This window comes from Bradyrhizobium sp. McL0615 (assembly GCF_049993905.1).
Classification (GTDB): Bacteria; Pseudomonadota; Alphaproteobacteria; order Rhizobiales; family Xanthobacteraceae; genus Bradyrhizobium.
Genome location: NZ_CP188254.1, coordinates 2,696,557 through 2,810,394 on the forward strand (window position 1 = coordinate 2,696,557; position 113,838 = coordinate 2,810,394).

General features: G+C 63.6%; 100 protein-coding genes (2 of these 100 cut by a window edge). 49 read left to right on the forward strand and 51 right to left on the reverse strand.

Annotated elements, in window-relative coordinates; genetic code table 11:
- The 5 genes from hyfB to ACPPVP_RS12950 form a co-directional block, all read right to left on the reverse strand.
- Positions 1-1,616: the 5' portion of a hydrogenase 4 subunit B gene (gene hyfB, locus ACPPVP_RS12930; protein WP_426534716.1), read on the reverse strand. It extends 400 nt beyond the left edge of the window; 1,616 of the gene's 2,016 nt are visible here — the first part of the coding sequence; the start codon lies at positions 1,614-1,616; the stop codon falls past the left edge of the window.
- Positions 1,616-1,915 carry a helix-turn-helix domain-containing protein gene (locus ACPPVP_RS12935; RefSeq protein WP_247784995.1) on the reverse strand — a complete coding sequence of 100 codons (300 nt, stop codon included), beginning with the start codon at positions 1,913-1,915 and terminating at the stop codon, positions 1,616-1,618. The genes hyfB and ACPPVP_RS12935 overlap by 1 nt, the downstream gene beginning before the upstream one ends.
- Before the next feature lie 316 nt (positions 1,916-2,231).
- The gene (locus ACPPVP_RS12940; protein WP_426534718.1) at positions 2,232-2,813 is read right to left on the reverse strand and encodes a DUF2889 domain-containing protein; all 582 of its coding nucleotides are present in this window, start codon (positions 2,811-2,813) and stop codon (positions 2,232-2,234) included.
- A gap of 29 nt (positions 2,814-2,842) precedes the next feature.
- On the reverse strand, positions 2,843-3,820 hold the full coding sequence (locus tag ACPPVP_RS12945) for an NADPH:quinone oxidoreductase family protein (protein ID WP_426534720.1): 978 nt from the start codon (positions 3,818-3,820) through the stop codon (positions 2,843-2,845).
- An 85-nt stretch (positions 3,821-3,905) separates the two neighbouring features.
- Positions 3,906-4,979, reverse strand: coding sequence for an LLM class flavin-dependent oxidoreductase (locus ACPPVP_RS12950; protein ID WP_426534722.1), 1,074 nt, complete (start codon positions 4,977-4,979; stop codon positions 3,906-3,908).
- Positions 4,980-5,271: 292 nt separating this feature from the next.
- Between ACPPVP_RS12950 and puuE the strand changes: the two genes are divergently transcribed.
- Together puuE and uraD are read left to right on the forward strand one after the other, a co-directional pair.
- Positions 5,272-6,210, forward strand: a complete 939-nt coding sequence (gene puuE, locus ACPPVP_RS12955; protein ID WP_426534724.1) for an allantoinase PuuE — start codon at positions 5,272-5,274, stop codon at positions 6,208-6,210.
- Positions 6,211-6,220: 10 nt separating this feature from the next.
- Positions 6,221-7,102: a 2-oxo-4-hydroxy-4-carboxy-5-ureidoimidazoline decarboxylase gene (gene uraD / locus ACPPVP_RS12960; RefSeq protein WP_426534726.1), complete on the forward strand. Its 882-nt coding sequence runs from the start codon at positions 6,221-6,223 to the stop codon at positions 7,100-7,102.
- A 140-nt stretch (positions 7,103-7,242) separates the two neighbouring features.
- Here uraD and ACPPVP_RS12965 read toward each other — a convergent pair whose 3' ends face one another.
- The gene (locus tag ACPPVP_RS12965) at positions 7,243-8,640 is read right to left on the reverse strand and encodes a nucleobase:cation symporter-2 family protein (RefSeq protein WP_426534728.1); all 1,398 of its coding nucleotides are present in this window, start codon (positions 8,638-8,640) and stop codon (positions 7,243-7,245) included.
- A gap of 184 nt (positions 8,641-8,824) precedes the next feature.
- Between ACPPVP_RS12965 and pucL the strand changes: the two genes are divergently transcribed.
- From pucL to ACPPVP_RS12985, 4 genes are all read left to right on the forward strand, one after another.
- A complete protein-coding gene (gene pucL, locus ACPPVP_RS12970) occupies positions 8,825-9,667 on the forward strand; it encodes a factor-independent urate hydroxylase (protein WP_426534730.1) in 843 nt (280 codons plus the stop codon).
- A gap of 287 nt (positions 9,668-9,954) precedes the next feature.
- Complete coding sequence (locus tag ACPPVP_RS12975) at positions 9,955-11,349, forward strand: hypothetical protein (RefSeq protein ID WP_426534733.1); 1,395 nt, start codon at positions 9,955-9,957, stop codon at positions 11,347-11,349.
- A gap of 297 nt (positions 11,350-11,646) precedes the next feature.
- Positions 11,647-12,354, forward strand: a complete 708-nt coding sequence (locus ACPPVP_RS12980; RefSeq protein ID WP_426534735.1) for a cysteine hydrolase family protein — start codon at positions 11,647-11,649, stop codon at positions 12,352-12,354.
- A complete protein-coding gene (locus ACPPVP_RS12985) occupies positions 12,354-14,012 on the forward strand; it encodes a regulator (protein ID WP_426534737.1) in 1,659 nt (552 codons plus the stop codon). The genes ACPPVP_RS12980 and ACPPVP_RS12985 overlap by 1 nt, the downstream gene beginning before the upstream one ends.
- 53 nt (positions 14,013-14,065) lie before the next feature.
- On the opposite strand, the gene ACPPVP_RS12990 is transcribed toward ACPPVP_RS12985, so the two are convergent.
- From ACPPVP_RS12990 to ACPPVP_RS13000, 3 genes are read right to left on the reverse strand one after another with little or no spacing between them, the layout of a single operon-like run.
- Entirely contained in the window at positions 14,066-14,890 is an 825-nt protein-coding gene (locus tag ACPPVP_RS12990; protein ID WP_426534739.1) for a carbohydrate ABC transporter permease, read from the reverse strand.
- Complete coding sequence (locus tag ACPPVP_RS12995; protein WP_426534741.1) at positions 14,887-15,819, reverse strand: carbohydrate ABC transporter permease; 933 nt, start codon at positions 15,817-15,819, stop codon at positions 14,887-14,889. Before ACPPVP_RS12995 ends, ACPPVP_RS12990 begins: the two co-directional genes overlap by 4 nt.
- Positions 15,816-17,141, reverse strand: a complete 1,326-nt coding sequence (locus ACPPVP_RS13000; protein ID WP_426534743.1) for an ABC transporter substrate-binding protein — start codon at positions 17,139-17,141, stop codon at positions 15,816-15,818. The genes ACPPVP_RS12995 and ACPPVP_RS13000 overlap by 4 nt, the downstream gene beginning before the upstream one ends.
- 250 nt (positions 17,142-17,391) lie before the next feature.
- On the opposite strand from ACPPVP_RS13000, the gene ACPPVP_RS13005 reads away from it, so the two are divergent.
- From ACPPVP_RS13005 to ACPPVP_RS13015, 3 genes are all read left to right on the forward strand, one after another.
- Positions 17,392-18,717, forward strand: coding sequence for an LVIVD repeat-containing protein (locus tag ACPPVP_RS13005; RefSeq protein WP_426534745.1), 1,326 nt, complete (start codon positions 17,392-17,394; stop codon positions 18,715-18,717).
- Positions 18,718-18,807: 90 nt separating this feature from the next.
- Positions 18,808-19,827 carry an alpha/beta fold hydrolase gene (locus ACPPVP_RS13010; protein ID WP_426534747.1) on the forward strand — a complete coding sequence of 340 codons (1,020 nt, stop codon included), beginning with the start codon at positions 18,808-18,810 and terminating at the stop codon, positions 19,825-19,827.
- 26 nt (positions 19,828-19,853) lie between these two features.
- A complete protein-coding gene (locus ACPPVP_RS13015; protein ID WP_426534749.1) occupies positions 19,854-20,813 on the forward strand; it encodes a fatty acid desaturase in 960 nt (319 codons plus the stop codon).
- Here ACPPVP_RS13015 and ACPPVP_RS13020 read toward each other — a convergent pair.
- Together ACPPVP_RS13020 and ACPPVP_RS13025 are read right to left on the reverse strand one after the other, a co-directional pair.
- The gene (locus tag ACPPVP_RS13020) at positions 20,800-21,411 is read right to left on the reverse strand and encodes a TetR/AcrR family transcriptional regulator (RefSeq protein WP_426534751.1); all 612 of its coding nucleotides are present in this window, start codon (positions 21,409-21,411) and stop codon (positions 20,800-20,802) included. The two genes, ACPPVP_RS13015 and ACPPVP_RS13020, sit on opposite strands and share 14 nt — an antisense overlap.
- Before the next feature lie 39 nt (positions 21,412-21,450).
- On the reverse strand, positions 21,451-22,305 hold the full coding sequence (locus tag ACPPVP_RS13025) for a VOC family protein (RefSeq protein ID WP_426534753.1): 855 nt from the start codon (positions 22,303-22,305) through the stop codon (positions 21,451-21,453).
- Positions 22,306-22,379: 74 nt separating this feature from the next.
- On the opposite strand from ACPPVP_RS13025, the gene ACPPVP_RS13030 reads away from it, so the two are divergent.
- Positions 22,380-23,684, forward strand: coding sequence for an NAD(P)/FAD-dependent oxidoreductase (locus ACPPVP_RS13030; protein WP_426534755.1), 1,305 nt, complete (start codon positions 22,380-22,382; stop codon positions 23,682-23,684).
- A 180-nt stretch (positions 23,685-23,864) separates the two neighbouring features.
- Here the strand turns inward: ACPPVP_RS13030 and ACPPVP_RS13035 are convergent, their stop codons facing one another.
- From ACPPVP_RS13035 to ACPPVP_RS13050, 4 genes are read right to left on the reverse strand one after another with little or no spacing between them, the layout of a single operon-like run.
- Positions 23,865-25,496: an ABC transporter ATP-binding protein gene (locus ACPPVP_RS13035; protein WP_426534757.1), complete on the reverse strand. Its 1,632-nt coding sequence runs from the start codon at positions 25,494-25,496 to the stop codon at positions 23,865-23,867.
- Positions 25,493-26,323, reverse strand: a complete 831-nt coding sequence (locus ACPPVP_RS13040; RefSeq protein ID WP_426534759.1) for an ABC transporter permease — start codon at positions 26,321-26,323, stop codon at positions 25,493-25,495. The genes ACPPVP_RS13035 and ACPPVP_RS13040 overlap by 4 nt, the downstream gene beginning before the upstream one ends.
- A gap of 4 nt (positions 26,324-26,327) precedes the next feature.
- Positions 26,328-27,305, reverse strand: a complete 978-nt coding sequence (locus ACPPVP_RS13045) for an ABC transporter permease (protein WP_426534761.1) — start codon at positions 27,303-27,305, stop codon at positions 26,328-26,330.
- A 24-nt stretch (positions 27,306-27,329) separates the two neighbouring features.
- On the reverse strand, positions 27,330-28,946 hold the full coding sequence (locus tag ACPPVP_RS13050) for an ABC transporter substrate-binding protein (RefSeq protein WP_426534763.1): 1,617 nt from the start codon (positions 28,944-28,946) through the stop codon (positions 27,330-27,332).
- Between the two features lie 430 nt (positions 28,947-29,376).
- On the opposite strand from ACPPVP_RS13050, the gene ACPPVP_RS13055 reads away from it, so the two are divergent.
- Positions 29,377-29,676: an HU family DNA-binding protein gene (locus tag ACPPVP_RS13055; protein WP_027536409.1), complete on the forward strand. Its 300-nt coding sequence runs from the start codon at positions 29,377-29,379 to the stop codon at positions 29,674-29,676.
- A gap of 238 nt (positions 29,677-29,914) precedes the next feature.
- On the opposite strand, the gene ACPPVP_RS13060 is transcribed toward ACPPVP_RS13055, so the two are convergent.
- Positions 29,915-30,694 carry an SDR family oxidoreductase gene (locus ACPPVP_RS13060; RefSeq protein WP_426534766.1) on the reverse strand — a complete coding sequence of 260 codons (780 nt, stop codon included), beginning with the start codon at positions 30,692-30,694 and terminating at the stop codon, positions 29,915-29,917.
- Between the two features lie 281 nt (positions 30,695-30,975).
- Here ACPPVP_RS13060 and ACPPVP_RS13065 point away from each other — a divergent pair, with 281 nt between their 5' ends.
- The 8 genes from ACPPVP_RS13065 to ACPPVP_RS13100 all read left to right on the forward strand — a co-directional run bounded on the left by ACPPVP_RS13065 (position 30,976) and on the right by ACPPVP_RS13100 (position 39,475).
- On the forward strand, positions 30,976-32,076 hold the full coding sequence (locus tag ACPPVP_RS13065) for an ABC transporter substrate-binding protein (RefSeq protein ID WP_426534768.1): 1,101 nt from the start codon (positions 30,976-30,978) through the stop codon (positions 32,074-32,076).
- Positions 32,054-33,082, forward strand: a complete 1,029-nt coding sequence (locus ACPPVP_RS13070) for an ABC transporter permease (protein ID WP_426534770.1) — start codon at positions 32,054-32,056, stop codon at positions 33,080-33,082. Before ACPPVP_RS13065 ends, ACPPVP_RS13070 begins: the two co-directional genes overlap by 23 nt.
- Positions 33,076-33,873, forward strand: a complete 798-nt coding sequence (locus ACPPVP_RS13075) for an ABC transporter ATP-binding protein (protein WP_426534772.1) — start codon at positions 33,076-33,078, stop codon at positions 33,871-33,873. Before ACPPVP_RS13070 ends, ACPPVP_RS13075 begins: the two co-directional genes overlap by 7 nt.
- Positions 33,867-35,051, forward strand: coding sequence for an acyl-CoA dehydrogenase family protein (locus ACPPVP_RS13080; RefSeq protein ID WP_426534774.1), 1,185 nt, complete (start codon positions 33,867-33,869; stop codon positions 35,049-35,051). The genes ACPPVP_RS13075 and ACPPVP_RS13080 overlap by 7 nt, the downstream gene beginning before the upstream one ends.
- A gap of 25 nt (positions 35,052-35,076) precedes the next feature.
- Positions 35,077-36,177 (forward strand): LLM class flavin-dependent oxidoreductase, encoded by a 1,101-nt coding sequence (locus ACPPVP_RS13085; RefSeq protein WP_426534776.1) that lies wholly within the window; start codon positions 35,077-35,079, stop codon positions 36,175-36,177.
- Positions 36,174-37,115 (forward strand): ABC transporter substrate-binding protein, encoded by a 942-nt coding sequence (locus ACPPVP_RS13090; RefSeq protein WP_426534778.1) that lies wholly within the window; start codon positions 36,174-36,176, stop codon positions 37,113-37,115. Before ACPPVP_RS13085 ends, ACPPVP_RS13090 begins: the two co-directional genes overlap by 4 nt.
- A 188-nt stretch (positions 37,116-37,303) precedes the next feature.
- Positions 37,304-38,149, forward strand: coding sequence for a CmcJ/NvfI family oxidoreductase (locus ACPPVP_RS13095; RefSeq protein WP_426534780.1), 846 nt, complete (start codon positions 37,304-37,306; stop codon positions 38,147-38,149).
- A gap of 78 nt (positions 38,150-38,227) precedes the next feature.
- Positions 38,228-39,475 (forward strand): MFS transporter, encoded by a 1,248-nt coding sequence (locus ACPPVP_RS13100; protein WP_426534782.1) that lies wholly within the window; start codon positions 38,228-38,230, stop codon positions 39,473-39,475.
- 95 nt (positions 39,476-39,570) lie between these two features.
- On the opposite strand, the gene ACPPVP_RS13105 is transcribed toward ACPPVP_RS13100, so the two are convergent.
- From ACPPVP_RS13105 to ACPPVP_RS13120, 4 genes are all read right to left on the reverse strand, one after another.
- Positions 39,571-40,341, reverse strand: coding sequence for an anti-sigma factor family protein (locus ACPPVP_RS13105; RefSeq protein ID WP_426534784.1), 771 nt, complete (start codon positions 40,339-40,341; stop codon positions 39,571-39,573).
- On the reverse strand, positions 40,338-40,865 hold the full coding sequence (locus ACPPVP_RS13110) for an RNA polymerase sigma factor (protein ID WP_426534786.1): 528 nt from the start codon (positions 40,863-40,865) through the stop codon (positions 40,338-40,340). Before ACPPVP_RS13110 ends, ACPPVP_RS13105 begins: the two co-directional genes overlap by 4 nt.
- Positions 40,862-42,295 carry a YncE family protein gene (locus tag ACPPVP_RS13115; RefSeq protein ID WP_426537824.1) on the reverse strand — a complete coding sequence of 478 codons (1,434 nt, stop codon included), beginning with the start codon at positions 42,293-42,295 and terminating at the stop codon, positions 40,862-40,864. Before ACPPVP_RS13115 ends, ACPPVP_RS13110 begins: the two co-directional genes overlap by 4 nt.
- Before the next feature lie 78 nt (positions 42,296-42,373).
- A complete protein-coding gene (locus tag ACPPVP_RS13120; RefSeq protein WP_426534788.1) occupies positions 42,374-42,844 on the reverse strand; it encodes a DUF305 domain-containing protein in 471 nt (156 codons plus the stop codon).
- 245 nt (positions 42,845-43,089) lie between these two features.
- Between ACPPVP_RS13120 and ACPPVP_RS13125 the strand changes: the two genes are divergently transcribed.
- From ACPPVP_RS13125 to ACPPVP_RS13145, 5 genes are all read left to right on the forward strand, one after another.
- Positions 43,090-44,232 carry an aspartate aminotransferase family protein gene (locus ACPPVP_RS13125; RefSeq protein ID WP_426534790.1) on the forward strand — a complete coding sequence of 381 codons (1,143 nt, stop codon included), beginning with the start codon at positions 43,090-43,092 and terminating at the stop codon, positions 44,230-44,232.
- Positions 44,229-44,405, forward strand: coding sequence for a hypothetical protein (locus ACPPVP_RS13130; RefSeq protein ID WP_426534792.1), 177 nt, complete (start codon positions 44,229-44,231; stop codon positions 44,403-44,405). The genes ACPPVP_RS13125 and ACPPVP_RS13130 overlap by 4 nt, the downstream gene beginning before the upstream one ends.
- Before the next feature lie 104 nt (positions 44,406-44,509).
- Complete coding sequence (locus ACPPVP_RS13135) at positions 44,510-46,177, forward strand: hydantoinase B/oxoprolinase family protein (RefSeq protein ID WP_426534794.1); 1,668 nt, start codon at positions 44,510-44,512, stop codon at positions 46,175-46,177.
- Complete coding sequence (locus ACPPVP_RS13140; RefSeq protein WP_426534796.1) at positions 46,174-48,219, forward strand: hydantoinase/oxoprolinase family protein; 2,046 nt, start codon at positions 46,174-46,176, stop codon at positions 48,217-48,219. The genes ACPPVP_RS13135 and ACPPVP_RS13140 overlap by 4 nt, the downstream gene beginning before the upstream one ends.
- 105 nt (positions 48,220-48,324) lie before the next feature.
- On the forward strand, positions 48,325-49,548 hold the full coding sequence (locus ACPPVP_RS13145) for an ABC transporter substrate-binding protein (protein WP_426534798.1): 1,224 nt from the start codon (positions 48,325-48,327) through the stop codon (positions 49,546-49,548).
- 117 nt (positions 49,549-49,665) lie between these two features.
- Here the strand turns inward: ACPPVP_RS13145 and ACPPVP_RS13150 are convergent, their stop codons facing one another.
- Positions 49,666-50,880, reverse strand: a complete 1,215-nt coding sequence (locus ACPPVP_RS13150) for a mandelate racemase/muconate lactonizing enzyme family protein (protein ID WP_426534800.1) — start codon at positions 50,878-50,880, stop codon at positions 49,666-49,668.
- A 261-nt stretch (positions 50,881-51,141) separates the two neighbouring features.
- Positions 51,142-52,377: an amidohydrolase family protein gene (locus tag ACPPVP_RS13155; RefSeq protein ID WP_426534802.1), complete on the reverse strand. Its 1,236-nt coding sequence runs from the start codon at positions 52,375-52,377 to the stop codon at positions 51,142-51,144.
- A 152-nt stretch (positions 52,378-52,529) separates the two neighbouring features.
- Here ACPPVP_RS13155 and ACPPVP_RS13160 point away from each other — a divergent pair, with 152 nt between their 5' ends.
- Entirely contained in the window at positions 52,530-52,961 is a 432-nt protein-coding gene (locus tag ACPPVP_RS13160; protein WP_426534804.1) for a nuclear transport factor 2 family protein, read from the forward strand.
- A gap of 152 nt (positions 52,962-53,113) precedes the next feature.
- Here the strand turns inward: ACPPVP_RS13160 and ACPPVP_RS13165 are convergent, their stop codons facing one another.
- Complete coding sequence (locus ACPPVP_RS13165) at positions 53,114-53,872, reverse strand: GntR family transcriptional regulator (protein WP_426534806.1); 759 nt, start codon at positions 53,870-53,872, stop codon at positions 53,114-53,116.
- A 195-nt stretch (positions 53,873-54,067) separates the two neighbouring features.
- Between ACPPVP_RS13165 and ACPPVP_RS13170 the strand changes: the two genes are divergently transcribed.
- The 5 genes from ACPPVP_RS13170 (at position 54,068) to ACPPVP_RS13190 (ending at position 61,896) form a co-directional block, all read left to right on the forward strand.
- The gene (locus ACPPVP_RS13170) at positions 54,068-54,946 is read left to right on the forward strand and encodes an ABC transporter ATP-binding protein (RefSeq protein ID WP_426537826.1); all 879 of its coding nucleotides are present in this window, start codon (positions 54,068-54,070) and stop codon (positions 54,944-54,946) included.
- Positions 54,947-54,948: 2 nt separating this feature from the next.
- The gene (locus ACPPVP_RS13175; protein ID WP_426534808.1) at positions 54,949-55,725 is read left to right on the forward strand and encodes an ABC transporter permease; all 777 of its coding nucleotides are present in this window, start codon (positions 54,949-54,951) and stop codon (positions 55,723-55,725) included.
- A 46-nt stretch (positions 55,726-55,771) separates the two neighbouring features.
- Entirely contained in the window at positions 55,772-56,797 is a 1,026-nt protein-coding gene (locus tag ACPPVP_RS13180) for an ABC transporter substrate-binding protein (RefSeq protein WP_426534810.1), read from the forward strand.
- Between the two features lie 127 nt (positions 56,798-56,924).
- Positions 56,925-58,367, forward strand: a complete 1,443-nt coding sequence (locus tag ACPPVP_RS13185; protein WP_426534812.1) for an amidohydrolase family protein — start codon at positions 56,925-56,927, stop codon at positions 58,365-58,367.
- A gap of 208 nt (positions 58,368-58,575) precedes the next feature.
- Positions 58,576-61,896 (forward strand): carboxyl transferase domain-containing protein, encoded by a 3,321-nt coding sequence (locus ACPPVP_RS13190; protein WP_426534814.1) that lies wholly within the window; start codon positions 58,576-58,578, stop codon positions 61,894-61,896.
- 207 nt (positions 61,897-62,103) lie between these two features.
- Here the strand turns inward: ACPPVP_RS13190 and ACPPVP_RS13195 are convergent, their stop codons facing one another.
- Positions 62,104-63,732 (reverse strand): flavin-containing monooxygenase, encoded by a 1,629-nt coding sequence (locus tag ACPPVP_RS13195; protein WP_426534815.1) that lies wholly within the window; start codon positions 63,730-63,732, stop codon positions 62,104-62,106.
- A gap of 165 nt (positions 63,733-63,897) precedes the next feature.
- Between ACPPVP_RS13195 and ACPPVP_RS13200 the strand changes: the two genes are divergently transcribed.
- From ACPPVP_RS13200 to ACPPVP_RS13215, 4 genes are all read left to right on the forward strand, one after another.
- Positions 63,898-65,124 (forward strand): cytochrome P450, encoded by a 1,227-nt coding sequence (locus ACPPVP_RS13200; RefSeq protein ID WP_426534817.1) that lies wholly within the window; start codon positions 63,898-63,900, stop codon positions 65,122-65,124.
- Positions 65,125-65,253: 129 nt separating this feature from the next.
- Positions 65,254-66,855, forward strand: coding sequence for a GMC family oxidoreductase (locus ACPPVP_RS13205; RefSeq protein WP_426534819.1), 1,602 nt, complete (start codon positions 65,254-65,256; stop codon positions 66,853-66,855).
- Positions 66,856-66,862: 7 nt separating this feature from the next.
- Positions 66,863-67,309 (forward strand): hypothetical protein, encoded by a 447-nt coding sequence (locus tag ACPPVP_RS13210; RefSeq protein ID WP_426534821.1) that lies wholly within the window; start codon positions 66,863-66,865, stop codon positions 67,307-67,309.
- A gap of 85 nt (positions 67,310-67,394) precedes the next feature.
- Positions 67,395-68,417, forward strand: coding sequence for a S1C family serine protease (locus ACPPVP_RS13215; RefSeq protein ID WP_426534823.1), 1,023 nt, complete (start codon positions 67,395-67,397; stop codon positions 68,415-68,417).
- A 191-nt stretch (positions 68,418-68,608) separates the two neighbouring features.
- Here the strand turns inward: ACPPVP_RS13215 and ACPPVP_RS13220 are convergent, their stop codons facing one another.
- The 5 genes from ACPPVP_RS13220 to ACPPVP_RS13240 form a co-directional block, all read right to left on the reverse strand.
- A complete protein-coding gene (locus ACPPVP_RS13220; RefSeq protein WP_426534825.1) occupies positions 68,609-69,391 on the reverse strand; it encodes an alpha/beta fold hydrolase in 783 nt (260 codons plus the stop codon).
- Positions 69,392-69,394: 3 nt separating this feature from the next.
- Entirely contained in the window at positions 69,395-70,690 is a 1,296-nt protein-coding gene (locus ACPPVP_RS13225) for an O-acetylhomoserine aminocarboxypropyltransferase (protein WP_426534827.1), read from the reverse strand.
- 46 nt (positions 70,691-70,736) lie between these two features.
- Complete coding sequence (pncB, locus tag ACPPVP_RS13230; protein ID WP_426534829.1) at positions 70,737-72,041, reverse strand: nicotinate phosphoribosyltransferase; 1,305 nt, start codon at positions 72,039-72,041, stop codon at positions 70,737-70,739.
- A gap of 69 nt (positions 72,042-72,110) precedes the next feature.
- The gene (locus ACPPVP_RS13235; protein WP_426534831.1) at positions 72,111-75,665 is read right to left on the reverse strand and encodes a molybdopterin cofactor-binding domain-containing protein; all 3,555 of its coding nucleotides are present in this window, start codon (positions 75,663-75,665) and stop codon (positions 72,111-72,113) included.
- Positions 75,665-76,147, reverse strand: a complete 483-nt coding sequence (locus ACPPVP_RS13240) for a (2Fe-2S)-binding protein (protein WP_426534833.1) — start codon at positions 76,145-76,147, stop codon at positions 75,665-75,667. Before ACPPVP_RS13240 ends, ACPPVP_RS13235 begins: the two co-directional genes overlap by 1 nt.
- Before the next feature lie 286 nt (positions 76,148-76,433).
- Here ACPPVP_RS13240 and ACPPVP_RS13245 point away from each other — a divergent pair, with 286 nt between their 5' ends.
- The 8 genes from ACPPVP_RS13245 to ACPPVP_RS13280 all read left to right on the forward strand — a co-directional run bounded on the left by ACPPVP_RS13245 (position 76,434) and on the right by ACPPVP_RS13280 (position 84,718).
- Positions 76,434-77,879: a 6-hydroxynicotinate reductase gene (locus ACPPVP_RS13245; RefSeq protein ID WP_426534835.1), complete on the forward strand. Its 1,446-nt coding sequence runs from the start codon at positions 76,434-76,436 to the stop codon at positions 77,877-77,879.
- The gene (locus ACPPVP_RS13250; protein WP_426534837.1) at positions 77,876-78,784 is read left to right on the forward strand and encodes a UPF0280 family protein; all 909 of its coding nucleotides are present in this window, start codon (positions 77,876-77,878) and stop codon (positions 78,782-78,784) included. The genes ACPPVP_RS13245 and ACPPVP_RS13250 overlap by 4 nt, the downstream gene beginning before the upstream one ends.
- Before the next feature lie 18 nt (positions 78,785-78,802).
- Positions 78,803-79,387 carry an amino acid synthesis family protein gene (locus tag ACPPVP_RS13255; protein ID WP_426534839.1) on the forward strand — a complete coding sequence of 195 codons (585 nt, stop codon included), beginning with the start codon at positions 78,803-78,805 and terminating at the stop codon, positions 79,385-79,387.
- 24 nt (positions 79,388-79,411) lie between these two features.
- Positions 79,412-80,614, forward strand: coding sequence for an ABC transporter substrate-binding protein (locus tag ACPPVP_RS13260; RefSeq protein ID WP_426534841.1), 1,203 nt, complete (start codon positions 79,412-79,414; stop codon positions 80,612-80,614).
- A 236-nt stretch (positions 80,615-80,850) separates the two neighbouring features.
- Positions 80,851-82,740, forward strand: a complete 1,890-nt coding sequence (locus ACPPVP_RS13265) for an ABC transporter permease (protein ID WP_426534843.1) — start codon at positions 80,851-80,853, stop codon at positions 82,738-82,740.
- Positions 82,737-83,528 carry an ABC transporter ATP-binding protein gene (locus ACPPVP_RS13270; RefSeq protein WP_426534845.1) on the forward strand — a complete coding sequence of 264 codons (792 nt, stop codon included), beginning with the start codon at positions 82,737-82,739 and terminating at the stop codon, positions 83,526-83,528. The genes ACPPVP_RS13265 and ACPPVP_RS13270 overlap by 4 nt, the downstream gene beginning before the upstream one ends.
- Positions 83,525-84,229, forward strand: a complete 705-nt coding sequence (locus tag ACPPVP_RS13275; protein WP_426534847.1) for an ABC transporter ATP-binding protein — start codon at positions 83,525-83,527, stop codon at positions 84,227-84,229. Before ACPPVP_RS13270 ends, ACPPVP_RS13275 begins: the two co-directional genes overlap by 4 nt.
- Positions 84,230-84,262: 33 nt before the next feature.
- Positions 84,263-84,718: a MarR family winged helix-turn-helix transcriptional regulator gene (locus tag ACPPVP_RS13280; RefSeq protein WP_426534849.1), complete on the forward strand. Its 456-nt coding sequence runs from the start codon at positions 84,263-84,265 to the stop codon at positions 84,716-84,718.
- 16 nt (positions 84,719-84,734) lie between these two features.
- On the opposite strand, the gene ACPPVP_RS13285 is transcribed toward ACPPVP_RS13280, so the two are convergent.
- The 6 genes from ACPPVP_RS13285 to ACPPVP_RS13310 all read right to left on the reverse strand — a co-directional run bounded on the left by ACPPVP_RS13285 (position 84,735) and on the right by ACPPVP_RS13310 (position 91,374).
- On the reverse strand, positions 84,735-85,400 hold the full coding sequence (locus ACPPVP_RS13285) for a hypothetical protein (protein WP_426534851.1): 666 nt from the start codon (positions 85,398-85,400) through the stop codon (positions 84,735-84,737).
- On the reverse strand, positions 85,401-86,801 hold the full coding sequence (locus ACPPVP_RS13290; RefSeq protein ID WP_426534853.1) for a selenium-binding protein SBP56-related protein: 1,401 nt from the start codon (positions 86,799-86,801) through the stop codon (positions 85,401-85,403).
- 255 nt (positions 86,802-87,056) lie between these two features.
- Positions 87,057-87,482: a DUF4399 domain-containing protein gene (locus ACPPVP_RS13295; RefSeq protein ID WP_426534855.1), complete on the reverse strand. Its 426-nt coding sequence runs from the start codon at positions 87,480-87,482 to the stop codon at positions 87,057-87,059.
- An 18-nt stretch (positions 87,483-87,500) separates the two neighbouring features.
- A complete protein-coding gene (locus tag ACPPVP_RS13300; RefSeq protein ID WP_426534857.1) occupies positions 87,501-89,105 on the reverse strand; it encodes an SUMF1/EgtB/PvdO family nonheme iron enzyme in 1,605 nt (534 codons plus the stop codon).
- A gap of 236 nt (positions 89,106-89,341) precedes the next feature.
- Positions 89,342-90,031: a hypothetical protein gene (locus ACPPVP_RS13305; RefSeq protein WP_426534859.1), complete on the reverse strand. Its 690-nt coding sequence runs from the start codon at positions 90,029-90,031 to the stop codon at positions 89,342-89,344.
- A 143-nt stretch (positions 90,032-90,174) separates the two neighbouring features.
- The gene (locus ACPPVP_RS13310) at positions 90,175-91,374 is read right to left on the reverse strand and encodes an amidohydrolase family protein (protein ID WP_426534861.1); all 1,200 of its coding nucleotides are present in this window, start codon (positions 91,372-91,374) and stop codon (positions 90,175-90,177) included.
- Positions 91,375-91,519: 145 nt separating this feature from the next.
- On the opposite strand from ACPPVP_RS13310, the gene ACPPVP_RS13315 reads away from it, so the two are divergent.
- Entirely contained in the window at positions 91,520-92,293 is a 774-nt protein-coding gene (locus ACPPVP_RS13315) for a ferredoxin--NADP reductase (RefSeq protein WP_426534863.1), read from the forward strand.
- Positions 92,294-92,454: 161 nt separating this feature from the next.
- On the opposite strand, the gene soxA is transcribed toward ACPPVP_RS13315, so the two are convergent.
- The 9 genes from soxA to ACPPVP_RS13360 form a co-directional block, all read right to left on the reverse strand.
- Positions 92,455-93,228: a sulfur oxidation c-type cytochrome SoxA gene (gene soxA / locus ACPPVP_RS13320; RefSeq protein WP_426534865.1), complete on the reverse strand. Its 774-nt coding sequence runs from the start codon at positions 93,226-93,228 to the stop codon at positions 92,455-92,457.
- On the reverse strand, positions 93,225-93,545 hold the full coding sequence (soxZ, locus tag ACPPVP_RS13325; RefSeq protein ID WP_426534867.1) for a thiosulfate oxidation carrier complex protein SoxZ: 321 nt from the start codon (positions 93,543-93,545) through the stop codon (positions 93,225-93,227). Before soxZ ends, soxA begins: the two co-directional genes overlap by 4 nt.
- Positions 93,545-94,024 (reverse strand): SoxY-related AACIE arm protein, encoded by a 480-nt coding sequence (locus ACPPVP_RS13330; RefSeq protein ID WP_426534869.1) that lies wholly within the window; start codon positions 94,022-94,024, stop codon positions 93,545-93,547. The genes soxZ and ACPPVP_RS13330 overlap by 1 nt, the downstream gene beginning before the upstream one ends.
- Positions 94,025-94,033: 9 nt before the next feature.
- Positions 94,034-94,462 (reverse strand): sulfur oxidation c-type cytochrome SoxX, encoded by a 429-nt coding sequence (gene soxX, locus ACPPVP_RS13335; protein WP_426537828.1) that lies wholly within the window; start codon positions 94,460-94,462, stop codon positions 94,034-94,036.
- 19 nt (positions 94,463-94,481) lie between these two features.
- Complete coding sequence (locus tag ACPPVP_RS13340; RefSeq protein ID WP_426534871.1) at positions 94,482-95,756, reverse strand: FCSD flavin-binding domain-containing protein; 1,275 nt, start codon at positions 95,754-95,756, stop codon at positions 94,482-94,484.
- A gap of 55 nt (positions 95,757-95,811) precedes the next feature.
- Positions 95,812-97,998 (reverse strand): molybdopterin cofactor-binding domain-containing protein, encoded by a 2,187-nt coding sequence (locus tag ACPPVP_RS13345; protein ID WP_426534873.1) that lies wholly within the window; start codon positions 97,996-97,998, stop codon positions 95,812-95,814.
- A gap of 10 nt (positions 97,999-98,008) precedes the next feature.
- Positions 98,009-98,458, reverse strand: coding sequence for a (2Fe-2S)-binding protein (locus tag ACPPVP_RS13350; RefSeq protein WP_426534875.1), 450 nt, complete (start codon positions 98,456-98,458; stop codon positions 98,009-98,011).
- Positions 98,459-98,641: 183 nt separating this feature from the next.
- On the reverse strand, positions 98,642-99,625 hold the full coding sequence (locus tag ACPPVP_RS13355; RefSeq protein ID WP_426534877.1) for a TRAP transporter substrate-binding protein: 984 nt from the start codon (positions 99,623-99,625) through the stop codon (positions 98,642-98,644).
- Positions 99,626-99,673: 48 nt separating this feature from the next.
- Positions 99,674-101,068 carry an MFS transporter gene (locus ACPPVP_RS13360; RefSeq protein WP_426534879.1) on the reverse strand — a complete coding sequence of 465 codons (1,395 nt, stop codon included), beginning with the start codon at positions 101,066-101,068 and terminating at the stop codon, positions 99,674-99,676.
- 285 nt (positions 101,069-101,353) lie between these two features.
- Here ACPPVP_RS13360 and ACPPVP_RS13365 point away from each other — a divergent pair, with 285 nt between their 5' ends.
- From ACPPVP_RS13365 to ACPPVP_RS13380, 4 genes are all read left to right on the forward strand, one after another.
- Positions 101,354-103,084: an ABC transporter permease gene (locus tag ACPPVP_RS13365; protein ID WP_426534881.1), complete on the forward strand. Its 1,731-nt coding sequence runs from the start codon at positions 101,354-101,356 to the stop codon at positions 103,082-103,084.
- A 23-nt stretch (positions 103,085-103,107) separates the two neighbouring features.
- Positions 103,108-104,142 (forward strand): ABC transporter substrate-binding protein, encoded by a 1,035-nt coding sequence (locus ACPPVP_RS13370; protein ID WP_426534883.1) that lies wholly within the window; start codon positions 103,108-103,110, stop codon positions 104,140-104,142.
- A gap of 28 nt (positions 104,143-104,170) precedes the next feature.
- A complete protein-coding gene (locus ACPPVP_RS13375) occupies positions 104,171-105,274 on the forward strand; it encodes an ABC transporter ATP-binding protein (protein WP_426534885.1) in 1,104 nt (367 codons plus the stop codon).
- A gap of 122 nt (positions 105,275-105,396) precedes the next feature.
- A complete protein-coding gene (locus tag ACPPVP_RS13380) occupies positions 105,397-106,560 on the forward strand; it encodes a diguanylate cyclase domain-containing protein (RefSeq protein WP_426534887.1) in 1,164 nt (387 codons plus the stop codon).
- A 2-nt stretch (positions 106,561-106,562) separates the two neighbouring features.
- Here ACPPVP_RS13380 and ACPPVP_RS13385 read toward each other — a convergent pair whose 3' ends face one another.
- The 6 genes from ACPPVP_RS13385 to ACPPVP_RS13410 all read right to left on the reverse strand — a co-directional run bounded on the left by ACPPVP_RS13385 (position 106,563) and on the right by ACPPVP_RS13410 (position 111,777).
- A complete protein-coding gene (locus ACPPVP_RS13385; RefSeq protein WP_426534889.1) occupies positions 106,563-107,351 on the reverse strand; it encodes an ABC transporter ATP-binding protein in 789 nt (262 codons plus the stop codon).
- Entirely contained in the window at positions 107,339-108,394 is a 1,056-nt protein-coding gene (locus ACPPVP_RS13390) for a dihydrodipicolinate synthase family protein (protein WP_426534891.1), read from the reverse strand. The genes ACPPVP_RS13385 and ACPPVP_RS13390 overlap by 13 nt, the downstream gene beginning before the upstream one ends.
- Before the next feature lie 11 nt (positions 108,395-108,405).
- Positions 108,406-109,230, reverse strand: coding sequence for a GNAT family N-acetyltransferase (locus ACPPVP_RS13395; RefSeq protein WP_426534893.1), 825 nt, complete (start codon positions 109,228-109,230; stop codon positions 108,406-108,408).
- On the reverse strand, positions 109,217-110,254 hold the full coding sequence (locus ACPPVP_RS13400) for an NAD-dependent epimerase/dehydratase family protein (RefSeq protein WP_426534895.1): 1,038 nt from the start codon (positions 110,252-110,254) through the stop codon (positions 109,217-109,219). Before ACPPVP_RS13400 ends, ACPPVP_RS13395 begins: the two co-directional genes overlap by 14 nt.
- Before the next feature lie 17 nt (positions 110,255-110,271).
- Complete coding sequence (locus ACPPVP_RS13405; protein ID WP_426534897.1) at positions 110,272-111,045, reverse strand: ABC transporter permease; 774 nt, start codon at positions 111,043-111,045, stop codon at positions 110,272-110,274.
- Positions 111,046-111,129: 84 nt separating this feature from the next.
- On the reverse strand, positions 111,130-111,777 hold the full coding sequence (locus ACPPVP_RS13410; protein ID WP_426534899.1) for a TetR family transcriptional regulator: 648 nt from the start codon (positions 111,775-111,777) through the stop codon (positions 111,130-111,132).
- 98 nt (positions 111,778-111,875) lie between these two features.
- On the opposite strand from ACPPVP_RS13410, the gene ACPPVP_RS13415 reads away from it, so the two are divergent.
- Entirely contained in the window at positions 111,876-112,880 is a 1,005-nt protein-coding gene (locus ACPPVP_RS13415; protein WP_426534901.1) for an ABC transporter substrate-binding protein, read from the forward strand.
- 218 nt (positions 112,881-113,098) lie between these two features.
- Positions 113,099-113,527: a DUF1772 domain-containing protein gene (locus tag ACPPVP_RS13420; protein ID WP_426534903.1), complete on the forward strand. Its 429-nt coding sequence runs from the start codon at positions 113,099-113,101 to the stop codon at positions 113,525-113,527.
- Positions 113,528-113,557: 30 nt separating this feature from the next.
- On the opposite strand, the gene ACPPVP_RS13425 is transcribed toward ACPPVP_RS13420, so the two are convergent.
- A protein-coding gene (locus tag ACPPVP_RS13425; protein ID WP_426534905.1) for a Bug family tripartite tricarboxylate transporter substrate binding protein crosses the window boundary here: on the reverse strand, positions 113,558-113,838 show its 3' portion. Its footprint extends 706 nt past the window's final position; 281 of the gene's 987 nt are visible here — the last part of the coding sequence; the start codon falls outside the window, past its right edge; its stop codon occupies positions 113,558-113,560.

The following is a 113,838-nucleotide window of genomic DNA, read 5'->3' on the forward strand; positions in this document are numbered from 1 at the left end:
ATGAACACCATCACCAGCAATCCGTTGTACGAACTGCGGCCTTCCGCAATCGGCACGATCGAAAGCCAGGATTGCCCGGCCTGGGCTGGCATGCGGCTGCCGAGGATCTGGGTCGCGACCGGCGCCAGCGCGTCGATCGCCAGTCCCGGCAGGATTCCGGCCAGCAGGCAAAGTGCGGCGAGGATGAACATGGCCGCGAGCGAGAAGCGATCGACTTCATGTGCGGCTTCCGCCGCCGTGCCGCGCGGCCGGCCGAGAAAGGTCACGCCGTAGGTCTTGACGAAGCACGCCGCAGCCAGCGCGGCAGCGAGCGCCAGCATCGCACCGACCGCGGGCACCATGATCTTCAGCGCCCATTGCGGTAGTTCCGGACTTTGCAGAACGGCCTGGAAGATCAGCCACTCCGACACGAAGCCGTTGAACGGCGGCAGCGCCGAAATCGCGACGCAACCCACCAGAACGACGAAGCTCGTGAACGGCATGCGGTGAATGAGGCCGCCGAGCTTGTCCATGTCGCGCTCGCCGGTTGCGGTCAGCACGGCGCCGGCGCCGAAGAACAACAGGCTCTTGAAGAAGGCGTGGTTGAGCGCGTGAAACAGCGCAGCCGTGAAGGCGAGTGCGGCCGCCGCCTTCAGTCCATTGGCCTGGAACGCCATGGCAAGGCCGAGGCTGACAAAGACGATGCCGATATTTTCGATGGTAGAGTAGGCCAGGAGGCGCTTCAGATCCTTCTCCATCATGGCGTAAAGGATGCCCATGACGGCGGTGATGCTGCCGAGGAAAAGCACGACCACGCTGGCTGGCCAGGTCGGCTGTCCCAGCAGATCGAACATGACGCGAATGAAGCCGTAGATCGCGACCTTGGTCATGACGCCGCTCATCAGCGCGGAGACGTGGCTCGGAGCCGCGGGATGGGCGAGCGGTAGCCAGACATGCAACGGCACCAGGCCGGCCTTGGAGCCGGCGCCGAGCAGCATCAGGATCAGCACCAGCGTCGCCGCGTATGGCGTGTGCTGCGCGGCGCGAATGGCCGCAAATCCGTAGTCTCCCGCCGGCCCCGCCAGCAGGCCGAAGGCGAGCAGCAGTGCGAGCGTGCCGAAGCTTGCCATTACGAGATAGACGTAGCCGGCCCTGGCGTTGCCCGGCTCGCGGTGATGCGCCATGACAAGCGCCCACGACGCCAGCGACATGAACTCCCAGCACAGCAGATAGGAGAAGGCGTCGTCGGCCAGCACCACGAGGTTCATGCCGGCGAGAAAGGCGGGGAAGAAGGGAAGCACGCGATGCGGCGCGGGCTCATGATGGCCGTAGCCGAGGCCGTAGAGACTTGCCGACGCCCCACCCAGATTGATGACGACGAGGAAGAACGAGGCCAGTGCGTCGAGGCGGAAATGCGCGCCAAGCCACGGCAAACCGACCGGCAGGGTAAGGGTGGTGGCATCAGCGGAGCCGCCGAGCAGGAAGCGCAACGCGCCGATCAATGCAATCGCCGATACGGCCAGTGTCGCGCCGTAGATGACGGGCGTGGAGATCTTCGACCGGCTCAGAACGATCGCCAGCGCGGCCAACCCGAGCAGTCCGGCGACACAGACCATTTGCAGGGCGACGGCCGACATTATTTGCGCGCCCTCGCTCCGCTCGATGTCTTGTTTTCCGCACGATCTCCGGAGCCGGCCTTGAGCCGCACGCCGCGTCCGCCGCCGTCGCTGTTCGCCCCGTCGTCGATCAATTCGATGCCGGCATCCTCGAGCGCGGTGATCAGCTTCACCAGCGAATCGACGTTGCCCCGAACCATCGTCTCACTCGCTTCCATCCGCTGAATGGTTGGCACCGAAAGCCCCGACAGCTCCGCAAGCCGCCGCTGATCGATGCCGAGGAGCACCCTGGCAGCCCGCAATTGAGCCGCAGTGATCATCAGCCTGCCTCGCCAGCGGTGCTCGGATCAATATGAAAGGTCATTCTTGCATCCTAATTATTGATGCTAATATGTCAATAAGTGATATCTCAGATATCTATTCTGAGGGATGTGTCCGGGGATGATTCGTGCCCTGGACGCAAGCGGCGTGCGTGCGCGAGCCGGGCCCATTTCTACTTTGCATGGGGTTGTTTTCGCGATTTTGTGTCTGGGCCCTGCGGTGTACCGCCGAGGGGTCTTTGCACGGCGTCCGGGACAAGAGATCGTTAGTGCTTCGCAATAACGGCAAATCGATTTGACTCTAACCCGTCCCGATCTAGTCGTTCGCGGCCGGCTTGGTCGCGAACTGCGGGAACATCGCGGCGACGACCGGGCCGTCGGTGCGCCAGGAATGGCAGCCGCCGATGAAGAACGGGCGCTCGCCGGAGTTCTGCTGGTTCTCCAGGGTGCCGCGGCCTTCCGGATTCCTGCCATGGGACATGGTCTGGTACAGCGTGGTCACGGCGGGGCCGAGCAATTCCATCAAGTGTGTGCAGGTCTCGAGCCGGCCGATCTTGCGCCGTATCGCTTCGCGCCATCCCGGACCGATGCGTTCGCCGATCAGGCGCGCAAGGATCGGCTCGACTTCGATGCAGGTAGGGTAGGGCGTCGCGCGCATCATCGCTTCCGCTTCGTGAATGGTCATGTTTTCGTCGATCGCGAGCCGCAGGCCGATATCGTGTACGGGATCGCCCGGCTTGAGTTCGTCGCGAAAACGGTCGGCGCGCTGGGTGAAGGGCTTTGTATCGCGCAGCCACGCCTCGACTTCCCAAAGCCCGTCGTCGCGCAAAAAGCCTTCGCATTCGATCGACCGCGTATGCATCAAGCGGCGCGATTTGTTGCTATTTTCCAGAAGCATCAGTTCGTATCCTGCATCGACGCGTCACGTCAGCCGAATTTGACGATCATCTTCCCAAGCGCCGATCGCGACTGCATGGTCTTGAACGCCTCGCGGAACTTCTCGAACGGCACGACCTTGCCGACCACGGGCTGCAATTTGCCCGATGCCAGCCAGTCGAATAATTGCGCGATCAGGCGGGCATGCGTCTCCGGCTCGCGCTTCTGGATCTGGGCGAGGTCGACGCCAAGCAGGGCACCGCCCTTCAAGAGCGGCAGGTTGAAGGCCAGCGCCGGAATGGTGCCCGAGGCGAAGCCGACCACCAGATGCCGCCCGCGCCACGCAATCGAGCGGAACGCCTGCAGCGCGACTTCGCCGCCGACGGGGTCGAAAATCACGTCCGGGCCATGTCCGCCGGTCAATTCCTTGAGGGTGTCGCGCCAGTCCGCCCGGGTGTAGTCGATGGTTTGGTCGGCGCCGAACCGCACCGCGAAGGCGCGCTTCTCGGCCGTCGAGGCGGCGGCAATCACCCGCGCGCCCATCAAGTTGCCGATCTGAACGGCGGCGATGCCGACGCCGCCGGCCGCGCCCAGCACCAGCAAGATCTCGCCTTCGCGCAGCGATGCACGGGCATCCAGCGCGTAAAGCCCGGTCAGATAATTGGCCTGAAACGACGCGCCGGCCTCGAAGGGAACCTGCGGGGGCAGGTGCTTGAGCGCCGCTGAAGGTACCGAGATGTATTCGGCCAGCGCGCCGGAACGCGTCATGCCGATCACCGGCATATCAGGCTTGAACGCAGTGACGTCGTCGGCGACGGCGTCGACGATACCGGCAAACTCGGTGCCCGGCACGAACGGCAGGGGGTCCTTGGTCTGGTAGAGCCCTTGCACCTTCAATCCGTCGACGAAGCCGACCGCCGCCGCGCCGACCTTGACGCGGACTTCGCCTTTGGAGAGGCCGGGCGTATCGATCTCCCTGATCGAGATGCCGTCGATCGAATCATAGTTCTCGACAACCACGGCCTTCATGCAATTTCTTTCATGCGTTTTCTTCTTGGGCTCCAATGCATTACGCCGGCATCTTGAGGTGTCTGCAAATTCTTCGGGTGAAGTTTTACTCGGCCGCTTCGGCCTGCTGGTCGATCGCAAGCGCGCCTTGCTTGATGAGCGGGATCAAGTCGCGGCCGATCGCCATCGTGTCGTGCGGGTTCTCAAAGCCGCGCAACAGGAAGGAATGAATGCCGAGCCGGTAATACTCCAGCACCGCCGCGGCGATCTGCTCCGGCGTTCCGACCAGGCACGATGTATTGCCCGGCGCACCGGTGGCGCGCGCGATCCCCATCCACAGCCGCTCGTCATGGACGTCGCCGCGCGCGGCGTAACCGAGCAGGCGTTCGGCGGAAGTGTTGGTTGGCTGCGGCGCGGCGCCGGTCTTGCGTTCGACATCCGCCAAAAGGGCGTTGGCCTTGTCCCACGCCGCGCCCTCGGTTTCCGCCATGATCGGCCGCAGCGACATGTTGAAGCCGACGCTGCGGCCGAAGGCCGCCGCGCGCCGGCGGAAATCCTGGATCCGGTCCCGCGTCTCCTTGAGCGGCTCGCCAAAAATCGCGAACACGTCGCAATGCTTGGCGCCCATTTCCAGCGCGCCTTCGGATGAGCCGCCGAAGAACAGCGGCGGGCAGGGCTGCTGATACGGCTTGATGTCGGAATAACCGCCCTCGACACGGTAGAACTCGCCCTGGTGGTCGAGCGGGTTGTCGCTAGTCCAGAGCTTCCGCATCACGTCGAGATATTCGCCGGCGCGGCGGTAGCGGTCGTTCTTGGGCAGGAAGTCGCCTTCGCTGGCCTGGTCCGCGTCGCTGGTGCCGGCGATGATATGCAGCGCCATCCGCCCTTGCGTGAGCTGGTCGAAGGTCGCGACCTGACGCGCTGCCAGCGCAGGCGCCACCGAGCCCGGCCGGTGTGCGATCAAAAACTTGATCCGTTCGGTGTGGTCGGCGGCATAAAGCGCAATCGCAAAACCTTCGGCGGCGGACGCGTAATACCCAACCAGAACAGAATCATAGTTCCATTGCTCGTGCAGGCGGGTGAAGTCGACCACCCATTGTCGCGATATCTGCCCCTTGATGAGGTGAACCGCGATGCCTTCCTGTTGGGTGCCGATCATTCCGATGATTCTTGCGGGCATGGGCGTTTCCTGAGGTCGCTTGATGTTTGACCGGAATGAAACGCACAACAGCAAGGGAAAGCAAGCGTTTAGGGATTGCTGGTACTGCATGCCAAGGACGCGTGAAGCGAGTGGATTCGGCTCGTCAAATGCGCACCGGCAGCCGGAATAGCCTTGCTTCCGCTTGTTCCGGCTGTAATGGATACGGCTGAAACCACGTCCTCTCCTGTTTCCAGAAGAAGAGATCGATGAGCCAACCGATTGTCCGTGCCGGTGAATTCACCTTCCAGGCCCGCTTCGAGGAAATATAGACGTGGTCGCGCCGTCCTACCCGCGCGACTTTCGCGGCTACGGGCGCAACCCGCCCGATCCCAGATGGCCCGGCAACGCGCGGGTTGCGGTGCAGTTCGTGGTGAATTTCGAGGAAGGCGGCGAGAACAACATTCTCGATGGCGATCGCGCCTCGGAAGCCTTCCTGTCCGACGTCTTGGGTGCGCAGCCCTGGCCCGGCCAACGCCACGCCAATATCGAATCGATGTTCGAATATGGCTCGCGCGCCGGCTTCTGGCGGCTGTGGCGGATGTTCGCCGAACGCAATTTGCCGGTGACGGTGTTCGGCGTCGCGATGGCCTTGAAGCGAAATCCGGATGTGGTCGCCGCCATGAAGGAGGCCGGCTGGGACATCGCCAGCCACAGCCTGAAATGGATCGAGCACAGGGACATGACGGAGTCCGAGGAGCGCGTCGAGATTGCGGCGGCGATGCGCATCCACAGCGAGGCCACCGGCGCGCGTCCACTCGGCTGGTACACCGGACGCTCCTCGATCAATACGCTCAGGCTTCTGATGGAAGCCGGCGGACTGCTTTATCTCTGCGACTCCTACGCCGACGACCTGCCATACTGGATCAAGTCGCGCGGCTCGAAGCCGCATCTGGTCATTCCCTATACGCTCGATGTCAACGACATGCGCTTTGTGAATGCGCAGGGCTTTGGCGGCGGGGATGAATTCTTCACCTATCTCAAGGACAGCTTTGACGTTCTTTATCGGGAAGGAGAGACCGCGCCGAAGATGATGTCGGTCGGCCTGCATTGTCGAGTCGTCGGCCGCCCCGGCCGCGCGGCGGCGCTGATACGGTTTCTCGATTACATCGGACAGCACGAGCGGGTCTGGGTGCCGACGCGGCTGCAGATCGCGCAGCACTGGCACGCCAATCTGGCGCATCTCGCCGACAACGCATTTGATATCGGGTGAGGCGAAAACGATGTCAAAGCTTTCCGAGTTAAACGCTTGCAGCAAGGATGAGTTCGTCGCCACGCTGGCGAACGTCTTCGAATACTCGCCATGGATCGCCGAACAGGCCGCCGCGCTACGGCCGTTCGCCGGTGCCAACGGGCTGTTCGCCGCGATGAGGTCGGTGGTCGATCGCGCGCCCGAGGAATTACGGCTGGCGCTGATCAGGGCGCACCCCGATCTCGCCAGCAAAACCCAGCGCGCCGCGGGCCTTACCGCGGAATCGCACGCCGAACAGAACAGCGCCGGCCTGGATCGGCTTTCGGATGCCGAATTTACAGCGTTCGAGCGCGTCAACAACGCTTACCGCGCCAAATTCGGCTTCCCCTATGTGGTCTGCGTCCGCCGCCACACCCGCGATTCCATCCTGCGCGACTTCGAACGCCGGCTGCCGAACGATGCCAAGGCCGAGGTGCAAACCTCGATCGGGGAAATCTGCCGGATCGCGGCGCTGCGCCTCGACCAGCTCGTCGCGTCCGACGACAAGCTTCTGGTGCACGGTCGCCTGTCCACCCATGTGCTGGATACCCATAGCGGCAGGCCGGCGGCGGGGATTTCGGTCGAACTGACGGAACTGTCCGAACTCGGCGAGGCTCGCGTGGTGGCGCGCGCCACCACCAACAGCGACGGCCGCACCGATCAGCCGCTGATCGGCGGCCGGCCGGTGCCGATCGGTCGCTACGAACTGGCGTTTCGCGTCGGCGCCTATTTTGCCGATCGCGGCGTGCCGCTGTCCGATCCGCCGTTTCTCGATCGGATTCCGCTGCATTTTTCGGTGAGCGACCCGGAAGGCCATCTCCACGTGCCGCTACTAGTCACGCCATGGAGTTTTGCGACCTATCGCGGAAGCTAGAAACCTAGGGTGGGCAAAGCCACCGGGTCGCGCGAATGCGCGCCCGATGAAAGGCTCCGCGCGCCCACCATTCCAGGCGATGCCGTTGATCGATGGTGGGCACGGCGCAAGTGCGCCTTTGCCCACCCTACGCTCCCAACTTAATGAGTCGCCGAGGCCGCAGCCACAGCTGCGTCGGCTTCCGCCGTCTTGCCGCTGACGCCGTTGAAGAAGGCGTTCAACGCCACCGCGACCAGGGCGCTGAGCAGAATGCCGGACTCCAGCAACGGGTGCAGATCGTGCGGCAGGTTCTTGAAGAAGTTCGGCGAAACCAGCGGGATCATGCCGAAGCCGACCGATATCGCGACCACGAACAGATTGTAGCGGTTGTTCTTGAAGTCGACCGCGGTGAGGATGCGCGCGCCGGTGGCCGCCACCATGCCGAACATCACGAGGCCGGCGCCGCCAAGCACCACCAGCGGCACGGCTTCGACCAGCGCCGCCATCTTTGGCACCAGCCCGAGCAGCAGCAGGATGCCGCCGCCGGCGATAGTGACCCAGCGCGAGCGCACGCCGGTGACGCCGACCAGGCCGACATTCTGCGAGAACGACGTATAGGGAAAGGTGTTGAACAGCCCGCCCAGCAGCGTGCCGACGCCGTCGGCCCGCAAGCCGCGGGTCAGCGCGTCGCGGCTGACCGCCTTGCCGGTGATCTCGCCCAGCGCCAGAAACATGCCGAGCGACTCGATCATGACCACGATCATCACGATGCACATGGTGATGATCGGGACGAGTTGAAATTTCGGCATCCCGAAATGCAGCGGCAGTACGATCGCGGCCCATGGCGCTGCGGCGACCTTCTCGAAATGCATGACGCCAAGGACCGCCGCAAGGATGGCGCCCGCGACGATGCCGAGCAGCACCGCGACATTGGCGACGAAGCCGGCGCCCCATTTGATCAGGCCGAGGATCACCAGCAGCACGAACAGCGCAATGCCAAGCCCCTGCAACTGGCCATAGGCTGGATTTGGAAAGGCGCCGGGCACGCCGTCGACGACCTTGGTCAAGGTCGGCAGGCCGCCGCCGGCCCAGTTGATGCCGACCCGCATCAGGGAAATGCCGATCACCAGGATGATGGTGCCAGTGACGACCGGAGGAAACAGCGGCAGCAACCGGCTGACAAAAGGCGCGGCGACAATGGCAAACAGCCCGGCCGTTATCACCGAGCCGTAGATGCCGAGCAGGCCGATGTCGGGTGCTGCCGCCATCGACAGCATCGGGCCGACGGAGGCGAACGTCACGCCCATCATCACTGGCAACCGGATACCGACCCCGGGGAAACCGATACATTGCACCAGCGTGGCGATGCCGCAGGCGAACAAGTCGGCGCTGATCAGGAAGGCGACGTCTTCCGGCGGTAATTTCAACGCCCGGCCGATGATCAAAGGCACGGCAACCGCGCCGGCATACATCACCAATACGTGCTGCAGGCCGAGCGCCAGCAGCCGCGGCGTCGGCAGGATCTGGTCGACCGGATGGATTTCGGTGGTTGTGGCCATGGACTTCCCCCAGGGTGCGGGCCTTCGGGGCCCGCTCAATCCGATACAAGGCGCGTGCCAGAAACTTGTCCCCCAAGACCTTGTCCCCCAAGATCTTGCCCCTTGGCACGAACGTTGCTCCAATATTGGATCAGAGCGGACGATCGGAGTCCCGAGAAATCAACGGTTGAACTGGAGGACTGACGTGGCGCTGATCAAGAACAGATACGGAAAGGGCCGCGTCCGGGTGATGCGGATTCACCGGGACGGCGACCGTCATGAGGTCAGCCAACTCAGCGTCAAGGCGATGATCGAGGGCGACTTTGCCCGTGCCTATACCCACGCCGACAATTCCACCTCGGTGGCGACGGATACGATCAAGAATATCGTCAATGTCGTCGCCCGCGAGAACACCGGACTCAGCACCGAGGAATTCTGCCAGGTGCTGGCGAAGCGATATCTCGACACCTATCCGCAGATCGCCTCGGTTGCGATCACAGCGCACGAGACCAAATGGAGCCGCCTGAGTATCGGCGGCAAGCCGCATCCCCACAGTTTCGTGCTCGACAGCAACGGCAAGCCGTTCGTCGAGGCCTCAGTTGCGCGCGGGGGGCAGGCGGCATTGACGTCGGGCATCGACGGCTTTGCCTTCATGAAGTCGACGCAGTCCGGCTGGGAGAATTATCCGCACGACCGCTACACCACGCTGCCGGAGACCGCCGACCGGATGTGCGCCACCAGCATGGTGGCCTCCTGGAAGTGGTCGGCGAAACCTTCGAATTATCCGGCGGTCAATGCGCGGATTCTCGACACCTTGCTCGAAGTGTTCAGCACCACCTACAGCATGAGCGTGCAGGACAGCCTGTACCGGATGGGCGAGGCGGCGCTGGCGGCGGTGCCGGAGATTTCGGAAATCAGCATGGCCTGCCCGAACATGCACTTCATTCCGATGAACCTGTCGGCGTTCGGGCTGGATAACAACAATGACGTTTTCCTGCCGACCGACGAGCCCCATGGCCAGATCGAGTGCACGGTGGGAAGAGGTTGAAACGCGACTCGCACACCGTGGCGGAAGGGCAGCTCCGCCTGATCGTAGGATGGGTAGAGCGCAGCGAAATCCATCACCTTTACGTCCGTGACTGGAGCATGATGGCTTTCGCTGCGCTCTACCCATCCTACGGGCCTGCGAAGGCCGACGCTCCCTGAGCGCTGCTGTACGTCCATTTATGACAACGCGATGACACCATGATTCATCTGACGGAAAGACGAATCGATGATGTCTGGAGTACCAACGCGTGGTAATCGGCACCCACAGAATCTCGCTCATCCAGGCATATGAATCATCACATTCCATTCCCAGCACATCGCGAATACCGATTTTACCAGGGTCCGTTTGCCTCCTGCGTCGCCAACGGTATTCAGGCCGTAAATTTTCTCGGTGATCGTTTCCTGAGAAGATCTCACGCATCGGCCGGGATTGATGAGCTGTACAGGCACTCGGTCAACAGCGCCTTTGCGCCCGAGGAAGCCTTTCTGGTCACGGGGGCACCGCACGCCTCCGCCTATTATCCCCGGGACTTTGCCTGGTTTTATCCCGATGTTCTCGACCCCGAGACCATCATGGATTCCGAGGATGCCGTCCGCCGGGTGCGTTTGCTCGAAAAAAGCGTCCACCTGATGCTGGAAGCCGTCCGCGCCAATGTCGTCACGACGACCATCGTTCCCGCAGGTAGCGATCGGTACATCGGCGTCAATTACTTCTCGCTGCCGTCGGATACGCTGTTAGGCATCCTCGCAGGTCTGGAACAGATCATGCGGGCGGACCAAAGGGCATCGCCATTTTCGGGGATATCGCAAGGCGCGCATGCTGGCCGCTTGTTGCTCGCCGAGTATCGCGACGACCTGAAGAGCGCGATATCTGAACTCGCCGGCGCGTTGCAGCCGTTCGATGACTACGGCCTCACGGCATTGCTGTGTGACGCAACCGCGCCTCGTTCCGCGGCCACGGATACCCGCGCCGAGCGCAGGCGCTTCGTCACCAATGCATGCGTCTTTGCTACTTTTGTACGCGGCATACGGTTGGGGGTGATCGATCGTATCGAGCTGGAGGGGCTGCTCGGACGCGAGCTTTCGCAATACAAGAAGGAGCTGCTCGGGTTGTTCGGCCGGCATGGCTATATCAGGCATGCCCTGGATTGCCGGAGCGAACCGGAGGCGTCTTGCATTGCGCTGGATTTCGTCAACGTGCATCAGGGATTTTGGGATCTGAGCGAGGCGAGCGAGCGCGCGCTATTCGCAGCCACGACGGATCTGATACTTGGCGAGCCGCGGTTCCGAATCCCGGATACATCTCACTTCCTGGTGTCGGTGGATAATCCGCAGAACAAGATGATCCACAGGATTGCGGCTCCGGCCTACCAAGGGCGTTCTTGCTGGCCGACGTTCAACGTCGAATTCGCCGACCGTATGCTGGAGTACGATGAATTTTCCGGCACCGACAGGTACCGATCCTGCGCCTGCGCGATATTGCAGGACATCCGTACCGCGACCGAAGCGCACGGCGGATATCAGGAGCTGCTCTCGGAAAAAGGCCTGAAGTACCGCACGTGGGCCTATCAGGGAGCCGTCGCGCATTCCTGGTTTCCCCGTTTCCTGACGGTCTGGAGGAGGGCATTCGGGGTATCGCTGCTTGGCTCGAACGCGCAACCTGTTGAGGCGCTGTCTGCGTAGCGACGCGACGCCTGGCGCCAATGCGACGTCACGCGGGACATTCGCGCTTCAGCGCATTGCAGCGCCCTGTCTTTTTATGCCGCCAGAACTGCAAGCGTGATTGCGGATTGCTCAGATAATGAGCAGGTGCCCGTCCGAAAGCTCCGGGCGGAAAGCACATCGCTTCAGCATCAACAATCAACGAATTGAAAGAACAATTGATTTCGCCCTCACCGAACGCATGCCGCCATTGTACACAATGGCACGCGCCTTGCTTGACTTCTCTCGAAGAGTTCTCTCGTTCGGGGCGCGTACGTCATGGCGAACTCAGCAAAGCTCGCAGCGGAGCCAGGGCCGATTGAGCTCGACTGGGGGGCGACCGCGCTTCTCATCATCGACATGCAGCGCGATTTCATGGAGCCGGGCGGTTTTGGCGAAACGCTCGGGAATGACGTCAGCCAGCTTGCCCGGGCGGTGCAGCCGATCGCCGCCGTGCTGGATGCGGCGCGCGCGACGGGGATGCTGGTCGTTCACACCCGCGAGGGCCATCTGCCTGATCTTTCCGACGCGCCGCCGGCCAAGGTCGAGCGCGGCGCGCCGTCGTTGCGTATCGGCGATCCCGGGCCGATGGGGCGCATTCTCATTCGCGGCGAGGCCGGCCACGACATCATTCCCGAATTGTATCCGCTCGACAGCGAGATCGTGATCGACAAGCCGGGGAAGGGCGCGTTCTACGCCACCGAGCTCGGCGACGTGCTGCAGCGCTACGGCATCGAGAACTTGCTGGTCTGCGGCGTCACCACCGAGGTCTGCGTCAACACCACCGTGCGCGAAGCCAATGACCGCGGCTATCGCTGCGTGGTGCTGGCTGATGGCTGCGCCTCCTACTTTCCAGAATTCCACGAGATGGGCCTGAAGATGATCAAGGCCCAGGGCGGCATTTTCGGCTGGGTCTCCGACTCGGTTGAGGTGCTGAAGGCGCTTTCACCGGAGATTCCAAGAACGGCAGCAGCAGGGGGATTATGATGAGCACGAGTGCGACGGGGACATCAGGCACATCCACTTTCAAGCCGGTTTTGTGGACGCCGGGCGACTGGAACGCGCTGTTCGGTTTCGGCACCAACATCCTCGTCAACATGCTGGTGCTGACCGGCCTGTTGCGCTTCGTGCTGAAGATGCCTGATTCACTGGTGTTCGGCCGCATCCTGCCGGCGCTCGGCCTGATGATGTGCCTCTCCACCTTCTACTACGCCTATCTCGCCTACAAGCTCGCTCAGAAGACCGGCCGCAGCGACGTCTGCGCGTTGCCGTCAGGCGTCAGCGTTCCGCACATGTTCATCGTCACCTTCGTGATCATGCTGCCGATTACGCTCAAGACCGGCGATCCGATCAAGGGCTGGTCGGCCGGCCTGGTCTGGGTATTCTTCCAGAGTTTTATCCTGATGATCGGCGGCTTCATCGCGCCGTACATCCGGAAGATCACCCCGCGCGCCGCGCTGCTCGGCACGCTCGCCGGTGTCTCCGTCACCTTCATTTCGATGCGGCCGGCGCTGGAAATGTACATGACACCCCAGATCGGGCTGGTGTGCTTTGCCATCATCCTGGCGAGCTGGTTCGGTGGTGTGAAATATTGGAAAGGCATGCCGGCCGGCCTCGTCGCCATTGCGGTCGGCATGATCATCGCTTGGGGATCGAACCTGTTCGGGCTCGGGCTCGGCGGCCTTAGCATCAAGGGCGTCGGCGACGCCTTTGCGAATTTCGGCTTCTCGGTGCCGTTGCCCGCCATCGGCCACGTCTTCTCCGGCTTCGAATTCCTCGGCATCATTTTGGTGACCGCCATCCCGTTCGGCATCTACGACCTCGTCGAGGCCATGGACAACGTCGAAAGCGCGGAGGCGGCCGGCGACGAATATCCGACCACGCGCGTGTTGACTGCCGATGGCGTCATCAGCCTGATCGGTTGCCTGATGGGCAATCCCTTCATCAACGCGGTTTATATCGGCCATCCCGGCTGGAAGGCGATGGGGGGCCGGATCGGCTATTCGGCGGCGACCGGCTTGATGGTGGTGGTGCTGTCATGGTTTGGCATCATCGCGGTGCTGCTGGCGCTGGTGCCTGTGGTCGCGATCTCGCCGATCCTGCTCTATATCGGCATGCTGATTGGCGCGCAGGCGTTCCAAACCACGCCGGTCAAGCACGCGCCTGCCGTCGTGCTGGCGCTGACGCCGCATTTGGCCGCTTGGGCCAAGCTGCAGATCGACACCATGCTTGGTGCGACTATGGCTGCGGCTCAAACCGTCGGTGGCCTCGCGGCTGACAAAGTCGACGCGGTGAAGACCGCAGCCATCGCCTCACTGCCGCAGCAAGGCGTGATCTATCATGGGCTGGAAGTGATGGGCGGTGGCGCGATCCTGGCTGGACTCGTGCTCGGTGCGATCGGCGTGTTTGTGATCGAGCGCGATTTTCTCAAAGCCTCGGCCTTTGCACTCGCCGGCGCGGTGATGACCTATTTCGGCTTCATGCACGGCGAAGCCGTCGGCATCGGCGGTGGCCTCGGTGTCACGCCGGGAGTGGCGTTGGCCTATGCCGTGATGGCGGCAGGCCTGTTTGCGCTGGCGAGAACGAGCCCCAGCGTGAACTACAGCTTGCATGCGGAAGTGCCGGTCGCGGCGCCCGCGGAATAAGTGCATCTCTCCCCCTCGCCCCGTTCTTGCGGAGTTGGGGTGAGGGGGCTCTCTCAGCCGCCTTTGACCGCGCCCGCCGTCAGCCCGGCGACGATCTGCCGCTGCGCCAGTACCGTCAGCAGCAGCACCGGAAACGTGACGATGAGGGCGGCCGCGGCCAGCGGTCCCCAGCTCAACTGGTCGAACGAGATCATGTTGTAGACCGCGACGGGAAGCGTGCGCGTTTCCCGCCCGGCCAGCACGATGCCGAACACAAAATTGTTCCAGGAGAAAATCACCGCGAGGATGAAGGCGACCGCCAGTCCCGGCCGTGCGATCGGCAGCGCCACATGGCGAAACACCTGCCAGCGCGTGGCGCCGTCGATCAGGGCGGCCTCCTCGAGCTCGAGCGGCGTGGTCTCGAAATAGCCGATCATGATCCAGATCACGATCGGCACCGTCACTACCAGATGGATGATGATCTGCGGCACCAGCGTGCCGAGCAATCCGAGCCACTGGAACATCAGGAACAGCGGAATCAGATAGGACAGTCCCGGCGTGATGCGGGCGATGAGGATCACGATCGCAGATTTGTGCGCCGCCATGCGCGCGATCCCGTAGCCGGCGGGCACGCCGACCAGCATCGCGAGCCCGGTCGCGCTGCCGGTCACGATCAGGCTGTTGACGAAGTAGGTCAGGAAGCGGTTCGACGCCAGCACATCGGCATAGTTCTTCCAGGCAATGCGCTCCGGGAAGAAGACCGGCGGGTAGGCGGCGTTGTCGACCTCGAATTTTAGCGACAGCGAGGCCATCCAGAGGAAGAACAGGATGGCCGGCGATACGATGACGAGCACCGCGAACCAGAGCCCGATCTTGCCGAGGATCTGACGCAGGCTCATGCGCCGCCGCCGATCTCGGTCCACAGCGTGCGCTGGCGCAGGTGCAGCATCATGGCTGCCATCGCGACGATGAGCAGGAAGAATACCACCGCGATCGCCGACCCGTAGCCGAGGTCGTAATAGATGAAGGCGACGCTATAGAGGTAGAGATTGATGGTTTCTGACGCCGAGCCGGGCCCACCCTGGGTGATGGCAAAGATGATATCGAAACTCTTTACCGCGTCGATCATGCGGATCATCCCGGCGATGAACAGGAACGGCGTGATCAGCGGCAGGGTGATGTAGCGGAACATCTGCCAGACGCCAGCGCCGTCGATCTGCGCGCTCTCATAAGGCTCGGTCGGGATCGCGGCCAGGCCGCCGAGCACGATCAGCATCACCAGTGGCGTCCATTGCCAGGTCTCGACCAGCACCAGCGCTGGGATAACCGTCCCCGGGTGAAACACCCAGAGCTGCGGCGGCAGGCCGATCAGCGAGAGCAGGTAATTGAGCACGCCGAGTTGCGGATGAAACATCATGGTCCAGACCAGCGCGATCGCAACAGGGGTCGCCATCATCGGCATGATGAAGACGCCGCGCAGAAAACCGCGCCCGGGGAATTTGGCGTGAAACACTACGGCGGCGAACGTGCCGAAGATCAGCGGCAGCAGCACGGAGAGGGCGGTGTAAAGGATGGTGTGTCCCACCGCCTCGACGAAGCGGGGATCGTTCGGCAGCCGCACATAATTGGCGAGCCCGACAAAGGTAGTCGGCGAGCCGACCTTCCACTGGTTGAGGCTCATCCAGATCGTGAACAGCCATGGAAACACGATCACGGCCAGCACGACCACCAGCGCCGGCACCACGAAGGGCCAGTAGGACGGCGCTCGCCATTCGCGCTCCGGCGCGGCTTCCGCCGCGGCCGGAGTAGTCTGTGTCACCGCACTCACGCTTTTTCGCTGCGCTCCAGGATCGGCCGAAACTGCTCGTGGGCCTTCTTCAATTCGGCGGCCGGATCGGCGCCTGCGAGGGTCGAGGTGATGGCCGCGCCGACGAGGTCGCGGAATTCCGCAACCGGAATGATAACAGGCAGGCCGAGTTTGCTGATCTTGGCGGAATCGATCACCGATTGCAGCCATTCCTTCGGCATCTTCACGCCCTTCTGGATCTCGGGATCGTTGAGGATCGAGTTGCGGAACGGCACGCCGCCGCCGGCCTGCAACAGCCGCGCGCCTTGCGCCTTCGAGACCGCCCACTGGCACAGCAGATAGGCGGCTTCCTTGTTCTTGCTGGCGGCCGCGATGCCGAGGCCGTCGCCATAGGTCGCCGAATATTGTCCCTTCGGCCCGGCGGGCACGACGGTGTAGCCTACCTTGCCGACGATGCGCGAGGCGGCTGGGTCTTCCAGCGGGGGCGCCCAGCCGACGCCGTCGATCCACATCGCCGAGCGGCCTTGCGTGAACGATGCCATCGACTCCATCCAGTTGAAGCCGGCGACGCCGGGAGGCGCAACCTTGGTCAACAGCGTCTGATAGAGCTTGGTGGCCTCGATCGCCTCGGGGCCATCGGTCAGGATGCCGCCCTTGCCGTCCAGAAATTCGCCGCCGCAATTGAGGAAGAAGTTGGTCCACAGCGTCATGTTGGCGTTGCGCAAGCCGCGCCCGACGAAACCGAACGTACCTTCCTTGGCGTCGGTGAGTTTTCCGGCCGCCGCGACCATCTCGTCGAAGGTTTTGGGAACGGCGACGCCCTTCTTCTGGAACAATTCCTTGTTGTAGTAGAGGATGAAATAGTCGACCGACCACGGCAGCGACAGCATCTGCCCCTTGTCGTTCTTGGCGTATTGCAGGCCCGCGGCCGAGAAGTCGCTCTCGACGAGGTCGGGGGCGGTGAGGTTCGGGTCCTTCATGTAACCGGACATGTCGGCGAGCCAACCGCCTTTTTCGAACTGCCGCTTCTGCACGTGATAGCTCAAATGAATGACGTCGAAGCTCGGCTTGCCCGAAGCGAGTTCGATCACGGCCTTCTGGCGCTGTTGCTGCTCGGGGATCTGCTCGGATTCGACCTGGATGCCTGTGAGTTCGGTGAATTCCTTGATGTTCTTTTGAAGATTGTCGCCGCGCGGACCCTTGGCGAGGATCACCTCGAGCTTGGTACCGGCATATTTCTTCCATTGCACCTCTGCGCGCGCGGGAACGCCGGTGAGGCTGAGCGCACCGGCGGCGGCCGTACCAGCCAGAAGTGCGCGGCGCGAGATCGGACGATGTTTCATTGTTGTTACGCTCCCTGGAGGTCAGCTTGTTTTATGCGAATTCTAGCGCCCGCCCGCAGCCTGCATAGCCCTATTGGGCGGTATTTTGGCACGAGTGCCGCCGCGAATGACCCAGCGCTAACGCAGGATTGGCAGTTTACGAACCAGTCCAAACAGGTTTAGCGTCGCCCAACTTCGAAAGTCTGCATCATCGACTGCGGCCAGACTGCAGCGAGGGAAGACAGACTGGCTGTTCTGGGGAGTGGCGACCATGCCGGAATTTTCGCGCCGTCAGCACTTGAAACAGCTCGGTGCGCTGGCTGGGACCGCCGCGATGTCCAGCCTGTCTGCGTCCGCGTTCGCTGCCGATACCGAAATTCCTCCGCAAGGAATCGGGAAGGGTATCAAGCACATTTCCTACAGCGACATCGGCGGACGGCCCGACAGCGTACAGGTGATGGTCAATAAAAAGCACGTTTACGTCGGGCACATGTTCAGCGACGGCGTCACCATTCTGGACGCGTCGGACCCGCGCAATCTGAAGCCTACAGGCTTCTTCACCGCCGGCCAGTACACGCGCACCCATCACCTGCAGGTCTCGGACGACCTGATGCTGCTCGCCAACGGCGCCAACATCGTGGCGATGCAATCCTACGACAGCATGCGCGGCTACTTCGAGAACAACCTGGCCGACAGCATCACCAACCGCAAAAAATTCCGGTCCGGCCTTTCCATCCACGACATCTCCAGGCCGAACGAAATGCGCGAAATTGCCTTCCTCGAAATGCCCGGCTTCGGGATCAACCGCCTGTGGTGGCCGGGAGGACGCTACGCCTATGTATCGGCGCATTTCGACGGCTTCACCGATCACATCCTGTGCATCGTCGATCTGCAGAACACAGCCAAGCCGGAGATCGTCTCTAGATGGTGGCTGCCTGGCATGAACCGCGCCGCCGGCGAGCCTGACTTGCCCAAAGGCAAGCGCGTTGCCCTGCATCACATGATCACCGCCGGTAACCGGGGCTATGCGGCGTGGCGCGATGGCGGATTCACTATCCACGACATCAGCGATCCCGCGAAGCCCACGCTGATTTCGCGCATCAACTGGTCGCCGCCTTTTCCCGGGGGAACGCATACGCCGCTGCCTTTGCCCAAGCGGGGACTAGCTGTCGTGGCCGACGAGGCCAATGCCGAAAAATGCGCCAAAGGCTTGTTCTACACGTTCATTGTCGACGTCCGCGCTCCGGAAAATCCGGTGCCGATATCGACGCTGCCGACACCACGCGAACGGGACTTCTGCAGCATCGGGACGTTTGGGCCGCACAATTTGCACGAAAATCGGCCCGGCTCGTTCCAAAGTGAAGAGACGGTGTTTGCTACCTACAATACGGCGGGGGTGCGGGTGTTCGACATCAGGGATGCCTTCGTGCCGAAGGAGATTGCCTATTGGGTGCCGCCGGTGCCCGGCAAGCTGGTGGATCCGCGGCCCAATATTTCTCTGGCCGCAAAGACCTGTGACACCTACGTCACCCCGGAGGGGCTGATGTATGTCAGCGACTGGAACGCCGGCATGCACGTGCTGCAATACGAAGGCTAAGCACGCAATAACGCGGTTGCAAGCCAATCTAAATAATGTACAATTGGTACAGTAATGGGCTGCGCCCATTGGCGCGCCGAGGGATAACGCATGACGACCAACGGTGACTATGACAACTTCGACGCAGGGGACGTCGTGCTGCAGTCGGGTGTCGTCTTCCCTTCCATGCATCTCGCCTACAAGACCTACGGCACGCTGAACGCGCGGAAGGACAATGTGATTGTCTACCCGACATCGTTCAGCGCCCAGCACTATGACACCGAATGGCTGATCCAGCGTGGCGGCGTGCTGGATCCTGATCGCTATTTCATCGTCATTCCGAATCTCTTCGGTAACGGCCTATCCTCTTCACCGTCCAATTCCGACGTCACGCCGTTTCCCGATATCAGCTATCACGATGCGGTGGCGGTCCAGCGCCGCCTTCTGGTCGAGCAGTTCGGAATTTCAAGCATCGCGCTCGTCTACGGCTGGTCGATGGGCGGCATGCAAGCCTATCATTGGGCAGCCTGCCATTCCGACATGGTGGAACGGGCGGCCGTCGTCTGCGGCAGTGCCAGATGTTCGCCCTACAATCGCGTGTTCCTCGAAGGCGTGAAGGCGGCCTTGACCGCAGACCCGACGTTCAGGAATGGCCGTTTCGTCGAAAAGCCTTCCGCCGGTCTGCGCGCCATGGGGCGCATCTATGCCGGATGGGCGATGTCGCACGCCTTCTATCGGGCTGAGGTGTGGCGCGAGGCCGGCTTCCATTCGCTGGAAGACTACCTCGCACGCGCCTGGGACGATGCTTTCTCGCGGCGTGACGCCAACAATCTGCTGGCGCAGATCGGGATCTGGCAGCGTGGCGATATCAGCCAATGTGCCGAATTCGGCGGCGACATCGGCCGCGCGCTGGCCGCCATCAAGGCGCGGGTGCTGCTGATGCCGGGGCAGACGGATCGTTACTTCGACATGCGCGACAACGAGGCGGAGATCGGCGGCCTTGTGAATGCAAAGTCGGCCGAGCTCCATCCGATTCCCTCGGTCCACGGACACCGTGCCGGAAATCCCATCAACATTCCCGCAGACCGCGCCTTCATCAACGCCGAGATCTCGGCGCTGCTGCAGAGCTGAAATCATCCTGGGAGGCGATTGCAACCATGAGCACAGCGATTACCGCAACGGGAGAGAAGCCGCTGACGTCGGCCGCGCTCCGTGAGTTGTCGGCGCGATCGAGCCTTCCGGGCGTCGTTCGCGCAATCAGCCATTACGGTGCGATCGGTGTTTTCGGCACGCTGATCTGGCTGGTATCCTCGACCTATGGCGTGTTCTGGGCGATGCCGCTGATCGTGGTGCAGGGCTATTTCATAGCCTTCCTGTTCATGATCGTGCACGAGACCGCCCACAAGACGGCGTTTCGGAGCCGCGCGCTCAATCTCGCCCTCGGCCATCTGTCTTCATTCGCGATTGGGCTGCCTTACGAATATTATTGCCTGTTCCACTGGGACCACCATCGCTACACGCAGGATCCGGATCGGGATCCGGAATTGCTGGTTGGTCCGATGCCCACCTCGGATACGCAGCTCGCGATCGCCTATACCGGTCTTCGGCAGGTTGCCTTCCGGGTAGGGCTGATGCTTCGCCATGCCTTTACCGGCGACGCCTCCGCGCCATGGATCCCGGAAGGCAAGCGCCACATCGTCGTGAAGGAGGCGCGCCTCTATGTCGCCTGCTATGCCGTGCTGCTGCTCGCCTCGATCGCGCTCCATACGGCGCTTCTGCTCTGGGTCTGGATCATTCCCCTGATCGTCGGTCAGCTATTCCTGCGGCCTTATCTCTATGCCGAACACACCGGCTGTGAACGGACGCGCAGCGCCTTTCAGAACACCCGCACCACTTACACCGGCATGGTCATGCGATGGTTTGCGTGGAACATGCCCTATCACGTCGAGCATCACGCCTATCCTTCGATCCCGTTTCATGCACTGCCGAAGCTGAACGCGATCGTTGACGAGCGAATTGTGTTCCGGGGCAGGGGCTATCTGGCCGTGACGCGCGAGACTTGGGCCTGGTTTCGTCGCCAGCGGCATGGCCGTGTCGACGGCGTCAGCGGCTCCTGATCATCAGCAGGGTGTCGACGAGATTGCGGGCCTGCGCCGGCGAGATCGGCTTGATTCCGAAGATGTAGCGGTAGAACAGGCTGCCATAGATTGCATCATACAGGTCCTCCGGCGTCCCGGCGGCCGCAATGCTTCCGTCGTGCTGGCCGGCGGCGATCAATTCGACCAAAGCGGTTCTTCGGTAGCCGAGATAGCGCTCGTAGAAAATCTCCGCAGACCCCGTGTTTGAGATGCATTCGGAGATCACCGCGAGCTGCACCCTGCCGAACTCGCCCAATAGCGCCTTCGCATAAGCCGCGGCGTGGCTTCGGAGGCGTTCCGCCGGCGCGCCTAATGTCGGCAGCGGCAGCATCAACGAGGCATGGTTCAGAAACGCGTCGATCAGCAGCGCCTCGCGCGACGGCCACCATTTGTAGATGGTCATCTTCGAGACATTGGAGTGCCGCGCAACCGCATCGATGCTGGTGGCGGCGAGACCCGTCGTCGCCATCAGCGTGTAGGCGCTTTGCAGAATGGCGTTGGTGGTCTCGGCAGAACGGGGGCGGCCACGGCGGGCTGCCGCCGTGTCGCCGTCCGTCTCGGCCTTGCTCTTCGCCATGTTCCGGCTTTCCCGATGCAGCGCGGCTGGCGCTGCCGGCTACGCCACGACGAACGCGAGCATCGTGCCGTTGCCGGAAGCCGGCGGCACCACGACGCCGCTTGCGCTTTTTACGCCGACAGCGCCCAGCGCCTTCTCCGCCGCCGTGACATCAGCCACGATCACGAGCCCCGCGCCGCCGCGCTCGGGCAGGCCGGCCAGCGACACGCCGGGATAACGCTTGCCGAGCTGATCCTTGGTCAGGAACACGAAATCTGCACGGTCGCCGCCCGAAGGCACCGCGACCGCACCGTCCGCTTCGTTGCGCGTCTCGCGGTCGATCATCCTGGACAGATGCGCGGCTTCCTTGGCGGGTTCAGGCGCCACCATCAGCACCTGCTTCAGCCGCCTGGCGCCGTTGGCGTGCTTCATCAGTTCGGGAATCCACACTGTCTCGCGTGTTTTGTGCTGGCAGGCGAAGATGCGGACGCCGCCCGGCGCTTCCGATGTCGGCCATTGGAAAGTGCGGAATTTGGCGGCGGACACCGTTCCATCGGGCAGCGTCACCGGCCGCTCGAAATCGGTGGGGCCAACGGGTGGATAGCCGCGCGCGCGAATTTCTTCCGCGCCCAGGGCTGAATCCACCGCCGTGAATGCGATGCGCTCGATGCCTTCGCCGTTCTTTTCGAGATTGGCCCGCGCCGGAGCATTATGTTCCGTCGGCGTCAGCACGCCGAGCAATTCCATATAGTCGGGATCGAACATGATGGTGTAATTGCCCGATCCCATATGCGCGCTGTGGGTGCCGCGCGGCGATACGGTGAAGCCAAGCCGCTTGTAGTTCTCGGCGGCCTTGTCGAGGTCCTTCACCATGACCACGGCGTGATCGATTCCGATGACGTTTTTGAGTGCCACTCTTTTATTTCCTTGAGGCTTGTTAGGGAGCTAAACTAAGCAGAACGACAAGGCCCCTGCAAGAAAGGATACCGATGAATACGAGCAACGTCCGCTGGCCCGAATCCCTGTGGGCCGCGATGACGCCGGCGGGGCCTGAATTTCCTGAACTATCAGGCACGCAGCAGGCGGATGTGATCGTGATCGGCGGCGGCTTTACCGGCCTTTCCACCGCGTTGCATCTGCGCGAAGCGGGCGTCGATGTCGCCATTGTCGAGGCCGCGGAGCCGGGGTGGGGCGCTTCGGGGCGCAACAACGGCCAAGTGATCCCGACGCTGTCGCGGCCGGATCCGGAGGACATTGTTGCGAAGCACGGTGAGGCAGGAGAACGTTTTGTCGGCATGCTGCGCGATAGCGCATCCTATCTGTTCGACGTGACACGGCGCTACAACATCGACGCCGAAGGGGAACAGGCCGGATGGGTGCAGCCCGTGCATTCTCCCGGCCGCATCAAGATCGCCGAACGTCGCGTGCGGCAGTGGTCAAAATTCGGCGCGCCTGTGGAGTTGCTGTCGCGCGAGCAGACGCGCGGCATGCTGGGTTCGGATGCATGGTACGGCGGCTTCTGGAACAAGACCGGCGGCCATATCAATCCGCTGGCGCTGGCCCGCGGCCTCGCGCGCACGGTGCTTGGGCTGGGCGCGCGCATCTACGCGCGCTCGCCGGCGGAGAGTTTTGAACGCCGCAATGACCGCTGGGTAGTCAAGACGGCCAAGGGCGAGATTTCCGGCCGCGCGCTGGTGATGGCCACCAATGCCTATAGTGGTGAATTTTCAAAGTCGCTGGTGCCGCAGATTGCGCATGAGGTGATGCCGGTGCTGTCCTGGCAGATGGCGACGCAGCCTTTGTCCGACAACGTCCGCAAGACCATTATCCCCGGCCGGCAGGCGATGTCCGATACCCATGGCGAACTCTATTTCGCACGCTACGACGCCCGAAACCGTCTCGTCACCGGCGGCGCGGTGATCGGTCCCGGCAACAAGGTCGAGCGGATCAAGGCGCGCGTTACCGAGCGCCTGCAGCGGCTGTGGCCGCAGATCGGCGAGGTTTCGTTCGACTATGTCTGGAACGGCTACGTCGGCATGACCACGGATTTCCTGCCGCGCATCCACAAGCTCGGTCCCAATGCCTATGGCTGGACCGGCTGTAATGGCCGCGCCGTGGCGCTGACGATCCCGCTCGGCAATGAACTCGCAAAAGCCGTCCGCGGCGTGCCGGAAAACGAGCTGGCGCTGCCATTCACCGAGCCGGTGCCGATTGTTGGCCACGGCATTTTGCGCAAGCTCGCGCCGCTGATGCTGCTGGTCTATCGACGCAGAGATGCGAGGGAGATGGCGTGATCCGAGCAGGTGAGGCGCCACTTCTCCCTCTCCCCGCTCTTCGCGGGGAGAGGGTCGGGGTGGGGGGCTCTCTCCGCGAATCCGAATGAGAGTTGGAATGCGCTGAAGCAGCCCCTCACCCCAACCCTCTCCCCGCAAGAGGCGGGGAGAGGGAGTGGCCACACCGCCGCCGTGTCAGAGCTACACCACCTCTGTCGCGTGCTCTCTCGCAAATTCCCCGCCCGGAATCGAATCGAGCAACGCCCGCGTATAGGGATGCTGCGGGTTACCGAACACCTCGCCGGCCAGCCCATGCTCCACCACTTCACCGTCTTTCATCACGGCGACGAGGTCGCAGATCTGCGCGGCTACGCGCAGATCATGCGTGATGAACACGATCGAAAGCCCGAGCCGCGCGCGCAGTTCCGCGAGCAGCTTCAGCACCTGCGCCTGCACCGAAACATCCAGCGCCGACACCGGTTCGTCCGCGACCAGCACGTCCGGCTTCAGCGCCAGCGCCCGCGCCAACCCGATGCGTTGGCGCTGGCCGCCGGAGAATTCATGCGGATAGCGGTCGGCGGAGGAAGGGTCGAGCCCGACCAGCGCGAACAGTTCCTTCGCATCCGCAATCGCCTGCGCGCGCGGTGTGCCGTGCACGATCGGGCCCTGCGCCACCAGTTCGGCCGCCTTGCGGCGCGGATTGAGCGAGCCGAACGGATCCTGAAATACCATCTGGATATGACGTGTCTCGCGGCGGACGTTTTCGCGCGTCATCTTGGCCCAGTCACGGCCTTCGAGCACGATTGCGCCGGTATCGGGGTCGATCAGCCGCACGATGCAGCGGGCCAGCGTCGATTTACCCGATCCGGACTCGCCGACGATGCCGAGCGTTGCGCCACGCGGCAGGTTAAGCGAAACATTCTTCACGGCCGGCGTCACCCGCGCGCCGCGGCCGAGAAAACCGCCGGTGCGATAGGTCTTCGATACGTCTGTGATCGTCAGGATGTTGTCGGCGGCAAGCGTCCGCGGCGGCGGTGCCTTCAGCGGCGGCACGGCGGCGATGAGTTGTTTTGTGTAGGCATGCTGCGGACGGTTCAGCACGTCGGTAGCTGTACCCTGTTCGACGATCACTCCGTGTTGCATCACCACCACGCGGTCGGCAATCTCGGCGACCACGCCGAAATCATGAGTGATGAACATCACCGCCGTCTTGCGGCGCTGCTGCAGGTCGCGGATCAACTTCAGAATCTGCGCCTGCGTGGTGACGTCGAGCGCGGTGGTCGGCTCGTCGGCGATCAAAAGCTTTGGGTCCAACGCCAACGCCATCGCGATCATGGCGCGCTGGCGCTGACCGCCCGACAGCTCGTGCGGATAGGCCTTTGCCGCCACCTTCGGATCGGGAATACGGACGTCCGCGAGCAGGGCCATCACCTTGTCGCCGATCTCGGCCTTCGACAAATCGGTGTGGATCGAGAACATTTCCGCGATCTGGTCGCCGATGGTGCGCAGCGGATTGAGCGCCGTCATCGGCTCCTGAAAGATCATCGCAATGCCGGCGCCGCGCACCTCGCGCATTTCCGAAACCGTCGCCGCGCAGAGGTCGCGGCCCTCGAACAGCATCCGGCCACCGCCGATCGTCACCTCATTGGGCAACAGCCGCATGACGGCATTGGCCATCATCGACTTGCCGGAGCCGGATTCGCCGACCACGCAGAGGATTTCGTTGGATGCGATCTCCAGCGACACATCCTGGAGCGCATGTGTCCGGTCCGCGCCGCGGGGCAGGCGGACGCTCAAGCGATCGAGCGAGAGGATGGTCTCTGTAGCGCTCATCGGCCCTTGAGCCTCGGATTGAGCGCGTCGTTGAGACCCTGGCCGACCAACGATACCGCGAGCACGGTGACGAGGATGGCGATGCCGGGGATCGCCGAGACGTACCATTGCACCCGGAGCACATCGCGGCCGAGGCCAATCAAATTGCCCCAGGATGCGACGTTGGGATCGGACAGGCGCAGGAAGGCCAGCGCGCTTTCAAGCAGGATTGCGACCGCCATCACCACGCTGGCATAGACGATCACCGGCGGCAGCGCGTTGGGCAGGATTTCACCGAGAATGAGCTGAATGTCCTTCATCCCCAGCGTTCGGCCAGCCTGGACGAATTCCCGGTTGCGGAGCGACAAAAATTCCGCGCGGGTCAGCCGCGCCGGCGCCGGCCACGACACCACGCCGACCGCGATGGTGACGGTGGTCAGCGTCGAGCCGAACACCGCGACCAGCACCAGCAGCAGCACGAAATTCGGCAGCGTCTGGAACGCCTCGGTGATCCGCATCAGAACATTGTCGACCCAGCCGCCGTAGTAGCCGGCGAAGGCGCCGACCAGAATGCCGATCAGGATCGCAATCGCGGTGGCGACGCCGCCGATCAGAAGCGAAATCCGCGCGCCGTAGAAAATCTGGGCGGCGATATCGCGGCCGGAATTGTCGGTGCCGAGCAGGAAGCGCGGGTTGGTGAAAGGCCAGATCAGCGGGCGCCCGGCCAGCGCCAGCGGATCGCGGGGATAGAGAAAGCCGGCCGAGATCGCCATCGCGATCACGACCATCAGCAGAACCAGGCCGGCGACCGCGGCGGGACTTCGGAAGTAGCGCTTGATCGCGTCCATCGCGTCAGCCCTCGGCCGTGATGCGGGGGTCGAGCCGCGCATAGACCAGGTCGACGACGAAGTTGACTGATATCACCAGCAGCGCGGAGACGAACACGATGCCGAGCAGCGTGTTGAGGTCGCGCTGTACCACCGATTCATAGGCAAGGCGACCAAGCCCTGGCAGCGAGAACACGCTTTCGACCACCACCGATCCGCCCAGCATGGTGCCGGCCTGCAGACCGATCAGCGTCACCATTGGCAGCAGCGCGTTGCGCAGCACGTGCCGTGTCACCACGCGCGTCTCGTCGAGACCTTTTGCCCGTGCGGTCCTGACATAATCGAGGTTGAGCACTTCCAGCATCGAGGCGCGCATGATGCGCAGGTAGATCGCCAGAAAGATCAGCCCCAGCGTCAGCGTCGGCAACACCAGATGGGCTGCGATATCGAACACGCGCCAGATGCCGGTCTGCACCGTTCCGATATCCTCGAACCCGCCGGGCGGCAGCCACTGTAGGTAAACCGAAAACACGACGATCGCCATCAGCCCGAACCAGAACGAGGGCGTGGCGTAGAACACGAGGCCCAGCGTGGAGATCAGCGTGTCCGGCCAGCGGTTCACCCCACGGGCGGCGATCACGCCGAACAAGAGGCCGAAGAAGAATGCGAACGACAGCGAGGCTGTCATCAGCAGGATGGTTGGTGGCAGCCGCTCCAGGATGACTGATGCCACCGGCTTGCCGTAGATCGATGAGAAGCCGAGATCGAGCCGCACCAGCCGCCAGAGATAATTGCCAAGCTGCGCCGGGATCGAGAGGTCGAGCCCGTAGAATTTTCGCAGCTCCTTGGCGGTCGCGGCATCGCCGCCGCCCATCTGCGCCATCATGGCATCGACGGTATCGCCCGGCGCGAACTGCAGCAGCAGGAACACGCCGATCAGGATCAGGATAAGGGTCGGAATCGAGGCGGCAAGCCGCCGCCCCGCAAGGGCCAGGATACGCATACGCCTATTGTGGCGGATATAGTGTCAGGCCGAAAGCCAAAGATCGTGCCAGCTTGTCGAGCCCCAGCGCGGGGTATTGGAGTGATTGCGCGCCTTGGCCGTGATCACGGTGACGAAAATCTGCTCGATCGGCATCCAGACCGGCAGCTCCGTATTCACCTCCTTGACGAACTGGGCATAGAGCGCCTTGCGCTTCGCCGGATCGACTTCGGTCGCGGCATCGTCGATGGTCTTGTCGACGTTCTTGTCCGCCCAGCCCCACTGGTTGGTCCAGGGCGCGCCCTTGGGCTGGCCCGAGCGGTACCAGACCGTGGTCGAAACGGCGGGATCGTTGCGGTACTGGTGCCAGCCGGTCGCGAGATCGAAGGCGTGCTCGTCATAGACCTGCTTGAGGAAGCCGCCGCCGTCGTTGCGCACGATATCGACGGGAATGCCGATCTCGCCGAGCGACTGCTGGATGAAGGTCGACCACAGCGAGATGTCCTCGCCCCAGGGCGCGGGAAGCAGTTTGAGCGAAAACCGCGTACCGCCGGTGCCTGGCTTGAAGCCGGCCTCGTCGAGCAGGGCGGCGGCCTTGGCCTTGTCGTAAGGGTATTGCGGCGTGTTCGCACCCGGATAGAAATCGGTCGAGGTCGAGGGGATCGGCCCGGTGCCCAGCTTGGCGAAATCGCCGAGAAAATTGTCGATGAAGAACGGCACGTTGATCGCATGCGCGATCGCGCGGCGAACCCTGATGTCGGATAGCTCCTTGCGGCGGAAGTTGAACTCGATGGTGTTGGTCCGCGCGTTGCCTTCATTGCCCTTGGTCGAGACGATGAAGCGCTTGTCCTTGCCTAGACGCGCCATGTCCGAGATCGTCAGCCCGGAGAACGGCGAGTAGTGCAGCTCGCCGGCTTCCATCTGCGCCGCGGCCGCCGCGCGATCGGTGATCACGCGCCAGACGATGCGGTCGAGATAGGGCGCGTTGGGGCGCCAGTAGTTCTCATTGCGGTCGGCGATGACATATTGCCCGCGCTCATACTTGACGAACTTGAACGGGCCGGTGCCGACGGGCGCGAGGTTGGTCGGGTTCTGCCTGATGTCGCCGCTTTCGTAGAGGTGCTTGGCCGAGATGTAGCCGAGGTCAGGCAGGGCGCGCAGCAGCAGGTTCAGCGGCATCGGCCGCTCATATTTGAAGACCGCTGTCTCTGCGTCCGGCGTCTCGACCGCGGTCAGGAACAGCTGCAGCGTCGATCCGTAATTGAGGATCTTCTTCCACATGTTCATGGCGGTGAATTCGACGTCGGCCGAGGTGAAAGGCTTGCCGTCGTGCCAGGTGACGCCCTTGCGCAGCTTGAAGGTCACGGTCTTGCCGTCGGGCGAGGCTTCCCAGCTCTCGGCGAGCACGCCGACCGGTTGGCCGTTGGCGTCGAGATCGACCAGGTTTTCCTGGATCTTGCCGCCGATGATATAGACGCCGGTAGAAGCCTGGATGCTCGGGTTGAGCTGACGCTGCTCGGCGCCGTAATGGACGTTGAACACGCCGCCCTTGCGCGGCGTTTCCTGCGCGAAGGCCCGCATCGGATTGATCACGTTGGCCGCTATCGCCGCCGACGTCAGCAGTGCGGTGCGGCGATTGATCTCAAGGCGCGTCAAATCCATGCGAAGTCTCCGGACAAACTATTGGTATTGGTGGCGGGCCTTCAGGCGTCCGCCTTGAGGCGATGTTACGATGGAACGGGAACGCGAGTCATTTTCTAATCGTCGCGTGGGCCGGAAAATCCTCCTGAAAACAAGGTGCTCAGCGCGTATTCGGCTTGCTCGTTTTTGCGCTGGCGCGCGTAATGAAGACGCCTCTTAATAGAGACGTGGGCCGGGTGGCAGCCCGGGGTTGTCCGGAAATGGGGCAGCTGGAGCCCCGGATTCCCCCTAAAAATAGGCTTCGCACAGCTTAGAGGGCCTAAAAACCAGCCAAAATTGGACGAATCACTTCAACTCGACTAGCGAGATAACTGTGCAGATTGTCGGAAACCCTGTTTTTTAGGCTGTTTTCGCCATATCGTCGCCGGTGCCAGAATCAAATGGAGCAATCATGGCCACCCAAATGTCTAAGTCGCAGCTGATCGAGAAGATCGCGACCACCACCGAAGTTTCGAAGAAAGAGGTCAAGGGCGTGATGGAAGCGCTCGTTGACGTTGGCCACAAGGAGCTCAAGAAGAACGGGGTATTCCTCGTCCCCGGCTTCGCCAAGTTCGTCGTGGTCAAGAAGCCCGCGACCAAAGCTCGCAAGGGCACCAACCCCTTCACGGGCGAAGAAATGATGTTCAAGGCCAAGCCGGCTCGCAAGATCGTGCGCGCCCGCCCGGTCAAGGCCGCCAAGGACGCGGTCTAAGATCAGGGCCGCGAAGGCGGCTTGAGAATACGGAAAGGCCTCCGGCGACGGGGGCCTTTTTGTTTTTTCTACCTCGCCCCGCTTGCGGGGAGAGGTCGGATTGCGAAGCAATCCGGGTGAGGGGGCACAGGTCTCACATCATTCGCAACTCGCGGAGAGAGCCCCTCACCCCGACCCTCTCCCCGCAAGAACGGGGCGAGGGAGACGAGAGCGCGGCGCTGACTTTGTCAATCGCCCCTCACACCACCGGCGACCGCCCACCATCGACATTGATGGCGGTGCCGGTGATGAACGATCCCTGCTCGGAGGCGAGGAAGCAGGCTAGGTTGGCGAATTCCTCCGCCGTGCCGATGCGCCCCAGCGGCGTGCCCTTGGCTAGGTTTTTCGCAAACACCTCGAAATCCATGTCCGGCGCCTGTTTGGCATGCCGCTGCACCCATTGATCGCTCATAATCAAGCCGACCAGCATGGCGTTAACAAGGATGTTGTGCTCGCCGCCTTCGCTCGCCATCACCTTGGTCAGCGCCATGCCGGCTGCCCGCGATACCGATGTCGGCGCCGAGGACGCCGCCGGCGCCTTGGCATAGGTGTTGAGCACGTTGATGATGCGGCCCCATTTGCGCGACTTCATGCCGGGCCAGACCAGCCGGGAGAAGCGGATCGCGGCGAACAGTTTGAGGTCGAGGTCGTCCTGCCAGGCCTCGTCGGAAATGTTCTCGAACGCCATCGTCCGCGCCGTGCCGGCGTTGTTGACGAGAACGTCGACCGGGCCGAGATCGCCGACGATCTTGTCATGTGCCTTCGCGATATCCGACGCCTTCGAGACATCGCATACGTAGTCGGCAACCTTCAGACCTTCGTTGCCGAGCTCTTCCCGCGCCGCCTTCAGGTCGGCCGCGCCTCGCGCGAGGATCGCTACCTTGGCGCCGGAGGCGGCGAACTGCCTTGCCATCGCGAGCCCAAGGCCCTTGCTGCCACCGGTGACCACGGCGACTCTGTCCTTCATCGTGACTTGCATGTCGTTCTGCCTATGAGTTGAGCCGAATAGGGCCGCACGAAAATCGTTCGACCGTCCAGTGGAGGGAACAGGGAGATAATCTCTCCGTCCGTTTCAACATTCAAAATTCCATTTTATTGACGATCCCATTGTTGCCGCGCATCATCGCAGCGTCAACTCAGCGGAACGAGAAGCGGAATTCTCGTCAGGACTGAACCAAATCAAACATTTCACGGTGCCAGGCGGCAGCGCTTCCCGCGCTTGCGGTGAGCGTGGTCGCGTGCGTGCAAAGGAGAAGAATAATGTCGGAAAACGGGCAGCGCGGCAGGCGGTTACTGGATCGGCGCACGCTGTTGCGCTCCGGCGCGGCCGCGGCGTTGGCGGCGCCGTTGGGCGTCATCGGCGCGCAGGCATTTCCCTTTCGCGCCGTAGCGCCGGCGATCGATTTTTCGGAATTCCCGATCTGCAAAACGGCATCGGACGCGACCCCGCTGACGGGGGCGCCGCGCAAACTGAAACTTTCATGGAACGCAGGCGCGGTCTGCCTCGCACCGGTGGCGGTCGCGATCGACTACGGCTTTTTCCAGAAGCAGAATCTCGATGTCGAGCTCGTCAACTACAGCGGTTCAACGGACCAACTTCTTGAAGCCATCGCCACCGGAAAGAGTGACGCGGGCCTTGGCATGGCTCTCCGCTGGCTGAAGCCGTTGGAGCAGGGCTTTGACGTCAAGATCGTGGCGGGAACGCATGGCGGCTGCATGCGGGTGCTGACGCGAACCAATTCCGGCGTCGATAAACTTGCCGACCTCAAGGGCAAGATCGTCGCCGTCGGCGATCTCGCCGGACCCGACAAGAATTTCTTCTCGATCCAGCTCGCCAAACTCGGCATCGATCCGAACAAGGATGTCGACTGGCGGCCGTATCCAGGCAATCTGCTCAACCTCGCGGTTGAGAAAGGCGAGGTACAGGCTTTCCTGGCGTCAGATCCCCTCGCGCATCTCTGGCTGAAGGACAGCCAGTACAAGGAGGTCGCCTCCAACCTCGATGGCGAGTACCGCGACAAGAGCTGCTGCATTGTCGGCATTCGCGGCAGCCTGATCCGCGGGGAGCCGCAGGTCGCCCGCGCGCTCACGCAGGCGCTGCTGGATGCGGCGATGTTCACATCGCAAAATCCGGACAAGGCTGCGAAGTCATTCCAACCCTATGCGCCCAAGACCGCGACGCTCGCCGATCTCGAGGCGATGGCGCGCTATCACACCCACCACCATCATCCCGTCGGCGACGTGCTCAAGCGCGAGCTGAAGGGGTACGCCGACGATCTGAAAGCGGTTTCGGTGTTCAAGCCGAGCACCGACACGGCCAAATTCGCGGAGAAGATCTATGTCGACGTATTCGGTGTCTGATGCGATCTCCGTCGAGGGCTCGCGTGCAGCCAGCTCACGTGCGGAAGCGATCGGCGATTGGCTGAAAAGCTCCGGCATCGGGGTTGCTGCGGCCGTTGCCTGGATAGCGTTCGGCCTGTCATCCCTGTGGTGGCCGGACCTTGGCGACTGGTCGCGGACCTACGCGCTCGGCATTGCAGCTTTCGTGGTGGCTGCGTTCGTGCTGTTCGGTACGCTAAGCGCCGATTTCCTCGGTGCCGCTGGGCCGGCCTTGCGCAGCCGTGCGCCGTGGCTTGTCGCACTCGGCCTGTTCCTGACGGTGTGGGAGCTTGCCACTGCAAAGTTCGCCTGGCTGCCATTGCCGTTCTTCCCGCCGCCGCAGGCCATCCTCGAAGTCTATACGGACGATCTGCCAAAGCTGCTCGACAGCGTCTTTGCCTCGGTGAAGCTGCAACTCGGCGGCTATGTTATTGGCGCAACGATCGGCTTCCTGACCGGCGTTTCGATCGGCTGGTCGCGAAGCGTCGGCTACTGGGTGCACCCTGTGTTGCGCTTTATCGGGCCGCTGCCGGCCACGGCGTGGCTTCCGATCGCCTTCTTCACCTTTCCCTCGAGCTGGAGCGCCAGCACGTTCCTGATCGCGCTGGCGACTGGCTTCCCGGTGACGGTTCTCACCTGGTCCGGCGTCGCGAGCGTGAGCAACGCCTATTACGACGTCGCGCGAACGCTGGGCGCAAAACCGTCCTTCCTCGTGCTCAAGGTCGCGATCCCGGCGGCGCTGCCGCATGTGTTCGTCGGCTTGTTCATGGGGCTCGGTTCGTCGTTCGCCGTGCTCGTGGTGGCCGAAATGATCGGCGTCAAGGCGGGGCTCGGCTGGTACCTGCAATGGGCGCAGGGATGGGCGGCCTACGCCAACATGTATGCGGCGCTGATCGTGATGTCGCTATTGTGCTCCGGCGCCATCACGCTGCTGTTCCGGACGCGTGACCGCTTGCTCGTCTGGCAGAAAGGTGTCGTCAAATGGTAGCGCAAGCTGTTGCAGAGTCGGTCGCTGAACCCGCGACCGGCGCTGCGCTCGATGTCGAACATGTCAGCCATGCCTTCGATATCGACGGCGCCGTGCTCCCGGTGCTCGAAGACATAAATCTGATCATCGAGCCCGGCGAATTCGTAGCACTTTTGGGACCATCCGGCTGCGGCAAGTCCACCTTGCTGCGGCTGGTGGCGGGGCTGGAGAAACCCGGATCCGGTACCTTGCGGGAAGACGACAACCGCATCAGGGGACCGCATCCCTCCCGCGTGGTCGTGTTTCAGGACCCGACCTTGTTTCCCTGGCGTTCGGTCTGGGACAATGTCGCGCTCGGTCTGGAGGCGCAGGGTATTCTGAAAAGCCAACGGCACCGGGTCGACCAGGCGCTCGATCTCGTCGGCCTTTCGGCGTTCCGCAACGCCTATCCGCATCAGCTGTCGGGCGGCATGGCGCAGCGCGTGGCGCTGGCGCGCGCGCTCGTCAACGATCCGAAAATCCTCATCCTCGACGAGCCGCTCGGCAAGCTGGACTCGCTGACGCGGATCACCATGCAGGCCGAACTCGTCTCGCTCTGGCAGCGCAAGGGCTTTACCACGCTGCTCGTTACCCACGACGCCGAGGAGGCGCTGTTCCTCGCCAACCGCGTCATCGTGCTCAGCGACCGGCCCGCGCGTGTCAAAGCCGATATTCTGGTGGACCGGCCTTATCCGCGTCATCGCGGCGATCCTTATCTTGCGGACCTGCGCAAACAGATTCTCGGCTTGCTTGGATTGGACGCGACATGGTGACGTCCGCAAGCCAGAGCGCGGCGAGGGAGCCGCAGCGGCCAAACGAATCGGATCATGCGGCGCGTGCGGTTCTGCTCGCGCCGACATTCGCGGAGCGGGCGCCGATTCACGATCGCGATGGCAGTTTTCCGTTCGAGAATTTCGAGTACCTGTCGAAGGCCGGTCTGCTGGCTCTGACGGTGCCGTCGGCCTTGGGCGGTGGTGGCGCAGGTGCCGCAAAAGCCGCGCAGGTTCTCGGCATCGTCGGCAAGGCCGATCCCTCGACCGCGCTTGTCCTGTCGATGCATTACATCCAGCACTTGGTGATGGCGCGCAGTTCGCGCTGGCCGGCCCGCCTGTCCCGGAAATTGGCTCGGGAGACGGTCGATGGTGTCGCCATGATCAACGCGCTTCGCGTCGAGCCTGAACTCGGATCGCCCGCGCGGGGAGGGCTGCCCGCGACCATCGCCCGGCGCACCGAAACCGGGTGGCGGCTGTCGGGCCGCAAGATCTATTCGACCGGGGCGCCGATCCTGAAATGGTATGCGGTCTGGGCCAAGACCGATGAAGCGGAAACGCGCGTCGGATTGTTTCTGGTTCCGGCCGGCCTTCCGGGCACGCGCATCGTGGAGACCTGGGACCATCTCGGCCTGCGCGCCAGCGGCAGCCATGATGTCGTGTTCGAAGATGTGGTGTTCCCGCTTGATCACGAGATCGACGTTCGTCTGCCGGAGGAGTGGCGGACGCCCGACTTTACCCAGGCGACCGTCGGCGCGATCTTCATCTCTGCGATCTATGACGGCGTCGCCCGCGCAGCCCGCGACTGGCTGATCGGTTTCCTTAGGGAGCGGGTGCCGGCCAATCTCGGCGCGCCGCTGGCGACTTTGCCTCGGGCGCAGGAAGTGCTCGGCGGCATCGAGGCGCGGCTTTCCGTGAACGCGCGCCTGATCGGCAGTTTCGCCGATGGCTTTGACGACAATCTGCCGCTCATCGCCACCGAGTCCAGCATCGTCAAGATGACGGTGACGAACAATGCCGTCGCTGTAGTCGAAGATGCGCTGTCGCTGGCGGGCAATCATGGCCTGTCGCGAACCAATCCACTGCAGCGGCACTATCGCGACGCGCTGTGCGGGCGCGTGCATACCCCGCAGGACGACACCACCCGAATCTCCGCCGGCCGCCTCGCGCTCGGCCTGTGACCCTTACCCAAACTGGAGCCTCATCATGTCCGTCGAGTTCATCGGATACATTTCGAACAACAACTCCTCCGAAACCATCGTGCGATCCGGTCCCGTTCTCGATCCAACCTACATCGAGACGGTGGCAAAGGCGCATGAGCTTGCCGGCTTCGACCGCGCGCTGCTCGCGTTCCACTCGACGACACCGGATGCGCTTCAGATCGGCCAGCATGTGCTGGGCATCACCCGGAAACTCAAGGTCATGATTGCGCAGCGGCCGGGTTTTACCGCACCGACGCTGCTGGCGCGCCAGCTTGCCACCCTCGATCAGCTTTCGGGCGGCCGCGTATCGCTTCACGTCATCACCGGTGGCAATGCGACCGAATTGCGCCAGGACGGAAATACGCTGGACGACAAGGACGAGCGCTACGCGCGAACCAGTGAATTCCTCGACATCCTTCGCGCCGAATGGACCAGCGAGAAGCCGTTCAATTACAGCGGCAAATATTACAGGGTCGAGAAGGGCTTTTCGCAGGTAAAACCCCATCACCCCGGCGGCATCTACACCTTCGTCGGCGGCGGCTCGGATGCGGCCATCGAAGTCGCCGGCAAGCATGCCGATACGTTTGCGCTATGGGGCGAATCCTATGCGCAGGTCCGCGACGTCACCGCGCGCGTGCGTGCCGCCGCCGCGCGACACGGCCGCCCGACCCCGCGCTTCAGCCTGTCGGTGCGGCCGATCCTCGCCGACACGGAGGAAAAGGCGTGGGCAAAAGCCGATGAAATTCTCGCCCGCGCCACCGCACTGCAAGACAAGACCGGATATCGCAAGCCTGCCGATGGTCATGCGACCGCAGGCGCCCGGCGTCTGCTGTCGCTGGCGGAGCAGGGCACCCGGATCGACAAGCGGCTGTGGACCGAGATCGCCAAACTGACCGGCGCCAACAGCAACACCACGGCGCTGGTCGGCACGCCCGAGCAGGTCGCCGAAGTGTTCGGCGACTATTACGATCTCGGCATCAGCCATTTCCTCATTCGCGGCTTCGATCCTTTGATCGACGCCATCGAATACGGCCGCGAGCTGATTCCGTTGACGCGCAAGCTCATTGCCGAACGCCAGTCCGCGCACGGGGTGGCCGCGCAATGATCCGTCTCGCGCTTGCCGCCGGGCTGTTGCTCGGCTTCGCCGTTCACGCAGCTGCGCAAACCACGCTTCGGGTAGGCGACCAGAAGGGCAACTCGCAGGCCGTGATGGAAGCGGCCGGCGTGTTGAAGGATGTTCCTTACAGGATCGAGTGGAAGGAGTTTCCGGCAGCAGCGCCGCTTCTCGAGGCGCTCGGCGCCGGCGCGATCGAAACCGGTCTGGTCGGCGACGCGCCGTTCACCTTCGCGGCCGCCGCCAATGTGCCGGTCAAGGCGATCGCTGCGGTGCGCCAGTCGCGGGATGGACTCGCAGTGCTGGTGCCGGAGCAGTCGCCGATCAAGAGTTTCGACGATCTGCGCGGCAAGAAGATCGCCACCGGCCGCGGTTCGATCGGCCACCAGTTGATCCTTGCTGCGCTGGAGGCGAGGGGGTGGAAGCCCGATGATATCAAGATCGCGTTCCTCGCGCCGTCGGATGCCAAGGTTGCCTACACGCAAGGCGCGGTCGATGCATGGTCGACCTGGGAGCCCTATGTCAGCCAGGAAGAAGTGCTGTTCAAGTCCCGGCGGGTCATCACGGGGGAGGGCCTCACGCCCGGCCTGGGCTTTCAGGTCGCAACGCCGACCGCGATCAGGGACAAGCGTCCCGAGCTTGAGGACTTCGTGCGCCGTCTGGCGGCGGCGCGGGCATGGTCCGCGGGCAACGTCAGCAGCTACGCCGAGACCTGGGGCAAGTTGATGAACATCCCCACATCGGTGCCGCTCAACTGGCTGACCCGGGCGAAGATCAGGATCACGCCGATCGATGATGCTGTCGTCGCGGATGAGCAGACGACCATCGATCTCTATTTCCGCTCGGGTCTGATCAAGCAGAACCTCAACGCGGCCGATATCGTCGACCGGTCGTTTTCCGATGCCATCGGCAAGGGGGCAGGGCTGTAACGCGCTGCTCGCGCGCGATGACGAACGCGTGAAGGCCGGAAATACCTTCCAGTTCGGCCGGCGTTTCAGACAAGGATTTTTCCCATTTGCGACCGCCGGGAATGGCAACGTTGCTATTTTTGAAAGCGTCTTGTGAGGCTCGGCGGCGGGTCCAAAATGAAACAGAACAAACAATGGAGTCCAGCACCATGGGCCTGCAGCAAGCAAAACTCGAATCGCTCCCCTTCGTTACCGCCGAGCTGAATTATCTCGCGCCGACACCCGGAAAACCCCGCACCTACGCCTTCGATCCGCCGCCGGGCGAACCCAAATCCACCGCGCTGCCCGAGCCGCACAATGTTCCGATCTTCGATGCGCGCCTGATTGCCGGCAACCTTTCTTTGGACCGTGAGGGTTTTGCGCTGGTCAGCCATCCCACCGTCGTCAAGGATTTCTACGACGATAAGGAAGTGAGAGGCGTCTACTACCCCGCCGTGGAAGCCTTTCTGAAGGCGACGCTGAAGGCCGACCGCGTCTTCACCTTCGACCACACCGTGCGCAAGCGCGTCGAGGGCGCCACCGACATCAGGGGTGCCGGCCCGCGCCAGCCCGCCACGCGCGTGCATGTCGACCAGACCGACATATCAGGGGCCAATCGCGTGCGCGAACATCTTCCCGATGAAGCCGACGAACTCCTGAAGGGGCGTGTGCAGGTCATCAATGTCTGGCGCCCGATCCGCGGTCCGCTGCGTGATGCGCCGCTTGCGATGGCCGACGGCCAGACCGTGGAGGCGGGCGATCTCATTGCCTCCGACCTGATCTATCCGAACCGCAGCGGCGAAACCTATTCCGTCAAATACAACCCGAACCATCGCTGGTACTACATCCCGGAAATGCGGACCGACGAGGCGCTGCTGCTAAAGTGCTACGATTCGGCAACCGACGGCCGCACACGATTCGGGCCGCATACGGCCTTTGTCGATCCGACCACGCCCGCTGACGCGGCGCCGCGTGAGAGCATCGAGTTGCGGACGCTGGTGTTCCACCGGAACTGATCGCCGCGACCCGCTGGATTCGCGTTCCCGCCGTAATGGTGATACCTCGCCCCAGACAGTTTTGGGGCGAGACGGTTCATGGACGGCAAGGCCGATGACGCGGGGATCAACATCCGCGCACTGATTTTTGCGCTTCTGGCACTTGCCTGCGGCCACATGCTGTCGACGCTGCTGCGGACCATTCCGGCCATCAGCCTCGATGTGATGGCCGCTGATTTCCGCACGCCGCCGCAGGCGCTGGCTAGCCTGACCTCGATCTATCATTTCGCCTTCGCTGCCTCGCAGATTCCAGTGGGCGCCGCGATGGATCGTTTTGGCGTGCGGCCGGTTTCATTGAGCCTGCTGTGTGGAACCATTATCGGAGCGCTGGCCTCCGGACTGGCGACGGGGCCCGAGAGTTTCCTGTTCGGGCAGTTCCTGCTCGGCGTAGCCACCTCGGGCATGCTGATGTGCCCGATGACGCTGGCCGCCAAGCAGATGTCGGCGGCGCGCTTTGGCCTGTGGTCCGGGATCATCCTGTCGATCGGCAATATCGGCATGCTGCTGTCGGCGAGCCCGCTGGCTTTTGTGGTCGAGCTCTGGGGATGGCGCGCGGGATTCTGGATCTCCGCCGGCTTCGGCGCGGTGGTGGCGTTCGCCGTGTTCCTGCTGGTCCCGAACCAGCCGGCGGCGCAGGCCGACCGGTCTTCGCCGCTGTCGCAAATGGCCGAGGTGCTGCGGATCGGCCTGTCGCGACCGCTGCGCGGGTTGATCGCGCTGTCGCTGGTGTCGCTCGCGGCCTCGCTGGTGCTGCGGGGACTATGGGGCGGCCCCTGGCTAATGGAGATCAAGGCGCTCAGTCGCATCGAGGCGGGCAACATGCTCGGCCTGTTCACGCTCGCCTTGATCGCAGGGCCCGTGCTGATGGGAATGCTCGATCGCAGCATCGGCCATCGTCGTGAGGTGCTGGCCGCCACGCATTCGTTCGCCGCGCTGCTGCTGGCGCTGATGGCGGCCGGCGCGCCGCATTATCCGCTGTCCGAACTGCTCGGCGTGAAGGCTGTGCCGGCCCGGATCGATGGCGCGCTGTTCGTCCTGATCGGCATTGGCATATCGACGCAGCCCTTGCTCTACGGCATGACGCGGCAATTGGTGGACGCGCAGAATGCCGGCAAGGCGTTGTCTGCCATCAACCTCGCGTTCTTCCTTGGCGCCGCGCTGATGCAATCGGCGACCGGCGTGGTCGCGACGCTGTACGGATTGCCGGCGGTCCTGCTGTTCATGGCCGCGACCTTGATCGTCGGAACGGCCATCTTCGTTGCCTTCACCCAGCCGTCGAAATCCTAGAGCATGATCCGGAAAAGTGGGCACCGGTTTTCCGAAAAGATCATGCTCAAACAAAGATTCTCGACGAGCATGATTCAACTCAGTTGAAGCATGCTCTAGATGCTGCGCGCCTGTCTGCGGACCTCGTTGGCGATCGGCTTGAGGGTATCTGCTGCGGCTTGTCCCACCAGGCTGTAGCCCATCCCGCCATCGGCCCAGGCAAAGCCGGAGACATCGCCTCCCGAATGCGGCGCCATCGGCGCGCTCTGCTCCGATACCATCGGGCGCGTCAGCACCACCAGCCTGTCGCCGCGATCGTCGTCATACATGAACATCGCGGCGGGGCCGTGCGACGTCGCGATCAGGCGTCCGCCCATCAAGCGATAGCCCGAACCCGTCAGGTCCGGCAGACTCACCGGCTGCTTCAGGCGGTTCGATACCCATTGCACCAGTTGCGCGCTGTCCGATGCCCGCATCTCGACCGGCCGGACGCGATCCGGCGCATAGACGCTGTAGGAGTAAGCAGCTTCCTGCGCGAGCGCGGCAAGTCCGCCGTTCGAGCCTTGTAGGCTGCCGCGTATCATCCAGCCACCGAGACCGCCAATGCTCAACATCAGCATGGCGGCAATCGCCCACCAGACCGGGGAGGAACGCCGTCGCCGGCTCCCGATCATCCCTGACAGATTGAGCTGCGACGGCACGGGCTCGTCCGCGATGGGCGCCAGCGCCTTGCGCAGGAGATCGCGTTGGTCCGAAAAGGCGGCGACGCGCCGGGCCATGTCGGGGTGGCCTTCCAGATAGATGGCGACTTCCGCCTCTCGCTCGGGTTCCAGAACACCATCCACATAGGCGTGGAGATCATCTTCCGTGATGGGCCGATTGCTCATTTCATGCTCCGCAACTGCACCACGTTTTTCGGCGAACCGTCCGCAGTCCCTTCGATTTCCTGCTGCAATTTTTCCCGCGCCCGCGACAGGCGCGACATCACGGTGCCGATGGGAATGTCGAGTACCTTCGCTGCGTCGGCATATGACAGGTCTTCCACCGCGACCAGCAGCAGCACGGCGCGCTGGTCTTCCGGCAGCCGCGCAAGCTTGTCGAGGACGTCCTGGTACATCAGCTTCTGCTCCTGCACGGCGTCCTGCCCGAAATCATCTTCATTGGCTTCGTCGATGGTGATGTGCTTGCCTTGGCGGGACGAGCGACGGAAATGGTTGACCGCAAGGTTGTGCAGGATGGTGAACAGCCACGGACGCGGATCGCCTTCGCGCCGCTGGTTCCAATGACTGACGGCCCGCTCCAGGCAATCCTGCACCAGATCGTCGGCGGCGGCACGGTTGCGGACCAGCGCCCGCGCATAGCGGCGCAGCGCCGGTATCACCGGCTCGACCAGGCGCAGCATGTCGCTCATGGCACCTGGACCTGCACGGCATTTCCAAACTTTGCGGGCTCGCCGGGAGCGATGACCAGATATCGCCGCTCGGCCGGGGTGGAATGCTGGATGATCTGCCGGATCGGCCCGACCGCATTGACGATGGCCGAACCCGCGGGGTTGGTCATGAAGGCGGCAAGCGGTTGTACCGATCCGGTTCCGTCGCTCTTGTCAGCCAGCGCCAGCACGTAGCGCTGTTTCGGCTGCAGGCCGGTCACCGACGCCTGTAAAACCTGGATCAAGCCCTGATCGAACAGCGAGATGCTGGTCGGCGGCTTTTCGCTCTTCGCTTCAGCCTTCGCGCCGAGGGTGAGGTGCGCGACCTGACCGGCGACGCCGAGGTTTTGCAAATTCTGCCGGTCGTCCGGATTGGGCACCGCGCCCGGTACATAGGCTATGGCCTGCGGCGCCTGTCCGATCGGAATATTCGCGACCATCTTGTTGGTAGCGGTATCGATCGCGGCAAGGGCGTCGGCGTTTTCGAGGCCGACATAGATGCGCGCGCCGTCACCCGACGGCCAGACACCGTGCGGCAGATTACCGACCGGAATGGTCGCGACTTGCGAGAAATCGTCGGTGCGAAACACCTTGACCTCGTTGGTACCGCCGATCGTGACATAAGCGAACGTTCCCTTCGGCGTGCGCGCGAAGTTGACGTGGTTGGTGATCGGGCCGGTATCGATCGTCTTGATCGGGTTGAACGGCGGCCTGGCGTTGAACACCTGCGTTTTGCCGATGTCCTTGAGCGTAAACCACACCTGTTCGCCGTCAGGCGTGGCGGCGATGTTTGGGCAGAACGGGCTTTCCTGTTTCACGCGCGCCACGATGGCGTGGTCCGCGACTGACACCACGACCGTCTCCGGATTGAAGGACGAGCAGATGTAGCCGTATTTGCCGTCGGGCGAGAAGATCTGCATGCCGGGCCCGGCCGGCACCTCGATACGGGTCCTCTCGGCAAAACTCGCCGCGTCGATCACGCTGATATAATTCTCGCCGCGCACGGTGACCCAGACTTCCCTGCCATCGGGCGTGAAGAACGCCTCGTGCGGCGAACGGCCGACATAGGTGACGTGCTTGACCGCGTTCGTCGCGGTGTCGATGAAGGTCACCGAATTCGATCCGATCGAGACGACGGCGAGGGTCTTGTGGTCGGGCGAATAGCCCATGCCGTGGACCAGCACCTGTCCCTTGTAGAGCGGGCTGAAATTGCCGGGTTGCGGATCGCCAAGACGGATCACGCCGAGCAGCTTGTTGTCGACGGGATCGATGACCGACACCGTGTTCGAAAACTGTTCGGCCGCGTAGACGCGGTCGTGATGGCTGATCGGAATATCGGGGGAGGAGGCGGCACCGGGGGCCTGGCCGGCCAAGGCCGCCGCAGGCAGGAGTAAGGCCGCCACAGGCAACATCAAGGCTGCCGTCGATGTCGCAACGATCGTGCAGGCCAGCAGGCCGCTTCTCAAAGCCGAATGGTTCATCTGCCGCTCCTATTTCTTCATGCCTGCTGACATGTTCATGTGATGAGGTGCCGCCGGCGCCTCGCTGGTTTGCGTTGGCGCGGGCAGCGACGGTGGGACCTGCTCGCCGATCGCGAGCTTCATCGCCGCGATTTCCTGCATCTGGCTGACGATGATTTCCTGCGCGATGCGCCGAAGCTGTTCGTTCTTGCCGTATCGCAGTTCGAGCACGGCCATGTCGATCGCGCCCTGATGATGCGGCGCCATCATGGCGACGAAGTCGCGATCGATGTCGCCGGCAGGCTTCGCCTCCATGGCGCTCATCATCCTGGTCATCGCGGTCTCGTTTTCGGCGAGGAAGGCGCTTTCCTCTGCCGTTGCAGCAGGTTGCGCCGGCGAATGGGCTTCGTGCGCGTACGCCAGAGGCGGAGCGGCGAAAGCGACAAGGAGGCGCACGCCGAACACCGCAGCGCCGAGACCGGGTTTGAGAAATCGCAGCATCGTCGCAGTACCTTCCGGGTTCGAGTTCGAATGCTTTGCAAACAGCGTGCATGGGGAGGTGACGCGCGGCGGCGCGTTCTATTCCGTCGTAGGTGACGATTTCTGCACGCTATTCGATACACGTAAGCGTGAGGCCCAGGCCCGTGTCGCTCCCGCGCTGCAGCAGGGCAGCCGTGACAAAGCTTCGGTTTGCGGGCAGAAATTCAGCAGCTATAAGGGCTTGCCCCAGTATTCTCGGAAGCCGCATGTACCCGGATTCAAATTCCTCGTCGCAAAAAATGTATGACCGCGCGCTGGCGAGCCTGCCCGGCGGCAACAGCCGCACCACCGTGTTCATGAAGCCCTATCCGATCTATGCCGCGCGCGGCGAGGGCTGCCGGGTCTGGGATCTCGACGGCAACGTCTACATCGATTGCATCAACAATTTTACGTCGCAGATTCACGGCCACGCCCATCCCGCGCTGATCAAGGCGGCGACCGCGCAACTCGCGCTGGGATCGGCGTTCGGCCTGCCGACGGAATCCGAGGTCGATCTCGCTGAACTCTTGGTGTCGCGCCTGCCGTCGGTCGAGCAAGTCAGGTTCGCCAATTCCGGCACCGAGGCTGTGATGATGGCGCTCAAGGCAGCGCGCGCGCATACCGGCCGTCCCAAAATCGCCAAATGCGAGGGCGCCTATCATGGCTCCTACGACTATGCCGAAGTGAGCCTCGATCCGACCCCGGAAGCCTGGGGCCGCAACGCCCCGGTATCGGTCGCCTATGCCAGGGGCACGCCTGAGAACGTGCTGGCCGACGTCGTCACCATTCCCTTCAACGACACCGAGGCCGCCGTCAGCCTGATCCGCGACCACGGACCTGAACTCGCCTGCGTGCTGGTCGATCCCATGCCCAACCGTGCCGGCCTCGCGCCGGCGGACCGGGCCTATCTGGAGGCGCTGCGCAAGGTCACGCGTGAGGTCGGTGCGCTGCTGATCTTCGACGAAGTCATCACGTTCCGGCTCGGCTATCGCGGTGCGCAGGGCATCTGGAACATCGATCCGGATTTGACCACGCTCGGAAAAATCATCGGTGGCGGCTTTCCGGTCGGCGCCATCGGCGGCCACAAAGACGTCATGGCGGTGTTCGATCCGCGTTCGGGCAAGCCGGCGCTGCCACATGGTGGCACTTTCTCCGCCAATCCGGTGACGATGCGGGCAGGCATCGCCGCGATGCAAATGCTCGCGATGCGACCTTTGCGCGCCTCGACGCCATGGGACAGGCGGTTCGCTCCGGCATCGACGCCGCGTTTAGGCGTCATGGTGTGCCCGGTGGCACTGTGGGGATGGGCTCGCTGCTCAAGATTCACTTCGCCGATCGGCCGGTCCACGATTATCGCTCGGCTTACTTGAACGAGGAGGAAACGCAGCGTCAGGCGGTGTTTAATCGTGCATTTCTCAATCGTGGCGTGGTGGCGGCGGGGAACGGCTTGATGGCATTGTCGACCCCGATGACGGATGCGGATATCCAGGCGATCATCGATGCGGCGTCCGGCGCGCTCGAGGAAGTTGCCGGTGCGCGTTGAAGCTGCGTAGGATGGGTAGAGCGAAGCGAAACCCATCGATACCACGGCGAAATCATGATGGGTTTCGCTTCGCTCTACCCATCCTACGAAAGCAATGACAATAGATGTCCGCCAAGATCGATCCCATCACGCGCTCCGTCGTCCAGCACCGCCTCAGTTCGATCGTAAAGGAGATGGGCGAAGCCATGCTTCGCACCTCCTACTCGCAGATCCTCAATTCCAGCCGCGATTTTTCGCTGGCGATCTGCGACACCGATGCACGTTTGATCGCGCAGGCCGATCATTTGCCGGTTCATGTCGGCGCATTGCCTTGGGCGACGATCGCGGTCGAGGAGCGGTTCAAGGATATCAAGGCCGGCGACGTCATCCTGCTCAACGATCCCTATTACGGCGGCAGCCATCTACCCGATGTGACGGTATTCGTGCCGGTATTCGCCGGTGAAAAGCGGCTGCTCTGGACCATCGTGCGCGCGCATCAGAGCGACATTGGCGGTGGCACCCATGGCGCATATAATCCCGCGGCGACCGAGATCTGGCAGGAAGGACTGCGCATCCCGCCGATCAAGCTCTACGAGGAAGGGCGGCTGCGCGACGACTTGCTCGACCTGCTGGCGCTGAACGTCCGCAACCCACGGGAATTCCGCGGCGACCTCGCCGCCATGCTCGGTGCGGCGCATCTCGGCGAGCGTCGCGTATCAAAACTGTTCAGCGAATTTGGCGCGCCCGTCGTCGAAGCCGCGATCGGGGCGGTTCTCGACGCAACGGAGCAGCAGACCCGCGCCGTGGTCTCGACCTGGAGGGACGGCGTCTTCCACGGCGAGGCGTTTCTCGATGATGACGGCCACGGCCGCGCTGACATCCGTATAGCCGCCAAGGTGACCAAGAAGGGCAGCGACGTCGAGGTCGATCTCTCCGGCTCTGATCCGCAGTCGACCAGCTTTGTGAATTCCTCGCACGCCAACATGCAGGCGGCGGTGGCGATGGCCTTTGCCTATCTGATCGACGCCGAGATTCCGAAAAACACCGGCGCGCTGCGTCCGCTCAAGGTGATCGCAAAGCAGGGCACCATTGTGTGGGCCGATCCAGGCCGGCCGGTGACGCTCTGCACCAGCCATCCCTCGAATGAAATCGTCGAAGCCATCGTGAAGGCGCTGTCGGCGTCATGCCCGGAGCGCGCGATGGCTGGCTGGAGCCGCCGGTTCCGGATCGCAATCCAGGGCGAGGACCCGCGCACCGGAAGGAATTTCATCTGGCATTTGTTCCAGGCGCGGCCCGGCGGCGGCGCGTCGTCGGGCGGCGACGGCTGGTCGTCGATCGGCGAGTGGCATTCGGTTGGCGGGCTCAAGTTCGGCAGTCTTGAAGTCGCCGAGGTGCGCTTTCCCCTGCATTTCCGCACGCATGAATTCCGCCCCGGCTCGGGCGGCGACGGCCAGCACCGCGGCGGCCTCGGCGTGTCGCTCGATCTGGTACTGGAGACCGAGAAGATCGCGAAAGGCAACACCGCGGGCGACGGCGCGCGCCACGGTCCCTGCGGCATGCTCGGCGGCGAGGATGGCAAGCCGCATCACTATCGCCTGCTGTCCGAAGGCCGCGAGCCGCGCGTGCTACGCACCAAGGAAGTCGGCATCGAATTGCGTCCCGGAGATTGCCTCGAAATACGCTCCTCCGGCGGCGGCGGGTGGGGACCACCTGACAAGCGAACGGAAGAGGCCCGTCAACGCGACCGCGAGCAGGGCCTGACGGACGTCGCAGCGGAGCAGGCGTCCTCATGATGTTCAGGATTGGCGTTGACGTCGGCGGGACCTACACCGATCTCGTGGCCACGGACGAGAGCGGGCGAACCGTATTTGCGAAATCGCCCTCCACACCGGCGGATCAATCGCTCGGCGTGATGGCGGGGCTCGACGAACTGGCGCGGCGGCTCAACGTGTCGCGCGCAGAAATGCTAGCCGGGACCGACCGGCTTGTTCACGGCACCACGGTTGCCACCAATGCGCTGCTGGAGCGCAAAGGTGCAAAAGTCGCGCTCATCACCACCGAAGGCCATCGCGATGTCATCGAAATGCGCGAGGGCCTCAAGCCCGACCGCTATGACCTGCGTTCGCCGCCGCCGGAGCCGCTGGTGCCGCGCGAACGGCGTTTTGGCGTGAAAGAGCGGCTCAGGGCCAATGGCGAGGTGCTGATTGCGCTCGATGCGAATTCGCTCGACGACGCCGTTGCCGGCATCAGGCAATCAGGCGCGACGTCGGTCGCGGTGTGCTTTCTGCATTCCTATCTCAATCCCGTTCACGAACTCGCCGCGGTCGAAAAACTGAAGCAGGCATTGCCCGGCATCAGCATCTCGCGTTCCAGCGACGTGCTGCCGCAGATCAAGGAATATGAGCGCGTTTCGACCACGATCGTGAACGCCTATGTCGAGCCGATCGTGCGGCGTTATCTGACCAACCTCGAAACGCGGCTCACCGAGGCCGGCTTCAAGGGCAGTCTCTTCGTCGTGCTATCGCATGGCGGCATGGCGCCTGTCGAAGAGGCCTCGCGGCTTGCCGCGGGCACGGTACTGTCGGGACCGGCCGGCGGCATGTCCGGCGGCCGGCGCTGCGCCGATCTGGTCGGCATCCCCGATCTCGTGCCGTTCGACATGGGCGGCACCTCTACCGACATTTCGCTGATCGCAGGCGGCCATGCATCCCTGTCCGCCGACGGCATGCTCGCCGGCCAGCGCATCGCGCTGCGCAGCCTCGACATCGCGAGCATCGCGGCCGGCGGCGGTTCGATCGCCAGCGTCGACGCCAGCCGCACGCTTCGGGTGGGGCCGGAGAGCGCGGGCTCGGTGCCGGGTCCGGCCTGCTACGGCAATGGCGGACAGGCCGCCACCGTCACCGACGCCAATGTCGTGCTCGGCTATCTCGATGCCGCCGCCTTCATGGGCGGCAAGCGTCCGCTGGATCGTGCCGCCTCGGAAGCCGCCGTCGACCGCATCGCCGAAGCAATGGATCTTTCGCGCGTGGAAGCCGCCGCCGGTATCTACCGCATGATCAATCTGAACATGGCCGACGGCATCCGCCTGATGACGCTGCGCCGTGGCGTCGATCCTCGAAAGTTCGCGCTGCTGAGTTTTGGCGGCGCGGCCGGGCTGCATGCGGCGGCAGTGGCGCGCGAACTCGAGATCAAGCGCATCATCGTGCCGACGGTCGCCTCGGTGTTGTCGGCCTGGGGCATGCTGACCAGCGATCTCCGCTATGAAGTCAGCCGCACGCATTATGGCGCGGCCGCCCGCATCACCGCCGATGAAGTGCGCGAACTTTTTGCCGGTCTCGAGCAGCAGGCCGCCGGCCGTCTGCGCTCATGGTTCAACGGAAAGATTGCAATCGAGCGCTCCGCCGAGATGCGCTATGGCGAACAGATCTTTGAGATCGACGTCTCGCTCGACGGTCTCGGCTGGAACGCCGCCGATCTCGTCGACCGGATCGAGGACCGCTTTCACGTCAGGCACGAAGAATTGTACACCTACGCCTCGCGCGGCCAGGAAGTCGTGTTCGTCAACGCTCGCGTCGCCGCCGTAGGCGAAGTCGCGCGGCACGACGAGGGCGCGCGGGAGGCCGCCGCATCCAGCGCCTGCTCGCCGCGCAGCCGGCGGCAGGCCTTCTTCGGCGGCTGGCGCGAAGTTCCAGTCTATGCGCTCGACGAATTACAGCCGGGCCACACCCTGGCCGGTCCCGCCATCATCGAGGCCGAGACCACGACTGTGTTGGTCGATACCGGCGACCGCGTCACGGTCAATGCATTGGGATGGCTCGATATTTCGCTGCGCTGATCCGGATGCCAACATTTGATTTCAACAGCCGTTTTTCGGCGCTATCATCGCGGTCGCTGGGTAGGCGTCACAAGCTCGCGTGAGCTTGCGTTCGAGGCCGCGTTGATGAAAACAAGAATAAAACGGCTGTCAGCAGCCTTCTTCGCCGCCATGTCTGTTGCATCCGTCGCGCAGCAAGCCCTGGCCGGCGGCACGACGGACATTGAAATCCGCATCGGCAACATCATGCCCTATACCGGCCCGCTGGCCGCGTTCGCGTCGATCGGAAGGGCAGAGGCCGCCTATTTCGACATGATCAATGAGCGCGGCGGCATCAATGGGCGCAAGATAAAATTCATCTCCCGCGACGACAGCTCAAATCCGAGAACGGCGGCCGAGCAGACAAGTGAACTGGTCGAGCAGGAACAGGTGAACCTGATGTTCGGATCGTTCGGCACGCCGAGCAATCTGGCGACGCGAACCTATCTCAATGAGAGAAATATCCCCCAGCTCTTTGTCGCCTCCGGCGACGAGGAGTGGGCGCATCCGAAGCGGTTTCCCTGGACGATGGGCTGGCAGCCAACGTTCCGGGCCGAGGGACGGATCTACGCCAACTACATCCAGTCCGCCTATCCGAGCCGGAAGATCGCCGTGCTCTGGCAGAACGACCAGTTCGGCCGCGATCTGTTCCGGGGATTGCAGGAGGGGCTTGGCATCACCGCCAACATGATCGTAGCCGACATCGCCATCGAGGCGGACACGTCCATCGATACCCAGGTCGAGATCCTCAAGAACTCCGGCGCCGAAGTGCTCGTGCTCAATTGCGCGCCGCCGATCTCGGCCCGCGCCATCCGGAGGGCGGCCGAATTGGACTGGCATCCACAATTGGTACTGGTCAACGCGGCGGCTTCGATCGCGAACGCGCTGCGACCGGCGGGACTTCAGAATTCCGTCGGCGTGATCTCCACCTCGTTTTTGAAGGATGCCAGCGATACCACCTGGAAGGAAGACCCCGCCGTCAAGGATTGGCTGGCGTTCATGGACAAATATTACCCTGATGGTGACAAGGAAGACAGCAACGCCATCTTCGGCTACGCGGCGGCGGCAACGCTGGTTCAGGTCCTGACCCAGTGCGGCGACGACCTCTCGCGCGAGAACATCATGCGCCAGGCGGCGTCGCTGCGGAATTACCAGAGCGGAATCGCGCTTCCGGGAATTGCGATGAACACCGGCCCGGCCGACTTCCACCCGATCAAGCAGATGCGGCTGGTGCAGTTCGACGGCAGCGCCTGGCAGCCGATCGGCGACGTGATCGAGAGCGCATTCGCGCGAGCGCCGAATGATAATTGAGTGGAGGGGGGCAAAGGCGCGTAGCGCCGTGCCCACCATCTATCTGCACGCATTGTCGGGGATGGTGGGCACGCTTCGCTTTGCCCACCCTACGAAGTCTTCGTGCGGAGCGCGCGCCTACTTCTTCTGCCCATAGTTCAACAACCCGCCCTTGTTCTTCGGAGGATGGGCGCGCAGGCCTTCCTCGTTGGGCTCGGTGCCCCAGCCGGGGCGGTCCGGCATCACCAGATGGCCGTCGACGATCTCGGGCACGTGCGTAAAGAGTTCATGGTCCCATGCCAGCCGGTCGATGTCGGTTTCCATGATGCGCAGATTTGGTACCGCGGCGGAGAAATGCGCGTTCATCATGGTGCAGAGGTGGCCGTAGAAATTATGCGGCGCGACGTTGACTTCAAAATGCTCGGCGGCGGCGGCGATCTTCATCGATTGCCACACCCCGTTCCAGGGCGTGTCGATGATGGCGACATCCATCGCCTGTTCGCTGAAGTAGGGCAGGAATTCGCGCAGGCCGAGCAGCGTCTCGCAGGATGAGATCGGGTGCGGGCTCTGGCGGCGGATGTAACCCAGCGCCTGCGGATTGAAGGTGTCGATCTCGACCCAGAACATGTCCATGTCCTTGATGGCGCGGAGTATCTTCAGGTAGCCCTCGGTCTTGGCGTTGAAGTTGAGGTCGAGCAGCAGATCGACATCGGGCCCGGCGCCGTCCCGGATCGCTTCCAGATGCATGCAGAGGTTTCGCAGCACCGTGCGGTCGACATTGATCTCCGGCTCGAACGGGGAGCCAAAACCCGGCCGCCAGCCCTGTGGCTTGCCGTCGGTGTAGACGAAGATGTTGGTCTTCATCGCCGTAAAGCCCTTTTCGCGCACCTCGCGACCAATTCCTTTCACGCCATCGAGGTCGGTGATCGCCGGCTTGAACCAGTCGGGATGGTTGATGCGCCAGGTTGCGCAGTGCGACCAGTAGACCCGGATGCGGTCGCGGATCTTGCCGCCGAGCAAGTCGTAACAGGGCACGCCCAGCGCCTTGGCCTTGACGTCGAGCAGCGCGTTCTCGATGGCGCCAAGCGCCAGCGCCACCACGCCGCCCGCGGCCGGCCGCGTCGCGGAAAACAATTCCGCGTAGATCCGCTCGTGCTGGTAGGCGTTCTTGCCGACGACGCGCGCCGCAAGCCGCTCGATTGCCGCCGTCACCCCCGGCGCGCCAAAACCCTCGTCATACTCGCTCCAGCCGACGATGCCGTCCTCGGTCATGATCTTGACGAAGTGGTAGTTCCGCCAGCCGGCGTCACAGGCGAGCGTTTCGACACTTCTTACAGTGGTGGCTTTTTTCATGTTTCCGGCCCGAGGTTGTTGTTGTGATTGGGCTGATAACAACAATGTATCGGCGGGCCGTCAATTGCAGGGCAGCGCATAAGGCAGAGCACGGCCTGCATGGTTCGCCCGGCGATGCGAAGCATCGTCCGGAGACGCACGGCGTTGCCGCTCTCCTCACCATGAGGGTTCTCAGGCCTGCCGGTACTTCACCTCATCCTGAGGAGGCGCGAGAGCGCCGTCTCGAAGGATGAAGCCACCGGCGGCGCGGCACGCCTCAAACTACGGCGGAAACAGCGTCGGCCTTTCGCGCTCGAACACCTGCCGCCCGTTCTTGAACCCCATCAGCATATCGGGCAGCTCGGCAATCGCGTTGGTGCCGCTATCGGTATCGAGAATGACAAGGTCCGCCGGGTTACCCGGCGCGATGCCGTAATCCCTGAGGTTCATCAGCCGCGCCGGCAACTCGGTGACGAGGTCGAGGCAGGCGTCGAATTCGCTGATGCCGGCATGCGCGACATTGGCATAGAAATTCGCCATCCGCAGCAGCGAGGCGTCGCCGAACGGGGTGAAGGGATTGAGCACGTTGTTGGTCGCGACCGAACACAGTACGCCGTTCTCGACCAGTCTGTGCGCCACCGTCAGCCCGCGCGGCGCATTATGCGTGGCGTCGCGGCCCATCAGATAGAGATCGGTCGCGGGCAGCACAGTCACGGCGACGCCGGCTTTGGCGAGGCGCGCGGTGGCTGCGCTCAGCCGGTCCGGCGGCAGCGCCGACAATTTGGTGGCATGGCCGATCGCGACGCGGCCCTGGTAATTGCGCCGCTCGGCCTGGCGGCAGACCTGTTCGAGATGCCACCAGGACGGATCGAGATCGAAATCCAGGTGCAGGTCGATATCGATATCGAACTCCTGCGCCAGATCGAAAATCTTTTCGAGATGCGCGTTCGGGTCGGTGTCCATGTAGGGACAGCCGCCGATCGCTTCGCCGCCGTCGCGCAACGCCGCCATCAGCAGTTCCTCGGCGCCGGGATCGTTGGTCAGGCCCTCCTGCGGAAACACGCAGATCGAGAGATCAAGCGCCCAGGCATAGTCGCGTTTCAGCGCCTTGATCGCTTCGAAGCTGCGCAAGCCGATGCGCGGGTCGATTTCGACATGGGTGCGCATCCGCGTCGTGCCATGCACGATGGCCCGCTCGATCACTTTTGCGCCGCGTGCATAAACGTCTTCCACCGTGAAATCGCGCTTCATCGCCGCGACCGCGGCAATGGCCTCCGCCACGCTGCCATGGTCGTGCCCGCAGCGGCCGAGCAGGCAGGCCTTGTCGAGATGGACATGCGTGTCGACGAAACCGGGCAAAGTGAGCCTGCCGCCGACATCGATCTCGGCCGCCTCGCAGGCTAGCCGCGGTTCGATCGCGGCGATCCGCCCGCCGGCAACGCCGATATCTATCGGGATGGCTGAGGACCGGGTTCTGGCGTTGCGGAAGATCAGGTCGAAGGCGGTTTTCGTGTTCATCGCGCGGCGGGTTGGAGGAACCCTCAACCTAGCGGAACGGCGTTCCCGGGGCAGCTCCAGATTGTGTGCAGTTTGGAGGCCAGATTGTTCAAAATATGTGCATGCAATTTGGTGGCCCGATTGTAGAGTTCGACCGTCAGGAGAGACCGCCAATGTCCATTGCCGCCAAAGCCGAGCCCAAGAACGCTGGTAAGGGAATGTCCGACGCAGAGGTCGTCGAGGCCTATCTGACGGCGTCGATGATCCCGGATCCTGACGCCGCGGCCGCCTACATGAAGCCCGGCACGATCATCACCTTCACCGGCGGACGGGAATTCGATCATCCGCGCGGGCCGACCGGCTTCAACGCGCGGCGCTATCGCTGGGTCAAGAAGCAGATGGACCGCTTCGACGTCTGCCCGGGCGCGGATGAGACCGTTGTCTACAGCATCGGCACGCTCTACGGCGAATGGACTGACGGCACGCCGTTCGAAGGCAACCGTTACGTCGATCGCTTCGTGGTGAAGGGCGGACAGATCGTGAAGATGGACGTCTGGAACGACAGCGCCGAGCGCATTCTGGTGCAGCGGGGGATTGAGGCGTAGGTCTCCTTACCTCGCCCCGCTTGCGGGGAGAGGTCGGATTGCACGCAGTGCAATCCGGGTGAGGGGGTACAGGTCTATCGATTGAGCTGAGTTCGCGGAGAGAGCCCCTCACCCCGACCCTCTCCCCGCAAGTGCGGGGCGAGGGGGAAGAATTACCGCACCCTGACCACCTTCGGCAGTTTCACCACGCGGCCGCCGTCGCCTTCCTCCGCATAGGGCGCCAGAATATCCAGCAAATCGCGGCCACGCCGCGGGGCAGGGGCGACCAGCGCCCGGTTGGCGACCGAATCCAGATGGCTGTGCATCAGGCTCATCACCTTGGCCTCGTCACCCTTGACCAGCGCTGCGATAATCGCGCGATGCTCATTGATCGCGCATTCCGACGAATGCGGGCGGCTGTACAGCGACAGCGTCAGGCAGCAGCGATAGGCGACCTCGCTGACGTAACGCACCAGGATCGGGCTGTTGGTCATGTTGGCGAGCAGGATGTGGAATTCTGTCGCGAGCCGGAGCGACACCGCGTCCGAGCCGTCGCGGGCGCGGTCCTCGGCGTCGACATGGAGGTTGAGTTCGGCGATCTGGCTCTTGGTCAGCTTGCCCGCAAGCTGGCGCACCACCAGCCGTTCGAGCTCGATCCGGATATCGAAGGCGTCGCGGGCATCCTGCCAGCTCGGTGTCGCCACCACGGCGATCCTGTTGCGGCGAAGCTCGACCAGGCCTTCGGCGGCGAGTTGTCCTAGTGCATGGCGGGCAATCGTACGGCTGACCCCGAAGCGTTCGCCGAGCGAGTCTTCGGGCAGTTTTGCGCCGGGCTCCAGCGCCTGTTCGATGATGGCGCGGCGAAGCGCGCGGCAGATCACGCCGACCTTGTCGGACGGTACGGCTGACTTGCTGGCGGAACGGGGCGCCATCGGCGAATCCTGACGGGAGTGCTTCGAATGGCGTCTCTTATCACAATTGGCCACCAATTGAGCGCCTCAATTGCATGCAGTTTGACGGGGTAATTGCACAAAAGGAATCCGTCAGATCCGACGGGCTGGGCGTGATCTCATTGATTCAGCAGGAGGGTTTTGCTGGCATTCGGCTTGCATGCACTTCCAGTCATGATGCGCATGCAACCACATTCCGAATTCTCCGGCTTTCCGGTTCCGGCTTCCGCCGCGCCGATTGCCATCGAGCTGTCGGAGGCCTCGGTCACCTTCGGTCGCGGCGACCGCGCAGTGCCGGCGCTCTCCACGACGAGCTTGCGGATCGCCGATGGCGAGTTTGTCGCGCTCGTTGGCCCGTCCGGATGCGGCAAGTCGACCATCCTGCGGCTGGTCAGCGGGCTGGTGCAGCCATCCACCGGTGTCGTCATCGTCGGCGGCCGGGAGGTCGCGGCGCGCGCCTTGCGGGTCGGCATGGCGTTCCAGAACCCGACCATGCTGCCCTGGATGACGATCGAGCGAAATATCATGCTGCCGCTCAAGATCGTCGAGCCCTTTCGTTCGCAATTCCGAAAACTCCGCAAGACCGAATTCCGCGACAAGGCCAATGCGCTGCTGGAGCAGGTTGGCCTCAAGGGCTTTGGCAACCGCTACCCCTGGCAACTCTCCGGCGGCATGCTTCAGCGCGCCAACCTGTGCCGCGCATTGATCCACGAGCCGCGTATGCTGCTGCTCGACGAGCCCTTCGGTGCGCTCGACCAGTTCACGCGGGAAGAGCTGTGGTCGATCCTTCAGGATCTCTGGATCGCCCACCAGCCGACCGTGCTGCTGGTGACGCACGACCTGCGCGAGGCGGCGTTTCTCGGCAGCCGCATCTGCGTGATGAGCGCGCGCCCCGGCCGCATCCTCGACGACAGCCACGTCACCTTTGCCCGCCCGCGCACGGTCACGATGACCTTCGAACCGGATTTCGTCGCGCTCAATCAAAAACTGCGCGCGTTCATCGAAGATGCCCGGACGGCGTCAAAAGAGGCTTCGCCAAAGCAGGGAGCGGCCTGACCATGCCCGATCTCGATTATCGCCAAAAAGCCTGGTCGGCGGCATTGATCGTGCTGTTCTTCGTCGCCTGGGAATTGTTCTGCCTGATGACCGGGATGTCCGATCTGGTGCTGCCGCGCCCGTCGCAGGTGTTTGTCACGCTGTTCGAGAAATTCCCGATCCTGTGGCCGCACATCCTGCAGACGCTGGCGACCACGATGATCGGCTTCGTGCTCGGCGTCGGCCTCGGCGTCGTGCTGGGCGCCGTCATCGGCGTCTCCAAGACCGCCTATGACACCGCCTATCCGCTGCTGGTCGGTTTCTCCTCGATCCCAAAGGTGGCCGTGGTGCCGATCTTCGTGCTGTGGTTCGGCTCCGGCTCGGTGCCGGCGGTGCTGACCGCGCTCTCGATCTGCTTCTTCCCGATCGTGGTCAACATCGCGACGGGCTTAGCTACCACCGAACCCGAACTCGAGGACGTGTTGAAGGCGCTCGGCGCCAGCAAGCTCGACATTCTCTGGAATGTCGGGCTGCCGCGCACCATGCCGTTCTTCTTTGCGTCACTGAAGGTCGCGGTCTCCTACGCCTTTGTCGGCGCGGTGCTGTCGGAAACCGTGGCCTCCAACCGCGGCATCGGCAACGTCATGATGACCGCGTCCTCCAATTTCAACGTGCCGCTGGTGTTCGCCGGCCTGTTCGTGCTCGCCGGCCTCGGCGTCGCGCTCTACGTGATTTTCTCGGTGATCGAGGGACGCGTCACCGGTTGGGCCACCCGCAAGAACGACGTGATCGCGACATGAGAGACGTTTTCGCCAACCGCCATCCAACCCTGTCGAGGAGAACATCATGTTGACCAGAATAAGCGCCGCGCTGTTGGGAGTTGCCTTGTTCGCCGGCGCCGCCGGTGCCCAGGAGACGACGATCAAGTTCACCCTCGGCTGGAAGACCCAAGGCTCCGACGCCGCGTTCTTCTATGCCAAGGACAACGGTTACTTCAAAGAGGAAGGGCTCAACGTCGTGATCGACCAAGGGGAGGGGTCCGGCGCCACGGTCACGCGCATCATGTCGGGCGCCTATGATGCCGGCTTCGGCGACGTCAACGCCATCATTCAGAACGCCTCGACCAAGCCGCAGGATGCCCCTGTGATGGTCTACATGATCTGGAACCAGCCGCCGTTCGCGATCGTCACCAAGAAGACCAGCGGCATCAACACCATCAAGGACTTCGAGGGCCACACGCTCGGCGGCGCGCAGGGCACGCCGACGACGCGGCTGCTGCCGGTGTTCGTCCAGAAGAACAAGCTTGAGGGCGAGAAGATCAAGATCTCCAACATGGCGCCGAACCTGCAGGAGCCGATGCTGATCAAGGGCGACATCGACGCCGCCCTCGTGTTCAACATCACGAGCTACTTCAACCTCGTGCTGAACCGCCAGGACCCCGAAAAGGACTACAAATGGTTCTCGTTCGGCGATTACGGAATGGACCTCTATTCCAACGGCGTGATGGTTTCGCGCAAGCTTCTGGCCTCCAATCCGAAGGCCGTCGCCGGTCTCGTCCGCGCCGTCAACAAGGGCATGATCGCGATCGCCAAGGACCAGAACGCCGGGATGAAGGCCGCTGTCAATTACGACAATCTGATCAATGTTGAGGTCGAGAAGCGCCGCCTGCAATACTCCTTCGACAAGCTGATCGTCTCGCCCGAGATGAAGGAAATCGGGGTCGGCGACGTCAAGGACGACCGCATGGCCCGCGCCATCGGCATCATCGTCGAAGGCTACCAGCTTGCGCGGGTGCCGACGCCAGCGGAGATCTTTTCGCGTGAGTTCCTGCCGCCGCGCGCGGAACGGGAACTGACTTACACGGCGAACTAACGTCGTCATTGCCTGCGACAAACGCGAAGCGTTTGCGCAAGGAGCGCAGCGACGAAGCAATCCATTCTTTCTTTTTGCGCGAGATGGATTGCTTCGCTGCGCTCGCCAATGACGGGGAGGGTGCGTCATGACCTTGGAAGTTGCCGCACACAGCCTGTTCTCCGGCCCGGACCGCGGCGTGCTGGAAAACGTCGTTCTCCAGCACGCCAACGGCATCATCACCGATATCTCCGCCGGCGCGCCGCCCGCCACAGGCCCGCGCTGCCTCGTGCTTCCCGCTTTCGTCAACGCCCACGACCACGCGCGCCCGACGGCGTCCTCGTTCGGCGCGCTCGGCATGCCCTTGGAAAGCTGGATCCTGCGCTCCGCACTCGGCACGCCGGTCGATCCCTATCTGACCGCAGCTTCCGCGCTGGCACGTTCGGCGCGCGCCGGCTGCGCGGCGATGATGATCCATTACACCCGTCCGAGCGGCACCATGCCGCTGGTCGAGGAAGCCAGCGCGATTGCCCGCGCGGCGTCCGACGTCGGCATCCGCATCGCATTCGCGCTTGCGGTGCGTGACCGGAATCCGGTCGTGTATGGCGATGAAGGACCGCTTCTCTCCGGTCTTTCCAAGGACGATCGCAGCACGATCGAGCAGATGTTCGTTCGCGCGCCGATATCGCCGAAAGCCTATATCGAGCTGACGGATGCGATTGCCGCTGATATCGCGGGGCCGAAGGTCGATGTACAGCTTGGTCCGGCCGGCGTGCAGTGGTGCTCAAAACCGCTGCTGGAGGCGGTGGCGGAGAATTCAGCACAGACCGGCCGCCGCATCCACATGCATCTGTTGGAGACCATCTATCAGCGCGCCTGGGCGGATCAGCATTTTCCTGATGGTATCGTCCGTTATCTCCATGACATCGGCTTCCTCTCGGAGCGTCTGACGCTGGCCCACTGCATCCATGCCCGTCCCGACGAGATCGAGATGATCGCAGCCTCCGGCGCGCGCATCGTCACCAATTTCTCCTCCAATATGCACCTGCGCTCCGGCTTGGCGCCGATCGCCGCTGCACATAAATGCGGCTGCGCCATTGCGGTCGGCGTCGACGGGCTGGCGCTCGACGAGGACGACGACGTGCTGCGCGAGATGCGGCTGGTGCAGATGATGCACGGCGGTCTCGGCTTCCAGCGAATCTGGACCTGTTCCGAATTCCTCGGCCTCGCCATCGCCAACGGCCGCAAGGCGACCGGCGCGCCCGGAACCGGCGCGCTTGTGCCCGGCGCGCCGGCCGATTTCGTCACCATCGATCTGGACCGGCTCGACCGGGACCAGATCATGCCGGTCGACCCGATCGACCTCCTGTTCGCGCGCGGCAATGCCTCTCTCCTGCGCGATGTCGTTGTGGATGGGCGGAAGATCGTCAGCGAAGGCCGTAGCACCGGCGTCGATCTCCCGGCGATCGAGGAGGAACTGCGCGGAATTTACCGTGCCAACGCGGGGAAGCTCTCCGGCTTCCAGCGCGCCTGGCCGCCGCTGTCGGCGTCGCTGCAGAACTGGTTCGAAACGCAGCTCGATTGCAGATAGACCGCTAAGCGCCTCATCCTGCTGTGTGAATTCCGTGCGGTGGAAGGAAATTCCACTTGCGCAGAATCCCGGCAAAGGTTTCATGTTCAGCAAAGAGAAACGCGCCGGCGGCCGTATCGTGCTGCCGTTCGGTGCAATGGGGAGGCACGCGGGGCGAGGTGAGTCGGTTACCCGTTCGTTTCGCTCCGGTGCCTGAACGGAAACGTCGATGTCTTTCCACAAGCTGCTGATCGCCAACCGCGGCGAAATCGCTATCCGCATCGCGCGGGCGGCCGGAGACGCCGGCCTGGCCACCGTCGCGATCCATTCCGCTGACGACGCGCAATCGATGCATGTCCGCGCCGCCGACGCCGCTCAAGAAATTCCCGGGCGCGGCGCACGGGCCTATCTCGATATCGAGGCCGTGATATCAGCCGCCAAGGCGACTGAATGCGACGCCATCCATCCCGGCTATGGCTTTCTCAGCGAGAACGCCACACTGGCCCGGCGCTGCGTCGAGGAAAGCATCGTCTTCGTCGGGCCGTCTCCCGACGCGCTCGAGCTGTTCGGCGACAAGGCGCAGGCCAAGGCGCTGGCAAAGCGATGCGGCGTGCCCATCATCGAGGGCACCGGCGGGCCGACCAGCCTGGAGGAAGCAAGGGCTTTCCTTGAGTCCCAGGGCGAGCGCGGCGCCATCATGATCAAGGCGATCGCTGGCGGCGGCGGCCGCGGCATGCGCATCGTCGACGAGGCCGGCAAGCTGGAGGAGGCCTATGCACGTTGCCAGTCCGAGGCGATGGCCGCCTTTGGCAGCGACGGGGTTTATGTCGAGCGCCTGATCCGCAACGCCCGCCACATCGAGGTGCAGATCATCTGCGACCATTTTGGTGCGATCAGCCATCTCTGGGAGCGCGAATGCACTATCCAGCGCCGCAACCAGAAGCTCATCGAGGTCGCGCCGAGCCCGTCGCTGAACGATGCGTTGCGCGGCCGGATCATCGATGCCGCCAAGGAACTCGCAGCGGCCGCCAACTACGAGAATCTCGGCACCTTCGAATTCCTGGTCGATAACGACGCCGGAAAGGGCGAGCATGCGTTCGCCTTTATCGAGGCCAATCCGCGGCTGCAGGTCGAGCATACCGTCACCGAGGAGGTGCTCGGCCTCGATCTCGTGCAGTCGCAGCTCGCGGTCGCGGCCGGCGCCACGCTCGGTTCGCTCGGGCTGGCGCAGGCGTATATTCCAAAGCCACGCGGCTTTGCGATGCAGCTCCGCGTCAACATGGAGGTGATGGACGAGGCCGGCGGGACCAAGCCTACCGGTGGAACGCTGGCGATGTTCGACCTGCCGGCCGGCCCCGGTGTTCGCGTCGATACGTTTGGCTATTCGGGGTACCGCACCAGCACCGCCTTCGACTCGCTGCTCGCCAAGGTCATCGTGCATTCGCCGGATGGCAACTGGACCGACGTCGTGCACAAGGCGACGCGGACGCTGCGCGAGTTCCGGGTTGGCGGCGTCGCCACCAACATCCCCTTCCTGGCGGCGATTTTGGCGCATCCGGATTTTGTCGAGAATCGTCTCAGCACCGGCTTCATCGAGGCCCATGTCGCCGATCTCGTCGGCGAGGCCAAAGCGACCGCCGAGACGGAACTGGTCGAATCCGGCGACGTCGCCGATGACGAGACGCTCGCGCTTGCGGTCGCGGCATCAGCAACCGGGCCGGCCGGCTCGATCGCGGTGCCGGCGCCGTTGCAGGGCACGATTGTTGCCATCGATGTCGAGGAGGGAGATCTCGTCCGCCCCGGCCAGCAGATCGCCGTGCTGGAATCCATGAAGATGGAGCATCTTGTCACCGCGCCGCATGGCGGCAGGGTCACGATGGTCGCGGCGGAAGCCGGCGTGACACTGATGCAGGACGAGGCGATCCTCTATCTGGAGCCTGCGGAGATCGACGCCCATAACGAGACTGAGGAGGAGGATGTCGATCTCGATCATATCCGCCCCGATCTGGCTGAACTGATCGAGCGCCACGCCGTCACGCTGGATGAAAACCGTCCGGCCTCGGTCGAGCGCCGCCGCAAGACCAACCAGCGCACCGCGCGCGAGAACGTCGCCGATCTCGTCGATGACGGCTCCTTTGTCGAATATGGCTCGCTCGCCATCGCCGCGCAGCGTCGGCGCCGTGCGGTCGACGACCTCATCCGCAACACCCCGGCCGACGGCCTGATCTCCGGCGTCGCCACCGTGAACGCGGAAAAATTCGGTGCGGATGCCGCCCGCTGCATGGTGATCTCTTATGACTACACCGTGCTGGCCGGCACCCAGGGCCACATGAACCACAAGAAGATCGACCGCATGCTGGGACTGGCCGAGCAATGGCGGCTGCCGCTGGTGTTTTACGCCGAAGGCGGCGGCGGCCGGCCCGGCGACACCGACCGGCTCGGCATGACCGGGCTCGACGGGCCGTCCTTCGTGCAATTCGCCAAGCTTTCGGGGCTGGTGCCCGTGATCGGCATCGTCTCCGGCTATTGTTTTGCCGGCAACGCTGCGATGCTCGGCTGCTGCGACGTCATCATCGCCACGATGAACGCTTCGATCGGCATGGGCGGCCCCGCGATGATCGAAGGCGGCGGCCTCGGCGTCTACCATCCGGCCGAAGTGGGGCCGGTGTCGTTCCAGTCGCCGAACGGCGTCATCGACATTCTGGTCGAGGACGAGGCGGAAGCGACGGCGGCTGCGCAAAAATATCTGTCGTATTTTCAGGGCGCGGTCGCCGACTGGAAGGCGCCGGACCAGCGCCTGCTGCGGCAGGCGATCCCGGAAAACCGCTTGCGAGTTTACGACATCCGCAACGTGATCGATCTGTTGGCCGACGAAGACTCAGTCCTGGAAATCCGCCGGAATTTTGGGATCGGCATGATCACCGCCTTCATCCGCATCGAAGGAAAGCCGTTCGGCCTGATCGCCAACAATCCAAAGCACCTCGGCGGCGCGATCGACGCGCCGGCCGGCGACAAGGCCGCGCGTTTCATGCAGCTCTGCGATGCCTTTGACATTCCGATCCTGTCGCTGTGCGATACGCCGGGCTTCATGGTTGGACCCGAAGCGGAAAAGTCCGCGATCGTACGCCATGTCGCGCGGATGTTCGTGACCGGCGCCAGCCTCACCGTGCCGCTGTTCGGCATCGTCCTGCGCAAGGGCTATGGCCTGGGCGCGCAATCGATGATCGGCGGCGGCTTCCACGCCTCCTTCTTCACGGTGGCCTGGCCGACCGGCGAGTTCGGCGGCATGGGCCTCGAAGGTTACGTCCGGCTCGGCTTCCGCAAGGAGATGGAAGCGATCGAGGACCCGGCCGAGCGCGAGGAATACTACCAGGCCAAGGTCGCCGAGCTCTACGCCAACGGCAAGGCGGTCTCGATCGCCTCGGTACTCGAGATCGACGAAGTGATCGATCCCGCCGACACGCGGCAGTGGATCATGGCAGGCCTGCGCTCGGTGCCGAAGCCGGAAGCGCGTACGACGAAGAAGCGGCCGTGTATTGACGCATGGTGATGTCGTAGGGTGGGCGAGCGAAGCGACCCCGGGGACCGGTCCCGCATATCGCTAACGCTCATGCGGGCTACAGATCAACCGCAAGTCCCGTAGGGTGGGCAGAGGAGCGAAGCGACGTGCCCACCATCTATCACCGAGCGCGCTGCGAGATGGTGGGCACGCTTCGCTTTGCCCACCCTACGGCGGTGGTACGCTTTTCGCCAAACGCTACCCCAGCCGCAACTCCCCATACCCCTTCGCCGCGACCTCGTCGCACCTGGCGCGGTAGGCCGGCGCGCTGCCGCTGTAGCGGGCGACGATGCGGGTCTGCTTGCCCTCGACGTTTGAGTTGATGCCGGTCATCCAGGAATCGACCTCGTTGGCGAGCAATCCCTCGCCAAGCGCCTTGACGTGATCGGTCCAGGATTGCACGCCCTCCGGCGTCGCCTCCAGCCGCGTCAGTTTGTTGTCCACGGCAAAGCGGATCAGACCGGTCACCCAGTCTACGCTGTACTCGATGCTGCGCGGAATGTTGCCGAGCGCGGTGTGCGGTCCCATCAGCATCAGCATGTTGGGAAATTCATGGACCATGATGCCGAGATAGGTCTCGGGTCCCTTGTTCCATTTGTCCTTCAGCCGCGTGCCGCCGCTCCCTCGGAAATCGATCTTGTCAAAGCTGCCGGTGATGGCGTCGAAACCCGTCGCATAGATGATGATATCGAATTCGTACTCCTTCTCGCTGGTCTTGATGCCCTTCGGCGTGATGCGCTCGATCGGCGTTTCCTTGATGTCGACCAGCTCGACATTGTCCTGGTTGTACACCTCGTAATAGAAGGTCTCGAGCGGTAGCCGTCGGGTACCGAAGCCGTGATTCCTTGGGATCAGCTTCTCGGCCACGGCCTGGTTCTTCACCCGCTCACGGATCTTGCGCGCGACGAAATCGGAGATCGTCGCGTTCGCCTTTCGATCGGTCAGGATGTCGTTGAAATTGCCTACCCAGATGCCGAAGCCGCGCTCGCCATAGAGCCTTTCATAATTGGCCTCGCGTTCCTCGTCGGAGACCTCGAACGCGCTGCGCGGGTCGGGCGTGTGAATGAAGCAGGCAAACGTCTCGCGGCAGCGCGCGAATATCTCGGGATAGCCGGCCTTGATCCTGGCCTGCGTCTCGGCGTCTATCTTGCCGTTGTGCAGCGGCGCGGCCCAATTGGCCGTACGCTGAAACACCGTGAGATGGCCGACCTGGCCCGCAATGGTCTGGATCGTCTGGATGCCGGTCGCGCCGGTGCCGATCACCGCCACGCGCTTGCCGGCGAAATCCACCGGCTCCTTCGGCCATCGTGCGGTGTGGAACGACGCCCCCTTGAAATCGTCGCGCCCCTCGACCCGGGGCAGGGTGGGAGTCGACAACGGTCCAATCGCGGTAATCAGGAAGCGCGAACTGAAACGGCTGCCGTCTTCGAGGGTGATGATCCAACTCCGCGAAGCGTCCTCGTAAACCGCCGCCATAACCCGGCTGCGAAACTGGATATCGTGGCGCAGGTCGAACTTGTCGGCGACATGGTTGAGATAGCGCAGCGTTTCCGGCTGGCCGGCAAAATGCTCCGACCAGTCCCATTCCTGCAGCAACTCCTTGGAGAACGAATAGCCATAGGAGTAGCTTTCGGAATCGAAGCGCGCGCCGGGATAGCGGTTCCAGTACCAGGTGCCGCCGACATCGGTCCCGGCCTCGAACACCCGGACGCGCAAACCCTGCTCGCGCAATCGATAAAGCTGGTACAGGCCCGACATGCCCGCGCCGATGATGATGGCGTCGAAATCCGGAATCGGCGTCGCTCCCTCGCTGGTGGTTTGCGCCAAGGCTATCCGGTCTCGTGGCGGCGGACAAACCCTGCATGGACGCGTGGCAGGGTTGCAGGTTTGCCGCTGGCCGGTCTCGGTCGGCTTTACTCACCACCGCATCTGCCCCTATCGTCGGGATCAGGACCGCCGATCAAGCGGCGAAAGCAGGAGGGGAGGGAAGCGATGGTCCAGGCGCTGCAGCGCAAGCTGACGTCGGTCGACGTCAGCGATCCCCAGCTTTATCAGGACGACACCTGGCGGCCGCTGTTCGAGCAGCTCCGCCGTGACGATCCTGTGCATTATTGCGAGGCGTCGCGGTTCGGGCCGTACTGGTCGGTGACGCGCTACGACGACATTTTTGCGGCCGAGCTTGATCACGAGAACTATTCGTCGAGTTCGGAGCTCGGCGGTATTCAGGTGGCCGACCAGCCGAAGGGGCGTGAGATCTCGAATTTCATCCGGATGGACCCACCCGGTCACACCGCGCAGCGACGCACCGTTGCGCCGATTGTGGCGCCGTCCAATCTCGCCAATTTTGAGCCGCTGATCCGCAAGCGGACTGCGGACGTGCTGGACGCGTTGCCGCGCAACGAGATCTTTGACTGGGCCGAGCGGGTCTCGACCGATCTGACCAACATGATGTTGACGACATTGTTCGATTTTCCCTGGGAAGATCGCATGAAGCTGAGCTGGTGGTCGGATGTGGCGATTGCCAATGTCGATTCGCCGGACGCCGTCGTGCATTCGGAAACCGAGCGTTACGATGAATTGGCCAGGATGGGCGACTATTTCCGCAAATTGTGGGACGTACGTGCGAATGCGTCGCCGACCTTCGACCTGGTTTCGATGCTGGCGCATTCCGAGGCGACGCGCCATCTGCAGCCGCGCGAGTTCATCGGCACGATGGCGCTGCTGATCGTTGGCGGCAACGACACCACGCGCAACTCGATGAGCGGCGGCTTGGTGGCGCTGGTCGAAAACCCCGGGCAGTTCGAACTGGTCCGCGCGCGCCGCGAATTGCTCCCGAACCTCGTTTCCGAAATTATCCGCTATCACACGCCGGTGCTGCATATGCGCCGCACCGCGCGCCACGACACCGAACTCGCCGGCCGCCGCATCGGCAAGGGTGACAAGGTGGTGATGTGGTACATCTCCGGCAACCGCGACGAAACCAAGATCGACCGCGCCGATGAATTCATCATCGACCGCGCCAAGCCGCGCCAGCATCTCGCCTTCGGCGCCGGCATCCACCGCTGCGTCGGCGACCGCCTCGCCGAGCAGCAAATCCGCATCCTCTGGGAGGAAATATTGAACCGCGACCTTCGCTTTGAAATCACCGGCGCGCCACAGCGGCTATATTCGAATTTCATCCGCGGCATCCGTACCCTTCCGGGTAAGATTGTGAACTAGCCCGTCATTCCGGGGCGATGCGTCAGCATCGAACTATGGTGCGCACTTGCGCACCTGAGAATCTCGAGGTTCCGGGTTCATCGCTCCGCGATGCCCCGGAACGACAAGACAGAATTTTAAGGAACAAGAATGAAGCACGATCCCGTTGACGTCCTGATCATCGGCGCCGGCGCATCCGGCGCGGCGGTGGCGTGGAGCCTGGCCGATACCAAGATGCACATCCTCTGCCTCGATCAGGGCGGCTGGATGAACCCGTCGGACTATCCGAGCACGGGCCGTGACTGGGAGGCGAAGTTTTATGGCGACTGGTCGACCAGCCCGAACATCCGCGGCCGGCCCGAGGATTATCCTGTTAACGACGACAACTCGCCGATCAAGGTGGTGAACTTCAACGGCGTCGGCGGCTCGACGGTGATGTACACCGCGCATTGGCCGCGGCTGCACCCATCCGATTTCAAGGTGAGGACGCTCGACGGCGTCGCTGACGACTGGCCGATCGATTACGACGCGCTCACCCCGTTCTTCGAAGAGAACGACCGGATGATGGGCGTCTCGGGCCTGTCGGGCGATCCGCGCTCACCACTGACGCACCCGCCGATGCCGCCGCAGCCGCTCGGGCTCTCAGGTCCGCTGATCGGCAACGCCATGAACAAGCTCGGCTGGCACTGGTGGCCGTCGGACACGACCGTCGCGACGATGGACTACGAGGGCAGGGCGCGCTGCATCAACCTCGGCCATTGCACGCCGGCCTGCGCGCAGGGCGCCAAAGCGTCGACCGACATCACCTATTGGCCACACGCGATCCGTGCGGGGGTCGAGGTCAAGACCCATTGCCGCGTGCGCGAAATTCTCACCAACGAGCACGGCATGGCCTCGGGCGTCGTCTACTACGACAAGGATGGTGTCGAGCAGTTTCAGCCGGCCGAGGTCGTCATCATTGCCTGTAATGGCGTCGGAACGCCGCGGTTGCTCCTGAACTCGGTTTCCGGCCGCTTCCCGAACGGGCTTGCCAATTCGTCCGGCCTGGTCGGCAAGAACCTGATGTTCCATCCCTATGCGCAGATCTACGGTTTTGTGAAGGAGCCGACTGACAGCAACCGTGCGCCGCCGACTTGCCTCTGGAGCAAAGAATTCTACGACACGGATCTCTCGCGCGGTTTTGTCCGCGGCTACGGAATCCAGTTCGGCCGCGGCGCGGGGCCGGTGTTCGAAGCTGTCGCGAGCGAGCAGAAGGGCATCTTGCCGTGGGGCGTGGATCATCACCGTGTGTTCCGAAAGCTCAACGGTCATCGCCTCGCGGTGTCTGCGATCTGCGAGGATTTGCCGGAGGAGCACAACCGCGTCACACTCGATCCCGTGCTGAAGGACGGCAACGGACTCCCCGCGCCGAAGATCGATTACACGATCAGCGAGAACAGCCGGAAGATGATGGACCATGGTCTGGCGCGCGGCCGGGAGATTCTCGAAGCTGCCGGGGCCACCGATATCTGCATGAACAATCCAATTCCCTGGGGCGGCTGGCATCTGCTCGGGACCGCGCGGATGGGCACCGATCCCGCGCGCTCCGTGGTGAACGAATGGGGCCGCTCGCACGACGTGAAGAATCTCTTCATCGTCGACGGCAGCGTGTTCGTGACCTCAGGCGGCGTGAACCCGACCTCGACCATCCAGGCGATCGCGCTCTACGTCGCCGACCAGATGAAGCAACGCCTTGCCAACCTCTTCGACTGAGATCGCCATGTCTGCAAATGAATTAACCTCGACCCAGCGCGACAACCTCCGCACCGTCGCCGCGATGATCATTCCCGTCAGCGAGGAGTACAAAGTGCCCGGCGCGGACGATCCCGCGATCCAGGCCGACATGCTGGCCACACTCGGCCGCGACACCGCGTTGGTGAGGCAGGCGCTCGATCATCTCGCGCGCCTTGCAGGCCAGCCGCTGGCCGAACTCGAACCCGCCAAACGCGAGGCGATCGCGAACGAGTTCCGCGCCACCGGCGGCGCCGCAGCAGCGACACTCGTCCGCGTCGTTCTGCAATGCTACTACCGCGATGACCGCGTGCTGCGCTCGCTTGGCCTCGAACTCCGTGCACCGTTCCCAAAGGGCTACACGCTGGAACAAGGCGACTGGTCGCTGCTCGATCCCGTCAAGGCGCGGTCGGGGACGCTCAGGCGGGCGCAATAGCAGGCAGGGCAGCCTTGCGCGCAGGCCAAGGCTCTTGCGAGGACGCGCCACGGCCACCATTTGGTGAGACCGAAGGAAGCTCGCCATGCTGGATTTTACCTCAAATATTGCCAGCGACGACCTGTCGCCGGCTCCCGAACCCGCCCCTGCGGACGATCAGGCGCTGCTTGATGCCTATTCCAACGCCGTGATCGGCGTGACCGAACGCGTCGGGCCTGCTGTCGTGCGTGTCGAAACCGGTCCAAAAGTGCGCTCGGCGCGCGAGCGCGGCGGACTTGGCTCGGGCATCGTCATTTCGCCCGACGGCCTGGTGCTGACCAACAGCCATGTGGTCGGATCGTCGAAAGAGATCAGGCTCCGCGACACCGAGGGCTTTGTCACCGATGCCCACGTACTTGGCGTCGATCCCGATACCGACCTCGCCTTGTTGCGGGCCGATGGCGCACGCGATCTGCATTATGCCTCGCTCGGCAATTCCAAGAGCCTGCGCCGCGGTCAGCTCGTTGTCGCGATCGGCAATCCCCTGGGATTCGAATCGACGGTGACCGCAGGCGTGGTGTCGGCACTCGGCCGCTCGATCCGCTCGGTGAGCGGACGGACCATCGAGGACGTCATCCAGACCGATGCCGCGCTCAACCCCGGTAATTCCGGCGGGCCATTGGTTTCGTCGTCGGCTGAAGTCATCGGCATCAACACCGCCATCATTAACGGCGCGCAGGGCATCTGCTTTGCGGTCGCGAGCAACACCGCGCAATTCGTGCTGTCGGAGATCATCCGCCACGGCTATGTCCGCCGCGCCTATATCGGCGTCGCCGGCCAGACCGCACCGATCCCGCGGCGCCATGCGGTGGTCGCCGGCGTCGATAACGCGATGGGCGCACTGCTGGCGCAGATCGAGCCGGACAGCCCGGCCGCCAAGGCGGGCTTGCTGCCGGGCGATGTCGTGATCAAGCTCGACGGCGTCGAGATCAACGGCGTCGACGATTTGATTCGCGCGCTGGACCGCGATCGTATTGACCGCACGCTGTCGATGGACGTGCTGCGCATGGGAAGGTTGCGCGGCATCGACATCCATCCGGTGGAGCGGAAGCCGGCGGCGCGGCAGTGACGATCGCCCTTTCTTCACCCGCCCCTTGAGGGGGCGGGTCGGCTCGCATGAAGCGCAGCGAAATGCGAGACGGGGCGGGGTGACAGTCTCCCAACACGGACGCTGTTGGACGTGGAGAGACCGTCACCCCACCTCGGTTCGCATTGCATGCGAACCGATCCTCCCCCTTCAGGGGAGGATAAGACTCGCCGCTACTCCCGCAACGCCGCGAGCAACTCGTCCGGCGCCTCGGCCATGATCATGTGGCCGGCGCCCGGAACGACAACGGTGCGCGCGTTCGGCGTCGCTGCGGCCAATGTCTTGCCGGCCTTCGCAGGCGTCATCATGTCGCGCTCACCGAGAATGAAGGTCGCAGGCACCTTGACCTGTGCGGCGGCCGTCAGCGCGTTCTGATACGAATTGCACGCGTTGAGATCATTGTACAGTACACCCTGCCGCGTCTGCTGCAGCACGCGTTGCGCGCCCTGGTGCATCCACAGTCCCGGTGCGAGGCTGCCGCCGAGTTCGGCTTTGAAACCGAGGCCCCAGATCGACACCATGTCGAAGGCATCCGGGCTGTTGGCCTCGGCCGCCTTGAGCAGATCAGGGCCGACCGTCATCGTGGCCGCCGTTCCGATCAGGCTAAGGCCCGAAACCTTCTCGGGATGTCGCGCGGACGTCTCCAGCGCAATCAGCGATCCCATCGAGTGGCCGACGAGCTTGGCTTTCGGCGTGCCGGCGGCGTCGAGCAGCGCCGCAGTCCAATCGGCCATGTCGGCGATGGTCGGCAACAGCTTGCCCGCTGAGCGGCCATGGCCGGGCAAATCCGGCGCCAGCACCGAATAGCCGTGATGCGCGAACCAGCGGCTGTGCAGCGCCCAGGTCGAATGATCGAACCCTGCGCCATGCAGCAGGACCACGGCTGGCAGCGACGGATCGAACGGGCGGCCGCCGGTGGCAACGAAGACATCAGCACCATTCACGGAAAGCTGCATGGCTCAAACCTTCTGCGATGCGCGAAGCGCCTGACCGAGATCGTCGATGATGTCGGACACGGTTTCGATGCCGACCGACAGCCGCACCAGCTCCTCGCCAATCCCTGCGGCCTTCAACTGCGCGGCGTCCATCTGCTGATGCGTGGTGCTGGCGGGGTGAATCACCAGCGTCTTGGCGTCGCCGACATTGGCGAGGTGGCTGATCATTCTCAGGGACTCGATGAATTTCTTGCCCGCGGCACGGCCGCCCTTGATGCCGAAAGAGACGATCGATCCCGCGCCGCGCGGCAGCAGCCGTTTTGCGAGTTGATGGTCGGGATGATTCTCCAGCGCGGGGTGCAGCACCCACTCGACGGCCTTGTTGGCAGTCAGCGCCTCGAGCACAGCAAGCGTATTGCTCATGTGGCGTTCCATCCGGACGCCGAGCGTCTCGACACCCTGCAGCAGCTGGAACGCGTTGGTCGGCGAAAGACACGCGCCGAAATCGCGCAGGCCCTCGGTGCGTGCGCGCATGATGAAGGCGGCCTGGCCGAACTGCTCGTCGAAGACGATGCCGTGATAGCCGGCATAGGGCTCAGTGAGTTGCGGGAACTTGCCGGAGGCGTGCCAGTCGAACCGGCCGCCATCGACAATGACGCCGCCGATCGCGATGCCATGGCCGCCGATCCATTTGGTCGCCGAGTTCATCACGATATCGGCGCCGAGCTCGATCGGGCGGCTGAGAAACGGCGTCGCAAAGGTGTTGTCGATCAAAAGCGGAATTTTCGCGTCATGCGCGATCTGCGCCACCGCTGGAATGTCCAGCACCTCAAGCCCGGGATTGCCGATGGTCTCGCCAATCACCAGCCGCGTATTCGGCTTGATCGCGGCGCGAAATTCATCGAGTGCGCGGGGTTTGACGAAGGTGGTCGTGATGCCGAAGCGCGGCAGGGTGTGCGCGAGCAAATTGATGGTGCCGCCATAGAGCGAGGCGGACGCGACGATGTGATCGCCGGCATTGAGGATCGTTGCGATCGCCAGATGCAGCGCGGCCATGCCGCTTGCCGTGCAGATCGCGCCGACGCCGGCTTCCAGCGCGGCGAGGCGCTCCTCGAGCACCGCCGTCGTCGGGTTGGAAATGCGGGTGTAGATGTGGCCGGCGCGCTCCAGGTTGAACAGCGCCGCGGCGTGGTCGGAGTCCTGGAACACGTAGGATGTGGTCTGGTAGATCGGGACCGCGCGGGCGCCGGTGGCGGGGTCTGGGCGCTGGCCGGCGTGCAGGCTCAGGGTTTCGAAGGCAGGCGGCTTGGGTGCGGGCATGCGGGGCTCGTCAAATCGGTTGGTCCGGGGACGGGTAGTTGGAGGTTCAGACGTGCACGGCGGTGCGGACGCGGCCGGCATTTCCGAACACGCGCAAATAGCGCTCGACTTCGGTCGGAGAGCCGGTGGCCTTCTCGGGATTATCAGACAGCTTGACTGCCGGCCGTCCATCGACCGACGTCACCTTGCAGACCAGCGAGATCGGGTCGAGATCGGCGGAACCATCCGGTGCGCAGCCGACGAAATCGTTGGTGAGGTTGGTGCCCCAGCCGAACGAGATGCGCACGCGTCCGGCGAAATGCCGGTAGGTCTCCTCGATCGAGCCGACATCCATGCCGTCGGAGAACACAAGCAGCTTCTCGCGGGGATCGCGGCCCTTCTGCTTCCACCATTTGATGATGTCCTCGCCGGCCGTGATCGGCGGCGCGCTGTCGGGGCGAAAGCCGGTCCAGTCGGCGACCCAGTCCGGCGCGTCGCGCAGGAACGGTTTGGTGCCGAACGCGTCGGGCAGCGCGACCAAAAGGTTGCCGCCATAGGTATGACGCCATTGATCGAGAATGCGATAGGGCGCCCAGCGCAACTCGGTATCGTCATTGGCGAGCGCTGCGGCGACCATCGGCAGTTCGTGCGCGTTGGTTCCGATCGCTTCGAGATCGTTGTCCATCGCCAGCAGCACATTGGACGTGCCGGTGAAGGAGGGGCCAAGGCCTTCCTTGACGGCCTCGACACACCAGCGCTGCCAGAGGAAGCCGTGGCGGCGGCGAGTGCCGAAATCCGACAGGCGTAATCCTTCGAGCTTGCGCAGCCGTTCGACCTTGGACCACAGCTTGGCCTTGGCGCGCGCATAGAGCACGTCGAGCACGAAGCGGCCCTGTCCCTTGGTCGCCTGTCGCGAGCGGAGCTCGTTCATGATCGCGAGCGCCGGGATCTCCCACATCGTGGTGTGGGTCCACGGCCCGTGGAAGTGCAACTCGTACTGGCCGTCGACCTTGCGCAGCTCATATTCGGGCAGGCGGAAGCTGGCGAGCCAGTTGATGAAGTCGGGCGAGAACATCTGGGTCTTGCCGTAGAACGTATTACCGGCGAGCCAGATCAGTTCTTTCTTGGAAAAGCGGATGGTGCGGGCATGGTCGAGCTGGGCGCGCAATTCGCCCTCGTCGATGATCTCGCCGAGACGGACATGCTTGGTGCGGTTAATGACCGAAAAGGTGACGCGCTGATCCGGATAGAACTCGCGGATCATCTGCAGCATCAGCAGCTTGTAAAAATCGGTATCGAGCAGGCTGCGCACGATCGGGTCGAGCCGCCAGCCGTGATTATAGGTTCGGGATGCAATATCGGTAACTGCCATGGCGGAACTCTACCGTGCCGGAGGCCGCCCAACCAGTGGGTTCTGGCCGGAACATGGCAGCTCAGCGCGCTATTCCTGCCGGATTCGGCCGATCGCCGCCCGGACACCGGTCCAGGCAGGCTTGTCCGGGGCGAATTGCTTGCGGAGATAGGCGGCCAGTTCCGCGACCTGGCCGTCGGTCAGGCTGTCCTTGAAGGCCGGCATATAGCCGAGGTCGGTCGCGGCCGGCTTGGCGATGCCGTGCATGATTACTTGAATCAGGTTGTCAGGCACGGCGCTGTGCAGGTTGCTGTTCAGCGCCAGCGACGGCCGGCTGCCGAACAGCGGCGCGCCGCCGACCTCGTGGCACACGGCGCAGGCGCCCTGATAGAGCCGGGCACCGACACTGGATGCGGCCGACCCGCGCGTGCCGGTCGAGGATTCCAGTTTCGCGGCGAGCGCCTGTTGTGCCGACGTGTCGATGGCGGTGTCGTTGAACGAGCCGAGATAGACCGCCATGGCGTGGATATCGGAATCCGGCAACGCCGCCAGTTCCTTCACCACGGGCGCCATCGGCCCGGCGGCGACGCCGTGAAGGCGCGACTCGCCGGTTCGCAGGTAAGCGTAAAGCTCGCCCTCGCTCCAAGGGATCGGCGCCTGCGACAACGACGTCAGCGCCGGCGCTTCCCAGCCTTCCGCGAAACCGCCGGCCAGATACGCGTTCGCCTTCTCTGCGCCGAGCGCATTGCGCGGCGAATGGCAGGCGCTGCAATGGCCGAGGCCTTCGACCAGATAGGCACCGCGATTCCATATTTCTGATTTCGCCGGATCTGGCTGGAACGTGCTGGGCTTGTGGAACAAGGCATTCCAACCCGCCATCAGCGGGCGCATGTTGAACGGAAACGCCAGCGTATTCTGCGGCGCCTCCGCGCGCACCGCCGGCTGCGCCATCAGATAGGCATAGAGCGCTTGCATGTCGGCGTCGGTGGTCCTGGCGAAATGCGTGTAGGGGAATGCCGGATAGAGATGCCTTCCGTCGCGATGGATGCCTTCGCGCATCGCACGTTCGAAGGCGGGGTAGGACCACGCGCCGATTCCGGTTTCGACATCGGGTGTAATGTTGGTCGAAAAGATCGTGCCGAACGGGGTCGGAAGCGGCTTGCCGCCTGCGTTGAGAATGCCGTTCGCCGAGGTATGACAGACCGCGCAATCGCCGAGCGCGGCGAGTTGCTGGCCGCGCGCAATGGTGGCGGCCGAATAGACCGAGGCGTCGGGACGCGCGATGGGTGCGATCGCGCGCCACGGCAGCATGGCGGCGCCAATACCGATCGCGGCGGCGCATAGCGCTGCGGCCGTTGCGAACACACCGCGCGATCCAGCGAATGGCTTGTGCCATCTGTTCTGATCGGGCTGCGGTGCGGATGCCGGTGGCGGCAATGCTTCCGGCGCCGTCTGCTCCTCGCCGCGCAGCCCTCGCAGGATGCGCTCCGGCGTGAACGGCAATTCGCGGAAGCGCACGCCGGTCGCATCATAGATGGCGTTGGCGATGGCGGCGGCACTCGGGACGGAAGCGGACTCGCCGACGCCAAGTGGCGGCTGGTCCTGCCGCGGCAGCATCAATACGTCGATCTCAGGCACCTCGGGGAATTTGATGATGGGGTAGGCGCCCCATTCGCGCGCAGTCACCGAGGTGCGGTCGAATGACACTTCCTCCATCAGCGCGCGGCTGGTCGACTGGATGACGTTGCCGTGGATCTGGTGGCGCACGCCGTCCGGATTGATCATCAGGCCGGAATCTTGCCCGGCCACCACGCGCGTCACGCTGACATCGCCGGTCGCCTTGTTGACGGCGACGTCCGCGATCCACGCGGACCACGCCGCGCCGTAGCCGGGAAACTTGCTGTGCACGTAGAGCGCATAGGCAAAGCCGCGTCCGCGAACGATGTCGCCTTCGGCCTCCGGTTCCTGCCGCACCGGCCGTGGCTTCCAGCCGGCGCGCTCGGCGACTGCATTGACGAGATCGACCGCGCGCGGGTCTTTCAGATAGCGCAAGCGGTATTCGATCGGATCGACACCGGCTTCATCGGCGCATTCGTCGATCCAGGATTCATGCGCAAACGTGTTCGGCAGCGCCGAGACCCCGCGCAGCCAGGAGGCGCGCACGATTGGCGGCATGTCGTTCGCCACCACGCGCAGATTTTCGTAGTCGTAGGGCGGGATCGCGGTGCGGTCGCCCATTTCGAACACAAGCGGCGTGTGCGGAATGGTGCCGGTCAGCAGCAGCGCCAGCGTCGGTGCGCCGTTCGATGGATAGCGCGTGGCAAAATCATAACCGGCGACGCTGCCGTCGGCGTTCAATCCGCCGTTGACGTCCATCAACTGTGCGGTGCCTTTTGGCTCCCACGTATGCTCCTGCTCGCGCGTCAACTGCACGCGCACCGGCCGGCCGACAGCACGTGACAGCAGCACCGCGTCGGCGGAAACGTCATCGGCGCAGTTGCGGCCGTAGCAACCGGCGGCCTCCATCCGGATCACCTCGATCTCAACTTCGCGGCGATGGATCAGCCGCGCCAGTTCGGTGCGCAGATGATGCGGGTTCTGCGTGCCGGACCAGACCCGTGTCAGATCCTCCTGATAATCGGCGACCGCGCAGGACGGGCCGATCGAGGCGTGCATCTGATAAGGCCAGATGTAGGTGCGCGGCATCGGCTTCGTGGCGCCGGCAATCGCCGCATCGACGTTACCCTTGTCGATCAGCGTTCGCGGCGTGGATGGATTGGCGCGCAGCGCGGTCTCGATGTCCTTCAGGTCGGGCAGCGTCGGCACCGGCTTCCAGGTGACCTTGAGCTGCGTCGCGGCCTTGATCGCATTTTCCTCGCGCTCGGCGACGACGCCAACGAAGTCGCCGATACGGACGACAGCGACCAGTCCGGCAATGTTGCTGACTGATGTCTCGTCGACCGCGATCAGGCTGTTGCCGATGAAGTCGCCGACATCGACGCCGGCATAGGGTGGACGGACGACGCGGCCGTGCAGCATGCCCGGGACGCGCATGTCGTGGACGTAAACCAGCTCGCCTGTCGCCTTCGCCGGCAGATCGACGCGCGGCACCGATTGCCCGACGATGGTGTAGGCATCGGCGGATTTCACGGGAACATCATCGGCCAGTTCAAGCTGGATGGTCTCGCCCGCAATCAATTCGCCATAGCTGACGCTGCGGTTGTCCTTGCCGCGGACCAGACCGTCTTCAACGACGAGATCCTCGATCGGAAGCTCCAGCCGCGCAGCGGCACGCGCGATCAGAAACTGCCGCGCCTGTGCGGCGGCCTTGCGCAACGGCACGGCCGTGATCTGGATCGTCTCGCTCGCGATCGTCGCGCCCTGATTGGGAACCAGCGACGTATCGCCAAGCACGACGACGACGCGCGCAAAGGATACGTCGAGTTCCTCCGCGACGATCTGCCCGAGCGCGGTGCGGATGCCGGTGCCGAGATCGACATGGCCGTTATAAGCGGTAACCGATCCGTCGGCGGTGACCCTGATGAAGGTCTCGAACTTGACGGCCTCGACGGGGGAGGCGGGACGAACGACGGACAGCGTTCCCTGCGGCCGTTCACGATCCCCGAGAGAGTTCAGCGCTGTCATCAAGTGTGCGCCTCGACCACATGGCCGGCAGCCCGCATGGCCGCGCGCATGATTTCGATATGCGCGCCGCAGCGGCAGAGATGATGACGCAGCGCTTCCAGCACCTCGCCGTCCGAGGGATGAGGGGAACGCAGCAACAACGCCTTGGTCGCGATGATCATGCCGTTGAGGCAGTAGCCGCATTGCGCGGCCTGTTCGTGGATGAAGGCGTGCTGCACGGTATCGGGATGCTCGCGCGTGCCAAGCCCTTCGAGCGTCACGATGTCGCGCCCGGTGCAGCCCTCGATCGGGATCACGCAGGACCGCGCGGCGACGCCGTCGATCAGCACGGCGCAGGCGCCGCATTCGCCGAGCCCGCAGCCGTATTTCGGTCCATTCAAAGCGAGGTCGTTGCGCAACACATAGAGCAATGCGGTGTCGGGCGCGGCGTCGACATCGCTGGTCTTGCCGTTGACAGTCAGGCGCATCGTGCTCTGCGTCATGCTCCCCCTAAGCCTTCGTTGCGTTGCAAACGTCGCACTGGACGCTTCCGAAAGATACCGTTTGTGTACAAACGTGCAAGCCGCGCCATCCCGCGCTGCAGCGCGTGCTCGCTTTATGAACAGGGCGGCGAGGCAAATGCGGTATTATGCGGCAAGTCGGGCCTTTCGCTTCCAGGCCCGCTTGACAGCGTTTCCGTCCGCGCGCAACATCATTCGTATACGAACAAAGTGACCGGACCGCGAGCAAGCGGCTCCGATCGGCGCCTTCTCGACTGCAGGCTTGTTCATGACCGATGCGACCGTCGCCGGTGGCGACAAGATCCGCTGCGATGCCTGTCCGGTGATGTGCTACATCAAGCCGGGCGCGGCCGGCGCGTGCGATCGTTATGCCAATCATAACGGCGAGCTGGTGCGCGTCGATCCGCATATCGTGCTGGAGCAAACGGTATCGCATGGCGGACGGCTGGTGCCGTTCCAGGCCGGCCGCGATTGGGACGGCAAGATCGTCCATGAGCCCAACGTGTTCGTCACCGCCATCGGCGCCGGCACTACCTATCCCGACTACAAGCCGGCGCCCTTCATCGTGTCTTCGGAGGTCGATGGCGTCGACATGGTCACCGTCGTGACCGAAGGCATCTTTAGCTATTGCGGCGTCAAGGTGAAGATCGACACCGACCGCTATCTCGGCCCCGAAACCGCAGCCGTGCGCGCGGAAGGCGAGGCGATCGGGCACGTGATGACGAGCGAATATGGCTCGCAGATGCTCTCGCTCGGCGGCGTGCACCATTTGACCGGTGGATCGAAGAAGGAAGGTCGCGTCACCTGCGACGCGCTGATGGACCTCTCCAACTGCAAGGCGGTGGAACTGACGATCGATGGCGGCGCCACGGTGGTGGTGCAGGCCGGAAGGCCGCCGATCGTGAACGGCCTTATGGAAGAGCGCATGCGCGTCGGCTGCGGTTCGGCAACCATCGGCATGTTCGCCAAGCAGTGGCATGGCAAGGTCGATGAGGTCGTCGTCGTGGACGACCATATCACCGGCGTTCTCAGTGAGCATCAGGCCGGCAAGCTGCTCGATATTCCCGATACCGGGATCAAGATGAAGGGACGGCGCTCGACGCCGGGCCGCTACTTCCAGGTCGCCGATCCCGGAACGGGGTGGGGCGGCACCAATATTTCCGATCCGCTGTCGGTGCTGGGGCCGTTCAATCCCAAGGAGGCACGGCAGGGGCTGACCATGCTGATGGTCTCGACGACAGGCGAGCATGCTGCCTACTACGAACTCGACGAGGCGCTCCGACCGATCCAGAAGCAGATGCCATCGGATCTCCAGTTCTCGGTCGAGCGCATCCAGGAAAATTGCGAGCCGGCGCTGTGCACGGTGCTGTTCATGGGCGGTGCCGGCGGCTCGCTGCGCGCCGGTGTCACCGACAATCCGGTGCGGTTGACGCGGTCGGTCAAGGATGCGCTGACGCGGGTCACCAGCGGCGGCGCGCCGGTTTATGTCTGGCCCGGCGGCGGCATCACCTTCATGGTCGACGTCACGCAGATGCCGGCCGGCGCGTTCGGCTATGTGCCGACGCCGGCGCTGGTGGCGCCGATCGAGTTTACGCTGCGGCTTTCGGATTATGCCGCGCTCGGCGGGCACATGGATCATGTGCGACCGCTGGCTTCGCTGCGGGATAACACCGAAACGCGCCCGATGCCTTATATGCCGGGACGGAGCGCATGAAACGGCTCCCGCAAATCGCGCTTCTTCCTGACGGCAAGCGGCTGCATTTGCAGGACGGTCCGATCGATCTGGTCATCGGGGCGCAGGGAAGCGAAGGTGAGGTGCGCGCCGCCTACGAGGCCGCGGCGCGGCGCTTTAACGGTTTGCTCGATGAACTCTGCGAAGAATTGATCGAGCTTCGAAAGGCTGCCGATCCGGCTTGCAGCGCGCTCAGTGGCGTCGTCGCGCGCCGCATGCATGCGGCGGTGGCGCCCTTTGCGGCCGGGCATTTCATCACGCCGATGGCCGCGGTCGCCGGTAGTGTCGCGGAAGAAATTCTCGGCGCGATGCTTGCCGCGGCGCCGCTCGACCGCGCTTACGTCAATAATGGCGGTGACATCGCACTGCATCTCGCCGACGGCGAGCAGTTCACCGTCGGCCTTCTGGACCGGCCCGACCGGCATGGCTTGATGCGAACGATTGACATTGACGCCGACGATCCGGCGCGAGGCATTGCGACCAGCGGGCGGCACGGCCGCAGCTTTTCATTGGGAATTGCGGATGCCGTCACCGTCCTGGCGCGCACGGCGTCGCAGGCCGATGCCGCCGCCACCATCATTGCCAATGCCGTCGATCTGCCTGGCCATCCCGCCATCGTCCGTTGTCCGGCGAATGAATTGCAGCCCGACAGCGACCTCGGCGCGCGCCTTGTCACCCGCGACGTCGGTACGCTCGGGGAGAGCGAGATTGACGACGCGCTGAGGGCAGGGGTGACCCGGGCACAGCAATTGCTTGCGGCAGGGTTGATCGAAGGTGCGGCCTTGCGTCTACTAGGCGAGACCGCCGTGGTGGGTGCAACAGGGTTCAAGGCAGGCGCACTGCCGGCGTTTCATAAAGGCGCACTGGAAAGAACAGTGCATGTTTGATCGGGAGCGAGGCTGACAATGGGCGCGATCATTCGCAAGATCGTCACGGTGGTCGAGGAAACCTATCTGGAGATGGGACAGAAGGTTGCGCCGCCGACGCGGCGGGCCGCGGCGATTGCCGTGATCGAGAATCCCTTTGCGGGCCGGTATGTCGAGGATCTCTCGCCCCTGATCGAAATCGGTGAGGAACTCGGCGATCTGCTTTCGAAGAAGGCCGTCGCGGCACTCGGGATCGACGGCGCCAAGGCGCACAGCTACGGCAAGGCCGCCGCCGTCGGTGAAAACGGCGAATTGGAACACGCGGCGGCGATCCTGCATCCCAAGATGGGCGCGCCGGTGCGGAAAGTGCTGAGCAAGGGCGCAGCGCTGATCCCGTCGTCAAAGAAGCGCAGCGGCCCGGGAACGACGCTGGATATTCCGCTCGGCCACAAGGACGCAGCCTTCGTGCGTAGCCATTTCGACGGCATGGAAGTGCAGATCAACGATGCGCCGCGCGCCAACGAGATCATGGTTGCGGTTGCGGTCACCGACAGCGGCAGGCCATTGCCGCGCGTCGGGGGACTGACGGTTTCGGAAGTCAAAGGCGAAGACGGTTTGAGATAATTCACAGGGATATTGGAGGTAGGGATGCGACGTAGACACGTACTGGGAGCAGGTTTGGCGATCGCGGTTGCGGGCATGGCCGGCAACGCCATGGCGCAGAGCGAGATCAAGATCGGCGAGATCAACAGCTACTCGCTGTTGCCTGCCTTCACCGAGCCCTATCGCAAGGGCTGGCAGCTCGCGGTCGAAGAAGTCAACGCGGCAGGCGGCATCAACGGCAAGAAGCTGGTCGTGATCTCCAAGGACGATGGCGGCAAGCCGGCGGACGCGCAGACCGCAGCCAACGAACTGGTGTCGAGCGAGAACGTGGCGATGCTGACCGGCACGTTCCTGTCCAACATCGGTCTGGCTGTCTCTGATTTCGCCAACCAGAAGAAGGTGTTTTTCCTGGCGGCAGAGCCTTTGACCGACGCTATCACCTGGTCCAAGGGCAACCGCTACACGTTCCGGCTGCGTCCGTCCAACTACATGCAGGCAGCGATGCTGGTGGAAGAAGCCGCCAAGCTGCCGGCAAAACGCTGGGCGACGATCGCGCCGAACTATGAATACGGCCAGTCGGCGGTTTCGGTGTTCAAGAAGCTGATGTCGGAGAAGCGTCCGGACATCCAGTGGGTCGACGAGCAGTGGCCGCCGCAGGGCAAGATCGACGCGGGTCCGGTGGTGCAGGCCGTGGCTGCCGCCAACCCGGAAGCGATCCTCAACGTCACCTTCGGCGCCGACCTCGTAAAACTCGTGCGCGAAGGCAACACTCGCGGCCTGTTCAAGGATCGCGCGGTCGTCAGCTTCCTCACCGGTGAGCCGGAATATCTCGATCCGCTGAAGGATGAGACACCCGCGGGCTGGATTGTCACGGGTTACCCCTGGTATGACATCAAGACGCCGGACCATGACAAATTCCTGAAGGCGTATCAGGCCAAGTACAACGATTATCCGCGCCTCGGCTCGATCGTTGGCTACCAGACCATCAAGGCCGCGGCGGCGATCCTGGCGAAAGCCAACTCGACCGATCCGGAGAAGCTGATTGCGGCGACCGAAGGCCTGTCGATGCCGTCGCCGTTCGGCGAGATTATCTTCCGCAAGATCGATCACCAGTCGACGCTCGGCGCCTATGTCGGCAAAACCGCGCTGAAGGATGGCAAGGGCGTGATGGTGGACTCGGTCTATCGCAAGGGCTCGGATTATCTCCCGAGTGATGCGGAAGTCGGAAAGCTGCGCCCGAAGGACTGATGCACTTGCTTCTCCCTCTCCCTGCTCTTCGCGGGGAGAGGCACTGAACTCTCCCTCTCCCCGTCCTTACGGGGAGAGGGGCGGGGTGAGGGGCTCTCTCCGCGAGTCGCGCCCGTCGATAGACCTATACCCCCTCACCCGGATCGCGAGGGCGATCCGACCTCTCCCCGCAAGCGGGGAGAGGTGACCAAAGCCGCCGACGCAGAGACTAAAGCGACACCCAACCCGGACCGCCCATGGCCTTTTACTTCGTTCAGTTCCTGACCGGCCTCGCCAGCGCGGCGTCGCTGTTTCTGGTCGCGTCGGGGCTGTCGATCATCTTTGGCGTGACGCGGATCGTGAATTTCGCCCATGGCGCGTTTTACATGCTCGGCGCCTATGTCGCGTTCACGCTGACCGAGCGCTTCTCCGGCGCGCTCGGATTCTGGGGCGGCATCGTCGTTGCAGCGCTGGTCGTCGCCGCCGTCGGCGTGCTGGTCGAGATGGTGCTGTTGCGGCGGATCTACCATGCGCCGGAACTGTTTCAGTTGCTCGCGACCTTTGGCCTCACGCTGATGGTCCAGGATATCGTGGTGCTGATCTGGGGCCCGGACGATCTGCTCGGTCGCCGCGCGCCGGGCCTTAAAGGCGCGGTCGATTTCTTCGGCCAGAACATCCCGAGCTATGACCTGTTCCTGATCGCGCTCAGCCCGGTCGTGCTCGGCGGGCTCTGGCTGTTGTTCCAGCGCACGCGCTGGGGCGTGCTGGTGCGCGCGGCGACGCAGGACCGCGACATGGTGGCGGCGCTTGGCGTCAATCAGAAATGGCTGTTCACCAGCGTGTTTGCGCTCGGCGTCTTTCTTGCAGCCCTCGGCGGGGCGCTGCAGATCCCGCGCGATGCGGTGCATCACGCGCTCGACCTGCGCATCATTGTCGACGTGTTCGTGGTGGTGGTGATCGGCGGACTCGGCAGCATCATCGGCGCCTTTGTTGCCGCCGTGCTGGTCTCCGAACTCAACGCCTTCGGCATTCTTATTTTCCCAAAGATCTCCATCATCCTGGTGTTTTTGGTGATGGCGGTCGTGCTGATCGTGCGGCCGTGGGGTCTGTTCGGCAAGCCGCAAGCCGCGGCGCGCCGCACGCCGGGGCTGACCGTCAATCCATGGCGTCCGCTGACCTCGGGAGAGCGGTTGCTGTCGCTAGGCGCGCTGCTCCTTGCGGCGATGCTGCCGCTGTTCGCCGGAAATTACGCACTCACGGTTGGGTCGGAGATCGCGATCTACGTGATCTTCGCCGCCAGCCTGCATTTCCTGATGTCGGTCGGCGGGCTCGCCTCGTTCGGCCACGCCGCCTATTTTGGGCTCGGCGCCTATGGCGTCGCGTTCCTCGCCAAGGCGGCGGGACTGCCGATGATCGTCTCGCTGTTTCTCGGCCCATTGCTGGGCCTGCTGGGCGCCGCCGTGTTCGGCTTCTTCGCCGTGCAATTGTCCGGAGTCTATTTCGCGATGCTGACGCTGGCCTTTGCGCAGATCGTCTGGTCGATCGCGTTCCAGTGGGTCGCGGTGACCGGCGGTGACAACGGCATTTTGGGCGTCTGGCCGGATAAATGGGCCGCCGGCCCGGCCAGTTTTTACTGGCTGTCGCTCGCGATTGCCGCGCTTGCGGTCACGGTGCTGCGGGTGATCGTGTTCTCGCCGTTCGGCTTTGCGTTGCGTGCGACGCGGGACTCACCGCTGCGCAGCGAGGCGATTGGCATCAACGGCAAGCGCGTGCAGTGGACGGCGTTCGTCATTGCCGGCACGGTTGCGGGCATTGGCGGCGCGTTGTTTGCTTATCTGAAGGGGAGCGTCTTCCCCGACAGTCTCGGCATCTCGCTGTCGGTCGATGCACTGGTGATGGTGCTGCTCGGGGGCGTCGAGACGGTTTCCGGCGCGGTCATCGGCGCCATCGTGTTCAAGGCGGCCAACATCTGGCTGGTCAGCCAGACCGACCTCTCAAAACTGGTGCTCGGCGGCTTCATTGTGCTGATGGTGGTGGCGTTTCCGAAAGGTATCGTGGGTACGCTGGAGTCGGTCTGGAATCGCCGGCGATCCTCCGAAGACAAGAAATCCGCGCTTGCTACCTCCCGTGTCGAGGTTGCCGAATGAGCATGGCCCCCACATTGCTATCGGTCGAGAACCTCAGCAAATCATATGGCGGCGTCCACGCCGTGCGCAGCGTGTCGTTCGAACTGCGCGCGGGCGAAATCCTGGCGCTGATCGGCCCCAACGGCGCCGGAAAAAGCACCTGCTTCGACATGCTCAACGGCCAGAACACCCCGGACAGCGGCCGGATCACCCTGCTCGGCGAGGACACCGTGGGCCGGAAGCCGCGCGCGATCTGGCGGCTCGGCGTCGGGCGGACGTTCCAGATCACGGCGACGTTCCCAACCATGACCGTGCGCGAGAACGTGCAGGTCGCGCTGGTCTCGTATGGACGGCAATTGTTCAATCTCTGGGGCTCGACCGCGAGTTACGCGCGCGAGGAGGCCGGCCGGCTGCTCGATCTCGTCGGCATGGGCGCCTATGCCGGGCGTCCGTGCGGTGAGCTTGCCTATGGCGACCTCAAGCGGCTGGAACTCGCCATCGCGCTCGCGAACCAGCCTAAACTTCTGTTGATGGACGAGCCGACCGCCGGCATGGCGCCACGCGAGCGGATCGAACTGATGCGGCTGACCGCGCGCATCGCCCGCGAGCAATCGATCGGCGTGCTGTTCACCGAGCACGACATGGACGTGGTGTTCGAACATGCCGACCGCATCCTGGTTCTGAACCGCGGCAGCCTGATCGCCGAAGGTTCGCCCGCGGAAGTTCGCGGCAACCCGCAGGTGCGCGCCATCTATCTCGGCGAAGGTCTGGTCTATGATGCCCGTCACCGCGAGGGAGCCGGCGCATGAAGCTGCAGGTCGCCGATCTCAACAGTTTTTACGGCCCGGCGCATATCCTGTTCGATATCGCGCTCGAAGTCGGCGAGGGCGAAGTGGTGGCGCTGCTCGGGCGCAACGGTGCCGGCAAATCGACCACGTTCCGTTCCATCGTGGGCCTCGTCGAGAACCGCTCGGGTCGGATCGTGTTCGAAGGCAAGGACGTCTCGCGTGAACCGACGCATGCGATCGTGCGCGGCGGGCTCGGCTACGTGCCGGAGGAACGGCGCATCTTCACCGACCTGACGGTCGAGGAAAACCTCGAAGTCGGCCGCCAGCCGAAGCGGCCCAACGCGCCGCAGTGGACGCGCGAAAAGCTGTTCACGCTGTTTCCCAATCTCGGCGAAATGCGCAACCGCCCCGGCGGCCGCATGAGCGGCGGCGAACAACAGATGTTGACGATTGCGCGAACCCTGATGGGCAATCCGTCGCTGGTGCTGCTCGATGAACCCTCGGAAGGGCTGTCGCCAAAAATCGTCGAGCAGATGGTCGACGCCATCCTCGCGATGAAAAAGGAAGGCGTCAGCATCCTGGTGTCCGAGCAGAACCTGCATTTCGCGCGACTGATTTCGGATCGCGCCTACATCATCGAACGCGGCAAGATCTGCTTCGGTGGCACGATGGCGGAACTCGATGCGCGACCGGACATCCGGGATGCGCATCTGTCGCTGTAAGCGGCAGGGAAGGGACAAGGGCGGGGAGCGCAGATGGCAAGGAGTGTTTCGCCGAAACGAGCCGTCAAGCCGGCGCGGCCGTCCTATATTCTCGACGAGCAGATCGGCTTCATCCTGCGCCAGGTCTGGCAGCGCCACGCCACCATCTTCGCCCGCGAGATCGGCATCAATTTGACGCCGACGCAATGGGCGGCGCTGGCAAAACTGACCGAGACCGGGCCGTGCTCGCAGAACCTGCTGGGACGGCTGACGGCGATGGATGTCGCCACCATCAAGGGCGTGATCGACCGCCTCACCGCGCGCGGGCTGACCGAGACCAGCCCGGATCCCGAAGATGGCCGCCGCCTGCTGGTGAGCCTGACGCGCGCCGGCCAGCAACTCGCCGAGAAGGCGGCGCCGAATGCGCTGGCGATCACGCGGGAGACATTGGCCCCGCTGGATGCGAAGGAGCGCGAGACGTTGATGGCGCTGTTGGACAAGCTGCGCTGAAAGGCCCGCGATCGCGCTAGATCAGGTTGAGCACCAATGCAATGGTGCCCACCAGAATGAGGCTAACGGCCCAAATCGTATCCAGATTGAACCAGCTCTGCGAAATGAACTTGAGGCCGAGATAGCGGTAGGCGAGCCAGGCACAACATCCGCCGGCGGCGATCATCGCGGCGGCATGGACGATGGCGACCAACATGGCCATGCCGAGATTGGCGTTGATTAGTGTGCCGGCAGCAGCATGGCCATTGTCGAGTTCGGCTTCCCGGCAGAGGCCGAGATAGATCGGCACCAGCATCAGTGCTGCGCCATGCGCGAGCGCGACGGCGAACGACCAAAGCCCCAGTTGCGCCGGCGATATCCGCGCCAATGCCCTCGGATGGCGCCGGTCGGCAAGCCGGTAAAGACCGAAGGCGATGACGAGGAGGCTGGCGCCGATCTGGATCGTGCGCTGCCATTCGACGACCGCAACCAGCAGCGCGAAGGGCAGGATCACCAGCAGCATCGCGAGCAGATGGCCGGCTGCGAGTGGCCCAAGCGCTGATACCAGCGCCCGCGGGCTCCTTTCCATTAGTCCAGCCGAAACGGCGAGCGGCCAACCCATGCCCGGGTTAACCCCATGGTAGAGGCCGCTCGCAATGACTGCCAGCCAGAGCCAGGCAGGTGTCCAGCCGGCTGCGCTCATTCAGACCGACGGATAGCAGAACGAATCCGTCGAACAGTCACCGCCGTCGAGCCGGATCTGGTGCGCGCGGTATCCGTCGGGGAAATTGACCCAGTAGTCTTTAGCCAGTTCGAGACCGCCGTCCGGCTTCGCGTTGGCCATCACCATCGCGCCGGGCACGCCATCGGGATAGAACTGGTTGTCCCAGGACGAATACAGTGAATTGGTCCAGTACACCCGTTTGCCGTCGCGGCTGATCTCGACCATCTGCGGACCGCCCGCAAAGACCTTGCCGTTCGGATGCGGCGTACGGCGTGCGATGCCGCCAATATGCACCGAGCCGGCAAGTTTTGGCTTTCGCGGGTCCCTGACATCGTATTGACGCATCTCGCCGGTGGCCCAGCAGGCGACGTAGAGAAATTTGTCGTCCATCGAGAGGTCGATGTCCGTTACCAGCGGCGGAACGGCGCCGAACCCTTGCAGCAGCGGCGGCAGTTGCTCCTTCGGTGCGGGCTCGGGCGGGATCGTCGCCGTCTTCTCGATGTGAAACTTGCCGCCCTCGCGCCACCAGGTCCAGATCGAGCCTTCGAGGTTGGTGGTGTCGACTACGACGCCCAGGAAACCGTATTCGCGAACCGGATCATGCGCGGGCCGCACTTCCAGTGCCATCTGGTGGTTGGCGCCGAGATCGATGGTCTGGACATTGCGCCGCGCGCGCAGATCCCAGAAGTGGATGCGATGGCCGTATTTGTTGGAGAGAAGATCTTCCGGCACGATGCCGTTCTCGAACTGCGGCGGCAATGCCCACTCGCTCGTCACCATGTAGTCGCGCGGCAGGTTCCACCAGAAGTCATAATGCAGCGTCTGCGGGCCGCGATCGAGCTCCCACCGTCCGAGCACCTCGAACGTCTCGCAATCCATGATGAAGACGCCGGGCGGTCCATCGGTGCCGTTCTTGCCGCCACCGCCGAGCGTAGAGATGTAAATGCCTTCCGGCCCGCAATGAACGGTGTGGGGTCGCGAGTATCCGGTCTTTTTGAAGATTTCCTCCGGCTCGATGATCTTGTGGATGGCCGCCTTGGTGGGGTTCGGCTTGGTATCGACAATGTAGATGCGGGATGACCGCAGGCCGGGGATAATGAGATAGCGGCGTTCGAGGAAGGCGTGTCCGGTCAGCGGAGATAGCGACGACGAGCAGGCGTTCCAGCCGAAATGGTGAAATTCGTCGCCCTTGTTCGGCATCGTCACGGTGTGAACGATCTGACTATAACTCTGGGAGTTCGGATTGACGTCGATAACGGCAAGCGCGTCCGGCTTCGAGAAGTCCGGGCTGAGCAGCACGGCGTAAGCGAAGCTCTCCGGCGGAGCTTCCATGGCAAGCTTTGGCGAAGCGTGAAACGTGGGGTCGGGCCGAATGTTCATCGTACTGCCTCCCTGTTTGCCTCGACGGACAGCAACACGGCTCGGCGGCATGTAGCAGCAAGAAATCACCCGGCGCGTTGAGTTCTTCTTTGAGCGTGCTGCCGGCCGGGGTTTGCCCGTCGACCATACACCGCAATACCGCCGGCGAAAATAACGATGGTGCGACCGATCCGCGCGACGAAATGAGCGCGGGATCTCGCTGATGTGACTGGACAAGTTGCGCGGGGCGGTGGCGCCGACGGCGGGATCTCGGCGCTATCTGACCGTGATGTTAATTTTCTGCGAGACCACTGGAGGATTGAACGGAAAGTGGTCGGCGTCTCCGAGCACGAGCTGAAGCGTGTGCTTGCCCGGTGGAAGCTCGATGCGCGCTTCGGTCTGGCCTGCGCCAAAATGAAGGTGCGATTTATCCTGCGGAAGCGGCTCATTGGGATTGAGCGGCTCATTCACGTCGATCAGAAGGTGATGATGTCCGCTGTTGGGGTAGCTGTCGCCGGCGTGGGTCACGCCCATGTTGCGCAGGCCGAAGCGGCACCAGAATCCGCCTTTGATGACCGCTCCGTTCTGCGGCCACACGAAATAGAGCAGAACATCCTTCGGCGCAGGCTTTCCCTGCGCATGTGCGGCGAAGGGCAGGCAAGTGAGCGCCACCAACAGAGCGATCCACCGCATGACCTTCATGACTGCCTCTCAACGCCCTCAAGGAGAAAGTGCGACGCGAAACCCATGGGTGGGATAGCGCACGTTGGTGTCGTAGCTGCCGCGGTTTGATGTCCGGGCGTAGTTCTGGTCCTTCCGCCAGGAGCCGGAACGGATGACATGCGCGGAGCATTCGTTCTCGCTCCACGCGGATCCGTCCACTGGTGCGCCCTGATAATTTTTGTGCCAGCAGTCCTCGACCCATTGATCGACGGCGCCGCCCATATCGAACAGCCCAAATGGATTTGGCTTCAGGCTGCCGACCTTGACGGGCTGGTCGGCGATCAAAATGTCGCTGCAGTTCTTGCAATTGACCATGCCGGGCTGAAACTGGTCGCCCCACCAATATCTGGTCTGCGTGCCGCCGCGCGCGGCATATTCCCACTCGGCTTCGCTCGGCAGCCGATACGGCTTGCGGGTGGTCTCCGCGAGCCAGGCGACATATTGCTTTGCGTCGCTCCAGCTCACGTTTGCAACAGGCGCATCGTCCTTTCCGGTCGCCGTAAATCCGCAGGCCTTTGCGGCGGCGCATGCGTTCCATTCTCGTACCGAGACAGGAAACTTCCCCATCGCAAACGGCTTGACCGTTACCTGACGAACCGGCTTTTCCGAAACGTCCTCGTTGCTGCCCATCGCGAAGCTGCCGCCCCGCAGCGCAACCATCTCGGGATCTCTAATCGACGCGGCCGCCGGCGTGGCTGGTTGAGCCGCAGGCGTGGCGGGAGAGGGAGAGGCGGACGGGGGTAGTGGCGCGGCCTGTTTGACTAAAGGAGACGGCTCAGGCTTGGGCGCAGCCTGTTGCTGCGTCGGCGCCACTGTCGGCACAGGCTGGTCGGGCGGCGCCGGTCGTTTTGCGGCCGGCGCCTTCTGCACTTCAGCCGCAGGTGAAATCGGCGCGGAAGCCAGATTTGGCAACTTGCCGGTTTGCACGAGCATGTACCAGAGCGCGCCGCCCGCAATGAACAGCAGCGCCAGGCTCAGCAAAAAGATCAGAACGCCTTCGCGGCGCTTCCGGTTTTGCTGAAGCGCCGCCGGGTCGGAGAGCACGCGATAGACCCGCACCGGATCGGTGATGTTCTTGACATGGCGATCACCGAGCGACTCGTATCCGCAAACCAGCTTGTGCTTGATCTGTTCATAGATGCCGCCGGAGATAAAAACTTCGCCGGGCTGGGCGATGCCTTCAAGCCGCGTGGCAATGTTGACGCCGTCGCCGTAAACGTCGTCGGTTTCGATGATGACATCGCCAAGATTGACGCCAATGCGATACTCGATCCAATGATGCTTCGGCAATGCCGCGTTGCGCCCCACCAGATTTTGCTGGATCACGATGCTGCAGCGGACGGCTTCGACGGGACTGTCGAAGATCGCAATGAACCCGTCGCCGGTGGTTTTAACCAACCTGCCGTGATGTTCGACGATGCTGGGTTCGATGAGCTCGCGCTCGATGCGCTTGACACGGTTGTGCGTGCCTTCCTCGTCGATCTGCATCAGGCGGCTGTAACCGGAGATATCGCCTGCCACGATGGCCGCAAGGCGGCGCGGCATTGGTTCGCGCGGTGGCGCGCCAAAGCGGCCTGACTTGATATCGCGAATCTGCGCCATGGCTCGGATTGTTCCAGGAGCTGTAAACGACAGCGTGCGGCTAACAATCTTCCCAGTGCGTCCTCAGGCTACCATAGTGACTGAGGGCGGCAAGCAACCGTGCGTGGGTTCCACTTTGTGGTACCCGCGCAGCGGCGCTCACGAGAATAAGTCACCCAGCTCCTCTCAAGGTTCAACGAGGGGGCGCGAACTTCAGCCTTGGAACCCGGCAGCCGAGCCGGGGCAGCAGCCCTGGGTCAATCCTGTCCCGGCCATTTGGCGCGATAGCGAATTTCGCTGCCGTCGATATTCGGTTGCCATGGCCCCGGCTCGGAGGCATGCGGGGCCTTGGCTGACAGGGCGATGCGGTAGAGCCGATCGGGTTGGCCGTCGATCTTGACCTCCAACTGCCGATGCGAGGTTCGGAACGCCAGTTCGACGTCGCCCGCGATCACCGGCCTGCCGCCGTCATTACGAAACTGGTTGAAGCGTGGCTCACCCGGCATGCGGTTGATGTCGGTCTGCAACTCGATCGCGATGTCACGGACAGAATTCGGCAATGCGGTTCCGGCGGGGAGGCGAACCTCGAAGACTAGAAGCGGATTGGCAGCGTTAGGATTGAGCCAGGGCGTCGCGGTCGTGACGGCGTAAACATAGTAGGCGGTGCCGGCCGCGATGCAAAACCCGACGACAACGCCGAGTGCCTTCAGGCTGTTACGGAAAAGTGTGCCGGTATTTTCTCCGCCGCGCAGCCGCCTCGCCAGCGTCGTGCCGAGGACGAGACCCGCGATCGCGCCAAGCGGTGCGAGCACCAGCAGCACCAGAATGCCGGATGTGATGGGGTCGGCCCGGTTGCCGAAGCCGACCAGCTCCAGGATCAGCAAGGTGGCAATAAAGCCCACGACCGCGCCAACCACCCCGCCGGCGACTTGCAACGAATTTTTCAAGTATTCCTCGATGACCAGAGCCCGCAAACCGCCACCAAGGCAGCCCGGTTTTGTCGAGGCTCGCCGGCAATTCGTTCACCGCTTTCGAGGCTTAACGCAATTTTTCGGATGCATCTGGCGCGATGGTGCCAGGTCTGGCGGTATCAATGCCCGATGATGATCTCCGGCACCTTGCCCGCCGGTGGCGTGTTGCGGCTGCGCTGGGTGCGGACGATGCCGTCGATGATGGTCATGCCGATGCCGGGCAGGTCGCCGAGTTGCACGCTTTCGAGGATGTTCTTGCCGGGCGAGTGCTGCGCCTTGTCCATTAGGACGAAATCGGCAGAGCGGCCGACTTCGATGATGCCGCAATCGAGCTCCCGCATGCGGGCGGTATTGCCGGTGGCAAGACAGAAGGCGAGTTCGGCGGGCAGGTCGCCGAGCGAGGACAGCATCGAGACCATACGCAAAATGCCGAGCGGTTGCACGCCGGAGCCGGCCGGCGCATCGGTGCCGAGGATGACGCGGTTGAGATCACCCATTTCGCGCGCGATGCGCAGCGTGAACAGTGCCGAACGCTCGTTGCCGTTGTGAACCAGTTCCAGCCCGCGCTTGCAGCCCTCGCAGATGCAGCGGATCTGGTCGTCGGGTAGCGCCGTGTGGCCGCCGTTGATATGGCCGACGACATCGGTGTCGGCTTCCAGCACCACGTCCTTGTCGATCAGGCCGGATCCGGGAATGGAAGGTCCGCCGGTGTGGATCGTGCTCTGGATCCCGTATTTGCGCGCCCATCCGACCATTTTCCGCGCGGTAGGGCCGTCCTTGACGCCGCCGAGGCCGACTTCGCCGAGCAGTTTGACGCCGGCCGCGGCCAATTCCTTGAAATCGTCCTCGACCATTTCGCATTCGATCACCGGCGCGCCAGCGTGAACCTTCACGCCGCCCGGGCGAAGCGTCCAGAACGCACGCTGCGCAAAGATCGCCATCGCCTTCAACCCGACGACATCGCGGGGACGGCCGGGCATATGGACCTCGCCCGCGGAAATCATGGTGGTGACGCCGCCATGGAGGTAGCTGTCGATCCAGCCGATCTGGTTCTGCCGCGGCGTCCAGTCGCCGGCGACGGGATGGACGTGGCTGTCGATCAGGCCCGGCGCGACGGTGGTGCCGTTGGCATCAACAACGGTGGTGGCGCCCTCGGTGTTGACGTCCTTGAAGCGGCCGATGGCTGTGATCTTGCCGTTCTCGGCCACGATCGTATCGCCGTCCAGGATCGGCTTCTCCAAGGCCCCCGACAACAGCAGCCCGATATTGCGGATCACCAGCTTGCTGGGACCGGTTGCCTGGGGTGCGTCGTGGGCCATGGTTTTTCCTTTTGGTTCAATGCCTTCGCCGGACATTCTGCCCGGCTTGACGATCGGATCAAGCTGGATTATTCATTTGTATACGAACAATCGTATACGAATGATTGAGCCGGTCAATCCGGCGTGCAGGTCAGGGAACGGTGCGATGAGCAATTTCAACCAGGAAAGCGTGCTGAGTGTCCATCACTGGACCGATACGCTGTTCAGCTTCACCACCACGCGCGATCCCTCGTTTCGTTTCAGGAACGGCGAGTTCACCATGATCGGGCTGAAGGTCGGTGAGAAGCCGCTGCTCCGTGCCTACTCGGTCGCCAGCGCCAATTACGAGGACCGGCTCGAATTCTTCTCGATCAAGGTACCGGACGGCCCGCTGACCTCGCGCCTCCAGCACCTGAAGCAGGGCGATGAGATCATCGTCAGCCGCAAGGCTACCGGCACGCTGGTGATCGACAACCTCGAGGACGGCCGCAACCTCTATCTGATCGGCACCGGCACCGGCCTGGCGCCGTTTCTTTCCGTGATCAAGGATCCCGAGACCTATGAGCGGTTCGAGAAGGTGGTGCTGCTGCACGGCTGCCGCCGCGTCAAGGAACTCGCCTACGGCGAGATGATCACGGAAAAGCTGCCGAACGACGAACTGATCGGCGAATACATCCGCAACCAGCTGGTCTACTACCCGACCGTGACCCGCGACCCCTTCCGCAACCGTGGCCGCATCACCGACCTGATCAATTCAGGCAAGCTGTTCGCCGATATCGGGCTCGCCTCGCTCGACCCCGCCTATGACCGCGTCATGATCTGCGGTAGCCCGGCGCTGGTGACCGACACGCGGACTTTGCTCAACGGAAAGGGATTCGTCGAAGGCAATCACGGCGAGCCGGCGCAGTTCGTGGTCGAGAAGGCGTTCGCGGAGCGGTAGCTGCCGGACCCTCATGGTGAGGAGCGCGGAACGCGCGTCTCCGGACGATGCTCCGCATCGCCGGGCGAACCATGAGGGCCACAGACGGGCCTGCATCCTTCGAGACGCGCGTTCCGCGCTCCTCAGGATGAGGAAGACAGATTGTGCCTAGCCGCGCATCCCTAAGGCCGCACCGCCGGCGCTTCCAGCGGCATGCCCCGCGCCCGCGACATCAGATATAGCTCCAGTTCGACCAGTTCCGTCGCGCCGTAGTCATAGGGCTGCGCCCGGATACCCGTGATGCAAGCGCGCAGTCGCCGCTGCAGCGATCCCAGCGACTGCCATTCCAGCCGGTAGAGCGGGTAACCCGTCGGGTGTCCTTGCGTGATCGCCGATCCCGCTAGCCGCTTGTCCCAATTATCGTCATGGCAATTGGCGCAGCCGAGATTGAGCTGGCCCTGCCGCTGCATATAGAGCTCACGTCCTCTGGCGATGAACGGCGCTAGCCGCGGGTCGGCGCCGGTTTCGATCGCAGCACCTTGCGACTGCCTTGCGACAAAGGCCGTGAGCGCCAGCAACTCGCGGCCCTCGAAGGGCAACGGCGTCGCCTGCTGCTGGTTGGTCCGGCATGAATTGATGCGCTGCTCAAGATCGACAGGGCGGCCGATGGCCTTGTCGAAGGCGGGGTAGCGCGCGGCGACGCCCTTCATGCTGGTGCGGGCATCGTGGTGGCAATCGGCGCAGGCCTTGTTGGCGGCACCAGCCTTGCGCTTCCAAAGCGCCTCGCCGTCGAGCACCCAGAGCATGCCGGGATTGGCGGTATCCTCGTCCTGCATCGCTTTGGTTTCCGGCTTCATGAAGTCGTAGCCGGAGCGGCGGTCGGCTTGCGGGATTTCGGCGGCGAACGCAAAGCCTGCGATCAGCAGCGCAACGGCTATGGCGCCGGCAAATCTCATTCGACCGTGATCGAAGCGGACGCGGTTTCGGCAAACCCCTGGTCGCCGATCCATTCGAACTCGAACTTGCCGCTCTCGGTCGCGGTGGTGAAGAAGGTGATGAAGGGGTTGGCGGCAATCGCCGGAAACAGGTCGGCGCGGAAAATCTCTGACCCGTTGAAGCGGCACGTAAAGCTCGTGATGATGTCACGTGGAACGAGTTCGCCCGACGCAATATGGCGATAGCCGGTTTCCATGATGTGCGACATCAGGGTCTTGATCTCGATAATGTCGCCACGTTTGGCTTTCGCCGGAACGTTGATCAGGGCTGAAGCCATCAGATCACCTCCTCGGTGCAGGCGGCGAGCGTCACCACGACATCGACGCTGGCCGACCAGAACGAGCCGTCCGAGAGCTTTGCGATCGCGACGATCTTCTGGCTGTCGGCAAGGCGGATGCGGGTCGAAACCTGCGCGCGGCCGTTATGCGGGCCGAAATGGAAATTGGCGATGTTTGCTTGCGGATTCTTTTCGTTGAAGACGTGGATGCTGCGGACGTGATCCTCCGGGGCCATCGGGTGGTTGACGCTGACCGTCATCGGTACGGTGTTGCCGTTCTCGACCAGCGGCGGGATGTCGAGCTTGACCTTGCCGGCGCGGACCGTCGCGCCGCCGGTGACGCTCTGGATGGCGGAGGCCAGCATCGCCGGCGTCGCCTCCGCTGGGCGAACGATCACGACCGGGAGCGCGCCGAGCACGGCTGCGCCACCGGCGAGGCCGAGGAACTGGCGGCGTGATGAATTTGGCGGTTGCTGCATCATTGCTTCCTATTCGCGCAGGCTTCCGAGATACGCCACGATATCCTCGATCTGTTCGGCCGACAGGATCGGCTTGCCGCGCCACAGCGTCCCGACGCGATCGAGGCCGTCCACGCGGTAATAGGACGGCATGATGGTCGCGGCATTGAGACGGGAGGCGTCCACCAGCCGCAGCCGAAGCTGGCCCTCGGACCAGCGGCTGCCGGAACCGGAAAGATCAGGCGCCAAGTCGCCCTGGAACCTCTGTTCGGGAAATGGGCCGCTGTGGCAGAGGATGCAAGTGCTGGAACGTTCCACGACGAGGGCTCGCCCGCGTGCCTTGTCGCCGGCCATGCCCGTCAGCGACTGAGGAATGGCATCGCCGACGACGATATAGGGCGGCAAGGCCTGCGCGCGGGCCGGGCCGGGCAGCGCGAGTAACGGTCCCGCGAGCAGCATCCCGATATGGCTTCTCGATTTAGCCAAAGGTTTCCACCGTAATCGTCCTGAACCAGGTTTCCGCCGCCTCGGCCTCGCGCTGGCGCACCGCGCGTGGAGCGTTTACCGGGCTCGTCGCGCCCTCGACCTCGGCGAACTGGCCGTCCTTTGGTTGATAGACGCCCGACAACGAGAAGGCATAGCCCGGCGCGACGGTGTTGTAGCAGGCGCCGCTCAGCCGCGGCGTTTCGGGCGCCTTGTCCGATAGCATGGCGACGATGCTGGCTGCGCACGCCTTGCCTTGCGCGCTTGCGGCGGACGCGGCCTTCGGGATTTGGCCGGCGATGCAGGCGTCGCCGATAACGTGAACATGGGGCGCAAGTTTCGAGGCAAAGGTGGTCGGATCGATCGGGCACCAGCCGGTATTGTCGGCGGCGCCGGCGAGTTCGGCGATACGGCCGGCTCTCTGCGGCGGGATCACGCTGGCGACATCAGCGACATAGTTGCCGAAGTCGGTGATGATGGTGCCGGTCGCGGGATCGACCGAGATCGCGCGTCCGCCCTGCGATAGCGCGATCCGCTCGATCATGCCCGGATAAAGCTCTTTCCATGCGGCCTCGAACAGCCTTTGCTGCGAAAAGCCGTCCTTGGCGTCGAGGATCAGGACTTTTGACCGCGGCTTTCGCGTTTTCAGGTAATGCGCGATCAGGCTGGCGCGCTCGTAAGGCGCGGGCGGACAGCGCAGGGGAGCCGCAGGCACCGCGATCACCACCGTGCCGCCGTCCTCCATGGCTTCGATCTGCCGCCGCAGCAGCATGGTCTGCTCGCCGGCCTTCCACGCATGCGGCATCCTGGCGGATGCGGCTTCGTCATAGCCGGGCAGGGCGTCGAAGCGCAGGTCGATGCCAGGCGACAGCACCAGGCGGTCGTAGCCCAGCGAATTCCCGTCGGCCAAGGTGACCGCGCGCTTCTGCGGGTCGACCTTCGCGGCGGATTGCTGAATGACCGTCACGCCGCTTGCGGCAATCTTGTCGTAGGTGAATTGCTGCGCCGGCAGTTCACGCATGCCCGCGATCACCTCGTTACTGAACGGGCAGGCGGTAAAGGTTTGATTTGGTTCGATCAGGCTCACTTGAAGTTTTGCATCGAGTTGCCGTAGCGCCCGCACGCAGCTCGCACCGCCGAAGCCGCCGCCGATCACGACGATATGGGCCGCGCCTTGCGCCAATGCCGGACAGGGCATGCTGGCGACCGCCGCAGACGCAGCGATGCCGCGAGCGACATCCCTGCGCGTCATCGGGCGCGTGGTATTCATGGCGGTGATCCGGAAAAAGGGGCGGCGGCCGGAACGAGGCCGCCGCCCGCTATTGTCAGGCAAACGTGATGTTCTGGTCCCGCAACGGGATCGAACGGATGCGTTTGCCGGTGGCGGCGAAGTAGGCGTTGAGCACCGCGGGCGCCGCGACGCCGATGGTCGGCTCGCCGACGCCGCCCCAGAAGCCGCCGCTCGGCACCATGACCGACTCCACCTTGGGCATCGCGGCAATGCGCATGGAATCGTAGGTGTCGAAGTTGGTCTGCTCGATCTTGCCGTCCTTCACCGTGCAGCCGCCGTAGAACAAAGCGGACAGGCCATAGACAAAGGAGCCCGCGATCTGCCGCTCGATCTGCGCCGGGTTGACGACATAACCCGGATCTGTCGAGGCAACGATGCGATGCACCTTGATCTTGCTGCCCTCGGTGACGGAGATTTCGGCGGCACCCGCGACATAGCTGCCGTAGCCCATCACCTGCGCGATCCCGCGATAGACGCCTTTCGGCGCGGGCGTGGTCCAGCCGATCTTCTCGGCCACGGCATTGAGCACGGCAAGATGCTTCGGATGCTTGCTCATCAGCTTGCGGCGGAATTCCAGCGGGTCCTGACCTGCGGCATTCGCCAGCTCATCCATGAAGCATTCGAGATAGATCGCGTTGTGATTGACGTTGACGCCGCGCCAGAAGCCGGGCGGGACGTGCGGGTTGCGCATGGCATGCTCGACCAGGAGGTTCGGCACCGAATAGCCGATCGCAGCTTCGCCCGTGGCAGCAAGGCCCTGGAAGGCGGCGGGATCCTTGCCGTTTTCCAGCGCTGCCGGGCGCACCGCGAACAGGATCGACTGCCCCGACAATCTCACATGCAACGCCGTGAGATTGTTGTCGGCATCGAAGGCCCCGGTCAGCTTGCACTGCGTGACCGGATGGTACCTGCCGTGCAGCATGTCCTCTTCGCGCGACCACAGCAGCTTGACGGGTGTGCCCGGCATCTCCTTGGCGATCAGCACGGCCTGCCGGACATAGTCCGTCATGCCGCGGCGACCGAAGCCGCCACCCAGCATCAGCTTGTGCACCTCGCATTTTTCAGCCGGCAGGCCCGATGCTTCCAGCGTGGCGGCGAATGCCGCTTCGCCGTTCTGCGTGCCGCACCAGACCTCGCATTTGTCCGCGGTATAGACCGCGGTCGCGTTGAGCGGCTCCATGGTGGCGTGGTTCTGGTAGGGATAGTTGTACACCGCCTCGATCTTCTTGGCGGCGCCTGCGATCGCGGCCTTGGCGTCGCCGTTCTGGCTGCCGACATAAGCCGGCTGGGCATTGTCGAGGCCTTCGGCCAGCCATTTGGCGATCGACTCGCTGGAGACTTTGGCGTTCTCGCCTTCGTCCCAGACGATCGGCAGCGCATCGAGCGCGGTCTTGGCGTGCCACCATGTGTCGGCGACGACCGCGACCGCGCTGTCGCCGACCTTCACCACCTTCTTGACGCCCTTCATGCCGGCGATCTTGGCTTCGTCGTAGCTCTTCAGCTTGCCGCCGAAGACGGGGCAATCCTTGATCGTGGCGTTGAGCATGCCGGGCAGCTTGACGTCGGCGCCGTAGATCATCGCGCCCGTGGTCTTGTCGACGGTGTCGAGCCGCTTGACGCCCTTGCCGATGATCTTCCAGTCCTTGGGATCCTTCAGCTTGACGTCCGCCGGCGGTTCGAGCTTGGCGGCGGCCTCCACCACCTTGCCGTAGGTCGTGGTCTTGCCCGACGGTGTGTGGGTGATGACGCTGTTGGCGACGGTGCATTCCGAGGCAGGAACCTTCCACTCGTTGGCGGCCGCCTGGATCAGCATCACCCGCGCGGTGGCGCCGCCCTTGCGGACATATTCCTGGCTGGTGCGAATGCCGCGGCTGCCCCCGGTCGAGAAATCGCCCCAGGCGCGCTTGCGTGCGACACTTTGTCCGGGAGTCGGGTATTCGGTGACGACCTTCGACCAGTCGCATTCGAGCTCTTCGGCGACCAGTTGGGCGAGGCCGGTGAGGGTGCCCTGACCCATTTCCGAGCGGGCAATGCGAACCACGGTCGTATTGTCGGGGCGGATCACCACCCAGACATTGACCTCGGGCGAGCCATCGGCGGCGCGGACCACGGTCGGTCCGCCGAAGGGAATATCGAGGCCGATCGCGAGGCCGGCGCCGGCGGCAGCCGTGCCGATCACAAAACCGCGGCGGGTGAGTTTGGGCATGACGTGCTTGTTCATGGCATCCCCCTCAAGCGTTCGCTGCGGCGTGGATTGCCTCGCGGACCTGCTGGAAGGTCCCGCATCGGCAGATATTGGTGATGGCCTCGTTGATGTCCTGGTCGGTCGGTTTCGGCTTCTCCTTGAGAAGCGCCGCGACCGCCATGATCATGCCGCTCTGGCAATAGCCGCATTGCGGCACGTCGTTGGCGACCCAAGCCTCCTGCACCTTGTGCAGCGCGCCATTGCTGGCGAGGCCTTCGATCGTGGTGATCTGCTTGCCGGCGGCTTCGCTGACCGTGACGCCGCAGGAGCGCATCGCGACCCCGTCGACATGCACGGTGCAGGCGCCGCATTGTGCAATGCCGCATCCGTATTTGGTTCCGGTCAGTCCGACGTTCTCCCGGATTGCCCAAAGAAGCGGCGTGTCGTCTTCGACGTCCACGCTGATTGATTTGCCGTTGATTGTGAGATTTGCCATCGCGTATCCCCTGTTAGCTCAATCCACCGAGAGAGCTGCGGGCGGGAACATGGCCTGCGATTTGGAATAGTTCAAATCAAGAAAATGCGTTTGCACTCAGGATGAAAGCCGACCCGCCGGTGTTGCGTGGGCAATGTGCCCCGGCATGGCTGTCATGTCCGTTCTGCACCGACACCTGGCGCGCTATGGTTTGCCGGCTTTGAAGGCCTCGAGAATCTCGGCGCAGACGGGCCCCGAGCGGGTGCACCAGGCCTGCTGCGCCGCCGCCGCTCCCGTTCGCAGCGCTGCAACGATCGACGGCTCGGGATTCGAATCGATCGCGACGCCGTTCTGACGCATGCGTTGATAGTTCTCTTCCAGCCGGGTCGACAGCACGAGCCACAATTCGCTCTCGGTTTGACGGCTGGCGGCATCGACCGCGTCTCGCGTGTCCGGGCTCAAGCCGTCATAGGCCGCCTGATTGACGCTCGCGATTGAAAGCGGCAGCGAATAGGTGATTTCGCTGAAACAGGGCAAATACTCCCAAAGCTTGCGGCCGGCGCCGCCGTCTCCCGACGACAACACCGCGTTGATGCTGCCGTCGCCCAGTTTCGGCATCGTGTCCGCGAAACTGATCGATGCGGCCTTGGCGCCGACGCTCAGGAATACGTCGGTCGAGGTCCTGTCATAGGTGCGAATGGAAAGTCCGGCGAGGTCGGGCGGTGACGTCAGCGGCGTCTTCGACCAGATGCCTGATGGTGGCCAGGGCGTCAGATAAAGCAGCCGCAAGCCTTTCTTCTGCAGCGCCGCCGCAAGATGCGGCCGCGCGATGTCGGCAAGGCGTTTGGCCTCAGTGGTCGACGTCACCAGAAAGGGCAGCGAAGGTAGCGCAAAGATCGGGTCTTCGGCCTCGAGCGCGCCGGCAAAGGCATCGCCGGCCTGCACCCGGCCTTCCGCGATCGCGGCGAGCATGCCGGCCGATTTGATGCCGGCCTTGGCATCGAAACTCGGCCTGATCTCGAGTTTGCCCGCGCTGGATTCAGCGACATGTTTTGTGAAGGCCGCCAGGCCAACGCCCGGCATCGCATTCTCTGGATATTCCGTTGGCATGTTCCAGACGGTCTGGGCCTGAACGGCGGCCGGAAACAGCAACAGACACGCGCCGGCCAGCATACTGAGAAGTCGCAACTCGTCCTCCAAATCCATCGCGTCGGCCCGATCGCCGCCGGGCGATGGTCATTCACGTGGAGCACCCACGGTCAGCCGCAGGAAACTCATCACGCTGCCGAGCGCAGCAAAGCCGGCGCCGAGTGCCAATGCAAGCGTCGCGCCATCATGGCCGGCAAGGCCAAAACACAAGGCGGCCAGCGCGGCGCCGAGCGTCTGTCCGGTCAGGCGTGCGGTTGCGACAATGCTGCTTGCGCTTCCACTGCGGTGCGGCGGCGCGCTCGACATCAGCGCCCGCAAATTGGGCGTTTGGAAAAAACCGAATCCGATCCCGCAAACCACCATGCGCCAGACGATGTTGGCCGTGCTGGGGTCCGGTGGCAGCGTTGCCAGCAGCGCCATGCCGATGCCGAGCAGCACCAGTCCGAGGCCGCCGAGGATGCCGACGGGATAGCGGTCCGATAGCCGGCCGCCGATCGGCGCCATGATCGCCACCACCAGCGGCCAGGGCGTCATGAAGAAGCCGGTCTCCACCTGCGAACGATGCAGCACGTCCTCGAAGTAGAAAGGCAGCGAGACGAAGGCCAGTCCCTGCACCGCGAATGAGCACACCGACGTGGCCGCCGACAGCGCGAACATCGGCCGCCGGAACAGGTCGATCGGCAGCATCGGCGCCGGATGGTCTGCATCCCTGCGGGTCATTATCCAGCCGAGCAGCAAGGCGGCGCCGAGCTCCAGTCCGACCAGGGCAGGAGGCGCCTGATGCGCCGCGCTGCCGATGCCGACAATGAAGAGCCCAAGGCAGCTTGCGGTCAGCGCCGCGCTCGCAAAATCGAACGCGTGCTTTGCGCGCGGCGTTTTCGGCAAGGTCTTCAGGCCGATCAACATCGCGATCATGCCGAACGGAATGTTGATCGCGAACAGCCACGGCCACGTTGCGATTGAAAGAATTCCGGAGGCAATCGTCGGCCCGAACGTGAACGCCGTTCCGACCACCAGCGCGTTGTGGCCGAAGCCGCGGCCGAGCATGTGGGTCGGGTAGACGAAGCGGACCAGCGCCGCATTCACGCTCATGATGCCGCTGGCGCCCAACCCCTGCAGCGCGCGTGCCGCCGTCAGGCTGGGCAGCGACCACGCGAAGGCACAGCCGAGCGAGGCCAGCGTGAACAGCAGCAGGCCGCCGAGATAGATCCGCTGATGGCCGACGATTTCGCCGAGCGCGCCGAGCGGCAGTAGCGTCGCGACCAGCGCGATCTGGTAAATGTTGACCACCCAGACCACGTCGGCTGGGCTGACATGGAGGTCGGCGGCAATGGCGGGCAGCGCGATGTTGGCGATCGCCGTATCCAGCGAAGCCATCGCCAGCGCCGTAAAGATCGCGGCGACCGCCCAGCGCCGGAGTTCCGGGGGCAGGCCGTCGAGAGGCGCCGGGGCGGGCGGTTGTGCGGTTGTATCCAGTGACATCAGACAGGGCTCTCCACGCCGGGGGGGCGGTCGCGCCCACTGCGGCGTGTACTACGGACGCGGTACAAGCCACAGGCACAGCGCTGCATGATGCGTATGCGAAGGAACAGCGGCGCATCGGAAAAATGCGCTGTCCGCGCCATATCCGCGCGCCGACTTTCGGATAGCTTTCCGCGCGCGGCGCAATCGACTAGGGTTCGCGCATCGCGACCGCAATTCCATAAAAAGACGGTCACCGGCGAGGGAAACGCGTTGAACGGACAGACGAGCCGGCGCAGCGAGGTCATGCGTAGCGCCAGTGAGGGGCAGCGCGCGTGGGGCGGCTTGTGGGTCACGTCCCTGCTGGCGATCCTCGGCTTTCTCGTCATCTATCCGATCCTGATGCTGCTGCTCGGCGCGCTCACCGACACCAATCCGGTGGTCGAGGGCATCTCGCTCCGTCATCTCTCGGTCACCAACTTCCTCACCGTGCTGGCGAACCCGAATGTCGCGGAGGCGCTGGCGAACACGCTGATCGCCTGCGGTGGCGGCACGTTGATCGCGGTCGTGATTGGATTGTTGTTTTCCTGGATCGTCGTCCGCACCAATACGCCGTTCAAGGGGTTTATCGCGGCCGCCAGCATCCTGCCGCTGTTTGCGCCGCCACTGGTTGCCGGCGTCGCCTGGGCTATCTTGGGTTCGCCGAAGACCGGCCTGATCAACACCATGTTCAAATGGATCGGGCTGGACTGGCGCGTCGATTTCTATTCGATGTGGGGCCTGGTGTTCGTGTTCGGCATCTACTACGCGCCCTATGTCTACATGTTCACCGCTTCAGCGCTGCGCAACATGGATCCGAGCCTGGAAGAGGCCGCCGAGATTTCCGGCGCCAGCGCGGTTGCGACATTATTCACGGTAACGTTTCCGCTGATCATGCCGGCGATCGTCTCGGGCATGCTGCTGTCGTTCATCGTCATGCTCGGCATCTACGGCATTCCCGCGGTGCTGGGCGCGCCGACCAACCTTGCGGTGCTGACAACCTATATCTTCAGGCTCACCAACTGGTCGCCGCCGCTTTACAATACGGCCGCGGCGGTTGCGATCATCCTGATGGTCGTCACCGGCCTGCTCGTGTTCCTGCAGCAGAAGGTGCTGAGCGGCCGCAGCTACACCACCGTTGCCGGCAAGGCGTTCCGTCCGCGCAGCCTCGATCTCGGTCGCTGGCGCTGGCTTACCTTCGGCCTCGGCATCGCCTATCTGCTGGTCGTCGTGGTGCTGCCGTCGCTGGCGCTGATCGTCGCCGCTTTCCGCAAATTCATGTTCATCCGCGACGTCGCAAGCCTGTTTGACGCCAGGCAGTATTCCCTGATGCATTTTCACAGCATCTTCGACAATCCGCTGACCATGCGCTCGATCTATAATTCGGTCGAGGTCGGCATCACCACCGCGGTGGTCGGTGGCGCGCTCGCCTTTGCCATCGGCTACACCATTCACCGCACCCAGGTGACGGGCCGACGCTGGATCGACGTGATCTCGACCCTGCCAATCGCGATCCCCGGCCTGGTGGTCGGCGTCGCCTATCTCTGGGCGTGGATCGGCATTCCCGGTGGTCTCTACGGCACGATCTGGATCCTGGCGCTGGCGTTCATCGCGCGCTTCATGCCGGATACGGTCAAGTCGCTGTCGACCTCGTTCATGCAGATTCATCGCGAGCTCGAGGAGGCCGCCTGGGTCTGTGGCAAGGGCGTGCTCGGCACCATCAGGACAATCGTGCTGCCGCTGGCGCGGCCGGGCGTGATCGCCTCGATGACGCTGTTGTTCGTGCTGGCGATCCGCGAACTCGGATCGTCGCTGTTCCTCTACACCAGCGACACCATGGTGATGTCGGTGCTGCTGCTCGACTATTACGAAGGCGGAAACCTCGGAAAGACCGCCGCCTTCAGCCTGGTGCAAACCGTTCTGCTCGGCGTTCTCATCGGCGGCGCCAACTGGCTGTCGCGCGGAGCAACGCAGGGCAGTGTCGCCCGAACCGGATAACAAGACGAACGGGAGGATTGGCTATGACTGCAAGGATCCTGGGCAATATTGCCGCAATCGCCGGCATCGGTGCCCTGGCGCTGACATGGAGCGCGGCGGCACAGGCGCAGGAGTTCGGTTCGCGCGAATTGATTGCCGCCGCGAAGGCCGAAGGCAGACTGGTGTTCTACACCGCTAATTTCGCCGAGGTGGAACAGCAGGTCATCAAGGCCTTCAACAAGCGCTTCCCCGAAATCAAGGTCGAGATGGTGCGCGCGCCCGGCGGCCAGTTGATCACCCGCGTGAAGACCGAGGCCGCGGCCGGCAAATTGATCGCAGACGTGGTCGATCATTCCGACCGCGCGCTGATGCAGCCGATGGCGGACATGTTCCAGGACTACGCCCCGCCGAACGCGGCCGACTACAATCCGGACGCGCAGATCGCGCCCCAGCTCTGGCCGCGCGCCACGCTGGTTTGGTCGATCGCCTACAACACCGAGCTGGTCAAGAACCCGCCCAAGACCTGGATGGACCTCACCAAGCCCGAATACAACAAAATGACCGGACAGGTGATCGCCCCGTCGGGCGGCACTACGTGGACGCGGGTGATGTTCGAGCGTCAGGTACTCGGCGAGGATTATTGGGCCAAGCAGGCGGCGACCCGTCCGGTACTATATCCCTCGGGCGCGCCGATGTCGGATTCGCTGGTGCGTGGCGAAATCGCCATGGGGCCTTTGCTCTATAACGCGATCTATCCGAAGCAGAAGGACGGCGCGCCGATCCAGATCTTCTTTCCGCCGGAAGGTGCGCCGGTCAATCCCTATGCGTCGGGCATTCCAAAGACCGCTGCGCACCCCAATGCTGCAAAGCTGTTTCTCAACTGGTGCCTGTCGAAGGAGGGGCAGACCTTCATGATCAAGGAGCTCGGTAACCTCACATCGTTGAAAGTGCCGCCGGCCTATCCGGAAGGCTTCGATCCCAAAGTGGTCAAGGTCTGGTTTCCCAAGTTCGATGAGTATGTGAAGCTCCAGGCGGCCTGGGTCGCGGATTGGAACAAGACCTACGGCTACGCGCAATGATCGCCGGATCAGGGAAACGATCGAACCGATGACGGCAACCCTTGAAGTCACCGACCTGCGCAAGCAGTTTGCCATTGGTCGGCCGGCGATCGACGGCGTCAGCTTTGGCGTGCCGGCCGGCGAGATCGTGGTTCTGCTCGGCCCCTCCGGCTGCGGCAAGACCACGACGCTGCGCTGTGTCGCGGGGCTGGAGCATCCGACGTCCGGCGAGATCAGCATTGCCGGCAGGGTCGTCTCGTCGCCCGAGCGCGGGATCCTGGTGCCGCCGCGCGCGCGCAACCTTGGCATGGTGTTTCAGTCCTATGCGGTCTGGCCGCACATGACGGTGCGGCAGAACGTGGTCTATCCGCTAAAACACCGAAAGCTTTCGCGCAGCGACGCCCGCCGCAAGGTCGACGAGGCGCTCGAACTGGTCGGCCTGTCGGAATATGCCGAAAGGCCGGTGGTCGCCTTATCAGGCGGCCAGATGCAGCGCGTGGCGCTGGCGCGCAGCATCGTTTACCGGCCGCAACTGCTGCTGCTCGACGAGCCCTTGTCGAATCTCGACGCCAAGCTGCGCCTGCGGCTGCGCGACGATCTTCGCGTCATCCTCAAGCAGACCGGGATGACCGCGCTGTACGTCACCCATGACCAGGCAGAAGCCGTGGTGCTTGGCGACCGCATCGGCGTGATGCGCGACGGAAAATTGCTGCAGATGGATACGCCGGATGTGATCTATAACCGTCCGGCGGATTTGTTCGTCGCCAACTTCACCGGCGCGACCAACGAGCTCGCGGGCACGCTGGTCTCGCGCAGCGGCCAATTCGGCACAGTCGATTTCGGCGAGGGCAGGCAGGGCGAGGTCGCGCTGTTCCACGCGCTGGCGCCGGACGAGAAAGTGCGCGTGGCGCTGCGGCCGGAAAACATCGCGATCGGGCGGCAGGACTGCGCGAACACGTTTTCCGCCAAGGTCCTCGACCGCCGCTACCAGGGCACGCAGACGGCCTACGGCATCGAGTTGTTCGGCAAGCGGCTCGAGGTGATCGAGCTCGGTACCGCCGCGCGCCACCAGGTCGGTGTCGAGGCGCCGGTCTCGCTGCCGCGCGAATGCCTGTGGGCTTATCGCGACACCGGGCCGTCGGCTTACGAATAGCGGCGCCCCCTGAGATGCAGTTAATGCATCCTGAATGCGCTGAGGTCGATTCAATTTTAGCAATCTGGACCCCGGTGCCTTTACGCCCTTCCGGTATGTTGCCGGTGTATCGGGGGGAAATCATGCCGTTCGGGAGATTCAAGTCTGGCGCTGCGTCGATCTCCGATGCCGTCTATCTGGAAGTTATCGGCAATCTTTACGGGACCACGGTCCCTATCCTGATTGCCGGCGGTTGTCAGGCGATTGTCGGCGCGATCTCGGTCAGCGAGACCGGGGACCGCCTCTCCGCGGCGCTGACGATCGTCGGCGTTGTCGTCGCTGTCGTACGGCTGTTCGGCGTGCTCGCGTTCCGGAGCGAAACGCGCCGGAGGCCGCTGCGCGATCGGGCCGAGGCCATCGTCTGGGAGCGGCGCTACGCGGTGGGCAGCTTCACCACTGCGCTGATCATCGGGCTGTTTGCCGCCCGTAGCCTGTTCGTCGGAGACGCGATCTGCCTGGTGATGGCGGTCGGCATTGCCTTCGGCTTTAGCGCGGGGATCGTCGCGCGGCTGTCGCTGCGGCCCGTGGTGGCGCTCCTGGATTTTGCGGCCGTGGGTCTGCCCGCGGTCGTTGCGACCTTCATGAAGGCATGGGATACCCCGCATATTGCGTTAGGTTTCATGTTCCTGGTCTTTATCGCCGCCGGCGTCGAGATGGTTCGTTTGTCTTACGACAACACGTTGAACCAGATGTCGCTGAAGCGGAAGTTCGAACAGCTTGCGCGTATCGACCCCATGACCGGCCTGCTCAATCGGTCCGTGCTCGTCACTGACCTCGCGGAGATCGTCACGGGACACGGCGGCGCCCTGGCCGCGGTCCATGCCATCGACCTCGATCATTTCAAGACCGCCAATGACCGCTTTGGTCATCCGGTCGGAGACGCCCTGCTGCGGCAGGTGGCGGCAAGGTTGTCGTCGCTTGCCGGCCGATCCGATCTCGTCGTCCGTATGGGCGGCGACGAATTCATTGTGGTCCAGAGGGCGCCGCAGTCCCGCGGCGATGCCGAAGCCATGGCGCAGCGGATCTTCGAGACGATCAGCGCGCCCTATCGGGTCGGCGATCATGAGATCGTCATCGGGGCCAGCATCGGCATTGCCTTGTCGCCGGACCACGGCAGGACCGTCGAGGCGCTGCTCTCCCGGTCCGACGCGGCGTTGTATCGTGCGAAGGAGCGGCGCGGCGGCTACGTCTTCGCGGCCGAGCCGGCCCTCGCGGATGACGATCACAGCCGCCAGCGCGCCGCCTGACCTCATTCCCCCGTTCCGAGCCCGAGGCTGGCATAGATCCGCCGCGCATAGGCGCCGAACTCGTCGGTGGTCTTGATCGGCAGGTCGCGCGGGAAGGGCAGGTCGATCGGGAAGTATTCTGCCATCTTCGCAGGTCCGGACGTGAGCACCGCGCAGTGTGAGGCCAGGAACACGGCTTCCTGAATGCTGTGCGTCACGAACAGAATGGTCTTGCCGCTCTCGCGCCAGATCCGCAGCATTTCGAGGTTCATCTGTTCGCGGGTCAGCGCGTCGAGCGCGCCGAACGGCTCGTCCATCAGGATCAGTTTTGGATCGTGGATGAAGGCGCGTGCAATCGCCGTGCGCTGCTGCATGCCGCCGGACAATTGCTGCGGATATTTGTCTTCGTAACCGGAGAGGCCGACCAGGTTGAGCAGATCGCGGGCGCGGGTCCGTGCGGCCTTCATCGGCAGGCCGACGATTTCGGCCGGCAGCAGCACGTTGTCCAAAATGGTTCGCCACTTCAGCAAGAGTGCCTGCTGGAACACCATGCCGATATCGCGGGCCGGGTCGAACGGGGTTTTCGAATTGCCGATCTTGATGGTGCCACCGTCGGCGTCATGCAGGCCGGCCAAAATCTTCAGCACCGTGGTCTTGCCGCAGCCGGAGGGGCCGACGAGCGAAACCAGCTCGCCTTCCCTGACGTCCATGGTGACGTCGGAGACGGCGAGGAATTCCGCGCCCTTGGACCGATAGATCTTGCGGACGTTCTGCAGGCTGATGAAGGGCTCTTCGGCGCTCATGCCAGCCATTTCTGCAGGTTAGCCTTCACGAAGGCGTTGTCGGAAAGATCGGCATGCTCGCGGCAGACGCGATCGATCTGTTGCATCTGTCCGGGGCTGAGTCCCTCGGCGGGATCGAGGCACCACAGCCCCTGCATCAACCCTTGCCGCCGCAGGATTTCATGACAGCCGGCGATGCAGCCGTGAAAATTATTGGCGACATCGAAAAACGCGCTGTTGCAATCGGTCACACGGGCGTCGAGCGCCAGCAGGTCCGCCGGCAGGCTGTCCTTGCCGCGCGCGGCCTTGCACATCTCGAACTGCTTGATCGCGCTCGCGGTCCAGACCGACCAGTGCCCAAGGAGACCGCCCTTGAAGTATGCGCGAGTGGTGACACCCTTGTCGCGCAGGTCGAACGGCAGCATCAGATCGAGCAGGATGTGATCGTCATTGCCGGTATAGAGCGCGACGCGGTCGAGCGCGCCGGCCGCCGCCACCCCGCGCAGGACGTCGAGCGTCCGGTAGCGGTTGAACGGCGCGATCTTGATGGCGATGACGTTGTCGATGGACGCGAAGCGGCGCCAGAAATCGGCGCTGAGGATGACGCCGCCGACCGCCGGCTGCAGATAGAAGCCGACCAGCGGGATCTCGCGCGCCACCGCCTCGCAGTGGGCGATGATCTCGTCTTCGGATGCCGATTTCATCGCGGCAAGGCTGAGCAGGCCGGCGTGGTAGCCGATGCCGCGTGCCGTTTGCGCCTCCGCCGTGGCTTGCCCGGTCGGACCGGCGAGCCCCGCGACCATCGCGATCGGTCGCTTGGTCCATGAAGCCGCGGTTTCCGCCGCCAGCTCCAGCACCGGCCGGTACAGCCCGACGTCGCGGATCGCGAATTGCGTGGTGTGGACGCCAACGGCCAATCCGCCAGCGCCGGCATCGAGGTAATAGCGCGTCAGCGCCCGCTGATGCCTGATGTCGAGCTTGCGGTTGGCGTCGAGCGCGAGCGGATGCGCGGGGAGTACCGTGCCGTCGGCGATCAACTTCCGAATGTCAGCTCTGATTTCGCTATGATGCATGACGGTACTTCCTATCCAAATTCCGGGCCGGCCACGGCGAACGGCGGCTGCGCGGGGGAAATGGCTGCCGGGCCAAAGCACATGCGCTGAAACGGCCGCTCGATGTTCCAGCCCGATGCGACGAGGCCGCTCAAAAATTCTTCCTGAGAATGGACGGCGTCGATCAGCCACGGCCCCGTCTCGGAGCGGACGATGGCATCCACCAGCGCGAGCGCCTGATCGGCGCGATCGGCCAGCAGCGGGCCGATATGCCGCGCGGTGCGTCCGTCGCGGACGAGGGCCACGGTGCGATCGTCAGACACGATGCGCGAGCCCGGGCGCGCGGAAAATTCCGACAGCAATGTGCTGCGGTCAAAGCCCATGGCGCTGGCATCGCGTGCGGCCAAGGCGTCGAGGTGACCCGCCGATAGTGACCGAGACGCCCCAGCGCCTTGCGGCTTCGTTAGCCGCAACCGTCTCAATTGCAGCGTCGGCGTGAAGCCGAGCGGACCGTAGACGGTGGCGCCGGCGGGGGTCGCGTCCAGCCAGGTCGTGAGACCGCGCTCAGCCGCCACGTTGAGACAGGCATCGACGAGTTTCGTCGCAATGCCGCGGCGGCGAAAATCCGCGGTGACCAGCACCATGCTGATCCAGGCATTGCCGGCCGAGTAGCGCAGCAGCGCGGCGGTCGCTACCAGCCGCGCGCCGTCCCGCATGCCGAACACAACGCCCTGGCTCAGGAAGAACCGCCAGTCGGCCTCGTTCTGGTTCCAGCCCGCTTCGGTCGACAGCACGAGCCCGGCCTGCGCGTCGCCGACGCCGAGCTCGATGATGTCGATCGGCTCAGTAGCGGCCATCACGCACCTCGTATTTGGTGGGCTTGCCGAGGCTCGGCATTGATCGCGACACCCAGTCTGCGGTCCACCTGATCAGTTGTTCGGTATCGACGATCGGCAGGCCGAACAGCTTTACTGCCTGCGAGGTATCGGTCAGCCAGGCCGTCGGCTCTTCCTTGCCAACGATCACGGGCGCGCGGCCGAAACGCTGGCCGAATTTTGTAGCGAGATCGCGCACGGCGAGGATCTCGTGGCCGCTGACATTGATCGGTGAGGTCGGCGTCTCGCAATGCGCCAGACACCGCAGCGCCTGCGCGGATGCGTCGCCCTGCCAGATGAAATTGACATGGCCGAGGCTGACGTCGATTGGCTTGCCCTGCAACACCTTGCTGGCGATGTCGTGCAGCACGCCGTAGCGCATGTCGATCGCGTAGTTGAGCCGGAACAGCCGTCCGGCCGTCGAATGCTTTTTCGAAAAGTATTCGAACATGCGCTCGCGCCCGACGCAGGACTGCGCGTATTCGCCGGGCGGGTTGGGCGCCATGTCTTCGTCGGAGCCTTTGCCATCGACCGGCACGAACGGATAGACGCAGCCGGTCGAGAACGCGACGATGCGCGACCCCGCAAACGCCTGCGCGACCAGGGCAGGGACGTGCGAGTTCATCGCCCAGGTCAGCGACAAATCACCCTCGGCGCCAAACTTGCGGCCGGCCATGAACACGATATTTGGAATCTTCGGCAGCGCCTTGATGGCGGCCTCGTCGAGCAGGTCGCAATTGATGGTCTCGACGCCGCGCGCCTGCAGCCAGTCCTTGACGGCGGGATCGCTAAAGCGGGCGACGCCGATCACGCGGCGTTCGGGCACCGCGGCCTTGGCAAGGCCCGCCAATGTCGGCCCCATCTTGCCGGCAACGCCCAAAATCATGATGTCGCCGTCGACTTTGCGGAGATCGTCGATCAGCGCCTGGCTCGGGCGGCATAGCAGGTCGTCGAGCGCTGCGATATCCGAGATCGTCTGCGGCAGGCTTTCGCGCGTGAGCAGCATGTTTCTTCCCTGTCTTCTTATTGCAGCCGGATGTCGCGGACGACGAACATCCGCTCCAACCCGAGCACAAGCCCGTACAGCGCTACGCCCAGCAATGTCAGGAGCACGACGGCCATCACCATTGCCGGCGTATCGAGCGAGGACTGCACCTGGATCATGAGATAGCCGAGCCCGCGCTCGGAGGCGATGAACTCGCCGACGATGGCGCCGGCCACCGCCAGGATCGCACCGACCTTCATTCCGGAAAACACGTAAGGCAGCGCGCCCGGCAACTGGATCTTTCGGAACAGCGTCCAGCGCGAGCCGCGCAGCGATTTTACGAGATCGAGCAAATCAGGTTCGACTTCGCTCAGCCCGCGGGCGGTGGTGAGCAAAATCGGGAAGAAGCAGATCGAAAACGCGATCAGGATGTTCGGGAATATCCCGTAGGAGAACCAGACGATGAAAAGGGGCCCAAGCGCCACCTTCGGAATCATGTTCAGCGTCACGAACAGCGGCAGCAGCAACAGGCTGATCAGCGGTGACCAGGTAAACATCACCGCCAGCATGACGCCGACCAGCGCGCCGAGGCAGAACCCGCCGAGGATTTCGGCCGCCGTCACCGCGAGATTGGAAAGCCAGGCATAGTTGGGCGATGCCAGCGTCTTGATGGTTGCGAGCGGCGAGGGCAGGATGAATTTCGGCACCTGGAAGGCGTCGACCAGCACCTGCCACAGCACGATCACAGCCAGATGCACGATCAGAATGATCGCAAAAGACCGTGCCGATCCGCCGTCACCGCTGAACACCATGCACTCTCCTGGCCACGCGCCCGGTTGCCGGCCGTGTGGCGACAATCTATCGCGGCCACTTTCACTAATCAACCATCTGGTTGATTACGGCCGCAGCGAATGCATCACCAGATCGACCACGTGCCTGCGGCGGGCCTGCCGGGCGGACCGGCTCGACAGGTCCTTGCCGAAGATCGCCGACAGCGTCGGCGTGTTCGAAAAGTAGAAATAGCTGAGGCCTGCAATCGAGATGTAGAGGTGTACCGGGTTGATACCCTTGCGGAATATGCCGGCTTTGACGCCCTGGCCGAGGATGGTCGAAACCAGGCTGACCAGCGGGGAATGCATCGCTTCCAGCTTGCGCGAGCCGCGCACATGGCGGGCGCCGCCGCGGTTTTCGTCGTTCAGCAGCACGATGAAGTCGGGATGCGCGGCGAGGTGGTCGAAGGAGCTCTCGATCAGCTTCTTGATCGCCTGCTCAGGCGGCAATCCCTCGAGGTTGAGCTTGCGCTCCTGGGCGCGGATTTCCTCATAGACCCATTCCAGCACCGCCAGATACAGCGCGTCCTTGTCGCCGAAATAGTGATAGACGAGCTGCTTGTTGACGCCCGCCCGCGCGGCGATCTCGTCGACCCGGGCTCCGGCAAGGCCGCTGTCGGCGAATTCGCGCCGCGCCGCCGTCAGCAGTTTCCTGCGGGTTGCGGCCGGATCGCGCCGCTGCGGCTTTAAGTCATCAGATCGTTTTTTGGGCATTTCCAACCAAATAGTTGACAAGTCGTCTGGTCCTTGTTGCATTGGTAGCGTCACCGGCGTGCGGCGACAAGATCGGTTGCAAAACGAGGAGGGTTGCCATGAAGGGGTTGCGAATTACGGGACTGGCGCTTGCGCTGGCCCTACCGGCTGCGCCCTGTGCGGCCGCCGAGGCTGTCAACCTGATCCTGAACTGGACGCCGACGGCGGATCATTCGCCGTTCTATTACGCCAAGGCGCAGGGCTGGTACGAAAAGGCCGGCATCGACCTGACGATCGAGGTCGGCAAGGGCTCCGGCGTCTCCTCGCTGAAGGTCGGCTCCGGCGGCTCGCCGTTCGGCATCGCCGATCTCGCGACCATGCTGGTGGCCAAGAGCAAGGGCGCCGACGTGGTGGCGCTGATGAGCATCTACGCCAATACCGGCCAGACCTTCTACTGGCTGAAGAGTTATGGCGTGAACGGGCCAAAGGATTTTCCGAACCACAAGATCGGCAATCCGCCCGGCGATGCCTCGCGGGTCATGTGGCCGGCCTTTGCCAAGGCCGCCGGCATCGCGCCTGACTCGGTAAGCTTCGTCAATGTCGGGCCGACCGCCAAGATCGCGGCCCTGAAGGCCCATACGGTGGATATCATCAGCGATTTCTACAATGAGCACGATCTCAAGGCGATCGAGTTCGGCGCCGATCTCGGCTACGTCAACTGGAAGGACATCGGGCTCAATCCCTACGGCAACTCGCTGATCGTCAACGGCGCGTTTCTGGAGAAGAACCCGAAGCTGGTCGAGGAATTCGTCAAGATCAGCCAGAAGGCCTACGCCGCCTGCGTCGCCGACGTCGAGCCGTGCCTCAAGGCGCTGCTCGACCAGGCTTCCGGCCACGACAAGGAAAACCAGCAGCGCCAGTGGGAGCGCATCAAGTTCCTGATGACGGACGAGTTCACTACGACCAGGGCGCTGGGCTGGATCGACGCCGAGCGCATGAAGAAGGACTACGAGCTGGTGCAGACCTATCTCGGCATGGAAAAGCCGTTCGACGTGAACACGGCGTTCTCGGTCAAGATGCTGGATACGAACGTGAAGATGGATGCCAGCAAGGTGAAGAAGTGACGGTTGGATCGCGATCTCTCCCCCGTCATTGCGAGTGCAGCGACTTGTCCGCCGAAGCCTTGGCGAAGGCGGAAGCAATCCATTTCTCCGCTTCCTGAGATGTGGATTGCTTCGTCGCTCCTCTCCTCGCAATGACGTGAGGAGAGAATCTGCCCTCGTCACTGCAGCGCCATGGCTGAGGTCCACGATGGCCTTGAACAGGTGATGCGGAGTGAATCATGCTTGCAGGACAGCTTGCGACGATCGTCGCCGCCGCGTTCGCCGGGGCCGCCTTCTACGTCAACTTCGCCGAGCAGCCGGCGCGTCTTGGTCTTGATGACCGAGCCCTCCTCAAGCAGTGGAAACCAAGCTACGACCGCGGCTTTCAGATGCAGGCGAGTGGGGCAGTGATTTCGGGCGCGCTCGGCCTGATTGCTGCCTGGGCGACCGGGGATTGGCGCTGGACCGTCGGCGCGGTGCTCATTCTCGCCAACTGGCCGTATACGCTGTTGGGCATCATGCCGACCAACAACGCATTGAAGGCGATTGCCGAGGAGGGCGCCGGTCCGCAGTCACGCGCGCTGATCGTGAAGTGGGGAGGCCTGCACGCGGTCAGAACGGCTCTCGGGATCGCGGCGACGCTGGCCTACCTGTGGGCGCTCAATTAGCGAGTGGATCGCCGTGCCCTGCAGGCCGCGTCACTGCAGCGCCATGCCCGAGGTCGCGATTACCTTCGTCAGTTTCTCGTAGTCCGCCTTCATCAGCGCAGTGAGCTCCGCGAGCGGCATCGGCTTGCCCGGGATATTTGCGATCGCGAGTTGGCGCTGCACGTCCGGATTCTGCAGCGCCTTGTTGATGCCGTCGTTGATCTTCGCGACGACGGCGTCCGGCGTGCCCGCCTGAACGTAGATGCCATACCAGGGCACGTAAGTAGCTTCCGGAAATCCCGCTTCCGCAATCGTCGGCACGTCGGGCAGGT

What these genes read in the sequence shown, in the direction of transcription:
- ACPPVP_RS12935 (WP_247784995.1), bottom strand. Translation starts at nt 1,915, where the DNA reads ATGATCACTGCGGCTCAATTGCGGGCTGCCAGGGTGCTCCTCGGCATC.
- ACPPVP_RS12940 (WP_426534718.1), bottom strand. Translation starts at nt 2,813, where the DNA reads ATGCTTCTGGAAAATAGCAACAAATCGCGCCGCTTGATGCATACGCGG.
- ACPPVP_RS12945 (WP_426534720.1), bottom strand. Translation starts at nt 3,820, where the DNA reads ATGAAGGCCGTGGTTGTCGAGAACTATGATTCGATCGACGGCATCTCG.
- ACPPVP_RS12950 (WP_426534722.1), bottom strand. Translation starts at nt 4,979, where the DNA reads ATGCCCGCAAGAATCATCGGAATGATCGGCACCCAACAGGAAGGCATC.
- uraD (WP_426534726.1), top strand. Translation starts at nt 6,221, where the DNA reads ATGTCAAAGCTTTCCGAGTTAAACGCTTGCAGCAAGGATGAGTTCGTC.
- ACPPVP_RS12965 (WP_426534728.1), bottom strand. Translation starts at nt 8,640, where the DNA reads ATGGCCACAACCACCGAAATCCATCCGGTCGACCAGATCCTGCCGACG.
- ACPPVP_RS12975 (WP_426534733.1), top strand. Translation starts at nt 9,955, where the DNA reads ATGAATCATCACATTCCATTCCCAGCACATCGCGAATACCGATTTTAC.
- ACPPVP_RS12980 (WP_426534735.1), top strand. Translation starts at nt 11,647, where the DNA reads ATGGCGAACTCAGCAAAGCTCGCAGCGGAGCCAGGGCCGATTGAGCTC.
- ACPPVP_RS12985 (WP_426534737.1), top strand. Translation starts at nt 12,354, where the DNA reads ATGAGCACGAGTGCGACGGGGACATCAGGCACATCCACTTTCAAGCCG.
- ACPPVP_RS12990 (WP_426534739.1), bottom strand. Translation starts at nt 14,890, where the DNA reads ATGAGCCTGCGTCAGATCCTCGGCAAGATCGGGCTCTGGTTCGCGGTG.
- ACPPVP_RS13000 (WP_426534743.1), bottom strand. Translation starts at nt 17,141, where the DNA reads ATGAAACATCGTCCGATCTCGCGCCGCGCACTTCTGGCTGGTACGGCC.
- ACPPVP_RS13005 (WP_426534745.1), top strand. Translation starts at nt 17,392, where the DNA reads ATGCCGGAATTTTCGCGCCGTCAGCACTTGAAACAGCTCGGTGCGCTG.
- ACPPVP_RS13010 (WP_426534747.1), top strand. Translation starts at nt 18,808, where the DNA reads ATGACGACCAACGGTGACTATGACAACTTCGACGCAGGGGACGTCGTG.
- ACPPVP_RS13015 (WP_426534749.1), top strand. Translation starts at nt 19,854, where the DNA reads ATGAGCACAGCGATTACCGCAACGGGAGAGAAGCCGCTGACGTCGGCC.
- ACPPVP_RS13020 (WP_426534751.1), bottom strand. Translation starts at nt 21,411, where the DNA reads ATGGCGAAGAGCAAGGCCGAGACGGACGGCGACACGGCGGCAGCCCGC.
- ACPPVP_RS13030 (WP_426534755.1), top strand. Translation starts at nt 22,380, where the DNA reads ATGAATACGAGCAACGTCCGCTGGCCCGAATCCCTGTGGGCCGCGATG.
- ACPPVP_RS13035 (WP_426534757.1), bottom strand. Translation starts at nt 25,496, where the DNA reads ATGAGCGCTACAGAGACCATCCTCTCGCTCGATCGCTTGAGCGTCCGC.
- ACPPVP_RS13040 (WP_426534759.1), bottom strand. Translation starts at nt 26,323, where the DNA reads ATGGACGCGATCAAGCGCTACTTCCGAAGTCCCGCCGCGGTCGCCGGC.
- ACPPVP_RS13045 (WP_426534761.1), bottom strand. Translation starts at nt 27,305, where the DNA reads ATGCGTATCCTGGCCCTTGCGGGGCGGCGGCTTGCCGCCTCGATTCCG.
- ACPPVP_RS13050 (WP_426534763.1), bottom strand. Translation starts at nt 28,946, where the DNA reads ATGGATTTGACGCGCCTTGAGATCAATCGCCGCACCGCACTGCTGACG.
- ACPPVP_RS13055 (WP_027536409.1), top strand. Translation starts at nt 29,377, where the DNA reads ATGGCCACCCAAATGTCTAAGTCGCAGCTGATCGAGAAGATCGCGACC.
- ACPPVP_RS13060 (WP_426534766.1), bottom strand. Translation starts at nt 30,694, where the DNA reads ATGCAAGTCACGATGAAGGACAGAGTCGCCGTGGTCACCGGTGGCAGC.
- ACPPVP_RS13065 (WP_426534768.1), top strand. Translation starts at nt 30,976, where the DNA reads ATGTCGGAAAACGGGCAGCGCGGCAGGCGGTTACTGGATCGGCGCACG.
- ACPPVP_RS13070 (WP_426534770.1), top strand. Translation starts at nt 32,054, where the DNA reads ATGTCGACGTATTCGGTGTCTGATGCGATCTCCGTCGAGGGCTCGCGT.
- ACPPVP_RS13075 (WP_426534772.1), top strand. Translation starts at nt 33,076, where the DNA reads ATGGTAGCGCAAGCTGTTGCAGAGTCGGTCGCTGAACCCGCGACCGGC.
- ACPPVP_RS13080 (WP_426534774.1), top strand. Translation starts at nt 33,867, where the DNA reads ATGGTGACGTCCGCAAGCCAGAGCGCGGCGAGGGAGCCGCAGCGGCCA.
- ACPPVP_RS13085 (WP_426534776.1), top strand. Translation starts at nt 35,077, where the DNA reads ATGTCCGTCGAGTTCATCGGATACATTTCGAACAACAACTCCTCCGAA.
- ACPPVP_RS13090 (WP_426534778.1), top strand. Translation starts at nt 36,174, where the DNA reads ATGATCCGTCTCGCGCTTGCCGCCGGGCTGTTGCTCGGCTTCGCCGTT.
- ACPPVP_RS13095 (WP_426534780.1), top strand. Translation starts at nt 37,304, where the DNA reads ATGGGCCTGCAGCAAGCAAAACTCGAATCGCTCCCCTTCGTTACCGCC.
- ACPPVP_RS13100 (WP_426534782.1), top strand. Translation starts at nt 38,228, where the DNA reads ATGGACGGCAAGGCCGATGACGCGGGGATCAACATCCGCGCACTGATT.
- ACPPVP_RS13105 (WP_426534784.1), bottom strand. Translation starts at nt 40,341, where the DNA reads ATGAGCAATCGGCCCATCACGGAAGATGATCTCCACGCCTATGTGGAT.
- ACPPVP_RS13110 (WP_426534786.1), bottom strand. Translation starts at nt 40,865, where the DNA reads ATGAGCGACATGCTGCGCCTGGTCGAGCCGGTGATACCGGCGCTGCGC.
- ACPPVP_RS13115 (WP_426537824.1), bottom strand. Translation starts at nt 42,295, where the DNA reads ATGTTGCCTGTGGCGGCCTTACTCCTGCCTGCGGCGGCCTTGGCCGGC.
- ACPPVP_RS13120 (WP_426534788.1), bottom strand. Translation starts at nt 42,844, where the DNA reads ATGCTGCGATTTCTCAAACCCGGTCTCGGCGCTGCGGTGTTCGGCGTG.
- ACPPVP_RS13125 (WP_426534790.1), top strand. Translation starts at nt 43,090, where the DNA reads ATGTACCCGGATTCAAATTCCTCGTCGCAAAAAATGTATGACCGCGCG.
- ACPPVP_RS13135 (WP_426534794.1), top strand. Translation starts at nt 44,510, where the DNA reads ATGTCCGCCAAGATCGATCCCATCACGCGCTCCGTCGTCCAGCACCGC.
- ACPPVP_RS13140 (WP_426534796.1), top strand. Translation starts at nt 46,174, where the DNA reads ATGATGTTCAGGATTGGCGTTGACGTCGGCGGGACCTACACCGATCTC.
- ACPPVP_RS13145 (WP_426534798.1), top strand. Translation starts at nt 48,325, where the DNA reads ATGAAAACAAGAATAAAACGGCTGTCAGCAGCCTTCTTCGCCGCCATG.
- ACPPVP_RS13150 (WP_426534800.1), bottom strand. Translation starts at nt 50,880, where the DNA reads ATGAAAAAAGCCACCACTGTAAGAAGTGTCGAAACGCTCGCCTGTGAC.
- ACPPVP_RS13155 (WP_426534802.1), bottom strand. Translation starts at nt 52,377, where the DNA reads ATGAACACGAAAACCGCCTTCGACCTGATCTTCCGCAACGCCAGAACC.
- ACPPVP_RS13160 (WP_426534804.1), top strand. Translation starts at nt 52,530, where the DNA reads ATGTCCATTGCCGCCAAAGCCGAGCCCAAGAACGCTGGTAAGGGAATG.
- ACPPVP_RS13165 (WP_426534806.1), bottom strand. Translation starts at nt 53,872, where the DNA reads ATGGCGCCCCGTTCCGCCAGCAAGTCAGCCGTACCGTCCGACAAGGTC.
- ACPPVP_RS13170 (WP_426537826.1), top strand. Translation starts at nt 54,068, where the DNA reads ATGCGCATGCAACCACATTCCGAATTCTCCGGCTTTCCGGTTCCGGCT.
- ACPPVP_RS13175 (WP_426534808.1), top strand. Translation starts at nt 54,949, where the DNA reads ATGCCCGATCTCGATTATCGCCAAAAAGCCTGGTCGGCGGCATTGATC.
- ACPPVP_RS13180 (WP_426534810.1), top strand. Translation starts at nt 55,772, where the DNA reads ATGTTGACCAGAATAAGCGCCGCGCTGTTGGGAGTTGCCTTGTTCGCC.
- ACPPVP_RS13185 (WP_426534812.1), top strand. Translation starts at nt 56,925, where the DNA reads ATGACCTTGGAAGTTGCCGCACACAGCCTGTTCTCCGGCCCGGACCGC.
- ACPPVP_RS13190 (WP_426534814.1), top strand. Translation starts at nt 58,576, where the DNA reads ATGTCTTTCCACAAGCTGCTGATCGCCAACCGCGGCGAAATCGCTATC.
- ACPPVP_RS13200 (WP_426534817.1), top strand. Translation starts at nt 63,898, where the DNA reads ATGGTCCAGGCGCTGCAGCGCAAGCTGACGTCGGTCGACGTCAGCGAT.
- ACPPVP_RS13205 (WP_426534819.1), top strand. Translation starts at nt 65,254, where the DNA reads ATGAAGCACGATCCCGTTGACGTCCTGATCATCGGCGCCGGCGCATCC.
- ACPPVP_RS13210 (WP_426534821.1), top strand. Translation starts at nt 66,863, where the DNA reads ATGTCTGCAAATGAATTAACCTCGACCCAGCGCGACAACCTCCGCACC.
- ACPPVP_RS13215 (WP_426534823.1), top strand. Translation starts at nt 67,395, where the DNA reads ATGCTGGATTTTACCTCAAATATTGCCAGCGACGACCTGTCGCCGGCT.
- ACPPVP_RS13220 (WP_426534825.1), bottom strand. Translation starts at nt 69,391, where the DNA reads ATGCAGCTTTCCGTGAATGGTGCTGATGTCTTCGTTGCCACCGGCGGC.
- ACPPVP_RS13225 (WP_426534827.1), bottom strand. Translation starts at nt 70,690, where the DNA reads ATGCCCGCACCCAAGCCGCCTGCCTTCGAAACCCTGAGCCTGCACGCC.
- pncB (WP_426534829.1), bottom strand. Translation starts at nt 72,041, where the DNA reads ATGGCAGTTACCGATATTGCATCCCGAACCTATAATCACGGCTGGCGG.
- ACPPVP_RS13235 (WP_426534831.1), bottom strand. Translation starts at nt 75,665, where the DNA reads ATGACAGCGCTGAACTCTCTCGGGGATCGTGAACGGCCGCAGGGAACG.
- ACPPVP_RS13240 (WP_426534833.1), bottom strand. Translation starts at nt 76,147, where the DNA reads ATGACGCAGAGCACGATGCGCCTGACTGTCAACGGCAAGACCAGCGAT.
- ACPPVP_RS13245 (WP_426534835.1), top strand. Translation starts at nt 76,434, where the DNA reads ATGACCGATGCGACCGTCGCCGGTGGCGACAAGATCCGCTGCGATGCC.
- ACPPVP_RS13250 (WP_426534837.1), top strand. Translation starts at nt 77,876, where the DNA reads ATGAAACGGCTCCCGCAAATCGCGCTTCTTCCTGACGGCAAGCGGCTG.
- ACPPVP_RS13255 (WP_426534839.1), top strand. Translation starts at nt 78,803, where the DNA reads ATGGGCGCGATCATTCGCAAGATCGTCACGGTGGTCGAGGAAACCTAT.
- ACPPVP_RS13260 (WP_426534841.1), top strand. Translation starts at nt 79,412, where the DNA reads ATGCGACGTAGACACGTACTGGGAGCAGGTTTGGCGATCGCGGTTGCG.
- ACPPVP_RS13265 (WP_426534843.1), top strand. Translation starts at nt 80,851, where the DNA reads ATGGCCTTTTACTTCGTTCAGTTCCTGACCGGCCTCGCCAGCGCGGCG.
- ACPPVP_RS13270 (WP_426534845.1), top strand. Translation starts at nt 82,737, where the DNA reads ATGAGCATGGCCCCCACATTGCTATCGGTCGAGAACCTCAGCAAATCA.
- ACPPVP_RS13275 (WP_426534847.1), top strand. Translation starts at nt 83,525, where the DNA reads ATGAAGCTGCAGGTCGCCGATCTCAACAGTTTTTACGGCCCGGCGCAT.
- ACPPVP_RS13280 (WP_426534849.1), top strand. Translation starts at nt 84,263, where the DNA reads ATGGCAAGGAGTGTTTCGCCGAAACGAGCCGTCAAGCCGGCGCGGCCG.
- ACPPVP_RS13285 (WP_426534851.1), bottom strand. Translation starts at nt 85,400, where the DNA reads ATGAGCGCAGCCGGCTGGACACCTGCCTGGCTCTGGCTGGCAGTCATT.
- ACPPVP_RS13290 (WP_426534853.1), bottom strand. Translation starts at nt 86,801, where the DNA reads ATGAACATTCGGCCCGACCCCACGTTTCACGCTTCGCCAAAGCTTGCC.
- ACPPVP_RS13295 (WP_426534855.1), bottom strand. Translation starts at nt 87,482, where the DNA reads ATGAAGGTCATGCGGTGGATCGCTCTGTTGGTGGCGCTCACTTGCCTG.
- ACPPVP_RS13300 (WP_426534857.1), bottom strand. Translation starts at nt 89,105, where the DNA reads ATGGCGCAGATTCGCGATATCAAGTCAGGCCGCTTTGGCGCGCCACCG.
- ACPPVP_RS13310 (WP_426534861.1), bottom strand. Translation starts at nt 91,374, where the DNA reads ATGGCCCACGACGCACCCCAGGCAACCGGTCCCAGCAAGCTGGTGATC.
- ACPPVP_RS13315 (WP_426534863.1), top strand. Translation starts at nt 91,520, where the DNA reads ATGAGCAATTTCAACCAGGAAAGCGTGCTGAGTGTCCATCACTGGACC.
- soxA (WP_426534865.1), bottom strand. Translation starts at nt 93,228, where the DNA reads ATGAGATTTGCCGGCGCCATAGCCGTTGCGCTGCTGATCGCAGGCTTT.
- soxZ (WP_426534867.1), bottom strand. Translation starts at nt 93,545, where the DNA reads ATGGCTTCAGCCCTGATCAACGTTCCGGCGAAAGCCAAACGTGGCGAC.
- ACPPVP_RS13330 (WP_426534869.1), bottom strand. Translation starts at nt 94,024, where the DNA reads ATGCAGCAACCGCCAAATTCATCACGCCGCCAGTTCCTCGGCCTCGCC.
- soxX (WP_426537828.1), bottom strand. Translation starts at nt 94,462, where the DNA reads ATGCTGCTCGCGGGACCGTTACTCGCGCTGCCCGGCCCGGCCCGCGCG.
- ACPPVP_RS13340 (WP_426534871.1), bottom strand. Translation starts at nt 95,756, where the DNA reads ATGAATACCACGCGCCCGATGACGCGCAGGGATGTCGCTCGCGGCATC.
- ACPPVP_RS13345 (WP_426534873.1), bottom strand. Translation starts at nt 97,998, where the DNA reads ATGAACAAGCACGTCATGCCCAAACTCACCCGCCGCGGTTTTGTGATC.
- ACPPVP_RS13350 (WP_426534875.1), bottom strand. Translation starts at nt 98,458, where the DNA reads ATGGCAAATCTCACAATCAACGGCAAATCAATCAGCGTGGACGTCGAA.
- ACPPVP_RS13360 (WP_426534879.1), bottom strand. Translation starts at nt 101,068, where the DNA reads ATGTCACTGGATACAACCGCACAACCGCCCGCCCCGGCGCCTCTCGAC.
- ACPPVP_RS13365 (WP_426534881.1), top strand. Translation starts at nt 101,354, where the DNA reads ATGCGTAGCGCCAGTGAGGGGCAGCGCGCGTGGGGCGGCTTGTGGGTC.
- ACPPVP_RS13370 (WP_426534883.1), top strand. Translation starts at nt 103,108, where the DNA reads ATGACTGCAAGGATCCTGGGCAATATTGCCGCAATCGCCGGCATCGGT.
- ACPPVP_RS13375 (WP_426534885.1), top strand. Translation starts at nt 104,171, where the DNA reads ATGACGGCAACCCTTGAAGTCACCGACCTGCGCAAGCAGTTTGCCATT.
- ACPPVP_RS13380 (WP_426534887.1), top strand. Translation starts at nt 105,397, where the DNA reads ATGCCGTTCGGGAGATTCAAGTCTGGCGCTGCGTCGATCTCCGATGCC.
- ACPPVP_RS13385 (WP_426534889.1), bottom strand. Translation starts at nt 107,351, where the DNA reads ATGGCTGGCATGAGCGCCGAAGAGCCCTTCATCAGCCTGCAGAACGTC.
- ACPPVP_RS13390 (WP_426534891.1), bottom strand. Translation starts at nt 108,394, where the DNA reads ATGCATCATAGCGAAATCAGAGCTGACATTCGGAAGTTGATCGCCGAC.
- ACPPVP_RS13395 (WP_426534893.1), bottom strand. Translation starts at nt 109,230, where the DNA reads ATGGCCGCTACTGAGCCGATCGACATCATCGAGCTCGGCGTCGGCGAC.
- ACPPVP_RS13400 (WP_426534895.1), bottom strand. Translation starts at nt 110,254, where the DNA reads ATGCTGCTCACGCGCGAAAGCCTGCCGCAGACGATCTCGGATATCGCA.
- ACPPVP_RS13405 (WP_426534897.1), bottom strand. Translation starts at nt 111,045, where the DNA reads ATGGTGTTCAGCGGTGACGGCGGATCGGCACGGTCTTTTGCGATCATT.
- ACPPVP_RS13410 (WP_426534899.1), bottom strand. Translation starts at nt 111,777, where the DNA reads ATGCCCAAAAAACGATCTGATGACTTAAAGCCGCAGCGGCGCGATCCG.
- ACPPVP_RS13415 (WP_426534901.1), top strand. Translation starts at nt 111,876, where the DNA reads ATGAAGGGGTTGCGAATTACGGGACTGGCGCTTGCGCTGGCCCTACCG.
- ACPPVP_RS13420 (WP_426534903.1), top strand. Translation starts at nt 113,099, where the DNA reads ATGCTTGCAGGACAGCTTGCGACGATCGTCGCCGCCGCGTTCGCCGGG.